Raw genomic sequence first — 114,464 nt, 5'->3', positions numbered from 1 at the left:
CGGGGCGGATTACTCGATCACCCATTTCTACTCGGGCCGCCTGCATCCCGGCGACGAGCTGAAGAAGGGCCTGTTCGCCATCGGCGGCGAGAACATGGGCCAGGAGCGGCTGCTGATCGTGATGACCCCCGCCGGCGCCCACAGCAAGGTCGAGGATCTGAGCTATCTGGAACAGGAGGCGGTGCGCAGCCTGGACACCGGCGGCATGAGCGGCATGAACGCCGCCCTGCTCGACGCCGGTTTCGGCGAGGGCACCCGCGGCGCGGTGGCGCTGTCGGACGACGGCGCGGCGGCGGGCCCTGCGCCTGCGATCCTCCAGGTGGAACTGCGCACAAAGGCCCAATAACAGGCGTCCGGCGGCAGGGACGCTGGCTCGCCTCTGCGGCCACAGACCGGATCAGCGGTCCGGGCAGGGACGCTCCAGCCAGGCGCGATCCTTCAGGCGGGGATCTTCGCGGTTCAGGCCGCTCCAGGACGGAAGGAACGGCCATTTGCCGCCATCGTGCAAAAGACCCGGCCCTGTCACCTCGGCATGATATCCGTTGCAGCTTTTGGGGCCATAGAGCAATCCGCCGGGCGCGTGGAGGGCGGGATGATCGCGGTGATCCACCTGCTCCCCCGTCTGGTTGTCGAACAAAGCCCCCCTTTCCTACCGAAAGTGGCATGACGAACAGGAAGCGGTCATCGAAGCAAATGAATTCCACATCGTCGTGCAGCACGGTGCGGCGGTCGGCCGACAGGACGGTGCTGTTCCCCCGGATGACGAAACCATTGGGAAGAACCATCTCCATCGGCCTTTTCAGGACAAATATCCCGATCGCGAATAATCCTGCGATGGCCATCACCACCAGAAATCTGCCTCTTATGGATCAACCACCCCTCTGAGGATCAACGAACTCGCTGATCTCGCGCTCTGCGAATACCCCGGCAGAAAAGGATGGGGTCCACCCTCCGGTGATCTCCTAAGGATCGCCCCCGGCTTCGATGCCGATATCGAGAAGATCCTCGAAAATGTCCCGGAACGTGAACCGGCTTTCCCCCGAAATACGCAGGATCTACCCCTGTGGCGTCACGCTGCCGGTGAACCTCCCGCAGACAGAGCCCCCTCCGTGAGCAAATTCGATGTCGCCAAAATCATATGCGAAATCGCCATGTCGGTGTGTCCGAACGGGCGGAAATTCCTGCATGATATGGTAAGCGAATTCCGTCTCGCCGGTGACATAAGGGACGGCCTCGCAGCTGCATCCCTGGTCCGAGCCCGGATGGCCCGTATCCGGGGGCGAGGGCCGGTCGAACAGCGCCCGTCATTGGCGCGATGCGAGGGGCCCGTGCCAGCTGCGCCAGACGGCATTGCCCCCCGGGCGAGGCCTGTTTCCCCCCAGGCCGGATCGGTGTTCCCTGCGCAGGTATGCGACAAAGGATCTGTGATATGCGTCCTTCCTGCTGATGATCACTCCGGCCCCCGATCTGAACCCGGGTTATCCTGCGAGGCCATCGAAATTTCGCTAACCGCGCATCCGCAACCGGCACCTGCCCTGATAAGCTGAATCCAGTGCGTGCCCCTACGGGATCACCTTCCCCGGGTTCATCCGCCCCCCGGGGTCCAGCGCCGCCTTGACCGCGCGCATCACGTCCAGCGCGACCGGATCCTTGCGCCGCCGCATCGACGGCAGTTTCGACAGGCCGATCCCGTGTTCGGCCGAGAAGCTGCCGCCAAGCTCCGCCACCAGATCCTCGACCGTTTCCATCACCGCCTGCTCCAGCCCCTCGCGGGTGGGATAGACCGAGAAATGCAGATTGCCGTCGCCCAGATGCCCCACGGTGATCGTGCGCGCACCCGGATCCAGCGCGTCCAGCCGGGCGGCGGCGGCGGTCAGGAACCTGTCCACCCGGTCGACCGGCAGGCAGATGTCGGTGTCGACATAGGGGGCAAGGCCCTGGCAGATCTCGGCCGCCGCCTCGCGCCGCGCCCAGATCGCCCTCCGGCTCGCCTCGGAGGTGGCGATCACCGCGTCCCCGATCAGCCCCTCCTCCAGCATGGCGCCCAGCACTTCCTCCAGCTTCGTGACCAGCGGCACCGCGCCGTCGGGGCCGGGGCGGGCCTCGTCCTCCGAAGTGGTCGCGGCCTCGATCAGGATCGTGACCCCGGGGATCTCCGCGAAGGGCTGGCCCAGATCGGGGCGCACCTCGGCAAGGCGGCGGGCGTAATCGGCGGGCATCAGCTCGAAGGCCTCGACGCGGCCGCCGGTCGCCTCCTGCATCCGGTTCAAAAGGGCAAGCGCCTGCGGCAGTGCGCGCGCGGCAACAACCGCGGTCGCATGGGCGCGCGGCGCCGGCACCAGCTTCATCACCGCCGCCGTGATGATCCCCAAAGTCCCCTCGGCGCCGATGAAAAGCTGTTTCAGATCGTAGCCGGAATTGTCCTTGTGCAATTCGCTCATCAGGTTCAGCACCCGGCCATCGGCCAGCACCACCTCCAGCCCGAGGCACAGCCCCCGCGTCGAGCCGTAGCGCAACACGTTCGAACCGCCCGCATTGGTCGAAAGCGCGCCGCCCAGCATCGCCGAGCCGCGCGCGCCGAACCAGAGCGGGAAGTAAAGGCCCAGGTCCTCGGCCGCCTCGTGGATCTTTTGCAGCACCACCCCGGCCTCGGCGATCACCAGCCGGGCGTCGAGACGGATCTCGCGGATGCGGTTCATGCGCTCCAGGCTGACCAGCAGCCCGCCCTCGGTCATGGTGCCGCCGACAAGGCCGGTGTTGCCGCCGATCGGCACCACGGCCACGCCCGCGCGGGCGGCAAGCGTCACGCAGGCCGCGACCCCGGCGGTCGAGGCGGGCCGCGCGACCGCCAGCGGATGGCCGATGTAATGCCCCATCCAGTCGCGACCGTAGCGCAAAGCATCATCGCCGGTCAGCACATGCTCGGCCCCGAGCGCCGCCCTCAGTTCCTCAAGAAATTCCGTCATCGCCCGCTCCGGTCTTTCATCCTGACCCAAATACCCCCGCCGGAGGCATCCCCGGCCAGCAACCCGCCGCCCGGTCTCCGCTACTGTCGCGCCCGTGCCGCCAGTTCCAGCACAGCAGGGCCAAGCGCCTCTGCGATCAGCTTCACCCCTTCGGCGTTCGGATGGATGCCGTCGCCCTGCATCCAGCGCGCCAGCGCCGCCGGATCGGACGGGTCCGCCCCCGCCGCAGTCAGGCCCTGAAAGAACCCGTCATACAAAAGCGCATCATATTCTTCCGCCAGTTCGACATAAAGCGCGTCGAAGTCGCGTTTATAATCCGGCCCCCAGTTCGCGGGCGCCTTCATCGCGACCAGCAGCACCGGCAAATCCCGCCCCCGCGCGGCGCGCAGAATACCGTCGAGATTGGCCCGCACCTCGGCCGCCGGGATGCCGCGCAGCATGTCGTTGCCGCCCAGCGTGACCATCAGCGCATCGGCGCCGTCCCCAAGCGCCCAGTCCACCCGCGACAGCCCTCCGGCGGTGGTGTCGCCCGAGACGCCCGCATTCCCGATCACCACGCCCGCGCCCTGCGCATCGAGCCAGGCCTGGAGCTGCGGCACCAGCCCCTCGCCCTCGTTCAGCCCGTAGCCCGCGGTCAGACTGTCGCCCAAAGCGACGATCTTCACCGCCTCCTCTGCGAAAACCGGAAAAACCGGCAGAATCAACGCAATCGTGAGGTTGCGGAGCGCGCGCAATGCGCCATATCCCCCCTGTGTCGCCCGTTTCAGGAAGTTCCGCATGTCCGATTCCGTCCTTTCGCTCGCCGGTGTTCATCTGACGCTTCAGGGAAACGCCGGCCCGGTCGGGATCCTGCGGGGCATCTCGCTTGAGGTCAACCGGGGCGAGACGCTGGCGCTGACCGGCCCCTCGGGGTCGGGCAAATCCTCGCTCCTGATGCTGATGGGCGGGCTGGAGCGCGCGACGCAAGGCAGCGTGCAAGCCCTCGGCCAGGACCTCGGCGCGATGAACGAGGATCAGCTCGCGCGGTTCCGCCGCGCGAATATGGGCGTGGTGTTCCAGTCCTTCCACCTGATCCCCAATATGACCGCGCTGGAAAACGTCGCGCTGCCGCTGGAACTCGGCGGCGAGAAGGACGCCTTCCCCCGCGCTCGGGCGGAACTTGAGGCCGTGGGCCTCGGCGCGCGCACCGATCACTATCCGGCGCAGCTTTCGGGGGGCGAGCAGCAGCGGGTCGCACTGGCCCGCGCCATCGCGCCGCGCCCGGCGCTGCTGCTGGCGGACGAGCCGACCGGCAACCTCGACGGCGCAAACGGTCAGGCGATCATGGATCTCTTGTTTTCGTTGCGCGACCGGCACGGGGCGACGCTGGTGATGGTGACGCATGCCCCCGAACTCGCCGCCCGCTGCGACCGCGTGGTGCGGCTGACCGACGGGCAACTCGCCACGGAACGCGCCGCATGAGCCTTGCCTTCCGCATCGCCCGCAGGGAACTGCGCGGGGGTCTGAAAGACCTGCGCGTCTTCCTGATCTGCCTCGCGCTCGGGGTCGCCGCCATCGCGGGCGTGGGCACGCTGCGCGCCTCGATCCAGGCCGGGCTGGCCGATCAGGGCAGCGTGCTTCTGGGCGGCGATGCCGAGATGCGCTTCACCTACCGCTTCGCTTCCGGGGACGAGCGCGCCTTCATGGCGGGCGCGGCGGAAAGGGTATCGGAGATCGTCGATTTCCGCTCGATGGCGCTGACCGAAACTGACCAGGCGCTGACCCAACTGAAGGCGGTGGACGGGCTCTGGCCGCTTTACGGCGCGGCGGTGCTGGACCCCGCGATGCCGCTCTCCGAGGCGCTGGCGGGCGAAGGCGGCCTGCCCGGCGCGGTGATGGACCCGATCCTGATCGAGCGGCTGGAGCTGGCCCCGGGCGACCGCTTCCGGCTGGGCACCCAGGAATTCGTGCTGATGGCCGCGCTGCTGGAAGAGCCCGACAACGGCGCCGACAGTTTCTCACTGGGACCGCGTACCCTGGTCGCCACCCCGGCGCTGGCCGGGTCCGGCCTGCTCTCCCCTGGCTCGCTGTTCGAGACCAAATACCGCCTCGCGCTGCCCCCCGGCAGCGATCTGGAGCGGCTGGAGGCCGAGGCCCGGCGGCAGTTCCGCGATGACGGCATGCGCTGGACCGACGCGCGCCGCCCCGCCCCGGGGATCGAGCGGTTCATCGACCGGATGGGCAGTTTCCTCGTCCTCGTCGGCCTTGCCGGGCTGGCGGTCGGCGGGGTGGGGATTTCGGCCGCGGTGCGGGCCTGGCTGCAAGGCAAGACCGCCACCATCGCCACGCTGAAAACGCTGGGCGCGCCGATGGGGCTGATCTTTGCCAGCTATCTGATCCAGGTCGGCTTTCTGACACTGATCGGCATCGCCATCGGCCTTGTCCTCGGCGCGGGCGTGCCGCTGATCGCCGCGCCCTGGATCGAGGCCTCGCTGCCCTTCCCGGCGAAGATCGGCGTCTCGCCCATGGCACTGACCGAGGCCGCCTTCTACGGCGCGCTGACGGCGCTGATCTTCACGCTGCTGCCGCTGGCGCGGGCCGAGCGCATCCGCGCCGCGGCGCTGTATCGCGGCGGCGCGGCGGGCTGGCCGCGCAGGCGGTGGATCCTCGCGCTCGTGGTGCTGGTGGTGGCTCTGGTCGCCACCGCCGTGATCACCTCGGGCATCCCGGAGCTGGCGCTCGGCACCGCCGGAGGCGTGCTGGCGGCGCTGGCCGTTCTGGCGCTGACGGCATGGGGACTGCGGCGGCTCGCCCGACGGCTCGCGCGCGGAGGGCTGGCACAGGGCCGCCCGGCCTTGCGCGCGGCGCTTGCGGCCATCGGCGGCCCGGGCAGCGAGGCGCTGCCGGTGGTGCTGTCCCTGGGCCTCGGCCTCTCGGTGCTGGCCGCCGTGGGCCAGATCGACGCCAATCTGCGCGCCGCCATCGACCGCGATCTGCCGACCCGGGCGCCCGCCTTCTTCTTCGTCGATATCCAGCCCGGCCAGATCGCGGCTTTCACGGAAAACGCCGAAGCCGACCCCGACGTCTCGCGCTACGAGACCGCGCCGATGCTGCGCGGCGTGGTCAGCCGGATCAACGACCGCCCCGCGCGCGAGGTTGCGGGCGATCACTGGGTGGTGCGCGGCGACCGCGGCGTCTCTTACGCCGGACCCCTGCCCGCGGGCACGAAACTCACCGCGGGCGAATGGTGGCCCGAGGGCTACCAGGGCGAGCCGCAGATCAGCCTCGCCGCCGCCGAAGCCGCGGAACTGGGCCTCGGCCCCGGCGACCGGCTGACGGTGAACATCCTGGGGCGCGAGATCACCGGCACGATCACCTCTTTGCGCGAGGTGGATTTCTCGAACGCCGGCATGGGATTCGTGATCGTGATGAACGAGGCGGCGCTGGCGGGCGCCCCGCATAGCCATATCGCCACGCTCTACGCCCCGCCCGAGGCCGAGGCCCGCATCCTGCGCGAGGTGACGCGGGAATGGCCGAACGTCACCGCGATCCGCATCCGCGAGGCGGTGGACCGGGTGAGCGAGGCCCTGTCCTCGATCGCCACCGCCACCGCCTGGGCGGCGGCGGGCACGCTCCTGACCGGCTTTGCGGTGCTGATCGGCACCGCCGCCGCGGGCGAGCGCGCCCGCAGCTACGAGGCGGCGCTGATGAAGGTGCTGGGCGCGACACGGCGGCGGATCCTGATGAGCTTCGCTTTGCGCGCAGCCTTCCTCGGCGCGGCGGCAGGCGCGGTCGCGGTCTTTGCCGGGACGGTCTCGGGCTGGGCGGTGATGCGTTTCGTGATGGAAAGCCCGTATCGGTTCGAGCCGGTCCCCGCGCTCGGCATCGTGCTGGGCGGCGTGGCGGCGACCCTGCTCGCCGGGCTGGTCTTCGCGGGCCGGTCGCTGCGGGTGAAACCGGCGCGGCTCCTCAGATCGCAGGACTGAGGGCGGTCAGGCAAACCGGCCGCACCGGAGCCGCCCGAGCGTCAGCGGCACGGCGCGCAATTCGCGGCTTTTCGGCCTGAAATGCGAAAGCGCGCGCGCAGGCGGGCCAAGCCAGCCAAGGCCGCAGGCAAGCCGCGAGACGCGCTTGCCCGCCCCGTCGGGGGCATTCGCGCTCCAGGCGGCAAGCGCGGCATCGAGCCAGCGGCTGTCCCTGGGCCAGCGCGAAAAGCAGCTTTGGGTGAAGATCACCACATCCAACGCCTGCCGAAAGCCACTGCGGCACGCCAGGGAAAACCGCTCCAGATCGATGAAACGGGCGGTGCATCCGTCCCAGCAGATGTCGCGCGGCGCGGGGCGGCCATGCGAAAGCCCCGCCCAGTGCAGCCGCGCCAGCGCCTTGCCCGCGGCGGCAAAGGCGGCCTCGCGGTCGGGGACCGGGCGGGCCTCATCACCGGCGATCTGTTCCAGCGTCGGCCCCGCATCGGGAAGCAGGAAGTAATCCGGCCCTTCCAGCAGGATCTTCGGCACCGGCAGCCCCTTGGCCGCAAGCGTTTTCAGCCCCTCGCGCTCGGCCTCGAACGCGCGTCGCGGATCGCCCTTCTGCAACCTGAGCCGCAGCGAAAGCTTCTCGACCCGTTTCAGCCAGAACGTCCCGCCCGCGGCAGAGCGCAGGCGCGAAATCCGTCCGGGACGATTGCGCAAAGCATCCTTCACCAGGTGCGAGAGGCCATTTCCGTTCATCTCCCCGCCCTTTCGGCAATAGTTTACCTGATCCTTCACGGATCCGGCGCGGGATACAAAACAGTTCGGTTCACTTTCCGGTGAAGAAATCCGCCGGAGCGCGGGAAAGCAGGCGGCGCGCCAGCGTCTCGCCAAGCGCAGCGCCTTCGGTCAGCGGACCGCGGATCTCGTCGCGGATCGCCTCGCTGCCGTCGGAGCGCAGGATCTCGCCCCGCAGCCAGAGCGTGTCGCCTTCCAGCAGCGCCAGCCCCGCGATCGGCGTCTGGCAGGAGCCGTCGAGCGTCAGCAGGAACGCCCGCTCTGCCGCCAGCCGCAGCCCGGTCTCGCGGTCGTGGATGCGCGAAAGCAGCGCAGCCACGCGGGCGTCAGTCTCGCGGCGCTCCACCCCGATGGCGCCCTGCGCCACCGCAGGCAGCATCTCTTCAGGCTCGATGGCCGAGCGCGCGACATCCTGCATGCCAAGCCGGGCCAGCCCCGCCATGGCGAGGAAGGTCGCATCCGCCACCCCCTCATCGAGCTTGCGCATCCGGGTCTGGACGTTGCCACGGAACTCGACCAGTTCCAGATCGGGCCGCACCAGCGCAAGCTGCGCGCGGCGGCGCAGGCTGGAGGAGCCGACCTTCGCCCCCTGTGGCAGATCGCGGATCGAGGCGTGGTTGCGGCTGACGAAGGCGTCGCGCACATCCGCGCGCGGCAGGTAGCAGTCCAGCACCAGCCCCTCGGGTTGCAGCGTCGGCATGTCCTTCATCGAATGGACCGCGATGTCGATCCCGCCGTCGGTCAGCGCCTCTTCGATCTCGCGGGTGAACAGACCCTTGCCGCCGATCTCGCGCAGGGCCTTGTCCTGAATCTGATCGCCGGTGACTTTGATGATCACCGTCTCGAACGCATCCTCGGGCAGATCCCAGGCCGCCATCAGCACCCGGCGCACCTCATGCGCCTGCCAGAGCGCCAGCGGCGAGCCACGGGTGCCGATCTTCAGGGGCGAGGCGGGGGTGGGCAGGGCATCGGTCATGCCCCGAGCGATAGCGAAGCGTGGCGGTTCTGGCAATGGCGCGCGGGCAGCGCCGCGGCGCGGCATCTGGCCGCCCTGGCGCCCGCGGCGCTTGACTTCGGCCCCCGCGCGCGGCACGGGGCCAGAGAGCGAGCGGAGGCCGAGCATGACCGGAAAGCCAGACAAGACCATCCTGCGCGCCCTGGCGGGCGAGACCCTGCCGGTGCCGCCGGTCTGGATGATGCGCCAGGCCGGCCGCTATCTGCCGGAATACCGCGCGACCCGGGCCGAGGCGGGGGATTTCCTGTCCTTGTGCTACAATCCCGAACTCGCCGCCGAAGTGACGCTGCAACCGATCCGCCGTTACGGTTTCGACGCGGCGATCCTGTTTGCCGACATTTTGCTGCTGCCGCAGGCTCTGGGGCGAGAGTTGTGGTTCGAGACCGGCGAGGGCCCGCGGATGGAGACCACGACCACCGCCACTGAGGTCGCCGCCCTGCGCCCGACCACGGCGATCCACGACACGCTCGCGCCGGTCTACGAGACGCTGCGCATCCTGAAACGCGAACTTCCCGAAGAGACCACGCTGATCGGCTTCGCCGGGATGCCCTGGACGGTGGCGACCTATATGATCGCCGGGCGCGGCAAAGAGGAACAGGCCGGCGCGCACCGGCTGAAAGCCGAAGACCGCGCGACGTTCGAGGCCCTGATCGACCGGCTGACCGAGGCCACGGTGGAATATCTCTCGGCCCAGGTCGAGGCCGGGGCCGAGGTGGTGAAGCTGTTTGATTCATGGGCCGGCAGCCTGAAAGGCCAGGATTTCCAGGATTTCGCGGTGAAACCCGCCGCAACGATCATCGCCGCGCTGAAGGCCCGCCACCCCGGCCTGCCGGTCATCGCCTTCCCGCGCGAGGCGGGCGAGGGCTATGTCGGCTTCGCCAAAGCCACCGGCGCCGATTGCGTCGCGGTGGACAATTCCGTCACCCCGGAATGGGCGGCGCAGCATGTGCAGAAGGACGGCTGCGTCCAGGGCAATCTGGCGCCGCATCATCTGGTCTCGGGCGGCGAGGATCTGATCCGCGAGACCCGCCGGGTGGTCGGAGCCTTCCGCAATGGCCCGCATATCTTCAACCTTGGCCATGGCATCACCCCCGACGCCGACCCCGAGAACGTGCGGATCATGATCGAGACGGTGCGCCAGGGATGATCCCGCTCTGGCCGCTGGTGACGGTGGCGGCGGCGGGTTTGCAGACCGCGCGCAACGCCACGCAATCGGGGCTGACCGCCCGGATCGGCACCATCGGCGCCACCCAGGTGCGCTTTCTGTTCGGCCTGCCGTTCGCGGTGCTGTTCCTGCTGGCGGCCGCCTGGCTCTCCGGCCAGCAGATCCCGGTGCCGGGCGCCGACGCGCTCGGCTTCGCCACGCTCGGCGGGTTGTCGCAGATCGCGGCCACAGCGCTGATGCTCTTGGTGATGAAGACCAACGGTTTCGGCATCTCGACCGCCTGGCTGAAGGGCGAGCCGGTGATCGTTGCGCTGATCGGCTGGGCGGTGCTGGGCGATCCGCTGACCGCGCCGATGCTGGCGGCGATCCTCGTCGCGGTTCTGGGTGTGCTGATCCTCTCGGTGCGGCCCGGCACCGGCGCGCAACTGGCGCAACTGCGCCCGGCGTTCCTCGGCCTGCTGGCGGGGGCCGGGTTCGGCCTTTCGGCCATCGGCTTTCGCGGCGGGGTCAATGCGCTGGACAGCGGCGATTTCCTGATCCGGGCGCTGACGCTGCTTGTGGTGTCGCTGGCGATCCAGAGCGCGGTGCTGATGGTCTGGATGCTGCTGTTCGACCGCAGGGCGCTGGTCGGCAGCCTTGGCGCCTGGCGGCCCTCGCTTGCCGCGGGGGTGCTTGGGGCAGCGGCCTCGGCCTGCTGGTTCATGGGCTTCGCGCTGACCTCGGCCGCGAATGTCCGCACGCTGGCGCTGATCGAGGTGGTCTTCGCGCTGATGGTGGCGCGCTGGCATTTCCGCCAGAAGATCACCCCCCGGCAACTGGCCGGGATCCTCGTGCTGCTGGCGGGCGTGGGGCTCTTGCTGACGCAGAGCTAGCCCCGGAACCGATCCCCCAGCATCTCGCGCAAGGCGGCCAGCGCCTCATCGGCGCTTTCGGTCTGCGGCCCGATCCTGACCGCGATGCTGCGCGCCCAGCCGACCTTCGCGGCTTTCGCGGCCGCGATCACGATCTCCAGCCCCTTGTCGGAGAGCGTGACGCTCTCCACCGCATCCTCGGCCCCGAGGCTTTCGTCCGAGACCTCGAACCAGACCGGCCCGCCGCCCAGGGGCTGGCGGAACAGCGCATAGGGATCTTCCTCGCCCTCGCCTTCGGCGAAACCGATGAAGATATGGCCCTCGTCCTCGACCACCGAGGCATAGAGGGCTTTCACGGTGATGTCGTTCATCTCAGATCCATTTCGCAAGCGGCGGCAGGCTCATCAGCACCGCATTGGCATCATGCCCGGTCTCCAGCCCGAATTTGGTGCCGCGGTCGTAGACGAGGTTGTATTCGGCATAGAGCCCGCGGTGGACAAGCTGCGCCTCGCGCTCGGCCTCGCCCCATGGCTGCGAGAGATGGCGTTCGGTAACCGGCAGGAAAGCGGGCAGGAAAGCCTCGCCCACGGCCCGGGTGAAAGCGAAATCGGCCTCCCAGTCGCCGGTGTTCAGATCGTCGTAGAAAATGCCGCCGACACCGCGCGCCCGGCCGCGGTGCGGGATGAAGAAATACGCGTCCGCCCAGGCCTTGAAGCGGTCGTAATAGGCGGGGTCATGGGCGTCGCAGGCCGCGCGAAGCTGCGCGTGGAAATGCGCGGTGTCCTCTGGGTATTCGATGCAGGGATTGAGATCGGCGCCGCCACCGAACCACGAGGCATGGGGCGTCCAGAACATCCGGGTGTTCATATGCACCGCCGGGCAATGCGGGTTCTGCATATGGGCGACGAGGCTGATGCCGGAGGCCCAGAACCGCGGATCCGTCTCCATCCCCGGCACGCCGCGCGCGGCCATCGCCTTTTGCGCCCGCTCGCCCAGAGTGCCGTGGACGGCAGACCAGTTCACGCCGACCTTCTCGAACACCCGCCCGCCGCGCATCACGCTCATGAGCCCGCCGCCGCCGTCTTCGCGGGTGGTGGGGGTCACCTCAAACCGGCCCGGGGGGGCGTCGCCGCCCGCGCGGTCTTCGAGATCCTCGAAGGCCAGGGTGATGCGGTCGCGCAGAAGGCGGAACCATTCGGCCGCCCGCGCCTTGTATTCTGTGAAATCCGTGCCCATTCTTCTTTCGTCCCAACGGCCAGACCTTGCCTATCACCGCCCGCGTCCGCCTCCAACCCGTTTGGCAGAGCCAGCACCATATGCCAGGCTGAAGCCCCCGATCCTGCGAGTCGCGTCATGAAGAAAATCGCCGCCTTCACCCTTCTGTCGGTCCTTGCCGCCTGCGGCACCCCGCAGGAGCAATGTATCAGCCGCAACACCCGCGACCTGCGCACGGTGGAAAAGCTGATCCAGGAGACCCAGGGCAATCTGGACCGCGGCTATGCGATCGAGCGCTATACCGTCACCGTGCCCGACTGGGAGCCCTGCATCCGCTACATCCCCGGCACCGCCGAGGATCCGACGCCGCGCCCGGTGACCACCACCTGCCGCAGCTTCGACACCGAGACGAGAACCCGCCCGCGCACCATCGACCTTGCCGCCGAGGCGAAGAAGCTGGAGCAGCTGAAGGTGAAACAGCGCGAGTTGTCGCGGCAGGCGACCTCGGTCGTGGCGCAGTGCCGCGAGCTTTACCCGGAGTGATTGTGGCGGCCGCGGATGGGGGCCCTGCCCCCGTCTTCGCTTACGCGAAGACTCCCCCGGGATATTTAGAGACAGAAAATGAGCCTGGAGCGGACTTGCATATTTTCTGTCTTTAAATATCCCCGCCGGAGGCTGCCGAGGCTGCCGCGGGGCGCATCAGAAGGCAGGAGCGGCCACCGCATCGAGAAGGCCGCGGCCGCCATCCACCACCAGCACCTGGCCGGTCACGAAACGCGCGGCCTCCGAGACGAGATATTGCACCGTCTCGACCAGTTCGTCGGGCGCGGCGATCCGCCCCAGTGGTGTGCCGGATTCGATCCGCTTACGCAGATCGGGGGCGTCCTTCAGCGCCGATTGCAGGCTCGCGCTCATCACCGAGCCGATGGAGACCGCGTTCACCCGGATCCCCTTCGGCGCCAGCGCCACCGCAAGCGTGCGCGTCATCTGCTCGACCGCCGCCGAGGCCATGGAATATCCCAGCAGTTCCGGCTGCACCCGGACCGCCGCCACCGAGGAGAAATTCACGATGGAGCCGATCGGCGTGCCGGGCTCGGTCTGCGCCTTTTCCGCCATGGCGATCATCCGCCGCGCCACCAGTTGGCTGAGGCGCAGCGTCGAGAGCACGTTCTGCTGCCAGAGCGTCTCGACCTGATCCTCATCGGGGTTCAGCGTCTCGGACAGGGCGCAGCGGCGGCTGGCGTTCACCAGGATGTCGATCCGGTCGAAGGCGTCCACCGTGGCCGAGACGAGATTGACGAGATTGAGCTTCTTCGTCAGATCGCCCGCGAACAGCCGGGCCGGGCCATCGGTGCGGGCGGCCTCGCCCAGTTCGGCCCCGAGCCGCGCCTCGTCGCTGTCCGCGAGCATGACATTGGCGCCCCGGTCCAGCAGATGCCGCGCCACCGCGAGGCCGAGGCCGCTGGCGGCGCCGGTGACGATGGCGGTCTTGCCGGTGATCGAAAAGCTCATCCCTGCCTCGTGGCATTGCGGCGCGGTTTGATGGCGCGGATCACCCGGAAGGCATTGGTCTGCGCCACGGTCTCATGCTCCAGGAAATGCGCCGACAGCGCCTCGTCGTAAGGCAGATGCCGGTTCGCGACCAGCCAGAGCGCGCCATCGGGCGCGAGCATCCGCCGCGCGGCCTGGATGAAGCCGACGCCCAGAGACGGATCGGCGGCACGTCCGGTGTGGAAGGGGGGGTTCGTCACCACGGTCTCGGCCAGGTTTTCGGGGCGGAAGGTCAGCGCATCGGCCCAGTGGAAACGGGCTCGCGTGTCCTGGATATTCTCGCGCGCGCAATCGAGCGCCGTGGCCTCGGCCTCGACCAGGTCGAGCCGTTTGACGCCTTCGCGCGCCAGGATCGCGCGCGACAGATAGCCCCAGCCCGCGCCGAGATCGACCACCTTGGGGCCAAGTTTCAAGGGCAAAGCCTGCGCCAGCAGCTCCGAGCCCGGGTCCGGCCCGTCGGCCGAGAACACGCCCGGGCGGGTGACGAAGCCCTCCGCGATCTGGCGGGGCGCGGCGGCCCAGGCGGCGAGTTCCGGCCCGGCGGGAAAGACGGCGATCCGGCCATGGGCCTTTGACAGCACCTCTGACAGAGCGACGCGGGATTTCAGTTCCTTCAGAACCGCCTCGATCCCGTCGGTCTTCTGGCCGTCGACCGCCACCGGCCCGCCGGGGACGACCGAGGCCGCCGCCTCGGCCAGAACCGCGCGGGCATGATCGCGGGCGCGCGGCAGGCAGACCAGCGCCGCGGCATAGGGCGGCTCTCCGGTGACGGCATAGCCGCGCGACGCGAAATGATCGTGATCGGGGCGGAAGCCGGTCAGCACCACCAGCCGGTCTTGCGGCAAGGCCGACAGATCATCGCCCGCCACCGGGCGGAAAACCGCGATCCTTCCGGTTTCGGGAAGCGTCAATACGCCCTGCGTGAGGGCCAGGTCGATCCGGGAATGGCGCATGCATTGCCTTGCTTATGGGTCGGGCGGCACCGCGCCGCCTATTCCTTTTCCATCGTGCATTGCAGCGGATGCTGATGCCGGCGCGCGAAATCCATCACCTGCGCCACCTTGGTCTCGGCCACCTCGAACGAGAACACGCCAACCACGGCAAGGCCCTTCTTGTGCACCGTCAGCATGATGTCGAAGGCCTGGGCGTGGTTCATGCCGAAGAACCGCTCAAGGATATGGACGACGAATTCCATCGGCGTGTAGTCGTCGTTCAGCAGCAGGACCTTGTAAAGCGGCGGGCGCTGCGTCTTCGGCTTCGGCTTGGCCAGAAGCGACGTCTCCTCGCCCGGACCGCCGGCACCCGGACCATCCTTCCGGTCAGCCAGGATATGGGGTTGATAAGACAAGGTTGGTGTCTCCGCTGGGCCGGGGGGAATCGTCATAAGAACAGCTTCCCTGAAATATAATGGGTTTTCCCTGAACGAAAAGGGGCAGGGATTGCCTTGACCGTCTTTGACCGGCAAGAGGGGCGCAAAGGGGAAACGCATGATCTCGGCCATCGGTTTCGACGCGGACGACACGCTCTGGCAAAACGAGGCCTGGTTCCGCCTGACGCAGGAGCGTTTCACCGACCTTCTGCGCGATTACGCCGATCCGCACCGCCTGCACGAAAGGCTGCTCGCGGCCGAGCGGCGCAACATCGGCGCCTATGGCTTCGGGGTGAAGGGCTTCACGCTCTCGATGATCGAGACCGCCATCGAAGTGACCGAGGGCCGGGTGCCGGCCTCGGTGATCTCGGAACTGCTGGGCTCGGGGCGGGCGATGCTGGATCATCCGGTGGAGCTTTTGCCCCATGCGCGCGAAACGGTTCAGGCGCTGGCGGGGCGGTTCCGGCTGATTCTGATCACCAAGGGCGACCTGCTGCATCAGGAGCGCAAGCTGGCGCAATCGGGACTGGGGGATTTCTTCGACGCGGTGGAAATCGTCTCGGACAAGACGCCCCAGGTCTACCAGCGGATCTTCGCGCGCCATGGGAGCGGGGCGGACCGGGCGCTGATGACCGGCAATTCGATGAAATCCGATGTGGTCGCGGCAATCGACGCCGGCGCCTGGGCGGTGCATGTGCCCCACGGCCCGGCATGGGAGCTGGAATCGGCCGATGAACCGGCGGAAAACCCCCGTTACCGCAGCCTGCCGGACCTCTCGGGCCTGCCCGGGCTGGTCGAGGAACTGGCCGCCAGCCCCTGGGAATAGCGCGCACGGGCAGCCCGCGCCCAGGATATGGCCGCTGCTGCGCCCGGGCCACAAGTCGGGCAAGCTGCTGAAAGTCTTTGAAACTTGTGGGTTTTCCGGCGCATCGCTCTGTGTTAGCCTCGGGTCCAGGCAGAAATGAGGCCCCGCCAAAAAACAGGGGCCCGGACAGGCAAAAAGGAACGGCGACGTGGCATCGCTTATCGGGCGGTTTCTCCGCACCCTGACGATTGTTCTGGCGTTCTTCGCACATCTGGCCGCTGCGCCGGTGCAGGCCGCCCCCTTCGCTGCCATCATCATGGATGCGCGCACCGGCGAGACTTTGTGGTCGCAGAACGCGGACACCCAGCTTCACCCGGCGTCGCTGACCAAGATGATGACGCTCTACATCACCTTCCAGGAGATCCAGGCGGGCCGTATGTCGCTCGATACCGTGGTTACGGTGTCGAAACATGCCGCCGCACAGCCGCCGTCGCGGCTCGGGCTGAAACCAGGGCAGAAGATCAAGGTGCGCTATCTGATTCGCGCCGCCGCGATCAAATCCGCCAATGACGCGGCCGCGGCGCTCGGGGATCACATCGCCGGATCGGAATCGGCCTTCGCGCAGCGCATGACCCGCACCGCCCGCGCGCTCGGGATGAAGAACTCGACGTTCAAGAACGCCCATGGGCTGACCGCGCCCGGCCATCTGTCGAGCGCACGCGACATGACGCTGCTCGGGCGGCATCTGTTCTACGATTTCCCGCAATATTACAACATCTTCTCGCGCCGCACCGCCGATGCGGGGATCGCCCAGGTCAACAACACCAACACCCGTTTCCTCGACGGATACGAGGGGGCCGACGGGATCAAGACCGGCTATACGGTGGCCGCGGGCTTCAACCTGACCGCCTCGGCCAAGCGCGGCGACAAGCGCATCATCGCGACCATCTTCGGCGGATCCTCCACCGCGCAGCGCAACGCGAAGATGGTCGAGCTGATGAACAAGGGCTTCGGCCTTGCCGGGAACAAGGTGAAAGAGAAACGTCCGGATGCCGCGCCGGTTCCCGATCAGAACGTGATCGCCGATCTGGTGGCCGAGGCCGCGAGCGGCATCGACACGCCCGATGCACCGGGCGGCGCCGCCAAGACCATCCGCGTCTCGGGCGAGGTCCTGCGCTCGCCGCGGCCCAAACCCCGGCCCGGTGCGGCTGCGGCCCCGGCGATGGTCGCCGAAGCCGCCGCGCCGCAGGTGCCCGATGCTCTGGCCGCCGCCATCGCCGAAGGGGTGGAAAGCGCGATTGCCGAGGCCGTGGCCGAGCCGCCCCCCGCAGGAACGCTGGAGGCCCAGGTCGTGGCGCTGGCCGAACCGGCCCCCGCAGTCGCAGCCCCGGGCGAGGCGCCCGCCGGATCGCTGGAGGCCCAGGCCGGAGCCCTGGCGGCAGGCGCCGCGCCCGGCGGTCTTGAGGCTCAGGCCATGGCGCTGGCCGCGGGTGAGGCTCCGGCGGAGACGCCCGCCCCTGCGACAGATCCGGCGCTTGCCGGTCTGCGGCCGCAGCCGCGCCCCGAACATCTGGCGCAGCCCGGGGCCGCCCCTGCTGCGGAAACCCTGGTGGCAGAAGCCGCGCCCGCCCCAGCGCCGGTGCTGGAAACCGTCGCCCCGGCGGAAGAGGTGATGCTGGCCGTGGCGCCGGCAGAGCCCGCGCCCGCCGATCTGCCCTTCGCGCTGGCGGAACCGGAGGCCTGGGAGGCCGCAGCCGAACAGCAGGTGACCGCGGTGGAAACCGTCGCCGCCGATGCGACGGCGGTGATCGAAGAGCCTGCCGCGCCCGCCCGCAAGGCGCCGATCTTCGACAGCGTGGCGCTCGCCTCGGCCGAACCCGCCGCCGCGCCGGAAGAAGAACTGGTGGTGATCTCGAAATCCACCTCGGGCTCGCGGGGCTGGGGGGTTGCGGTCGGCGCCTATGCCTCGCGCTATGAGGCCGAGCGCGCGCTGCTGAAGACCGGCCTCGCGGAAAGCGCCACCCTGGATCAGGGCCTGCGCAAAGTGACCGAACGCGGCGGCAAATACCGCGCCTCGTTCCTCGGCCTCAGCGAGGATCAGGCTGATCTGGCCTGCCGCCGCCTGCGCGCGCGCGGCATGGCCTGCGAGACGATGGGGCCGGCGTAAGCCCCCCTGCCCCGCCAAAAGAAAACGGCCGCACCCCCGGGGATGCGGCCGTTTTGCTTTCAGGCGGCTGTCAGTCGGGCCGGGGCCGGTCGTCCCAGTCGCCGGTGAGGATGCGGTTCGCATCGCCCTCGGGGTCGTCGAACTGGCGGGTGCGCATCGCCCAGATGAAAGCCACCAGCCCCACGCCGCCCATGAAAAGCGAAACCGGAATCAATATACCAAGGATTTCCATCGCTTTCCCCTATTTCAGCCGCAGCGCGTTCAGCGACACGGTGATCGACGACAGAGACATCGCCAGCGCCGCCGCTAAGGGCGTCGCCAGCCCCATCAGCGCCAGCGGCACCGCGATGATATTGTAACCGGCCGAAATCTGAAAGTTCCCGATGATCCGGCGCGAGGCCTGGCGGCTGATGCGGATCGCATCCGCAATCGGCGACATATCCTGGCCCAGAAGCACGATGTCCGAAGCCACCCGCGCCGCATCCAGCGCCGAGGCAGGCGAGATCGAGACATGCGCCTCGGCCAGCGCGCCGGTGTCGTTCAGCCCGTCGCCCACCATCAGCACATGGCGCCCCGCCGCTTTCAGATCGGCGACGCGGCGGGCCTTTTCGGCCGGCAGCACACCCGCCGACCAGTCGTCGATCCCGAGCTTCGCCGCCAGCGCGCCCACCGCCGCAGGCGTATCGCCCGACAGGAGCACGATCTTCTGTCCACCGGCTTTCAGCGCCGCCATCAGTTCCGTCACGCCCGGACGCAGCCGGTCGGTGAAGGTGAAGGCTCGCGGATCGCCCTCGCCCGCAGCAAGGTAAGTCGCGGTTTCGCCCACGCCCTCGGCACCGCACCATTCGGCGCGGCCCAGTCGGACGCGCAGCCCCTTCCAGCGGCCCTCGACGCCGTAGCCCGGCACTTCGCGGATCTCCTCGACCAGCGCGGGCCGCACGCCGCGCGCGCGCGCCGCCTCGGCCAGCGCCAGCGCCAAAGGATGCGACGAGGCCCCCGCCAGCGCCAGCGCGACCTCTTGCGCGGCAAGCGGATGGGCGTCGAAATCGGCGGCCTCGGGCGCGCCCATGGTCAGGGTGCCGGTCTTGTCGAACACCACCGTATCGACCTGGGCCATGCGTTCCAGCGCGGTGCCCTGTTTGATCAGCATCCCCTTGCGGAACAGCCGCCCCGAGGCCGAGGTCAGCACCGCCGGCACCGCAAGCCCAAGCGCACAGGGGCAGGTGATGATCAGCACGGCGGCCATGATATTGACCGACAGCCGCAGATCGCCCGCCGTGTAGATCAGCCAGCCGGTGAAGGCGACCGCCGCCAGCACATGGACAATCGAGGAATAGGCATGCGCCGCCTTTTCCGCGAGCGAGGTGTATTTCGTCTTGGCCGCCTCGGCCACCGCGACCAGATCGGCCATCCGGTGCAGCGAGCTGTCTCGGCCCGCCGCGGTGGTGCGCAGGGTCAGCGGGCCGGTCAGGTTGACCTCGCCCGCGCTGACCATCACGCCGGGGGCGACCGCGACCGGCAGGGTCTCGCCCGTCAGCAGGCTGCGGTCGATCTCGGACGCGCCCTTGATCACCTCGCCATCGACCGGCATCCGCCCGCCGGGGCGCACCAGCACCAGATCGCCGGGGATCACCTCGGCGATGGATTTCGTGACCTCGGCGCCGTCCTGGATCACGATGGCGCGCGGCACTTCCAGCGCGGCAAGCTCCTGCGCGGCCGAGCGCGCGATGGCGCGGGTGCGGTGGTCGAGATAGCGCCCGATCAACAGGAAGAAGGTCAGCATCACCGCCGCGTCGAAATAGGCATGCGGGCCGGAGTTGATGGTCTCGAAGATCGAAATGCCGCAGGCCAGCACGATGGCGAGGCTGATCGGGAAATCCATCCCGAGCCGCCCGGCCTTCAGCGACTTCCACGCCGATTTGAAGAACGGCTGGCTGGAGAACACCACCGTCGGCAGCGCAATCGCGCCCGAGATCCAGTGGAACATGTCGCGCGTCGCGCCCTCGGCCCCCGACCAGACCGCGACCGACAGGAGCATCACGTTCATCATCGAGAAGAACGCGACCCCCATCCGCATCAGAAGATCGCGGCTCTGCCGGTCGGTCTCGGTCACGGACAGAAGACCCGGGTCCAGCTCGTAAGCCTCGTATCCCGCGGCGTCGAGCACCGCGATCAGCTGGTCGGGCGTGATCCCGGGCGCGGCATCGACCGAAACCCGTTTCAGCGTCAGATTGAGCCGGGCCGAGCGCACGCCCTCCTGCCGTTCCAGCGCCTTTTCCACCGTCGAGATACATTCCGCGCAATGGGCGGCGGGCAGCGAGAGGATGATCCGCGCGTCTTTGGGGGCCTGGCGCGCCAGATCCGCTGCTGCGGGGGCGACGGCGCAGGCCGGACAGGCAGAAATGCCGCCCGGGGTCATGGCGCCGTCGATATCGCTGCCCGCGATGCTCATGAATCAGTTCCTCACGATGAAGTCGTCGCGGCGCTCGAACAGGGTGCCGTCTTTGGCCACGGCGGTGATCTTCATCATCCACTCGCCGGTGGGCAGTTCGACATCCGCCTCGTAAGAGCCGTTCAGCCAGGTGAACTCCGGCTGGGTATCGTCGCGCGCGATGGTGGTGCGGCCGATCAGAACCTTCAGCTCCGAGACCTCGACCGGGGCGCCCGCCGCATCGGTGAACGACAGCCGGAAGCGGCCATCGCCGTAGTCATGCGCGACCGTCCAGCCAAGCGCCTCCTGCGCGGCGCGGCGCGCGTCGAAATTCTGGCCGGCGACGTAAGAGCTTTGCACGTCGAGCCCCGGGAAGGTCGAAACCGCTTTCCAGGCCAGCACCAGATTGACCCCGATGATCACCCCGAAAGCACAAAGCACAATCGCCAGAACGTGCCGCCCCTTCAACTCGCGCGCGCGGGCCTCGGTCATGGGCTCAGCCTCCCTTTCCGTTGAAGACAGTGTTTCGCGCCACCCGGTCGCCCGCGGGCGAACCAGCGCCCGGGACGGCCTCGCCCTCGATCCAGATCTGCACCTCGCTACGCGGCGCCTCGGCGGCGGTGCTGCCGGGCGCGGCGGTCAGATAAAGACGCACATGCGCGGTTTCGTTCGCGGGCACTTCGATCCGCGCGCCCTCGACCCCTTCGATCGCCACATTCAGCGGCGCATCGGCGGCGACCGAGAAATCGAACCAGCGCGGCTCGCCCTGCATGTTGCGCAGGCGGATGTCGTAGGTGTTGCGGATGGTGCCGTCCGACAGAACCACATAGGTCGGATTCCTGACCGGCGTGACGTTCACGTCGATGGCCGAGCGCAGGAACAACGCCACCACCAGCGCGACCCCCACCCCCGTCCACAAGGCGGTGTAGAGGATGGTGCGCGGGCGCAGCACGTGTTTCCAGACCGGAATCGGCGCCCCGCCCTGGCGTTCGCGGGTTTCGTCGGTCAGCGCGATATAGTCGATCAGACCGCGCGGCTTGCCGATCCGGTCCATCGTATCGTCGCAGGCGTCGATGCAGAGCCCGCAGGTGATGCAGGCCAGTTGCTGGCCGTTCCTGATGTCGATGCCCATGGGGCACACGTTCACACAGGCCATGCAGTCGATGCAATCGCCGTTTCCGGCGACGCTCTGCTTGCCGCGCGGCTCTCCCCGCCAGTCGCGATAGGCGATGGTGATGGTGTCCTCGTCCATCATCGCGGCCTGAATCCGCGGCCAGGGGCAGGCGTAGATGCAGATCTGCTCGCGCGCGAAGCCGCCGAAGGCGAAGGTGGTCAGCGTCAGGATCAGCATGGTGATCCAGGCGACCGGATGGGCCTCGAAGGCCAGAAGATCGCGCAGGAGCGTGGGCGCATCGGTGAAATAGAAGATCCAGGCGCCGCCGGTCGCCAGGGCGATCAGGAACCAGACCGTCCATTTCAGCCCGTATTTGCGCAGCTTCTCGCCGTTCCATTTCTGGCGGTGCAGCCGGATGCGGGCGTTGCGGTCGCCCTCGACCCATCGCTCGACCAGGATGAAAAGGTCGGTCCAGACCGTCTGGGGGCAGGCATAGCCGCACCAGACCCGCCCGGCGGCCGAGGTGAACAGGAACAGCCCCAGCCCCGCCATGATCAGAAGGCCCGCGACGAAGTAGAACTCGTGCGGCCAGATCTCGATCATGAAGAAGAAGAAGCGCCGGTTGGCCAGATCGACCAGCACCGCCTGGTCTGGCAGGTTCGGGCCCCGGTCCCAGCGGATCCAGGGCGTCAGGTAGTAGATCCCCAGCGTGAACGCCATGATCCACCATTTGGCGGTGCGGAACTTGCCTTTGACGCGGCGGGGAAAGATCGGCTCACGCGCCGCATAGAGGCTGGGCGGGCTGGCTTCGGGACTGGACACAGAATTCTCCGGGGATTCGGCTGTGGGATAATCTATCGCAAAAGGATCGGAACCCGTCATTGACATGCGTCAATATTCCATCGCCGATACAACTTTGATCCGACACCACGCCGCAGGGCGATTTTGCCGCAGCCCCGCGGTGGGTGGCGGACGGCAAGGCCCCGGTCCCCCCATGGAAACGCGCGAACAGGAGGGAGGTCCGGGGCCGCACCCTGAACCGACCGAGGCCCGTCCGGGGTGTATCCCCTGATGGCAGAGCCGCGCGGCCGGCGCCTTGACATGGGTCAAACCGGGGGCCGTGCCGTCAGACATCATCTTCGCCCCCGCGACGAAAGAGGATTCGGCGCGGGCGCGATAAAGCGCCACACAGGCCTTAGCCCCTGGTCGGCCGGGGTCCGCGGAGATCGCTCCGGCCTGCGGCGCCCGCATCTGGCCAGGATGGATCCGCATGGCAGCGGAGGCCGCAGCCCTCTCCGGCGCGATGCCCGCGTTATGGTCCAGATGCCAGACCGCCCCCGGCGCCTGAGCCTGTGGTTCTGTCCGAAATCCACCATATGCGGCGGTTTTCTGCCCGCTCCAAAGAACAAGGGCCCCGCGAGGGGGCCCTTGCCGTTCGCCGTATCGGGCTTGGCTTATTCGCCGCCGCCCAGGCTGTGGACATACCAGGCGACCGCGCGGATCTCGTCCTCGGTCAGCCGGGCGTTCCAGTTCGGCATCACCCCGAAGCGCGCGAAATTCACGCTGTGGGTGATCGCCTCGCGCGAGCCGCCATAGAGCCAGACCGCATCGGTCAGGTTCGGCGCGCCCTGGGAACGGTCGCCCTTACCGTCTTCCATATGGCACGACGAGCAGTTGTCGGCGAAGACCGTGGCCCCGTCCGCAGCAAGCGCGGCGTCATGTTCCTGGCCCGAGAGTTGCAGGACATATTCCACCACCCCGGCGATCTGCTCTTTCTCAAGCAGTTCGTCGGCGCCGAATTTCGGCATTTCCGAATAGCGCGCATCGCCGTCGGTCGTGTTGCGGATGCCATGGGTCACCGTGTAGTGGATCGACTCCATGTCGCCGCCCCAGAGCCAGTCGTCGTCCAGCAGGTTCGGATAGCCGAGTTGCTGGACCCCCGCCGCCCCGGCGCCGTGGCACTGGGCGCAATGGGTGCGGAAGATGGCGGCGCCGGCATTCTCGGCGAAGCTGGCCAGCTGCGCATCGTCGCCGATCGCGTTCAGATCGGTCTCGACCAGCTGCGCCTTGACCCCGGCGTTCTTGTCTTCCCAGCCGGCGATCTCGGCCGAGACGGCGGCGCGGTTGTCCTGGCCGATCACGCCCTGGGTGACGCCCGATATCAGCGGCCAGGCCGGATATGCGATCGTATAGGCGATGCCCCAGATGATCGTCAGATAGAACACCCAGACCCACCAGCGCGGCATCGGGTTGTCGTATTCCTCGATCCCGTCCCAGGAGTGGCCGGTGGTGGCCACTTCGGCGGGCAGCCTGCCGCGGGCGGCGGCCTTGCGGGCCTTCGCCTTCGGCACCGGATCGTGCAGCGCCTTGCCCTGGGCCTCGCCGCCCGGATGGGCGAGGATATCGGCCTTGTGCTTCTCGTCAGCCGACAGCCGGTCAAGCTCGATCCGGTTGTCGGGGTTGTGCGGGCTGTCGTGTTTGTCGTCGCCGGCCATCAGAGGGCCTCCTCGTCGCGGGTCCCGGCCTGCGGGACTGGCTTCTGCTCGTTGCGGAAGATCGAACTGGCGATCTCCTCATGCGTCTTGCGGCTGCCGGGCCGGAAGGCCCAGGCGATGATCCCGAGGAAGCACAGGGTCATGACCAGAAGGCCCCAGCTGTCGGCCAGAGTGCGCAGGAAAGAATAGGTCTCCATCTCTGCCCCTCCTCAGCGCGTCGGATCTGGAGTGAAGGTCGAGAAATCGACCATCGTGCCGAGGACCTGCATGAAGGCGATCAGCGCGTCCATCTCGGTCAGGGCTGCCTGGCCGTCGAAGTTGCGCACATTGACCGCGCGCCCGAAGGCCGCTTCGCCATAGCGTTCCTGAAGGCCGTCGCTGTCGGCATCGGGATTGGCCTGGGCCAGGAAGTCGGCCTTCGCATTGGCGATCATGTCCTCGCTGTAGGGCACGCCCACCAGCGCATGGGTTCTGACCACATCCTCGATATAGCGGCCGTCGATCACCCGTTTGGCCAGGAAGCCATAGGGCGGCATCAGCGATTCCGGCACCACCTGCTTGGCATCCATGAAGTGGTCGACATGCCATTCGTCGGAATAGCGGCCGCCCACCCGGGCCAGATCCGGCCCGGTGCGCTTGGAGCCCCACTGGAACGGATGGTCATACATCGACTCGGCCGCCAGCGAGTAATGGCCGTAGCGGGTGATCTCGTCGCGCATCGGGCGGATCATCTGGCTGTGACAGTTGTAGCAACCCTCACGGATGTAGATGTCGCGCCCGGCCAGTTCCAAAGGCGTGTAGGGGCGCATCCCCTCCACCTTTTCGATGGTGTTCTCCAGGTAGAACAGGGGAACGATCTGCACGAGGCCGCCGATGGTCACGACCAGAAAGGCCAGAACCATCATCAGCGTGGCATGGGTTTCGATCTTCTTGTGTTTCTCTAGAATGGACATCTGTTTCCCGCTCACTCTGCCGGGATGGCATTGTTGGCATTGACCGGCGCGCGGGCGTCCTGGGCGCGCACGGTCATCCAGAGGTTGTAGGCCATGATGAGGCCGCCCAGCAGGTACATCGCCCCGCCCAGGGCACGCACGACGTTCATCGGGAATTTCGAACCCACGGTGTCAGCGAAGGCGTTGACAAGGAAGCCGTTCGCGTCGACCTCACGCCACATCAGCCCTTCCATGATGCCCGAGACCCACATCGACGAGGCGTAGAGCACGATGCCGATGGTGGCGAGCCAGAAGTGCCAGCTCACGAGCCGCAGGCTGTAGAGGCCCTCACGGTTCCAGAGCCGCGGCGTCAGATAGTAGAGCGCGCCGAAGGTGATCATGCCGTTCCAGCCAAGGGCGCCGGAATGCACGTGGCCGATGGTCCAGTCGGTATAGTGGCTCAGCGAGTTCACCGCCTTGATCGACATCATCGGACCCTCGAAGGTCGCCATGCCGTAAAAGCCGATCGCCACCACCATCATGCGGATCACCGGGTCGGTGCGCAGCTTGTCCCAGGCACCCGAAAGCGTCATCAGACCGTTGATCATGCCGCCCCACGAAGGCATCCACAGGATCACCGAGAACACCATCCCCAGGGTCGCGGCCCATTCCGGCAGCGCGGTGTAATGCAGGTGGTGCGGGCCGGCCCAGATATACAGGAAGATCAGCGCCCAGAAGTGGATGATCGACAGCTTGTAGCTGTAGACCGGACGCTCGGCCTGTTTCGGCACGAAATAATACATCATGCCAAGGAAGCCCGCGGTCAGGAAGAAGCCCACGGCGTTATGGCCATACCACCACTGGATCATGGCGTCCTGCACGCCCGAGGTAAGCTGCACCGACTGCGAGCCGAAGACAGAAACCGGCACCGCCATGTTGTTCACGAGGTGCAGCATGGCGATGGTCAGGATGAACGAGAGGTAGAACCAGTTCGCCACATAGATATGCGGCTCTTTGCGGTTCATCAGCGTGCCGGCATAGACCGCAAGGAAGGCGACCCAGACCACGGTGATCAGGATGTCGACATACCAGACCGGCTCGGCATATTCCTTCGACTGGGTGCCGCCGAGGATATAGCCGGTCGCCGCCAGAACGATCACCAGCTGCCAGCCCCAGAACACGAACCAGGCCAGGTTGCCGCCCCAGAGCCGCGCCGCCGAGGTGCGCTGCACCACGTAGAAGGCGGTGCAGATCAGCGCGTTGCCGCCAAAGGCGAAGATCACCGCGCTGGTGTGCAGCGGCCGCAGCCGTCCGAAATTGCCGATGCCCTGCAATACCTCAAAGTTCAGCCAGGGGAACGAAAGTTGCAGCGCGATGACCACGCCGACAAGAAAGCCCACGACACCCCAGAAGGCGGTGGCGATCACGCCCAGACGGATCACGCCGTCAAGATATTCGTTCCGGTTGACCACCTTCGGCTCGCCCACGCCGCGAAGGACCACCACGAAGGCGATACCCGCAGCCAGAGCGACGGTGATTGCGTTGACCAGATAGGCCAGATCGCGGGCGTGATTGGCCGCGATCGCGGCCAGCACCGCGATGGCGCCAAGCGCGATCAGTTTCGCATAATCCCACATGAATGCGTTCCCTCGTCTCTCGTTATCCGGGCCGGAGGCGCATACGACTCGCCCCCGGACAGGGTTTTCGACTAGTGTCCTTGTGATCTGCCCGCAACCGGCGCGCATTGATCTGCGTCAACACGTCCCGGCCCGGCATTTGACATTCATCAAAGCGCAGCATCCGCTCTGCGCCTAGTCTTTTCGCAAGCTGAACCCCGGACGGAGGTATCCCGATGGCCTATAAATCCCTGCTGACCGTTGCCAGCTCTGCCGCCGGGCTTCCCGTCGCGGTGGATGCCGCCGCAAAAATCGCGCTCGAAATGGACGCGCATCTCGAAACCCTTGCGCTCGGCGTCGACCGCTCGCAGCTCGGCTATGCCTATATCGGCTCGGGCGCGATGCTGATGCAGGTCGCGATGGAGCGCGCCGCCGAAGAGGTCGCCGCCAACGAGGCCGGGCTGCGCGCCGCGCTCTCGGCCCAGGGCCAGGATCTGCGCTGGTCGATCGATTCGGCGGTCAGCCAGCTCGGCGCGCTCAGCGAGCTGGTGGGCGCGCGGGCGCGCTATGCCGATCTGGTGGTGCTGCCCAAACCCTATCTCGACGGCGCCGGCCCCGAAGCCGAGGCTGTGGCCGAGGCGGCGATGTTCGAGGGCATGGCGCCGGTGCTGATCGTTCCCGAAACCGGCCTTGCCTCGCCGGTCCCGAAACGCATCGTGCTGGCCTGGAACCAGAGCCGCGAGGCCATGGTCACCGCGCGGCGCGCGCTGCCCTTCCTGAAACGCGCCGAACAGGTGGTGATCACCGTGGTCGACCCGCCCGCCCACGGGCCGGAGCGCTCAGACCCCGGCGGCATGCTGTGCCAGCTTCTGGTGCGCCACGGAGTCCGGGCCGAGGTCGCGGTGCTGGCGCGCACCCTGCCGCGGATTTCCGAAGTTCTGGCAAGGCAATGCCAGGATCTCGACGCCGATATGCTGGTGATGGGCGCCTATGGCCATTCGCGCTTCCGCGAGGCGATCCTCGGCGGCGCCACCCGTAACATGCTGGAACAGACCAAAGTGCCGGTGCTCATGGCGCATTGAGAACAGCCCCCGGCGGCGGTGCCCCGCATCTGCCGGGGAAGCCTCCGGCGGGGGTATTTAACTCAGGATGAAAGCCCCTTTCACCCTGAAGAAATACCCCGGGGGAGCTCCGCAGGAGCCGGGGGCAGCGCCCCCGCAGCCGGCCCTGGCCGGCTCAGGCGGCGTCAGGCCAGCATCCCGCCGTCGGAATCGTCGCCCGCCTCTTCCAGCAGGCGGCGCAGGTCGGGGATCACGATCTGGCGCTTGCCCTCCAGCCGGATCACCCCGTCGCGTTTCAGCGCCGAGATCTGGCGGCTGACCGTCTCCAGCGTCAGCCCGAGGTAATCGGCCATCTCCTCGCGGGTCAGCGGCAGGTCCACCGTCAGCTGGCTGCTTGGCTGGCGCAGATGCAGCGAGGCGTCGCGCCGCGCTATGATCGCCAAAAGCGAGGCGATCTTCTCGCGCGCGGTCTTGCGGCCCAGAAGCAGCATCCATTCGCGCGCCGCATCCAGTTCGTCCAGCGTCATCTCCAGAAGACGCTGCGCGACATGCGGCGTCTTAACCATCATGTCTTCAAAGGGTTTGCGCCGGAAGCAGCACATCACCAGATCCGTCGTCGCGGTCACGTCGTAGCTGGCGATCATCCGCCCGGGCCGGCCCACGAAATCCGAGGGCAGCAAAAGCCCCACCATCTGGCGGCGGCCGTCCTCCATGGTCTGGGTCAGCGTGGCGATGCCAGACACCACCGAAGCCACGAAATCCATCCGGTCGCCCGACCAGATCACGGTCTGCCCGGCCTGAAAGCTGCGGTAGTATTTCAGCTGTTCCAGCGCGACCAGCTCGTCGGTGTCGCAACGCGCGCAGACCGCACGATGCCTGATCGGACAGTCACCGCATTCCTGGTGCTGCACCTGCTTTTCCTGCAGCGCCGCCATGCCAAAGCCTTCCGCCATTGATCTGCGTCAAGGAAGCCTCGCCCCGACATGCCTAAAGGTAGTTCTATGATGAACGATACGCAACTCACCAGGCTGGGGCTATTTGACGCGAAGGTGCCGCGTTACACCTCCTATCCCACCGCGCCGCATTTCGCGGGCGATGTCGGGCCGGGGCTGTTCGCCGACTGGATCGGCGCAATTCCCGAAGGTGCGCAGATTTCGCTCTATGTCCATGTGCCATTCTGCCGCCGCCTGTGCTGGTTCTGCGCCTGCCGCACCCAGGGCACGCAATCCGAGGATCCGGTCATCGCTTATGCGCAGACGCTGCGCGACGAGATCGCGCTGCTTGCGCGCCATCTGCCGAAAAACATTACCCTTTCCCGGCTGCATTGGGGTGGGGGCACCCCTACCCTGCTGCCACCCGACGAAATCCACCGCCTGGCCGACACGATCTTTTCGGTGGCCCCGATGGCCGCGGGCGGCGAGTTCTCGGTCGAGATCGACCCGAACGAGGCCGATGACGCCAGGCTCGACGCGCTGGCCGGGGCGGGGATGAACCGCGCCTCGATCGGGGTGCAGGATTTCGATCCGATGATCCAGAAGGCGATCGGCCGCGACCAGAGCTACGCCCTGACCCGGCGCGTCTCGGAGGCGATCCGCGAACGCGGCGTGACCAGCCTGAACGCCGATATCCTCTACGGTCTGCCGCATCAGGACAAAACACGTATCTCCGATTCGGTGCAGAAACTGCTGTCGCTGGCCCCGGACCGGGTGGCGCTTTACGGCTATGCCCATGTGCCCTGGATGAGCCGCCGCCAGCAGCTGATCCCCTCGGACAGCCTGCCGACGCCGCAGGAGCGGCTGATGCTGTTCGAGACCGCCCGGGCGCTGTTCCGCGCCGATGGCTACGACGAGATCGGCATCGACCATTTCGCGCTGCCCTCGGACGGGCTGTCGCGCGCCTGGAAGGCCGGGCAGCTGAAGCGCAACTTCCAGGGCTATACCGACGACCGCGCCGGGGCGCTGATCGGGCTGGGCGCCTCGTCGATCTCGCGCTTTCCGCAGGGCTATGCGCAGAACGCGCCCGCCACCGCCGCCTATACAAAGGCGATCCGCGAGGGCCGGTTCCCGGCTTACAAGGGCCACCAGTTCCGCGGCGAGGACAAATTGCGCGCCCGGATCATCGAGGCGCTGATGTGCGATTTCCGCGTCGAAGCGGCCGAGCTGATCGAGGGTTTCGGCGCCGATCCCGCCCGGATCGATGTGCTGTTCCGCGCGGCGGCGGCGAAATTCGAGGATATGGTCGAGATCCGCAACGGCGCTTTCATCATCGCCGAGCGCGGCCGGCCGCTGACCCGGATGGTCGCCCGCGCCTTCGACGAATACGACAGCGCCAAAGCGCAGCATTCGGCGGCGGTCTGACGCTTACGGCGCCAGGCTTTCGACCAGCGCCACCTGGCGCGGCAGGCAGATGCGCGTCAGATCGTAGTTCTCTGCCACATGCCGCCGGGCGGCCTGGCGGATCCTGTCGAACCGCGCGGGATCGGCAAGGCATTCGGTGATCTGCCGCGCCCAGGCGTCGAGATCGAAGAAATCGACCAGCAGGCCGGTCTCATCGTGGCGGATCATCTCTTCCACCGGCGCGGTGCGCGAGCCCACCACCAGCGCGCCCGCCGCCATCGCCTCGACCATCGACCAGGACAGCACGAAAGGATAGGTCAGATAGGCGTGGACGCGGGAGATCTGCATCAGCCGCAGATAGTCGGGATAGGGCAGCTTGCCGGTGAAATGCAGCCGCGACAGGTCGAGCCGGTCCTTCACCTCGTTCAGGAACACGTCCTTCCAGCCCTTCGCGCCCGGGGGCGTGGCGCCATAGCTGACCTCATCGCCGCCGACCACCACCACCTGCGCCGCGGGCCGGGCTTTCATCACCTCGGGCAGCATCCGCATGAAGATATGGTAGCCGCGATAGGGCTCCAGGTTGCGGTTGACGAAGGTCAGCACCTCATCGCCCGCGCGGATCACCTGCCCGCCCGGCAGGGTAAGGGCCGCGGCGGGATCGGGGCGCACCAGATCGGTGTCCACCCCGTCGAAGATCACCTCGGTCATCGGTTGCAGGAGCGGGGGCAGGGTCGAGGCCTGCCAGCGGGTCGGCGCCAGCGCCCGGTCGGCATGGATCAGCGCCTGGCCCAGATGCGCCGCCCGGCCCTGACTGATCATCACCTGATCAAACCCGCCGGGGCTGAATTCCGGGTCGAATCCCACATCGAGGCCGATGCCGCGATAGTAGAATTCGGAATAGACCAGCAGTTTCGCCTGCGGCCAGACCTCTTTCAGGAACAGCGTCTCACCCCAGCCGGAATGGCCGATGATCACATCGGGGCTGAAGCCCTCGCGGTCGCGGATCGCCTGCGCCGCCCGCGCCGCCGCCACGCCGCGATCGGACATGGTGGTATAGTTGCGCCCCAGCCGGGTCGCGCGGGGATCCACCGGCTCGGGGGCGAAACGGTAGCGCCAGGTGGGGATCGGCGAGGCGCGGTCGTTCTTCGCATCGGTCAGCGCATGGCAGCGATGGCCGCGCCGCACCAGTTCCGGCGCCAGATGCGGGAACTGGCCGGGAAAATTCTGATGCACGAAGAGGATGTTCAAGCCAGGACTTCCTCTGCCGCCGCCAGTTCGCCGAAAGCCGCCTTCATCAGGGCGCGGGTATAATCGGTCTGCGGCGCGTCGAAGATCTGTTCGGTGCTGCCCGATTCCACGATATCGCCTGCCCGCATCACCAGCACCTTATGCGACATGGCGCGGATCACCCGCAGGTCGTGGCTGATGAAGATATAGGCGAGGCCCCATTTGCGTTGCAGCCCGCGCAGAAGTTCGACGATCTGGACCTGCACGGTCATGTCCAGCGCCGAGGTCGGCTCGTCCAGCACCACCAGCTTCGGGCGCAGGATCATCGCGCGGGCGATGGCGATGCGCTGGCGCTGGCCGCCGGAAAACTCATGCGGGTAGCGGGTCATGGTGGCGGGGTCGAGGCCGGTCTCGGCCATGATCCCGGCCACCATCTCGCGGCGGTTGCGTCCCGGCTCCAGCCCGTGGACGCCAAGGCCCTCGGCGATGATCTGCTCGGCCGTCATCCGGGGCGAGAGGCTGCCGTAGGGGTCCTGGAACACGATCTGCATGTCGCGGCGCAGATCGCGCAAGCCCCGCCCGCCAAGCCGGGTGATGTCGCGGCCCATGAAGGTGACGGGGCCTTCCGAGCCGATCAGCCGCATCAGCGCCAAGGCCAGCGTGGTCTTGCCGGATCCGCTTTCGCCGACGATGCCCAGCGTTTCCCCGGCGCGGACCTGGACGCTGGCGTCATTCACGGCCTTCACATGGCCGGTGACGCGCTTGAAGAAGCCTTTGGTGATCGGGAACCAGACCTTCAGATGCTCTGAGCGCACCACCTCGGCCGCATCCGCGGGCACCGGATCGGGCCGCCCGGTCGCCTCGGCCGCCAGCAGCTTCCTGGTGTAGGGGTGCTGCGGGCGGGCGAAAACCTCGGCCGCAGGGCCCTGTTCGACGATCTCGCCGCCCTGCATCACGCAAACCCGGTCGGCAATGCGGCGCACGATGTTCAGATCATGGGTGATGAACAGAAGGCTCAGCCCTTCCGAGCGTTTCAGCCCCGCCAGAAGCTCCAGGATCTGCGCCTGGATCGTCACGTCGAGCGCGGTCGTCGGCTCGTCGGCGACCAGCAGATCCGGCCCGTTCGCCAGCGCCATCGCGATCATCACCCGCTGGCGCTGCCCGCCCGAAAGCTGATGCGGCCAGGCGGTCAGCCGGCTTTCGGCGTCACGGATGCCGACCTTGTTCAGAAGATCCAGCACCCGCGCCCTCGCCTTGTCGCCGCGCAGGCCCTGGTGCAGCTCCAGGCTCTCCATGATCTGGCGCTCGATCGAATGCAGCGGGTTGAGGCTGGTCATCGGCTCCTGGAAGATGAAGCTGATGTCGTCGCCGCGCATCTTGCGCAACTCATCCTCGGGCAGGCCGGCGATGTCCCGGCCCTTCCAGCGCACCGAACCCTCCACCGTGGCGTTATCGGCCAGGAGCCCCACGGTGGACAAAGCGGTGACGGATTTCCCCGAGCCGCTCTCGCCGACAAGGGCCACGGTCTCGCCCTTCTCCACGGTGAAGGACACGCCTTTGACCGCCGCGATCTTCCGGCCGTCCTGGGCGAAGGTGACTTTCAGGTCACGGACCTCAAGCAGGCTCATCGGAAGGTCTTTCTGGGGTCGAACGCGTCACGGATGCCTTCAAAGATGAAGATCAAGAGCGTCAGCATGATGGCGAAGGTGAAGAACGAGACAAACGCCAGATGCGGCGCCTGGAGGTTCTGCTGCGCCTGGCGCGACAACTGGCCGAGCGACGGCGCCGAGGCGGGCAGGCCGAAGCCGAGGTAATCCAGCATCGCCAGCGAGCCGATGGTGCCGGTGACGATGAAGGGCAGCATGGTCAGCGTGGCCACCATCGCGTTCGGCAGCATATGGCGGAACATGATTTGCAGATCGGGCACCCCGAGCGCGCGGGCAGCCCGGACATATTCGAAGTTGCGCGCCCGCAGAAACTCGGCCCGGACCACGCCGACCAGCGAGGTCCAGCCGAACAGCACCATCAGGAACACCATCAGCCAGAAGCTCTTCGCCCAGATCGCGGTCAGGATGATGATGACATAGATCGACGGAACCGAGGACCACAGCTCGATCACCCGCTGGAAGATCAGATCGGTCTTGCCGCCGAAATAGCCCTGGACCGCGCCCGCCGCCACGCCGAAAACCGCGTTCAGCACCGTCACGATCAGCGCGAAGGTCACGGAAAGCCGGAAGCCATAGATCACCCGCGCCAGCACGTCGCGGCTGGCCTCGTCGGTGCCCAGCCAGTTCTGCGCCGAAGGCTTGCCCGGCGCCACGCCGCCGGTGTTCACGATGGTGTTGTATTTATAGGGGATCGGCGGCCAGAGCATCCAGCCGGTCTGAACCGGCTCGCCCAGAACGGTGCCCTTCGCGCGCGCCTCGGCCAGCACCTCGTCGGTCTCGTAGAAGCACTCCTCATGCCCGCCGGTGACGATCAGACATTCCACCTCGGTCTGGGGGTAGTTCGCCTCGGTCCTGAGATCGCCGCCGAAGGTCTGTTCCGAATAGAATTTCAGAAACGGCATGTAATAGCTGCCCTGATAGCGCACCAGCAGCGGGCGGTCGTTGGCGATCAGCTCGGCGCCGAGCGTCAGCAGATACAGCACCGCGAACAGGATCAGCGACCAGAACGCCCGGCGATTGGCCCTGAAATTGCGCCAGCGGCGCTGGTTGAGCGGGGAAAGCGCCATCAGCCCGCCCTCTTTTCAAAGTCGATCCGGGGATCGACCAGAACATACATGATATCCGAGAGGATCCCGACCACCAGCCCGATCAGCCCGAAGGCGAAAAGCGTGCCGAACATCACCGCATAATCGCGCTCGATCGCGGCGCGGTAGCCCAGCAGGCCCAGCCCGTCGAGGGTGAAGATCATCTCGATGATCAGCGAGGAACCGAAGAACACCCCGAGGAACAGCGCAGGGAAGCCCGCGATGATGATCAGCATCGCATTGCGGAAGACATGGCCGTAAAGCACCCGCCGCTCCGACAGGCCCTTGGCGCGGGCGGTCATCACATATTGCTTGCGGATCTCATCGAGGAAACTGTTCTTCGTCAGCAGCGTCAGGGTGGCGAAAGAGGCGATCAGCTGCGCCGTCACCGGCAAAGTGATGTGCCAGAGGTAATCCTTGACCTTGCCGAACCAGGAAAGCTGGTCCCAGTTGTCGGAGGTCAGCCCCCTGAGCGGGAAGATCTGCCAGTAGGATCCGCCCGCGAACAGCACCATCAGCATGATCGCGAACAGGAAACCCGGGATCGCATAGGCGGCGATGATCACCCCCGAGGACCAGGTGTCGAAGGAACTTCCGTCCTTCACCGCCTTGCGGATGCCAAGCGGGATCGAGATCAGATAGGCGATCAGCGTCGACCACAGCCCGAGGGTGATCGAGACCGGCATCTTCTCGATCACGAGGTCAACCACCGAGATCTTGCGGAAATAGCTCTCGCCCAGGTCGAAACGGGCATAGTTCCACATCATGATGCCGAAACGCTCCCAGAACGGGATCATCTCCTTCTCGCATTCCTCGCGGCGGATGTCGGGGGTGCCGGTGAAACCCTCGGCGCAGGTGATGCGGGCAAAGCCGAACTGCACCTCCAGCTTCGCGCGGAACTCGGGCGACAGGCCGCGCGCGCCGGTATAGCCGCTTTCGCGCTCGGCCCCGCTGCCGGCGTCGCCCCCGGCCCCGCCAAGCGCGGCGATGGAATCGCCCGAGCCTTCCAGCCGGGCCTCGATCTGTTCCAGCGGCCCGCCGGGGACCACATTGGTCAGCGCGAAATTTATCAGCATGATCCCGAACAGGGTCGGGATCACCAGAAGAAGCCGTCTGAGGATATAGGCGCCCAAAATCTTAGCCTGTTCAAAAGGTTACTGGCGCAGAGCGCCGCTGGCCTTCAGCGCGGCCGCCTTGTCGGGGTTCACCCACCACCAGGACAGATAGCCGGTGGAATAGGGCGGCAGTTCCGCCGGATGTTCATACATATCGTAATAGGCATACCAGCTTTCGGCCTTGTGCCACATCGGGATGCGGAACTGTTCGTAGCGCAGCACCCGATCCAGAGTATGGGTGGCGGTGGTCAGGCTCTCCATCGAATCCGCCGCCATCACCACGCCGATCAGCCGGTCCACCGCCGGGCTTTTCAGCCCCGCCGCGTTGAACACCGAAATATCGGCGGTTTCCGACCCGTAATACTGCCGCAGTTCGGCGCCCGAGAAATAGCCGGTCTGGGTGAAAGAGCCGATGATGTCGAAATCATAGGCCGGGTTGCGGGTGCGCACCTCGTATTGCGCGGAATCGATCAGGTTCAGGCTGGCGTCGATGCCGATGGCGCGCAGGTTCTCGACGAAAGGCGCGATCACGCGCTCGAAATTCGGATTGTCCTCCAGGAACTCGATCCTCAGCACCTGGCCGCCGGCGTTGCGGCGGATGCCGTCGGCGCCCGGCTCCCATCCGGCCTCGTCCAGCAGCGCCGAGGCCTTGCGCAGATTGCCGCGGTCAAGCTGGCGCTCGGCGCGCGAGACCGCGGGCGACACCGGCGGATCGGTCAGGATCGCGGCTGGCAGCAGCCCCTCATCGACCAGCGGCTTCAGGATCGCCGCTTCTTCGGGCGCGGGCGGGCCTTCGGCTTCCAGCCAGGAATTTTCCCAGAAGGAATCGATCCGCTCATAGGCGCCGTAGAACAGGACCTGGTTCGACCATTCGAAATTGAACATCAGCGCGATCGCCTCGCGCACCCGGCGATCGGCCCAGGCTTCGCGGCGCAGGTTGAACACCCAAGACTGGCCGTTGGCCTTGGTGCCCAGAGGCAGCGCGGCTTTCTTCACCGTGCCGTTCAGCACCGCCGGGAAGTTGTATTGCTCGGCCCATTGCTTGGCGACGGATTCCTCGCGGAAGGTATAGGCCCCGCCCTTGAACGCCTCAAGCGCGCTGCTCGGCTCGGCGAAATATTCGTAGCGGATCACGTCGTAATTGTTCTGGCCGATGCCGAGGGGCAGATCCTGCGCCCAGTAATCCGGGTTGCGCCGGTAGCTGACCGAGGTGCCGCTTTTCACCGGCTGCGGCACATAGGGACCCGAGCCGAGGAAGGGCACCATCGAGCTTTCCTCAAGGTCGAGCCCGTTCGCCTCGTAATGCGCCTTCGAGAGGATCGGCAGGCTGCCCACCGTGGCGGGCAGATCGCGGGTCGGCACGCCTTCGAGGAAGGTGAATTTCACCTTGTGGGGCCCAAGCGCCTCGGCGCCCTCGACCTGCTGCGCCAGAACGGTGCGGAAATCCGACAGGCCCTTGGTCAGCAAGGTCTGGTAAGAGAATATCACATCTTCCGAGGTCAGCGCGCTGCCGTCCGAGAATTTCACATCCTCGCGCAGGTTGAACACCACCCAGCTCCGGTCGGGCGGGTATTCCATCGTGATGCACATGAAGCAGTAAGAGGCTCCGATCTCGTCGGCGGTGCCGGTCAGGATGCTTTCCAGCATCATCGGCGAGCCTTGCGCCGCGCGGCCCTTCACCGAAAACGGATTCATCGAATCGAACCCGGCCTGCACCGCGGCAAGGCTGATCTCGCCGCCCTTCGGGGCCTCGGGGTTGACATAGGGCAGATGCGGGAAATCGGCGGGCAGCTTCAGTTCGTCGCCGTTGAAGGTGGTGATGCCATGCGAGACGATCACCTCTTCGGCCCTGAGCATCCCCGCCGGGGCGATCAGCGCCGCCAGCGCCAGCGCCGCCCCCGCAAGCCAGCCCGCGGGCCCTGCGTCACCACCGCTGCGAACCGCCCGGGCCCCTGCCCTGCCGCCTTTCGCCCCCTGCGCCGCACCCATCCGATCCTCCGGCATTCTGTCCCTCAGGATCATTGATGCTAAAGGCCCGGCAGTTCAAGGAAAAGGCGCGATTGCGTGACTTTGGGCCGCGCTGCGAAAAAGGCCGCACCCGGGGGGCGCGGCCTGTGGTTCCGGTCGGGCGGTTGCCCTGCCTCAGTTCTGGGTCGCGAGGAAGGCGATCAGATTCGCGCGCTCCTCGGGTTTGGGCAGGCCGGCGAAGGACATTTTCGTATTGGCCGCAAAAGCCTTGGGCGAGGTCAGGAAAGTGTCCAGCGTCTCGGGCGTCCAGTGGGCGCCCTTGTGATCGGCCATCGAGGACGAATAGGCGAAGCCGGCGATGCTGGCGATCTCGCGGTCGACCACGCCGTTCAGATGCGGGCCGGTGATGTCGGCGCCATCAAGCTTGTGGCAGGCCTTGCATTTGTTGAAGATCTTTTCGCCCGCCGCTGCATCGGCATTGGCGTAGATGGTGGCGAAATCCACCACTTCGGCCGCGCCGCCCTCATCGCCGCCGGTCGCGCCGGTGTCGATCGTATAGGCCTGGGCGACTTCTTCGCCATGGTGGCCGCCGGCCGGGCTGGTGCTGTAAAGCGCAGATGCGGCCCAGTTGCCAAGCAGCAGCACGAGAAGTGCCCCGCAGACTGCGCCGGTCGCCTTGGTCATCGTCATCGTGTCGAACATGTCGCGCGCATCCCTTGGTCGTCTGACGGGGTATTAGCCGCTTCCCCCGGTCTCTTGCAAGGTGTAGGAGCGCGACCAATCGCCTCTGCGGCACCGGAAACGTGAATTTTCAGGAGAGAATCATGGCTGGCCCGATCGCCTTCCAGGGGGAACCCGGCGCCTATTCGCACCAGGCCTGCCGCCAGGCGCGCCCGGGGATGGAGGTGCTGCCCTGCCCCACCTTCGAGGAGGTGGTCGATTCCGTGCGCCGGGGCGACGCCGAACTGGGGATGCTGGCGGTCGAGAACTCGACCTACGGCCGGGTGGCCGATGTTCACAGCCTCTTGCCGGATTCGGGCCTGCACATCATCGACGAGGACTTCGTGCGGGTCCATGTCAACCTGCTGGGGGTGAAGGGCGGCCGGGTCGAAGACGTGCGCGAGGCGCATGGCCATGTGGTGATCCTGCCGCAATGCGCGGGGTTCCTGAAGAAACACGGCATCCGCGGCGTGGTCAGTTCCGACAATGCGAAAGCCGCGCGCGAGGCGGCCGAGGCGGGTGATCCGGCCCGCGCCGCGCTGGCCAGCGAACTGGCGGCCGAGATCTACGGGCTGGACGTGCTGGCCCGCCATATCGAGGATCACGCCAACAACACCACCCGCTTTCTGGTGATGAGCCGCACCCCCGACCATACGCGCCGGGCAGAGAAGATGGTCACCACCTTCACCTTCCAGGTCAGGAACATTCCTGCGGCGCTTTACAAGGCGCTTGGCGGTTTCGCCACCAACGGGGTGAACATGACCAAGCTGGAAAGCTACATGATCGGCGGCCATTTCACCGCAACCGCCTTCTATGCCGATGTGGAAGGCCATCCCGAGGACCCGCCGCTGGCGCGCGCGCTGGAAGAGCTGGGCTTCTTCACCACCGAGCTGAACATCCTCGGCGTCTATCCCGCATCGACCGAGCGGCGCTGACCCTCAGCTTCCCGCGCGCCAGCGTTCCTCGACCAGCGCGACCAGCCGGCCAAGCGCCGTATCGAGTTTGCGCTGCGTGCGGCCTTTGGCAAGGCGCAGCGACTGGATCACCAGCCGCGCCGCCAGGGTTTTGGGCCGCAGATCCGCCACCAGCGAGATCCGGGTCCGGCGCGGCGCCAGCGCCATCAGCTCGATCCGCGCGGCCCCCTCGACCGAGGCACTGTCCAGCCCGCAGTCGATCACGCTGTTTTCGGTCAGTTCCGCGATCCGCACCAGCATCCGGCGCGGCTTGCCGCGATATGCGAAACGCAGACGCCAGCCCATGCCCGGACCGGGGCGCTTCAGCTGGTCGACCCGCTCGACCTCGGCGCCGCGCCGCAGGGCCATACGCTCGAACTGCTCAAAATCGGTCAGTTGCTGCCAGACGAAATCCAGCGGGGCCTCGATGTCCTGCCGCGTCCCGAGTTTCATGCGCCTGACCTGCCTGTACCGTTTATATAGCGTTTTCCGCGCCGGAGTGTCGCCTCAATCCAGCCGGTCGGCAAGCCAGTTCGTGATCAGGAACCGCGCGATCGAGCCCTGACGCGGCGGCCGGACCGCAGGGTGATCGTCTGACAGCACCGCCACCATCTCTTCGCGCGTCAGCCAGAGCGCATCCTCCAGTTCGGCCGGATCCAGCGTGATCGACTCGCTCATCGCCTCGGCATGGCAGCCCAGCATCAGCGAGGCCGGGAAGGGCCAGGGCTGACTGGCCAGATAGCGCACCGCGCCGCAGCTTATGCCGGTTTCCTCATGCACCTCGCGGCGCACGGCGGCCTCGACCGTCTCGCCCGGCTCGACGAAACCGGCCAGGGTGGAATACATCCCCTCGGGCCAGCCGGGGCTGCGGCCCAGAAGCAGGCGGTTGGCCCTGGTGACCAGCATGATCACCACCGGATCGGTGCGCGGGAAATGCATCGCATGGCAGGCGGGGCATTTGCGGTGCCAGCCGCCGCCGCCCGCCTGCGACGCTGCGCCGCAGGCGGCGCAGAAGCCATGCGTCCGGTGCCATTCCAGAAGCGCGCGGGCGGTGGCGGCCATCTCGGCCTCGTCCGGCGACAGCGCGGCCATGATCCGGCGCAGCTCGGTCAGCGCGTGGCCTTCGGGCGCCAGCGGATGGGGCTGCATCCCTGCGTCGAAGCCGCCCTGATCGGGCACGCCCTGCTCCGGGCTCCAGTGCGAGATATCGGCGGCGAACACGCCTTTGCCCTGCCAGAGGCCCAGAAACACCGGCTGCGGCGCGTCTTCCAGCATCGGATCGCCCACTTGCAGCCAGCCGAGCGCATCCTCGCCCGCCAGCACCATGCAGCGCCATAAGGGCAGCACCCGCCCCTCCGCCAGCAGCGCGGCCAGCGCGTCGGGGTCGCGGCGCAACTCATGGCCGCGGTCGCGTCCGGTTCCGCCGAAAGTCACCTGTTCCGCGATGCGCATGTCCGCTCTCCTGCTCTGGCTGCGGTTTCATCGCATGCGGAGTGTGTCAGGAAAAGCCCGCCCGCGCGGCCTGCGGCAGCGGATATGCAACCGACGCTTGCCGCCAACCCCGGCGCATGACAACCTTAAGGAGAACATGACAGATCAATCGGATTGGCCGGTGCCTTTTTCCGCAAAGTTCTTCGACAATGAGGCGAAACCGGCATGACCGGCCCCGGAGAGGTCGGAGAGGTCGGCTGGCCGGACGAGGTTGCCTCGCCCCCGGCCATCGCCGCCACCGCGACACCCGCCGGCTGCGGCCATCTGCGGCTGATCGCCACCAGCGACCTGCATGCACAGATCCTGTCCTACGATTATTATTCCAACCGGCCGCTGTTCGGCAGCGGCCTTGCCCGGATCGCCTGCCTGATCGACGAGGCGCGGCGCGACGCCCCGGCCTCGCTCCTGCTCGACAACGGCGATTTCCTGCAAGGCAGCGCGCTGGCCGATCCCGATATCGCCGGGCGGCGCGGAAGGGTGCATCCCGCCATCGCCGCCTTCAACACGCTCGGCTACGATGCGGCGGCGCTCGGCAATCACGAGTTCAACTATGGCCTCGGCTTTCTGCGCCAGGCCGTGGCGGGGGCGGGATTTCCGGTGCTGTCCGCCAATGTGCTGACCGCAGCCGGGTCGGATCCGTTGCAGGACCGCTTTCTCTGCACGCCTTTCGCGCTGGTCAGCCGCCGCCTGCCCGGGATGCCGGACGGCCCGCGCGCGATCACCATCGGTCTCCTCGGTCTGACCCCGCCCGAGATCCTGCAATGGGACCGCCGCCATCTTGAGGGCCATATCCTCGTGCGCCCGATGGCCGAAGCCGCCCGGGCCTGGGTGCCGGAACTGCGGCGGCGCGGCGCGGATCTGGTGGTCTGTCTGGCGCATACCGGGGTTTCGGCCAGTCGCCGGACCAATGGCTCGGACGCGCAGGCCGCCGCGATCGCCGCCATCCCCGGCGTGGATGCGGTGATCGCGGGCCACAGCCATCTGACCTTTCCCGACGGCGGCGGCCATCCCGATCCGCGGATCGATTCCCTGCGCGGCCGGATCGTGGGCAAACCCGTGGTGCAGCCGGGGCATGAGGGCTCGCATCTGGGGATCATCGACCTGTGGCTGCGGCCCGCGCGCCAGGGCTGGCAGGTGGCGCAAAGCGAGACGCGGCTGATCCACGGCTCGGAATCCATCGCCGGTCTGTCTGCCCGGACGATCCGCGCCGCCGCCGCGCCCCTGCGGGATTCGCTTGCGCCCGATCACCGCGCCGCGCTGTCGAAGATGCGCCGCAGGCTGGGCACCACCACGATCCCGCTGTCGACCTGGTTCGCCCAGGTGGCGGATTGCCAGGCGCTGCGGCTGATCGGCGCCGCCAAGATGCACCACACGCGGCGCGCGCTGGCCGCCACCCCCTGGGCCGGCCTGCCGATGGTGGCGCTGGTCACCGCCTATCGCTGCGGCGGGCACGGCGGGCCGCAGCATTACAGCGACATCCCGCCCGGGCCGCTGTCCCTGCGCCATGTGTTCGACCTCTATCCTTTCCCCAATACCGTGACCGCCGAGATCATGACCGGCGCCGGGCTTGCCGCGCGGCTCGACCGCACCAGCGCGATCTTCAACCGCATCACCCCGGGCCGGCCCGACCAGATGCTGATCGACCCGCGGGTCCCCGGCTTCAGCTATGAGGTGGCGGTGGGGGCGGATTACCGCATCGACCTGAGCCAGCCCTGCCTGCGCGACCGCGCGGCCACGCCGGGAGAGGGCCGGATCCGCGATCTCGGTATCGGCGGCCGCCCCCTCGCCCCCGACGAGCGTGTCGTGGTGGTGACGAACAGCTATCTCGCCTCGGCCCATGCGCTGGCCTCGGACCGGCTGGTGCTGGACGATAACCGGCTTTGCACCGATGCGATCGCCGGCTACATCCGCGAAGCGGGGCGGATCGGGCCGCACCGGGGCGGCGGCTGGTCCTTCGTGCCGATGCCCGGCACCAGCCTCTTGTTCGACACCGGCAGCGGCTGCGCCGGTCATCTGGGCGAGCTGGCCGCGTTGCGCCCCGAGCCGGTGGGCCTGACCGAAGAGGGATTTTCCCGCTTTCGCCTGCACCCGGAATGACTCCGGCGTGCTGAGCGCGCGACATCATGGCTCCGGCACGCCGCCCATGCGAGCGCCACTTGCGCCGCAGTCCGGGCCGGCATATATCCCGGCTTGAGAGGCTGGCGCGGGCAGGCGCCTCGCCAACCCGGTCAGGTCCGGAAGGAAGCAGCCGTAACGAGCCCCGCCTGGGTCGCTGTCCAGTCTCTCACCCTTCCCTCTCTTGCGCCGCCGCCCTCATCCGCAAGGGTATTGCGGTGCCGCGTTCATATCCGCCCCGCCGCTTCCCCTTCCGGCCCCCCGCCTTCCGGCGGCGCCATATCGGCGCGGAAGCGATGCAGATGCGCCAGGCATTCCGCCATCAGCCGGCGAAGACCCGGCGCCAGCGCCTCGACCCGGGCGCCGTCACCCCGGCGCGCGGCCTCTTCCACATGGCCCGACAGCGCGAACATCGCATCCGCTTCGAGATAGCCGACCACGCCGCGCACCCGATGCGCGAAATCTGCGATCTTCGCCAGATCGCCCCCGGCCATCAGCGCGGCAAAACGCGCCTCCATATCGCCGAAATCGCGCAGGAAACCGTCCACGAAGCGCAAAAGCCGCTCACGCGAGCCGCCGAAGCGGCGCAGAAGCTGCGGCAGGTCGGGGGTATAGGCCGGGGGGGCCGCGCCCTGCCCCACCAGCTCCGCGAGCAGCCGGTAAAGCGCCTGTTCGTCAAGCGGCTTGGTCAGATGCGCCGTCATGCCCGCCGCCAGGCTTTCGCGCTGATCCTCGACCCGGGCCCGGGCGGTCAGCGCGATCACCGGCAGGCTGGCCCATTCCGGGCGGCGGCGGATCTCGCGGATCGCCTCCAGCCCGTTCATGCCTGGCATGTGCACATCCATCAGCACCACCCCGAAGGCCGCCTCCTCCATCCGCAGGATCGCCTCGCGGCCGTCGGAGGCGGTGACGACCAGCATCCCCGCCAGTTCGAGAAACTCGCGCGCCACCTCGCGGTTGAGCGCATTGTCGTCGACCACCAGCACCCGGCGCCCGGCCAGCGCCCGGATCAGATCGCCATCCCCGCCGATCCGCCGCAAAGGCATGCGGGCACCGGCGCCCGGCGCGACAGCCAGCACGCCCGACAGGGTGCTGAACACCATCGAGCGGGTGACCGGCTTGAGCACAACCCCCTGAAGCCGGATATCCCCGGCCTCGGACAGCACCAGTTGTTGGCCGTAAGCGGTGACCATCAGCACGGCGGGCAGGTTCAGCAGCCGCGCGTCCTCGCGGATGCGGCGGGCCAGTTCCAGCCCGTCCATCCCCGGCATCCGCCAGTCGGACAGCACGATATCGAAGGGCTGGCCGCCCGCTTCGGCTCCGTGCAGCAGATACAGCGCCTCTTCGCCGCCGGAGGCGGTCAGCGCCCGCATGCCGAAGCCCGTCACCATGTCTGCCAGCATCTTCCGCGCGGCTTCGTTGTCGTCGACGATCAGCACGCGGCGATCCTTCAGCCCCTCAGAGATCCGGCTGGCAGGCTCGGGCCCGGCCCGGTCCAGCTCTGCGGTGAAGAAGAAGGTGCTGCCGAGGCCCGGCGTGCTTTCCACCCAGATCCGGCCGCCCATCAGTTCGACGATGCGGCGGCTGATCGCAAGGCCAAGGCCGGTGCCGCCATATTTGCGCGCGGTATCGGCCCCGGCCTGCGAGAAGGGGCGGAACAGCCCGGCGATCTGGGCGCCGGTCATGCCGATGCCGGTATCGCGCACCGCGAACAACAGCCGCTCCCCCTCGCCCGCGCCACCCGGCTGCACCGAGACCGAGACGACCACATCGCCTTTTTCGGTGAACTTGACCGCATTGCCCACCAGATTGGTCAGCACCTGCGCCAGCCTGAGCGAATCGCCGCGCCAGAGCCCGCACACGCCGGAGGCGATGTCGAACGTCAGCTCCAGCCCCTTTTCCTCGGCCCGCAGCGCAGTGACCGAAGAGACCGTCTCCAGCACGCTCTCCAGCCGGAACACGGCGCTCTCAAGCGTCATCCCGCCCGCCTCGATCCGGGAATAATCCAGGATATCGGTGATGATCCCCAACAGGACATTGGCGGAATCGTTGATCTTCTCCAGATAGTTGCGCTGCCGGGGATCCGGTTCGGTCTGTAGCGCGAGGCGCGTCATCCCGATCACCGAATTCATCGGCGTGCGGATCTCATGGCTCATCGTCGCCAGGAAATCGGCCTTGGCGCGCTCGGCGGCCTCGGCGTTTTCCTTGGCAATGCGCAGGGCCTCGGCGGTCTCATAGGCTTGGGTGACATCGAGGATGATCCCGTCCCAGACCCGGCCGCAGCCAAGGGCGCGCGGCGCCGAGCGGATCTGAAGCCAGCGCAGGCTGCCGTCGGGCCGGACCACCCGGAAATCGCATTCGAAATTGGTCTGGTCCAGCGTGGCCTGGCGCGAGGCGGCCAGATAGCGTTCCCGGTCGTCCGGGTGGACGGCGCGCATCAGCAGGCCAGGGTTCTCCATGATCGCCTCGGCCGGATACCCCACCAGCCGCTCGACCCCCGCGCTGACGTAGGAGACCCGCATCTCCTCGGTGGTGATCTCGTTCCCGTCCAGCCCGATCCCCGGGGCGAGATAGTCGATGCGGTAGATCGCGCCATTGGGCAGGCTGTCGACGATGGCGCCAAGCTGCGCGCGGGCCTCCTCGCGCTCGCTGACATCCTGGACGGTGCCGGAAATGGCGGCGATCCGGCCATCCGCGCCGCGGATCGCCTGGCCGCGCACCTCGGCCGAGAAACTGCCGCCCGACGGGCGGTAATGCGCAATATCGACCGTATAGGGCTCGCCGGTTTCAAGGCAGCGACGGTTCGCCTCGCCCACCCGGGCGAAATCTTCGGGCGGCATCATGCGGCGCAGATCCTCAAGCGTGATCTCGCGCCCCGGATCGGCGCCGTTCATCTCGCTCATCATCGCCGAAGCCGACAAGCTGCTCCGGGCCGGGTCGTAGGTCCAGGATCCGATCCGGGCCAGCCGTTCGGCCCATTCCAGCGCGCGCAGACTTTCGCGGGCCGTTTCCTCGGCGGCGCGGCTTTCGGTCAGGCGGGCACGCAGTTCCCGCTCTGCCTGGTCGAGGCTGCGGCGCAGCGTCTCGAACTCGGCGATCATCGCCGGGGGAACCGCCACCGCGTCATGGACCCCGCCCCGCCCCTGAAGCGCGGCGATCTGGCGCGAACGCTCGACCAGCCCGCGGATCGGCGCCAGCACCCGCCGCGCCAGCAGCAGCGCGAACAAAAGCGCCACCGCGATGGTGGCCGACGAGGCGATGATCATGCTGCGGATCGGGTTTTGCCAGCGCAGATCGAAACTGACCACCGGCTCGCCCACCAGCGCGACCCAGCCCGGCGTGCCCGCGATCCTCTGGAAGGAAAAGACGATGGCGCGGCCCTCGATGGTGCGCGCGCGGAAACTGCCGCTTCCGGTGCCAAGCGCGGCCAGCACCGGCCAGTCGGGGACCGGCTGGCCGGTCAGCCGTTCGCCCCCGACCGAACGCGCGATGATCCGGCCCTCGCCATCGGTGATGGCAAGAACCGCCGCGCCGCTGCTTTTGGTCTGCCGCGCAAGCGAGCGGATCAGGTTGCCGGGATGGCCCACCACCACCGCGACCGTCACCGCCCCCCCGCCCTCGGCGGCAGGATGGGCGATGGCGATGCGCGGCGTGTCGCCCGGATAGCGCTCGGGCAGGAAGTTCGACACCTGCATCCGGCCGGTCCCGGCGGCCTGCACCACCAGCCCGGCCAGCGCGGGCTCGACCCCCGGCGGCGGGGCGAAGGCGCCGGCCTCGTTGCGCACCAGGCTGAACAGGTCATGGCGGCTGGCGTCGGTGGCATGCGGGCCGGTGAGCGGCGCCCCGGGCTGGCCAAGGCCGGCCTGAAGCCCGTGCAGAAGCCTGCCGGTGACCTCGATCTCGCTGGCGGTGGATTGCGCGAGGATGCTGGCGGTCTCCAGCAACCGCTGCTCGGAAAGTTCGCGGAAGGATTTGCCCGCATTGATCAGCGCCATGGCCACCACGCCGAGCGTGGGCAGAAGCGCCACGATAAGGATTGCGATCAGCGCCGTCCGCAACGTCGGCCGCCTGATCCGTTCGGGTAACAAATTCACCATGGCTACCACTCGCTGCCGGGGTCGGCACATCCCCCGGTAGATTTATGATACGATCCGGGCAGATAAGGGAAGAGGCGGGAACAATCGGACGACATTCAGAGGATTGTCTCCGGAATGTGCAAAGCATCGCCCGGATCGCTGCCGGACCCGGGGAGCGGGTTGTTCGCCCGCCGGTCGGCCTTTCCCCCTGGCGGTTCGATGCGGATCACGCGCCGGATCGGCTCGCCAGGGGGAAAGGCGGTGCAGGCTGATGCCAGGGGTGGTTCAGCGCCGGCCGGGACGCGTCGCGGTGCAGGCTTTGCTGCGCAGCATTCACGGCGGATTTCCTGTGATCCACCGGGAAAATCCGAAATCGACCGCTCCGGCACAGGGGCCGACGGATCACATTTATATTATTGATATATAATATATAATCATGACAAACCGGCGGAAATGCTGCGCAGCATTTCCGCCGCCCGATCAGCCCCGCGCGGCGATCCCGGCGGCGATCACGCACAAGAGCTCGAACAGCACCGTCGCCCCGGTCAGCGCGGTGATCCCGCCCGCATCGAAGGGGGGTGAGACCTCGACCACATCGGCCCCGACGATGTTCAGCCCGGCAAGGCCGCGCAGCATGGCCTGGGCCTCGCGGGTGGTGAAGCCGCCGATCTCGGGCGTGCCGGTGCCGGGGGCCATCGACGGGTCGATCCCGTCGATGTCGAAGGTGACGTAGCACGGCGTGTCGCCCATGATGCGGTGCACCTCGGCCATCACGCCCGCCGGGCCGAGCCGGTCGAATTCCTCGATATAGATGATGCGGATGCCCTGATCATGGGCCCAGCCGTGCTCGTCGGCGGCATAGACCGAGCCGCGGATGCCGATCTGCACGATGCGCTTCGGGTCGAGAATGCCTTCCTCGATGGCGCGGCGGAACGGCGTGCCGTGGGTATAGGGGTTGTTGCCGAAATAAGTGTCGTTGGTGTCGGAATGGGCGTCGAACTGCACCAGACCCAAGGGCCCGCGCGACGGATCCGCCTTGTGGATCGCGCGCAGGACCGGCAGCGTCGTCAGATGATCGCCCCCGACCGAGAGCGGCAGCGCGCCTTCGGCGCAGATCGCGGCGATCCCGGCCTCGATCTGTGCAAGGGCAGCCAGCAGGTCGATGGGCTGCACCTCGATATCGCCCAGATCGGCGACCGAAATCAGCTCGTAGGGGATGGTGCCGGTGACGTGATGGCCGCGCCGCATCAGGCTGGACTGGTTCCTGACCTCGCGCGGGCCATGGCGGGCGCCGGCGCGGTTGGTGGTGCCGCCGTCCCAGGGAATCCCCGCCAGCGCCACGTCCAGCCCGGCCGCGCTGTCGACCGCCGGCAGCCGCATGAAGGTGGACCGCCCCGCGAAACGCGGCACGCGCGAGGCATCGACGGGTTCATGCAGGATGCGGTTCATCGGTTTCGTCCTTACAGCGCGCGGGTCATGAAATATGAGTTAGGATCGTCGGGATAGCCCTCGATAGGGCCGCAGCGTTCAAACCCGGCCTTTTCGTAAAGGCGGCGGGCGGGGATGAAGATCTCTTCATGCCCGGTCTCCAGCGACAGCCGCTGGAAGCCGTCGGCGCGGGCAGCGGCGATCAGATGGTTGACCATCCGGTCCGACAGACCGCGCCCGCGCTCCTCGGCCAGGACATGCATGCTCTTGATCTCGGCATGGCCCGCGCCGATCTTTTTCAGCGCGCCCATCGCCACCGGCCGCCCGCCGTCGCGCAGCACGAAGAACCGCACCCCCGGCGCCGCCAGATCGGAAGCGCCGAGCATATAGATGCTCTCGGGCGGGGTCTGGGCGTGCATATCCGCCGTGTGCCGCTGGAACAGCAGCGCAAGATCGGGGCCGAGCGGGCTTTCCTCGGTCAGGGTCAGGCCGGTGGTCATGGCGCCTCCATCGGGGATCGGGGTCGGCTTATGACTGACCGCAGCGCGCGGGCGGGTCAAGGGCCGCCGCTCAGCCCAGAGCCTCCGCCGCCAGTTTCTCGTAAAACGGCAGGTGATGGGCGAGGTGATCGTTCATCACCGGATGCTGTTTCGCCAGCGCCGCGAAACCCTCGCGCTGCGCGCGGATCTCGTCTTCGCTCAGCGGCCGGATCATGCGCGAAGAGCTGACATCGCCGTGCCAGCCGCCGACCTGATCCCAGTCCTTCGGGCGTTCCCCCTGCCAGTCGAACGCCCGTTCGGTATACGGCAGGCCGACCGCTTCCCAGAACCGCGCCATCATGCCGCGTGTGTCCTGGCGCACGTCTTCGGCGCGGATCACCACCGGCTTCCCGCCCGCCGCTTTCAGCGCCGAGTAATGGTTCCACTGCGCCTCCAGCCCGATCTCGTCCGGCGTCACTTCGGGATCGAGTTTGAAGTAAGAGGCGATCGAGGCCACCGGGTCGCGGATCAGGAAGGCATTGACCAGACGAGGCGCGAAGGCCGCGTCCTCCAGCAGATGCGGCATGACATAATAGCTCATGTCCTTGAAGAACACCGGGCCCTTTTCGGCCCGCGCCAGCAGATGGTCGCGGATCGCCGGATAACTGACCGGATGATCGGGGCGCATGTCGAAATGCGGCATCTCCCGCACCGCGCGATGCACGTAATAATCATACATGAAAGGCTCATGCGCGCAGTCGAGATCGCCGCGCTCGCGCATCACCCGCTCCATCGCGGTCGACATCGAGCGCGGATGCGACCAGAGCGCATAGATCGGATACATGGAAACCTCCCTAATTATTCGGATTGAACCCCGGCGGGGGCGCGCAGCATGCGGTCGGCCACCAGCGCGATACAGGCGATGATCCAGCCCGCGACCAGCCCCGCCCCGGCATCGGCCTTCGACAGCGCGACATAGACCTGCTGGCCCAGTTCACGCGTGCCCACCAGCGCCGCGATCACCAGCATCGACAGCGCCGCCATGATGGTCTGATTCAGCCCCAGCCGGACCGAGCTGCGCGCCAGCGGCAGCTTCACCTGCCACAAAAGCTGCCAGGGGGTGGTGCCCATCTGGCGCCCGGCCTCGACCAGATCGGCGCGGACATTGCGAAGCCCGTGTTCCACATAACGGATCGGCGGCACGATGGCGTAAAGCACAATGGCAATCAGGGCGGTGAACTCGCCCACCCTGAACAGCATCAGCGCCGGGATCAGAAAGACGAATTGCGGCATGGTCTGAAGCGTGTCGCTGACCGGGCGCAGAACGGCCGAGAACCGGTCGCTCTGCGCCGCCGCCACACCGAGCGCACCGCCCGCGGCAAAGCAGATCAGCACCGCCACCGCACAAAGACAGATCGACTGCATCATCGCGCCCCACAGACCCGAGACCCCGGCGATCCCCAGACCCGACAGCGCCAGCAGGCAAAGCCCCGCCCCGCCCGCGCGCCAGGTGGCGGTGGCGATCACGGCGAACACCCCGATCCAGGGGAAATTCGGCAGCCCGGTCCAGAACAGAAGCGAGGCGAAGCCGAGCGCGATCCCGGCGCCGGGACGGCGCCAGCCGAGGCCAAGCGCCAGCGCGGCCGAGGCCCCCGCATAGGCCAGCGTCACGCCGGGGGTCAGCGCAAAGCCCCAGACCATCGGGCTGGCCGAGCCCGAGAAGCCAAGCCGCAGCGGCAGCATCACCCCCCAGGTGATGACATTGCGCAAAACCGCGAAGAAGGGCGCGCTCCAGGTCACGAACTCCAGCAGCCAGCCGTCCAGACGGCGCAAAGCCCGCTGGCCCGCGTCGCCCGGCAGCAGATCCTGGCCGGAAAGCGCCAGCGCCAGCAGCAGCGCCGCGCCAAACCCGAACGCAAGCCCCCGGCCCGACAGGCTGCGCGGCAGACGGGGATCGCGGCGTTCCGCCAGGCCACGGGTGATCCGGTCCAGGAGGATCGCCAGCAGCACGATCACCAGCCCGGCCCCGAGCGAGCGGCCCATCTCGGCCGCGCGCATGGCAGAGAGCACCTCCCAGCCGATATCGTTGAACCCGCCGATGATGGCGATGATGATCACCATGGAAAGCGAGGCCATGGTGGTCTGGTTCACACCCACCAGAAGCTGCGGCAAAGCGGTGGGAACCCGCGCCTGCCAGAACAGCTGTCCCGGCCGCGCCCCCGCCATCAGCGCGCTTTCGACGACCGCCGGCGGCACGTCGCCGAGGCCCACCAGCGTGTTGCGCACCATCGGCGGGATGGAAAACACCACGCTCGCCGCCAGCCCCGCCGTAGGGCCGAAGCCGAACAGCAGCAGCAGCGGGATCAGATAGCCGAAGGCGGGCCAGGTCTGCATCACATCCAGCGCCGCGATCACCGCGGGGCGCAGCCGCGGCCGATAAAAGGCCAGCACCCCGAGCGCAAAGCCCAGCACCACCGCCAGCGGCACCGAGATCAGGATCAGCGCCAGCGTGTTCATCGCTTTGGGCCAGTAGCCCATCCCCACCACCGCCAGCAGCCCCGCGCCGGTGAAGAGCGCAAAACCCCGGCCCACGGCGCGCAAAGCGATCAGCATCGCCGCCAGCACCATGGCGGGCCAGGGCGCCCATGCCAGCCCCGCGCGGATCAGGCCGAGCGGCGTCTCGACCAGCACGGCAACGATCCTGCCCAGGGGCCGCGCCGCCTCGAACAGCGGCGTGACGGCCAGGTTCAGCCCCTCGGCCAGCGGCAGGGTAAGACCGGCCGGGAAATTGCGCAGCCAGGGACAGAAATGCGCCAGCACCGTCAGGATCAGGCAAAGCGCCAGCAACCCGGCCCAGATCCGGTTCTGCGCGCTCACAGGATGCGGCCCCGTCATCGCGGCCCGCTTTCGCAGCCAGCGTCCGGCCCGGCATCGCGGCGCAGAACGGCGAGCACCGCTTCGGCCTCCAGCACCAGCGCGGGCTGTCCGGGCGCGGCCTCAACCGCGAACCGCTTCTGCCCGGCGGCGATCTCAGGCAGCAGGGTCTCGATCGGCGCGCGGGGGTTCAGCGCCGGACCGGCGGGGGCCTCGCCCGGCACGGCGGTCACCGCGAGGTCGCCCAGCCGGATCGCCCGGCTGAGCGCCACATCGGCGGTGAATTCGGCGACATAGCTGTCGGCGGGCGAGAGCAGGATCTCGGCCGGGGTGCCGATCTGGATGATCCTTCCGCCGCGCATCAGCGCGATACGGTCGGCCAGGCGGCAGGCCTCCATGATGTCATGGGTGATGAAGACGATGGTCTTTTTCAACTGGCGTTGCAGGCGCAGAAATTCGTCCTGCATCTGCCGCCGGATCAGCGGATCGAGCGCCGAGAACGGCTCGTCCAGGAACCACAGATCCGGGTCTGGGGCGAGGCTGCGGGCGATGCCGATCCGCTGCTGCTGCCCGCCCGACAGCTCCGATGGCAGCGCCCCGGCGCGCCCGCCCAGTTCGACCAGTTCCAGCATCTCCTGCGCCCGCGCCTCACGCGCGGCCCGCGCCATGCCCCGGAGCTTCAGCGGAAAGGCCACGTTCTCAAGCGCGGTCAGATGCGGCAAGAGGCCGAAGCTCTGGAACACCATGCCCATCTTGCGGCGGCGGATTTCCGTCAGTTCGCGCCCGCTGACGGCGCGCAGATCGACCCCCTCGAAACTCATACTGCCGTGCTCGACATCCAGCAGCCGCGACAGACAGCGCACCAGGGTGGACTTCCCCGAGCCGGAAAGCCCCATGATGACGAAGATCTCGCCCGCCTGCACGTCGAAGCTGGCATCGGCCACCGCCGGGATATGCCCCTCGCGGCGCAGCCTTTCGGCCAGCGCCTCCGGGTCGATCCGGTAGCCTGCGGTATCGAAATACCAGCCCGGGCGCGGCCCGAACACCTTCCACAGATTGCGGCAACTGAGCAGCGCGCCGGCGGGCGTTTCCGTCATCACGGGGCCTCCGGGCTCAGTTCAGCGCACCATCCACCCAGGGCCGCCAGAGGGCCTCGTTCGCGGCGATCCAGCCATCGGCCACCGATTCCAGCGATTCCCCGTTCTGGTCGATCGCCAGCATCATCTGCTGCTGGTCTTCGGTCGAGACGCTGAACGCTTTCAGCACCTCGTATCCGGCGGGCCATTTGTCTTTGAAGCCCGACCAGACCGCCTTGTTCACATCCGGGGCCCTGATGCAGTGCTCGTTGGTGTCCTGCACGCAGGGCGGCATGTCGATCCAGCCGACCTCCACCTCGGCCAGGATGAAATGCGGCGCCCAGAACATCATGACGAGCGGCGTCTTCGCCGCCCCGGCGGCGCGCAGTTCCGCCAGCATCGCGCCCTCGGAACCCGAAGGCACCGCCGTCAGCGCCAGGCTGTTGTCGGCGATGATCGTCGCCGCGCGCGAGCCCCAGTCGGCCGGATAGTCGAGGAAACGGCCGTTCGGCATGGTGTCGGGCGTGGCCAGCAGCGCGACGCAGGCGGGATCGTTCAGCGCCTCCCAGGACGGCAGCGCGGGGCAGAGCTCTTCCATGAATTTCGGATAGATCCAGCCCTCGTTGGTCTCAAGGCCAAGGCTGCCCAGATCCTCGACCTTCCCCTCGGCCAGCACCTTTGGATAGATATCGCCGACATTGTTCAGCCAGATCTCGGGCGAGACCGCGATCTCGCCATCGGCCAGCCCCTGGAAATGCGGGTAATTTCCGGCGGTGACATATTCCACCTTGTAGCCGGCCTTCTCCAGCACCCGCCCCGCGATCTGCGAGGTGATCTGCGCCCCGGTCCATTCCAGCATGGCGATGCGGATCGGCTGATCGGTGGCGCCGGGTTCGGCGGCGATACCCGGCCCGGCCAGCGCGCCAAGAACAACGGCGCAAACCGTCGTGGTGAGATGTTTCATCGGCGTCTTCTCCCTGTCGGTTCGTTTTATGGTTTTTATTGTTTTATGGTTCTTCCTGTTGCCGGGCCGCCCTTACCAGAGGGCGCCGCCGGTGATCCTGATTTCCTCCATCGTGATCCCCGCCGCCTGTTCGCCGACAAGGAAACCCACCAGCGCCGCCACCTCCTGGGGCGCGATGATGCGGCCCTGCGGGTTTTCCGCCGCTATGGCGGCGCGGGCCTCGGCCGTGCTGCGGCCCTTGCCCTCGCGCTCGACGATCTGGCGCAGATCGGCTTCCATCAGCGGGGTGTCGACCCAGGTCGGGCTGACCATGACGCAGGTCACGCCCCGCGCGGCCCCTTCCAGCGCGACGCAGCGCGTCAGCCCCAGCAGGCCCGCCTTCGACGCGCAATAGGCCGGGTTATCCTTCCAGCCCGTGCCGGCCGCTGTCGAGCCGATATTGACGATCCGCCCCCAGCCCCGCGACATCATGCCGGGCAGAGAGGCGCGGATCATGCGGAAGGCGCCGGTCAGATTGGTGTCGATGATATCGGCCCAAAGCCGGTCGGAATGGCCCGTGACCGGCTGCTCCGCAGTGATCCCCGCGGCATTGACCAGAATATCCGCCGGGCCGAACCTTTGCGCCGCGCGGTCGCAGAAGGCCGCGACCAAGGCCGGATCGCGCAGATCCAGCACATCGGCGCGCACCTCGCCGCCGCCCTCAAGCGCGGCCTCGGTCAAAGCACCGAAAGCCGCGAGGCGGTCGCGGCTTTCCAGATCGCGCGCGCCCACCGCCACCCGGTAGCCCGCCCCGGCCAGCGACAGCGCCACCGCATGGCCGATGCCGGAAAGCCCTCCGGTCACGATCGCCACCCTGTGCGCTGCGCTCCGGGTCATGGCCCGCTATCCCGCCGGAAGCGGCTGGCGGGCGGGGCTGGCCAGCAGCCTCGTGTTCTGCGGATCGAAGGGCGGCTCGGTCAGGATCCTCGCGCCCCGGCGCCTGCCCAGAACCTCGACCTCCAGCCCGTCGCGCGCATGGCGGTCGCGCAGGTAAGCCAGCGCCAGCACCTTGCCGGTGCGATGACCGTAAGCCGCAGAGGTCACCATGCCCACGCAACGGTCGCCCTGCCAGACACCGTGAGAGTAGTAGGGATCGGCCTCGCCGGGGTCGAGTTCCAGGAGCACCATCTCCCAGCGGTTCTCCTCTGCCATCCGCCTGAGCAGCGCCTCACGGCCGATGAAATCATGGTCGGGCTTCACAAGAAAGCCCATGCCGGTCTCGGCGGGGGTGCGCTCGGTGGTGAAGTCGGCGCCCCAGGCCGGATAGCCCTTCTCCAGCCGCATCGCATTCATCGCATAGGCGCCGAAACAGCCGATCCCCTCGGGTTTGCCCGCCGCTTCCAGCGCGAGGAACAGTTCCGCCGCGCGGGGGGCGGCGACATGCAACTCCCAGCCGGATTCGCCCACGTAAGACAGCCGCATCGCCCGGACGGGAATGCCTGCGATGATCATCGTCCTGACCGACATCCAGGGGCCGAACGGATCTTCCGTCAGCCGCTCCAGGATCGTCTGCGAGGCCGGACCCATCAGCCCGATCACCGCCAGATCGTCGCTCACCCGAGAGACGGTCACATCGAACCCCTGCGCCCGCGCGCGCAACAGATCGTCGTCGCGCATCTCGGCCGCCGCCGCCGAGGTCAGATAGAAGTGATCCCCGGCGAGGCAGGCGACGGTGAATTCCGCTTCCGTCCCTCCGGCGGGCGACAGCGCATAGGTCAGCCCGACCCGCCCCGGCTTCGGCGCCAGATTGCAGCCCAGAGCATCCACGAAGGCCCGCGCCTCTGGCCCCCTCACCTCGAACTTGGAAAAGACCGACATGTCGGCAAGGCCTGCCGCGGTGGTCACCAGCCGGCACTCGCGCGCCACCGCGTCGGACCAGCCGGGGCGGCGGAAGGTCAGGGCCGCGGGGGCGCCGAACCAGTTCGGCCGCTCCCAGCCGTAAGCCGCGCCCATCTGCGCGCCGCGCGCCTGCATCAGATCGTAAAGCGGCGTCAGCCGCTTCCCGCGCGCGGCGGGGCGTTCCTCATACGGATAATGCACGCCGAATTGCAGGCCGAAGCATTCCACCGCCTTCTGCACCCGGTAGTTGCGGTCGGCCCATGGCCCGAAGCGGCGGCTGTCCACCGCAAGGGCATCCATCGGCGGCGCGCCATGGGTCATCCAATGCGCGAGGAACCAGCCCGAGCCGCCGCCCTCCATCACCCCCATCGAGGATCCCGTCAGCAGCCAGGCGTTTTCCAGCCCCCAGGCCGGGCCGATCAGCGGGTTTGCGTCGGGGGTGAAGGTGATCGGGCCATTGACCACCGATTTCACCCCGCCGGTTTCCAGCGCCGGAATCCGCGCCATGGCGGCCAGCAGGATATGCTCCACCCGGTCGAGATCGGGCGCCATCAGCTCGGCGCCGAACTCGGGCGGCACACCGTCGACCGACCAGACCTGCGCGTCCTTCTCATAGGGGCCAAGGATCAGCGCGTCGCGTTCCTGGCGGACATACCAGCTTTCCTCGGGGTCGCGGATCATCGGCAGTTCCGGCAGGCCCTGCGCGATGCGTTCGGCCACCGCGGGCACGGTATCGGTCACCAGATACTGGTGCAGCACCGGGACCGAGGGCACGTTGGCCCCCATCATCCGGCCGATCTCCCACCCCCAGGTTCCGGCGGCGTTGACGATGTGCTTCGCGCGGATCGGGCCCTGTTTCGTCTCGACCAGCCAGGCGCCGTTCTCGCGCCGGATCGCATGGACCGGGTTGCGGCGCAGGATCACCGCCCCCCCTTCGCGGGCCACCCTGGCCATGGCATTGGTCGCCAAAGTCGGATCGACATGGCCGTCGTCGGGCTCATAGATGCCGCCGAGGATCCCCTCGGTGCGGGCCAGCGGATGCAGCGCCGCCACTTCTTCGGGCGAGTGCAACAGCCGCAACTCATAGCCGGTGAATTTCGACAGGCCCGCGACATGGGCGAATTCGTCCATCCGCTCCGGGTTCGAGGTGATCCGCATCGCGCCCGAGGCGTGGAAGCCGCAGCTCTCGCCGGTCTCGGCCGGCAGGATATCGCGGTAAAGCCGCACCGAAGTGGCGCGCAATTCCTGGATCGTCGGGTTATGGGCGAAATGGGTGCAAAGCCCGGCGGCGTGCCAGGTCGAGCCATGGGTGAGGTCGTTCTTCTCGGTCAGAACGACATCGGTCCATCCCGCCTTGACCAGATGATACATCAGCGAGACGCCCATGGCGCCGCCCCCGATGATCAGAACCTGCGCTTCCGTCATGCCTTCATCCTTTCGCCCGCAGGGTCGAAGGGCGGGCGGGCCAGCGCCTGCGCCTCATGGTGTTTTCCGGCGATCTCCACGGTGAAGATCCGCCCGCAGGTCTGCGCCATGGTCTCGCCCCTGGCGATCCCGACCAGCCCGAGCGCGAGTGTCCGGCCCGTCCGCGCGCCGCGCGCGCCCGAGGTGGTCAGGCCGACCACCCGGCCCGCCTCCCATATCGGTTCGTCATGCAGCACCAGCGGGTGGCCCGGCAGATCGAACAGCACCAGCCTGCGGGTGATGCCGTCGGCGCGCTGCGCCGCCAGGGCGGGCTTGCCGAGGAAATCCTTCGACCAGTCCACCGCGAAGCCGAGGCCCGCCTCCAGCGGCGAGACCTCGGGGCCGATGTCGTGGCCCATATGGCGGAACGCCTTCTCGATCCGGCAGGCGTCCAGCGCGTAATGGCCCATCGGCCGGGCGCCCGCTCCGGTGAGGGCGCGGAAAACGGCGGTGGCATGAGCCACGGGGACGTAGAGCTCCCACCCCAGTTCGCCGACGAAGCTGACGCGCTGCGCGGTGCAGGGCTGGCCGGCGACGGTCACCTGCCGCGCGGTCGAGAACGGAAAATCCTGCCAGTCGTCGGACGACAGCCCCGCGAGGGTCTCGCGCGATCCCGCCCCCATGACGCCGATGACCGCTTCGGCCTCGGTCACATCGGCGATGGTCACATCGAAACCCGCGGACCGCCGCCGCAGCCAGGCCGCATCGCGCCAGCGGGTGGCGGCGCCCGAGACCAGCCGGAAACGGTCTGCGGCGCGGCGCAGGATGGTCACATCGCCCTCGATCCCGCCGCTCTCGTTCAGAAGCAGCGTGTAGACCGCGCGGCCCGGCGCAACATCCATGTTCGCGGTGGCGATATGCTGCATCAGCCGCAGCGCATCGGGGCCGGAGATGTCGAACTTGCCGAAGGGGGAAAGGTCCAGCAGCGCGGTGCCCTGCGCCATCACCGCCGCCTCGCGCTGCGCGATGGGAAACCACGGCTGCGCGCCGACCGAATACGGCAGATCGCGCTCGGACGCATCGCGGGCATACCACAGCCCGCGCTCCCACCCCGCGGTCAGGCCGAAGACCGCGCCCTGATCGCCCCAGAGATCATGCAGCGCCGATTTGCGCAGGCCCCGCCCGGCCCCGGGCTGTCTGAACGGCCAGTGCAGCGCGAAAGCATCGGCGACCGCCTCTTCCATCCGCGCCTCGACATGGGCCGCGGCCGCGGCCAGCGGATCGGCGCGGGCCACGTCCACCTCCCACAGATCCATCGGCGCATGGCCCGCCAGCATCCAGTCGGCCAGCACCCGGCCGACGCCCGCCGAGGACATCACCCCCACCGAATTCATCCCGGCGGCGACGAACAGCCCGTCCACCTCCGGCGTCTCGCCGATCAGCGGGCGGGTATCCACGGTGAAACTTTCCGGCCCGTTCATGAAATGCTGGATGCCCGCCTGCGCAAGACCGGGGATCAGCGCCAGCGCGGCCTCCATGAACGGGGTGAACTGGTCCCAGTCCTCGGGCATTTCCAGGAAGGGCCGGTCGCCCTCGGGGCCGTAAGCGTCCCAGCATTTGGCGCGCGGCTCGAAGCCGCCGATCACCAGCTTGCCCGCGTCGCCCTTGACATAGATGCCGCGGTCCAGATCGCGCAGTACCGGGAAAGGATGCGGCATCCCGGGCATCGGCTCGGTCACCACATACATATGTTCGACCGCCTGCAAGGGCAGCGTGACGCCCGCCTGATCGGCCAGCCGCTTCGACCAGGCCCCGGCACAGAGCGCGACCTGATCGGCGCGGATCACCGCGCCATCCGCCATCACCACGCCGGTGACGCGGTGCCCCTCGGTCAGCAGCCTTTCGACCCGGGCATTCTCGCGGATCACCGCGCCCTGCGCCTTCGCCGCGCGGGCATAGGCCATGCAGAGATCGACCGGATTGACGTTCGCGTCTTCCTCGACCGCCATCGCACCGACCACGCCGGACAGGTCGAGCCCCGGCACAGTCACGCCCTCAGGCCCGGTGATCGTCGGATGCAGCCCGAAGTGGCGGCCAAGTGCCGCGATGCGGTGCAGCTCGTCCATCCGCGCCGGATCGCGCGCCAGCCAGTATCCCCCCGTCCGCCGGTAGCCGGTGGACATGCCGGTTTCCGCCTCAAGCCGGGGAAACATCTCGCCGGCATACATCGCCAGCCGCGTCATGTTCGGTGTGGCGCGCAGCGGCCCGACGATCCCCGCCGCATGCCAGCTGGTGCCTGAGGTCAGCGTATTGCGCTCCAGAAGCTCGACCGATGCCGCGCCGGTTTTCGTCAGGTGACAGGCGAGGCTCAGCCCGATTGCGCCGCCACCGATGATCACGATCTTACGCATCTGGCCTTACGTCCGTTCTATCTTCCCGGAAATCAGACAGAATGCCCGCCGCTCGCGCAAGAATGGACAAACATCATTAGGGATACTAATTCTTAGCAGAACGGCAGCCCGGATCTTCAGGATGAACACGCGCGACAAACACGAACCGGATATCAACCTGTTCCGCGCCATCGAGGTTTTCATGGCCGTGGCCGAGATGCGGCAGGTCACCGCCGCCGCCAGCGCGTTGCGCATCACGCAATCCGCCGCCTCGCAGCATCTGAAGAACCTGGAGGTGATCTTCGGAATGCCTTTGTTCGACCGCGCGACCCGTCCGATCACGCTGACCTATGCCGGGGAAATGCTGCAACGCCACGGTTTCCGGCTGCTCAATCTGATCGACGATCTGAAACGCGACATGCAGCATCTGGGGGCCTCGTCGCTGCCCGCGCTGCGGGTGGGGCTGCTTGCGTCCATCGCCACCACGCTGACGCCGGGGCTTTATGAGCTGGTCGGCAAGCAGATGAAAGTGCCGGAGCTGATCCTGTCGGCGGGGCTTGCGACCGATCATTTCGCCGCGCTGAACGACCGGCGGATCGAGATGGCGGTAACCTCCGAGAAATTGCAGGAAGGGCTGGGATACAATTTCACCTCGATTCTGGAAGAGCCGTTTTTCCTTGTTCTGCCATCGGGTTACGATGGCCCTGTCGATGACATCCACAAGATCGCCCGGCACCTGTCGCTGGCGCGGTTCGGCACTTCCACCCCGGTCGGGCGGCGCACCGATCAGCATCTGCAACGCTGCCGCCTGGACCTGCCGCGCGCCATCGAGGCCGACCGCACCTCCATGGTCATGGCCGGGGTGATCACCGGCAAATGTTTCGCGATCCTGTCGCCGACGCTGCTGATCGACGGCGTGGCTGAGGGCATGCGGCTGCGGATCGAGCCCCTGCCCTTCGCGCCGCTGAAACGCACCATCCGGCTGGTGTGCCGGCGCGAGGATCTGGGCGACATCCCCCACCGCATCGCGCGCGAATGCCAGATCATCCTGCGCCGCGCCTTCGAGACCCTGTTTCCCGCCATCGCCGGGCAGGTGGTCTACCACGAGATCGCTAATTCGTCTCATTAGGATTTCCGATAGTATAAGTTTGGCCTGTGCAGGCCGCCAAAGCCGCCTCTATCGTCCGCATCCGGGGGCACTCCCCGATAGCAGTCTGACGGGAAGGCCGAAGCCATGGGCGAGAGACGGGGCCGCAGCGCCCGGATGCAGGAGCGCAGCGACAGGAACAAGGTCTCGGCCCCCTATGTGCTGCGCCGTATCGGCAATGTCAGCCTGATCAGCGACGAAGCCGTCGCTGTCATCGAAAGGAACGCCGACCGCATCCTCGACGAGATCGGCATGGATTTCCGCGGCGATCCCGAGACGCTGGAGATCTTCCGCGCCGCCGGCGCCCGCGTCGACGGCGAGCGGGTGCGCTTCGATCCAGGCTGGTGCCGCGAGAAGATAAAGACCGCGCCGCGGGTCTTCACCCAGCATGCGCGCAACTCTGCCCGTTCGGTCCAGATCGGCGGCAATGCGCAACTTTTCGCGCCCAGTTTCGGCCCGCCCTTCGTCCATGACATGGAGAACGGGCGCCGCTACGCCACGATCCACGACTTCCGCGAGATCACGAAGCTGCACTACAGCCTTAACGCCGTGAACCATTCCGGCGGCGTGGTGGTCGAGCCCGTCGATCTGCCGGTGCCGGTGCGCCATCTGCATATGGCGCATACCCATCTGACGCTGTCCGACAAGCCCTTCATGGGCGCCGTCACCGCCCCCGAACGCGCCCGCGACACGATTGCCATGGCGAAACTCGCCATGGGCGAGGATTTCGTGAACGAGAACTGCGTCCTCTATTCGGTGGTCAACACCAACGCGCCTTTGGTGATGGACGAGACCATGCTCTGGGCGCTGAAGGAATATGCCAAAGCCGGGCAATGCACGGTGGTCTCGCCCTTCGTCCTCGGCGGCGCGATGTCGCCGGTCACGGTTGCGGCGACGCTGGCGCAGGTGCTGGCCGAGGTCATGGCCTGCGTCTCGCTGATCCAGCTGATCCGGCCCGGCGCGCCTTCGGTGTTCGGGACGTTCTTCTCGCCCCTGTCCTTGCGCACCGGGGCGCCCACTTTCGGCACCCCCGAGGGCACCCAGTTCCAGATGTGCGCGAAGACGCTGGCCGACCGGCTTGGCCTGCCGTTCCATTCGGTCGGCGCGCTGACCGCCTCGAAAGTGCCCGACGCCCAGGCCGGCTATGAAAGCCAGTCGCAGCTTATGGGCGCGGTGATGGCGGGGGTGAATTTCATCATCCACGCCACCGGCTGTCTGGAGGGGCTGCTGACCACCGGCTACGAGAAGATCGTGATGGACGCCGACCGCTGCGCGGCGCTGGCGCGGTTCGCGGAAGGGATCGACTTTTCCGAAGCCGCCCAGGCGATGGAGGCATTCAAGGAGATCGGCCCCGGCGGCCATTTCCTCGGCGCCGCCCATACCCGCGAGAACTTTGAATCCGCCTTCTGGCTGGGCGAAATGTCGGACAACGGCACTTACGAGCAATGGACGGCCGAGGGCGGGCTCTGGCAGCACGACCGCGCCACCGCCCGCGTCAAACAGATCCTGCGCGACTACGAGGCGCCGGAGATGGACATATCCATCCGCGATGCGCTGGACGATTTCGTCGCGCGACGCACATTCGAGATCACCGGAGAGAAAGCATGACCCTGCACACCAGCTGGAACCTTGAGGAAACCGCCGCGCGGCGCGACCGCTATTACTCGGCCAGCCAGCGCAAATTCGTGCCCTTCCGCGACCCGATGGTGTTCCGCCGGGGCGAGATGCAATATCTCTGGGACGAAAAGGGCCGCAGATACACCGACCTCCTGGGGATGAACGTCTGCATCTCGGTCGGCCATTCGCATCCCGATGTGGTGAAGGCCGCGATGGATCAGGCGCAGGAGCTGACCCATTGCACGACGATGTTCTACCATCCCGTCCCCGCCCATTTCGCCGAGGAACTGACGGCGACCATGCCGAAGGGGCCCAATGGCGATATCGAATGGGTGGTGCATTTCACCAATTCGGGCTCGGAAGCCATCGACCTCGCCATGGCGATGGCGCGCGGCTACACCGGCAATCTGGACCTGCTGGCGCTCCGCACCGCCTATCACGGCCCGACCTCGGCGGCGCAATCGGTGACCGGAATCGCCGGCTGGCGCCATCCCGGCATGCCCGGCAATGTCGCCTTCGTGGCCGAACCGAACCAGTATCGCGGCATCTTCGGGCGTAACGCGGGCGCCGCGCCTTACCTCGACGAGATCGAGCGGGTGATCCAGACCTCGACCACCGGCCGCGTCGCCGGGATTCTGGTCGAAAGCGTCCAGGGCTACGGCGGCATCATCGAGATGCCCCCCGGCTATATGTCGGGCGCCGCCGAGCGGATCCGCGCCGCGGGCGGGCTTTACATCGCCGACGAGGTGCAGTCGGGCTTCGGCCGCACCGGCGAGCATATGTGGGGCTTTGAATCCGACGGGGTGATCCCCGATATCGTGGTCATGGCCAAGGGCATCTCGAACGGCTTTCCGCTCGGCGCGGTGGTGGCGCGGCGCGAGATCGCGGAACCCATGGCCGAGAAGTTCATGTTCCACACCTATGGCTCGAACCCGACCTCCTGCGCGGCGGGGCGGGCGGTGTTGCAGGTGCTGAAACGCGACCGGCTGCAAGAGAACGCAAAACAGGTGGGCGGCGCGCTTTTGAAGCGGTTGCAGGAACTGGCGCAGAAATATCCTGCCATCGGCGACGTGCGCGGGCGCGGGCTGATGCTGGCGATCGAGATGGTCTCGGACCGTGGCAGGATGACGCCCGACGCCGACACCACCGGTGTCGTGTTCGAGGCCTGCCGCGAAGCCGGGCTGATCCTGTCGAAATCCGGGCCGCACCGCTCCTGCCTGCGGATGGTTCCGCCGCTGTGCCTGTCGCTGGCGGATGTGGATCAGGTGGCCGAGGGGCTGGACCGGGCCTTCGACAAGGCGCGGAAAGGCCAGGGGTGATGCTGATCGGGCGCAGCCTCGGGCCACCGGCCGAAGATACGGCTGCCAGAGCAGGCGGCCGGGGCGGCGCGCGCCACAGCTATTGCTTCGCGCTCTTGCCCGAGTTCTGCCTGTTGTCGCTGACGGCCGCGCTTGAGACGCTGCGGGTGCTGAACGAGGCGCTGTCCGGCCAGGCGGTGCGCTGGACGCTTTGCGCGGCGGGGGGCGGGCCGATGCGCTCTTCGGCCGGGATCGTGCTGCCGGTGGAGGGCGAGCTGCCCGAGGCCGGGCGCGGCAGCACCATCGTCATCGTCGGCGGCGAGAGCCCGCCGCCGCGGACGACCCCGGTGCAGAGCACGCCTCTCGAACACTGGATCCGCCGCTGCGCGCGTCGCGGCGCCAGGGTGGCGGCGCTGCATTCCGGCAGCCTGACGCTGGCGCGGGCGGGGCTGCTCTCGAACCGCAGCGCGACCGTGCACTGGCGCTATATGGAAACGCTGGCCGAAAGCCATCCCGATGTGGAACTGCACCACACCGCCTGCGTGGTGCATGACGATGTGATGACCTCTTCGGGCGGCACCTCGGCGATCGACCTGTTCCTGCGGCTGGCGGAAACCGATTTCGGGGCGGGCATCTCGCAGCGGGTGGCCGAGCATTTCAGCTGGCAGCCGATCCGCACCTTTCACGAGACGCGCCCCGCCGGCCTCGTGCAGCGGCGCGGCATCCGTCACCGCATGGTCGCCGATGCCGTCGCCATGATGGAGGCCCATGCCGAAGAACCGCTTGAGGTCAACCGCATCGCCGGCGGCCTCGGCCTTTCGACGCGCCAGATCGAGCGGCTGTTCCGCCGCCATCTGGGCGACACCCCCAAGCGCTATTACACCCGCATCCGGCTGGAGCGCGCGCACCGCCTGCTGTGCTTTTCCGATCTGGCGGTGACCGAAACCGCCATGGCCTGCGGCTTCGCCTCGGTCAGCCATTTCTCGCGCCTGTTCCGGGCCGCTTTCGGGGTCTCGCCGCACCGGCTTCGGACCGGGGCGCCCGCCGCGGAGCCCGGGGATGAAAACCTTCGCGAAAGGGGGAGCGGATGGAATTAACCCCCTGTCACCCGCCAGGGTTTGGAATGTCGGAAAGCGCCCTCCGGTGCCATAAACCGCCGAAGGGATTGAATGGAAACGCCGTTGATCTCTGAAACAGACAGGAAAACAAAATGTCGCCCCTGCCCAGATTGCTTGCCGCCCTGCTGATCGCAGCCCCCGGTCTTGCCGCCCCCGGCATCGCCGCCGCCGAAAAGCTGGTGATTCCGGATCCGAATTACGCCTCGGGCCGCGCCACCGCCTTCGCGGTCAGCGGGATCATCGAAGAGGCGCTCGGCCTCGAAGTGGAAACCGTGCCGCTGCCCTCGGTGCCGGTCGTGTGGGAGGCGATGTCGCGCGGCAAAGGCGAGATCGACATCTGGACCGAGACCTGGCTGCCGAACCAGAACGCCCCCAAGACCAAATATGTTGACGAGGAAAAGACCGTCACCCTGTCGGAGAAATCCTTCCCCGCGGTCCAGGGCTACTGCATCCCGAAATCCGTGCAGGAGAAGCACAACATCCGTTCGGTCTTCGATCTCGCCAACCCCGAAGTGGCGGCGCTGTTCGATTCCAACGGCGACGGCAAGGGCGAGGTCTGGATCGGCCCGCAGGGCTGGCTCTCGACCAATATCGAGACGATCCGCGCCCGGGATTACGGTTTCGCCGAATTCTTCGAACTGCAATCGACCGACGAGGCCATCGCGACGGCGGGCCTTGACGCCGCGGTCAAGGCCGACCGGCCCTGGCTGGGCTATTGCTACGGCCCGCACCAGAATTTCGTGCTCTACGATCTGGTGCTGCTGGAAGAGCCCGCCCATAACCCCGATGCCTTCGTGATGGTCCAGCCCGACGAGGATCCGGACTGGCAGGCCAGGTCGAAGGTCGCCTCGGCCTATCCCGACACCAGGGTCTATATCAGCTGGTCGGCCAGCCTCTCCGAGCGCAACCCCGCGCTGGTGACGCTTTTGCAGAACATCCAGCTCAGCGCGGATGACGTGAATGCCTGGTCGCTCGAGATCATCAATGGCAAGGATCCCGCCGAAGTGGTGAGGCCCTGGATCGAGGCCAATTCCGCGCAGATCGCCGCCTGGGCCGCGCAATAACCGCGGACAGACCCGACCCGGCCGGAGATGCCCCCCGCATCTCCGGCCATCAGATTACATGCGACCCTTGCGCATTTGCCCTGGTCCGCCGCCCGTGGCAGGCTGACAGGGGCCATTCCAGCTGGATGGGACATTGCCCGTGAACGAGCCAGAAATAGAATTCCGTTCGGTCTGGAAGATCTTCGGCCGCATGGAGGCCGAGGCGCTGACCGCCGCGAAATCCGGCACCGGCAAGGCCGAGCTGATGGCCAGGTGGGGCGCGGTGCTCGGGGTTTCGGACGCGTCTTTCAGCGTGGCGAAGGGCGAGATCTTCTGCGTCATGGGCCTGTCGGGATCCGGAAAATCCACCCTGATCCGGCTGATCAACCGGCTGATCGAACCAAGCGCCGGCGAGGTGCTGATCGGCGGCGAGGATATCGTGAAGGCCGGACCCGCCCGGCTGCGCGATCTGCGCTCGCGCCGGATCGGCATGGTGTTCCAGAGCTTCGGCCTGTTGCCCCACCGCAGCGTGCGCGAAAACGTCGCCCTGCCGCTGGAGATCCAGGGCGCGACACCGCGTCAGCGCTTCGACCAGGCCGAGGTGGCGCTGGCCAGGGTGGGGCTGGCGGGCTGGGGCGACCGGCTGCCCGCGAACCTGTCGGGCGGCATGCAGCAGCGGGTGGGGCTGGCGCGCGCGCTGGCCGCCGACCCGCCGGTTTTGCTGATGGACGAGCCGTTCTCGGCGCTCGACCCGCTGATCCGGCGGCAGTTGCAAAGCCAGTTCAGCCAGCTCTCGCGCGAGATGGGCAAGACGGTGGTGTTCATCACCCATGACCTGGACGAGGCCATCGCCATCGGCTCGCGCATCGCGATCATGAAGGACGGCGCCATCCTGCAAACCGGAGCGCCGGAAGATATCGTCACCCGCCCGGCGAACGATTTCATCGCCGAATTCGTGCGTCACGTCTCGCCGCTGGAGGTGATCCGCACCGCGACGATCATGACGCCCCTGCCCGACGGGGGCGGCCTGCCGGAAAATCTGCCGCCCGATCTGCCCCGCGTCGATGCGCAGGCGCCACTGGCCCGGCTGGCGACGATCTTTGCGAAGGACGCGCGCGGCGCGCTGGTGACGCGCGACGGCAACCCCTGCGGCTATGCCCGGCCGCAGGATCTGATGCAGGCGCTCGCAGAACGGCCCGGACGATGAACCACACAGACACAGACCCGCTTGTCGCCGAATTCACGCAGCGCGGCGCGCGTTATTACAGCGCGGAATTTGATCGGCTTTCCGCGAAAAGCGGCCCGTCCTTCAGCTTCAACCCGATGGCCGCGCTGACCGGGCCGGTCTGGCTGGGCGCCCGCGCGCTGTGGGGGGCGTTCTGGCCTGCGTTCCTCGTGGCGCTGGCCTCGGTGGTCCTGCTGGCGATCGCCGTGTTCGGCGATCCGGGCCGCGACGATCGCGCCCGCGCCGACCGGCTGGAGATGCAATCCGCCGAGCGCCTGACCGCCGCTGAAGCCGCCATCGCCGCCGGAGACCCGTTGGGCGAGGGGATGAAACGCTCGGCCGAGGGGCTGGCCCAGGCCGCCGACAATGCCCGCGCTGCGGCCGAGGCGGCGCAGTCCCGCACGCTCGGCCTCGGGCTCGCGGGCGCCACGGGGCTGGCGCTGGTGCATCTGGCAGTAGGGTTCAGCGCCACGCCGCTTCTGAACCGCCGCTTCCGGCGCTGGCGCGGCGACCACCGCATCGCCCATGGCCTGCCGCCCGCGCGGATCATCTTCGCCACCGTCCTTGTCCTTGGTGGCTATGTCGTGTCGGGGTTGCGCTTCGCAACACCCGCACCGCCGGCCTGGCTGACGAGTTTCCCTGCCTCGGCCACGATCTACAACGAAAGCGCGCGCTGGCTGGACGGCGCGTTCCGGGCCACGGCCCAGGGCCTCGGCGGGCTGTTCAACGGCATCTCCGCCGGGATCAACACGATCCTCGGCCTGCTGGAGATCGCGCTGGTGGCGACGCCCTGGCCCATCGTCATGGCTGCGGTCCTCACCATCGCCTGGCAATGCGCCGGGCGGCGGGTGGCGGTGTTCTCGGCGGCGGCGCTGGCCTATCTGGCCTTCTTCGGCTTCTGGGAGAAAAGCATGGCCACCGTCGCGCTTCTGGGCACGGCGGCCTTCCTTTGCGTGGTGGCGGGCCTGCCTCTCGGCATCTGGGCCGGGCGCGACAGCCGGGTGCTGAACGCGATGCGCCCGGTGCTGGATCTGATGCAGACCATGCCGGCCTTCGTCTATCTGATTCCGGTGATCGCCTTTTTCGGCATCGGCAAGCCCCCCGGCATCATCGCCACCATCATCTTCGGCATGCCGCCGGTGATCCGTCTGACCGCGCTCGGCATCGCTTCGGTGCCGGAGAACATCCGCGAGGCCGCCACCGCCTTCGGCGCCACGCGCAGGTTCCTGTTGTTCCGGGTCGATCTGCCGATGGCCAAACCCTCGATCATGGCCGGGATCAACCAGACGCTCCTGATGTGCCTGTCGATGGTGGTGATCGCCTCGCTGATCGGCGCGCGGGGCCTGGGCGAGGATGTGCTCTCGGCGCTGCAATATGCCGCCGTGGGCAAGGGCATTCTCGCGGGGCTGGCGATCCTGGCCTGCGCCATGGTGATCGACCGTATCGTCCAGGGCCAGGGCTCAAAGAACGAGCACCGCTGACGAGGGGGGCGCCCGGCGAGGGGCACAAAGGGCTGCCGGTCCGCGCCGAAAGCGGAGACCGGCAGCCTTTCACAGTATACTCGTAACAGGATACTCGCCAATCGCGGAACGGCTTAGTTCGTGAACGACGATCGCCACACCGCAAGCCGCCGCAGCTTTCCGAACTCATACTCACATCGGCCCGATCTTCATCGCATAACCCTGGGAATCGGTAAATCCGCGTGGTTGCCTAGGCAGATCTGCCTATGGCGGGGCGGGGCCGCTCTGGTGGAATCCATTAAAAAGCCGTAGAATAGCGGGCGGATTTCGGGCGGATTCGCAATGCGTTGCGGGCCTTGATGCGCCCGTTTCCAGCCTGCCGCCCGAACAGCCACCACCGGATCAGCGCATGCCACCTGCCTTCCCGAACCGCCCGACCGCCGGACCCCCACGCCCGGCCCGCTCTCCGGTGCACGGGGGCACGGGCGGCTGATGCGTTTTTCGCTGCGTATCCTTCTGGCCTGCTGCCTTGCCGGGCTTCAGTTCCTTGCGGTGCTGACGGTGGTGTTTTCGTCTTATTTCACCTCGGAGCGGGCGCTGATCGCCCATGCGCGCGATCTGCTGCGTGATGTGGGCACCAATGCGATCGAACATTCCAAGGGCTTCCTGAACCCGGCCCAGGGCGCGGCGGAACTGGCGGCGCGGCTGGCGCAGAACCGGGTGGTCGCCAGCGAGGATCACGTCCAGCTTGAGCAGCTTCTGTTCCAGCAGCTTCAGATCACGCCGCAATTCGCCGGGGTCTATTACGGCAGCGAGGAAGGCAATTTCGTGATGGTGATGCGGACCGAGGACGCCCAGGCGCCGTTCCGCAGCAAGATCATCCGCAACGAAGGCGGCGCGCGCAGCATCGAGCTGATCTGGCGCAACGACGATTTCTCGGTCGTCGCGCGCGAGCAAACCCCCGAGGATCCCTATGATCCGCGCAACCGGCCCTGGTATTTGCGGGCGAAATCCGATCTGACCACGATCTGGACCGATCCCTATATCTTCTTCACCTCGCAGCAGCCCGGGATCACCCTCGCCGCGCCGGTGGTCGATGCCGAAAGCGGCGTCAAAGGCGTGGTGGGCGTCGATATCGAGATCAGCAAAATCTCGGATTTCCTGTCGCGGCTGAAGATCGGGGTCCAGGGCAAGGCGCTGATCATCCACCGGAACGGCGATGTCATCGCACATCCCGATCTGGATCTGATCAAGATCACCAGGGAAGACGGCACCCTGCGTTTCGCCAATATCGCCGAATTCGAGGATCCGATCGCGCGCGCCGCCTTTGCCGGCCATGCGGGCCGGGGGCCGGTGCTGGTCGATCAGGTCACCGCCTCGCAATTCACCTGGGACGGCGAGGTCTATGTCTCGACCGTGATGCCGCCGATCAGCGACAAGCTGCCCTGGACCATCGGCGTCTATGCGCCCGAGGACGATTTCACCGCCGTCATCAAGCAAAACCGCACCGCAAATATCTGGATCGCCGCGCTGGTGGCGGCGATTTCCGGCGTGATCGGTCTGGCGCTGGCGGATTACATCCACCGTCCGGTGCGCGCCTTCGCGGTGCGCTCGACGCTGATCTCGCAGGGCGAGCTGGACCCCACCGGACCCGCGCCGCGCACCTACAAGGAACTGGAGCGCGCCAATGCGACGCTGATGCAGCAGATCCTCGCCCGCCGCGATGCCGAACGCGAATACGGCCAGACCTTCGATCTGTCGTCGCGCGCGATGGCGCAGATCTCGCCCAAAGACGGCGCGGTGATCCGCGCCAATGCCAAATTCGCCGAACTCATCGGCGCGGCCTCGCCCGCCGATGTGGTGGGCTGCCGGATCGCCGATATCGCCCATCCCGGCGATCTGGCGCAATCCGCCTGCGCCGACAGCGGCCCCGGCGGCGCCGAGACCAGTTGCGAGATGCGCTGGTATCGCCGCGACGGCGCGATGATCCATGTCAGCCTGAATTCCATCGTGATCCGAGACGACCAGGGCAGACCGCTGCATGGCGTGCTGATGGTGGACGACATCACCCGCGACAAGGCGCGCGAGGGGCAGATTGCCCAGCTCAACCGCGACCTGTCGCATCTGGCGCGCGGCAATACCATGGGCCAGATGGCCGCCGGGCTGGCGCATGAACTGAACCAGCCGCTGGCCGCCATCGCGCAGAACGCCGACACCGCGCTCCTGACGCTGGGCGAGGGCGCCGATCCCGAGTTGCGCGAACTGCTGGACGAGATCGAGAGGCAATCCCTGCGCGCGGGCGACATCATCCGCGCCTTGCGCAGCTTCATCCGCAAGGACGAGGGCACCCGCCACCCGTTCGATTTCGCCGACCTGCTCGACCAGGCCCAGAGGCTGGTCCATCCCGAGGCGACCGAGGCCGGTGTACGCATCGTCACCCTTACTGTCGGCCTGCCGCAGGTGACGGGCAACCACATCCATGTCGCCCAGGTGATCGTCAATCTCCTGCGCAACGCGATCGAGGCCATCGCGCCCGAACCGGAGAACGAGCGCCTCATCACCATCCACGCCACCCGCGAGGGCGATCTGGTCAGGGTCTGCGTTCAGGACAGCGGCCCCGGCATTCGCGACGGAATCAACCTCTTCACACAGTTTGAGACCTCGAAGCCGGACGGGATGGGGCTGGGCCTGTCGATCTGCCGCGCGCTGGTCGAGGCCAATGGCGGCCAACTGTGGCACGAGAAGCCCGCAGGGCGCGGGGCGCGGTTCTGTTTCACCCTGCCGGTCGCGGCGGCGGCAGCGGCGGCGTGAAAGCAGGGGGGCTGAGGTGAATCTGACGGTCTTTGTGGTCGACGACGACGACGCCATCCGCAGTTCGCTGTCGCGCGCGCTGCGCAAAAGGGGCTATGAGGTCGAGGCCTTCGCCTCGGCCGAGGCCTTCCTTGGCGCCTGGAACGGGCAGTCGGGCGGATGTCTGATCCTCGATCACGGCATGCCCGGCATGTCAGGGCTGGAGCTGCAAAAGCGGCTTGCCGGGCAGGATTACCTGCTGCCGATCATCTTCATCACCGGCCATGGCGGGGTGCCGGAATCGGTGCAGGCGATCAAGGCGGGGGCGGTGGATTTCCTGGAAAAGCCCTTCCGCCAGGCGGTGCTGGTCGAACGGATCGAGACCGCGCTCGGCATCGCATCCGAGCGGCTGGCCGCGCGCGAGGGCTGTCAGAAGACCCGCGCCCGCTTCGACCGGCTGACCGCGCGCGAGGCAGAGATCGTGGACCATATGGTCGAGAATCCCTCGGGCACCTCCAGCAAAGAGGTCGGCGCCAGGCTTGGCATCAGCCCGCGCACCGTGGATCATCACCGCGCCCGCATCATGGAAAAGCTCGGGATCCGCTCGGTGGCCGAACTGATCGCGCTGGCGGGGCGGCCGGGCGGCCAGGGCTGAGAGGGGGGAAGCCATGGCGACGATAGATCTGAATGCCGATCTGGGCGAGGGCTTCGGCCCCTGGCGGATGGGCGACGATGCGGCGATGCTGGAGATCGTCACTTCGGCCAGCCTCGCCTGCGGCGGCCATGCCGGCGATCCCGGGACCATGTTCCAGGCCCTGCGCCTCGCCGCAGAGCGCGGGGTCAGCATCGGTGCCCATCCGGGCTATGCCGACCGCGAGGGCTTTGGCCGCCGGGTGATCCCGATGGAACCCTCTGAGATCGCCCGGATGGTGGCGGCCCAGACCGGCGCGCTGTTGGGCGTGGCGGCGCTGGCGGGGGCGCGGGTCGGCTTCGTCAAGCCCCATGGGGCGCTGTCCAATCTGGCGGCGGCGGATGAGGATGTCGCCCGCGCGGTGGCCGGGGCGGTGGCGGCGCTGCCGGGCGGACTTGCCGTGCTGGCGATTTCCGGCACCGCGCTGGAACGCGCGGCGCGGGCCGCGGGGCTGCGGGTGTTCTCCGAGATCTTCGCGGACCGCGCCTATCTGCCGAATGGCCAGCTTGTGCCGCGCACCCAGCCCGGAGCGGTGCTGCATGATGCCGATGAGGTGGCCGAACGGCTGATCGGTTTCCTCGACAGCGGGCGGATGCCGGTTCAGGGCGGCGATCCGATCCCGCTTGCGGCGGAGTCGATCTGCATCCACGGCGATACGCCGGGCGCGGTCGCCATGGCGCGGGCATTGCGCGCGCGGCTGGCGGCGGCGGGGGTGACCCTCTCCCCCTTCCTTCCGGCCTGAGCCGGGGGGGCGGCTTTCCGCCCCTGCGCGCCATCGCCGAACATTCGCGGCCGGTGGAGCCCGGCGACCGGATCGCGCCGGGGCGTCTGCATGAGATCCCGGTCTGCTCCGACGGCGATCTGGCGCCCCTGAGAGGCAGATCCGCAGATGGCCAGACTTTTTCGGACGATCCGCAGGAGAATGCAGCGCAAAACCGGCGCTGACAGGAAAAAGAGCCCCTCCCGCAGCCAACGGCACCGGGGAGCGGCGGAAGGCTCAGACCGCCAGCGGGCGACCGGATTGCGCCATCAGGTTCTCAGATACGAAACCGGCGCTTCTTGCGGCACTGATGAAGGCCCGGCGGGCCGAACCTACCGTGGTCATGCATTCCATCGCGGATTCCAGCCGGTCGAGGGCGCGCTGCCGCGGCGCATCGGTGACCGGCCATTTCCGGCGCAGCCAGTAGCGGGCCTGTTCGATGGTGGTGAATTTCTGCACCTCGCCCTCGGGCGAGACGACAAAGGAAAGGGGTTCCCCCCATTGGATTTCAATCATGTCCTGTTTCTTTACGGATAGGCCGGGCAGCCCGGGGAGGGGCCGCCCAAAAGCAAGGCGGGGCCAGCGCGACGCCGGCCCCGCCTTTCTGATCTGTCGGAGATATGTCTCAGGCGAGCGTCAGGTTGGTCGCCGATTCGCGGCCATTGCGGTCGCGCTCGACGTCGAAGCTGACGGCCTGGCCGTCATTCAGCCCGCGGATGCCAGCGCGTTCCAGCGCCGAGATATGGACGAAAACGTCCTTCGAGCCGCCTTCCGGGGCGATGAAGCCGAAGCCTTTGGTGGAGTTGAACCATTTCACGGTGCCATTGGCCATCGTGATATTCCTTATATGAATGCCGCTCACACGATTGCAGCGGCCCGGCAAAGCTGAAGATCGAAAGCTGAGCCGTAAGGAACAGGTCCGAAAACAAGAGATGCCCGTCTCATATAGCACATCGCGGCATGTTTTACGAGGAAATCGCCGAGGATTCGCACAAATACCGCGTTATCCATTGATTCAAAAGGAAACTATTTCCGGCCACACCTCGCAGGGCAAAACCAAAGCCCCGCATTTGCCCCTCAGATGGGCCCGCACGCAATCAAAGAGGCGGCCGCCGGTTCCCCCGGACAAGGGAAATGGCACAGCAGGACCAGTCCCGCCGCCAGCAGGGCGGGCAGAGGGGCCAAAACGGCGGCCAGGAGCAAAGCCGCGACCAGCCCGGGGGCACCGCGCGCAGCTTCCCCGGGCGGAACGGGCCTGCGCAGGCTCTGGAAGCTTTCGCCCCTTAAACCTGCTGGCCCGCACGCGGAAGGGAACATTTTCCGCCTTCGCATGGTTCGGGAAACAGACGCATCCCCCGATGCCGGTCGCAGAAGGCCGGTCCGGGGATGCCGGTCCCAGCCACTCGTAAGCGAGGAAACCCTATGTCAGCCCCGCCGCCACATCAGGCCCTGCGCCCGGCCCGCCGCCGCTTCCTTCAGGTCTCTGCCGCCAGCCTTGCCTTCGCGGGTCTTTGGCCCGGCTCGCCCGAGGGACAGACCCTGCCGCCGCTGACGGAACATCCCCGCGAATTCTTCACCGAGGGCGAATGGGCCTTCGTGCTGGCCGCGGTGGCGCGGCTGATCCCGACCGGAGGCGACGGCCCCGGCGCGATCGAGGCCCGCGTGCCGGTGTTCATCGACCGCGAACTGGCGGGCGATTTCGGCACGGCGGCCAACTGGTATATGGAAGGCCCGCATGACGCCGGGGCGCCGCCGGAACTCGGCTGGCAGTCGCCGCTTTCCCCGGCCCGGCTCTGGCGCCAGGGCATCGCGGCGTTCGACGACTGGTGCCGCGCGGAACATGGCTCCGCCTTCGCCGATCTCGTCCCGGCGATCCAGGATCAGGCGCTGACCGCGCTGGAAGACGCAGAGGTGCCGCTGCCGCCCGAGTTGCGAGATTTCTTCGAGGTGATGCTCGCGAATACCAAAGAGGGCTACCTGTCGGACCCGATCCATGGCGGCAATCACGGCATGCGGGCCTGGGTCCATATCGGCTTTCCGGGCGCGCGCGCGCAATATCGCGACTGGATCGGGCGGCACAACGTGCCCTACCCGCTCGGCCCGGTCTCGATCAGCGGCGAGAGGGCTTGACGCATGGCCCGGCAGGATCCGAAGAAAGACGTGGTGATCGTGGGCCTCGGCTGGACCGGGGCGATCCTCGGGATGGAACTGGCCGAAGAGGGGCTGGAGATCCTGGCGCTGGAACGCGGCCCGGGGCGCGAGACGGTGCCCGAACTGCGCTACCCCGAGATGATCGACGAACTGAGCTACGGCGAGCGCCACAAGCTGATGCTCAGCCCGCGCCAGTCGACGGTGACGATCCGGCGCAACCTTCAGGAAACCGCGCGGCCGATGCGCAAATGGGGCTCGTTCCTGCTGGGGAACGGCGTGGGCGGCTCGGGCGTGCACTGGAACGGCCAGACCTGGCGGCCGCAGCCCGTCGAGATGCAGCTGCGCAGCCATATCCGCGAGAACTGGGGCGAAGAGATCATCCCCGAAGACATGACCATCGGTGACTACCCCGTCACCTATGACGAGCTGGAGCCCTGTTTCGACCGTTTCGAGCGGGTGGCCGGGATTTCCGGCATCGCCGGCAATATCAACGGCGAGATCCGCGAAGGCGGCAATCCGTTCGAGGGCCGGCGCTCGCGCGATTACCCGATGCCGCCGCTGCCCCTGACCTGGAACGGGGTGAAATTCTCGGAAGCGGCGCGGGCCATGGGCTACCACCCGTTCCCCCGCCCCGGGGGCAATGCCTCGACATCCTACGTCAACGAATACGGGATGCAGATGGGCGCCTGCAATTTCTGCGGCTTTTGCGAGCGTTACGGCTGCTACCAGTATTCCAAATCCTCGCCGCAGACCACGATCCTCGCGGCGCTCTTTCGCAAGCCGAATTTCAGCCACCGCAGCGGGGCCGAGGTCCTGCGCGTCGAGATGGCCCCCGACAGGCGCAGCGCGACCGGCGTGACCTGGTTCGACGAGGAAGCCGGCGAAGAGGTGTTCCAGCCCGCCGACATCGTGATCCTCGCCGCCTATCAGATCGAGAACACGCGGCTGATGCTGCTTTCGGGGATCGGAGAACCCTACGATCCGGTCAGCGGCACCGGCACCACGGGGAAGAACTACGCCTATCAGATCACCGGCTCGACCTCGCTGTTCTTCAGGGACGAGCATTTCAACCCCTTCGTCGGCTCGGGGGTGAATGGCGCCTGTATCGACGATTTCGGCATGAACGCCATCGACTTCGGGGCCGAGGGTTTCATCGGCGGCGCCTATATCTCTTCGGCGCAAACGAACGGCCAGCCGATCCGCTCGATGCCCCTGCCCGACGACACACCGCAATGGGGCGCCGGCTGGAAAAGCGCCATCGCCGAATGGTATGGCCATGAGATGAGCATCTCGCATCACGGCTCGGTCATGTCCTACCGCGGGCATTACTGCGATCTGGATCCGACCTACCGCGACCGCCACGGCCGTCCGCTGATGCGGATCACCTTCAACTGGCACCCCAATGAGCTGCGGCTGAACGATTTCCTGCGCGGAAAGATCGAGACCCTCGCCGCCGCCATGCAGCCCGATCTGGTCAGCCACAGCTACAAGGAAGAGGGCGCGCAATACGACGTGCGGCCCTATCAGACCACGCATAACACCGGCGGCACGATCATGGCGGCGACGCCCGAGGGCGGGCCGCTGAACCGCTACCTCCAGGCCTGGGACAAGCACAATGTCTTCGCCATGGGCGCCGGGGCCTTCGTGCAGAACACGCAATACAACCCGACCGGGCTGGTGGGCGGGCTGGCCTATTGGGCGGCCGATGCGATCCGGCGGCAGTATCTGCCGAACCCCGGCCCTCTGGTCTGAGGGGGGCGGATGATGAAAACTCTGTTCCGCATCCTCGCCGCTCTCGTCCTTCTTGCCGCGCTGGCGGTCGCGGGGATCATCCTGATCCCGGTGCAGCGCACGCCGCCCTCCGAGGCTTTGGCCGCCGGCTGGACGCCCGCGCCCGGCGCCGGGGAATACGCCATGCGCGCGGGCGATTGCCTCGCCTGCCACACCGCAGACGGCGGCGCGGATTTCGCCGGCGGGCGGGCCATCGAGAGCCCGATGGGCCGGATCTGGACCGCCAACATCACCCCCGACCCGGAAACCGGCATCGGCAACTGGAGCCTCGATCAGTTCCGCGCCGCGCTGATCGACGGGCTCCGCGCCGACGGGGCGCATCTCTACCCCGCCATGCCCTACGAGAATTTCCGCATGCTGACCGAGCGCGACATCCGCGCGCTCTACGGCTATTTCATGGAGGAGGTGGCGCCGGTCCGGAACCCGGTTCCCGAGCCCGAGCTGCCTTTCCCCTTCAACCAGAGATGGGGCATCCGGGTGCTGAACTGGCTGACCCTGAACCACGACAGCGGCTTCACCGGCACCATGGGCGATCCGGCGCTGGACCGCGGCCAGTATCTGGCCGAGGGGCCGGGCCATTGCGCCGCCTGCCACAGCCCGCGCACGGTTTACATGGGCCAGGACGGGATCACCGCCGACGACCCCGCCTTTCTGACCGGCGGCCATATCGAGAGCTGGGAGGCACCCCCCCTGCGCGGGCCGCAGAGCGTGCTTCGCGAATGGCCGGTGTCGGAGCTTGCCGCCCTCCTCGCCACCGGGCGCAACTTCCGCACCACGGCGAATGGCGAGATGCGCCTCGTGGTGGAACATTCGCTGCAATATCTGAGCCAGGACGACATCATCGCGCTGTCGCGGTTCCTCAAGGCGCTGGACGGCCAGCCGCACGACCCGCCCGAGGCCGTGGCACCCATGGGCCCCGCCGCGCTGATGCCGCCCGAGGCCGATGCGGCGGGCGCCGCGACCGAGGCGCTTCTCAGCGCGGTCAGCCCCGACATGCCGCTCGGCGCGCGGCTTTATGTCGACAACTGCGCCGCCTGCCATTTCTCGACCGGGCGCGGCTCGCCGGAGATCTTCCCGGCGTTGCAGGGCAATTCGCTGGTGGTCTCGGACGAGATCACGCCGCTCATCTCGATCATCCTCGACGGGGCCGAAGTGCCGGGCACCGCAGCGCGGCCGATGCCCCTGGTGATGCAGGGCTACGCCGGGCGGCTGGATGATGCCGAGATCGCCGAACTCGCCAGCTTCCTGCGCCGGGCCTGGGGCAATGACGCCGCCCCGGTCAGCGCGGATGAGGTGGCGCGCATCCGCCGCGAGGACCGGCCCCAGACCCGCTGAGCCCGGGAACAACCCCCGCCCGCGCCGGTTCCCTCATCGCATCAGACGGAGGAAAGACGATGAAACACCTGATCTGCACCCTTGGCCTCTGCGCGCTGGCGCTGCCCGCCCTCGCTCAGGACGGCACCGCCAGCTTTATCAATACCGAAGGCACCGCCACCGGCACCGCGACGCTGACCGCGGCGCCCGGGGGCGTGCTGATCCGTATCGAGGTGGAGGCGCTGCCCGCCAGCCAGTGGCTGGGCTTTCACATCCATGAGACCGGCACCTGCGATCATGAGACCGGACACGAATCCGCCGGTGGCCATTTCAACCCGGCCGGCGCCGATCACGGTGTTCTGGCCGAAAACGGCCCCCATGCGGGCGACATGCCGAATATCCGCACCGATGCCGATGGTTTCGCCCGTGCCGAAGTGTTCAACCCCTGGGTCACCCTGGCCGAAGGCGAGAGTTCGATCCGCGGCCGGGCACTGATGATCCATGCGGGCGCCGACGATTACCACAGCCAGCCGACCGGCGGCGCCGGAGACCGGCTGGCCTGCGCCGTGATCGAATAGGCGGCGGCAACAAACCGGCGGCGCCCCGGTTCAGGACAGACCTTCCCGGGCGGGTGCCCGCCCGGGACCGTGAAACAGCCGATGGACATGGTGGCCCCTCACTTTCCGGGGCCGCCATATGGCGACGGCACCCCCCATTCCGCGTGTTTGAGCATTCATGATCGGCCCGGACGGATTATCCGCCAGGAAAAAACCGTCAGGGGCCGGCAGGCTTCAGCCCGCCGGGAATGCGGCATGTTCAGGAACGAAAACTGCGCATCACCCGCCCGCGAGGGGATCGGGGAGGGGATCGGGGCATCGGAAAATCCCCCGGCCGATGCCGCGGGACCTGAAGGGGCCGATGCGTTGCGGGAAGAGACGCGCTGCCTGATCGCAGCCATCGCGGCCGAACCCGTTCCAGACAGGCTCCGCGCGCTGGCCATCGCCCTCGGCGGGGCGCTGGAACGTCAGCGCGCGGAAGACCTTCTGAGGAGCCGGCAGGCCCGGATCCCGGCGCTGAAAATCTGCCCGGCGGACACCAGGCTCGGGCTGTTGAACAGGCGCTCAATGGGCCGCGCATGACCTGACGCCTGCCACGGCCTCAGAGCGTCAGTCCGGCGTCAGTTCCTGCGGCGTGTTCGGCATCGGGGCGCTTTCCTGCGGCTCCGGCGCGGGGGCGGGCGGTGCGGTCGTGGTGCCGGGAATGCCGGTCTGCGTCTCGGGGCCGAGCGCATCGGCCGGGATCCCGGATTGCGCGGGCTCGTTCACGGTGCCTGCCCCGGTTCCGGCCGGGGCGGAGGGATCGGACCCGGCCACCTCTTCAAACAGCCAGTAGACGATCACCGCCAGCGCGAACAGCGTCACCAGCGCGATGCCGATCAGCGGCCCGCGATGCCTTTTGCGCTGCCGGTCGAGATTGGTCTGGGGGGCGGACATCGGTTACTCCTTTACGGCGGGGACTGTGACCCAACGCCCCCGCCGCCCGGTTTGTTCCCCGCAGGAACCCGTGCCGTCAGATCAGCGGCTTGCCGCCGGTCACCGCCAGCGTCGCGCCCGAGACATAGCTCGACATCGGCTCGGCCAGCATCACATAGGCCGAGGCCAGCTCCACCGGCTGCGCCGGGCGCTTCATCGGATAGTTCGCGCCGAATTTCGCAACCTTCCCGCCCGGCATGCTGGCAGGGATCAGCGGCGTCCAGACCGGGCCGGGCGCGACGCAGTTCACCCGGATACCCTGTTCGGCCAGCATCTGCGCCAGCCCGCCGGTGAAGTTCTGGATCGCGCCCTTGGTGGTGGCATAGGCCAGCAGCGTCGGGTTCGGCTTGTCGGCGTTGATCGAGGCGGTGTTGATGATCGCGCTGCCCGGCGCCATATGCGGCACCGCCGCTTTGGCAAGGTAGAACATCGCATGGATATTGGTGGCGAAGGTGCGCTGCCATTCCTCGTCGGGGATGCTTTCCAGATCCTCGAAGGTCTCCTGATGCGCGGCATTGTTCACGAGGATGTCGATCCGTCCGAACCCGCGCACCACTTGCGCGACGATATCTCGGCAATGGTCGGGATCGGCGATATCGCCGGGCAGCAACAGCACGCGGCGGCCCGCCTCCTCCACCAGCCGGGCGGTGTCGCGGGCGTCTTCGGTCTCTTCGAGGAACGAGATCGCCACATCGGCCCCCTCGCGGGCATAGGCGATGGCGACGGCGCGGCCGATGCCGCTGTCGCCGCCGGTGATCAGCGCCACCATACCATCGAGCCGCCCGGCGCCGCGCCAGCTTTCCTCGCCATGATCGGGGCGCGGCTCCATCCGGCGGAAGCTGCCGGGCAGTTCCTGGGTCTGCTCGGGGAACGGCGGCTTCGGATAATGCGGATGCACCGGGCCGTGGCCGTGGGCCGCGACCAGAGCCGCGCCTCCGCCGGGCTGTCTGGTATTACTGTCGGGCCGCGCGTCGGGGTCTTCGCGGTGACGTCCGGCCGGATCGACCTGGCCCTGACGCTGGTCGATCACGCCCGGCGCGGGTTCGCGCAGGCTGGCATTAGGGGTGACGGGGGGAAGCTGCTGCTCGGGCATCGGGTCTCTCCTCGATCTCGGATCTGATCCGGGAACCCGCGGCGCCGGCGCTTTGTTCCAGCGACCTCAGCAGGGCGCCCCTCAGTCGGGCGTCACATCGCCCAGCCTGTCGCGCAGGGCGACGCGGGCGCGGTTCACCCGGCTTTTGATCGTGCCGATGTCGCAGCCGAGGATTTCCGCCGCCTGGAGATAGCTTTCGCCCAGCACCGCCACGAGGATGATCGTCTCGCGGTAATGCACCGGCAGGGCGGCCAGCGCGCGCTCCATCTCCTGCAACCGGATATGCCAGAACTGCCGGTCCCCGGACGCCACCGGGATCGACGACACGCAATCACCGTCGCCGGTCCGCTCGCGCGCGCGTTTGGCCCAGTTGGAATAGAAGCGGTTGCGCATGATGGTGAAGAGCCAGGCGCGCAGATTGGTGCCGGTGCGGAACAGGCGGATGTTCCCGATCGCGCGCACCAGGGTCTCCTGGACCAGATCATCCGCCTCGACCGGATTGCGGCACAGCGACCGCGCGAAGATGCGCAGGGCCGGGATATGACCGACGATTTCCTCATTGCAGCCGGTGTCTTCGCGGCGGGCGAAACCCCGGTCCCGGGGCCTGCCGTTCGCCGCCACCGGCCGCGGGGATTTCCCCTGCCAGGCCCTTCCCGGCAGGCCGTTCGGCGGGGACGGTCCTCTCGTCCCGGCGCCGGTCATGCGGTCGCTCATGCGTAATCTCCCTGACGCCCTGAAGGCGCCGTTGATGCGGGCATTGCTCTGCGGCGCGAAAGACGGACGAAGGCGGGCCTCCGCCGCCGACATTTGGCCGCGGACAGCTGCGCGGCTTGCCTCCCGGCCTTTCCCCCGGCCATTCCCGGCGGTGCTCGCCTGACCGGGCCACGCTTTAAAAAGCCGCGCCGGGCGACATTGTTCCCTGGCGATCCGGGGGCGGGGCGGTTCCGGCCCGGGGAATGCGCCGCACCGGCGGGGAATCGCTCATCCCGCGGCCACGCCGGATAAGCGGAACAATCCCCGACGGCAGGGGTTCTTGCCGCACGATCCTATCCCCTCAGACACAGGAGTGATGTCATGAAGACCCGCACCCTCGACGATCTTTTCCTCGATCTGCTGAAGGACGTGTATTACGCCGAGCGCAAGATCCTGAAGGCCCTGCCGAAGATGGCGCGCGGCGCCCGGGCGCCGGAGTTGCGCGCGGCTTTCGAGAAGCATCACGACGAGACCCAGACCCATGTCGAGCGCCTGCAACAGGTGTTCGACATCCTCGGCAAGCCCGCGCGCGGCAAGACCTGCCCGGCGATCGAGGGCATCATCGAAGAGGGCGAAGAGGTGCTGGAATCCTTCGCAGGCGCCCCGGCGCTGGACGCGGGCCTCGTCGCCTCTGCCCAGGCGGTCGAGCATTACGAAATCTCGCGCTACGGCACGCTGCGCAACTGGGCCGAGCTGCTCGGCCAGAAGCAGATCGCGAAAATCCTTCAGGAAACCCTGTCCGAAGAAGAGGCGACGGATACGGCGCTGACCGATCTGGCCAATGCCTCGGTCAATCAGGCGGCGCTCGAAGCCGCCTGATCGGACGGCGGCGCGCGCCCGCCCCCTCCCTGCGGGCCACGCGCCGCCGCCCCGGACGGCTCTGCCCGGACAGAGCCGTCCGTTCGGGTGGCAGCCGCGGGAAGCGGCGCAGCGCGGGGACGGAGAGTTCCGGCCAGCCCCTGAACCGGCCGTCGCGTCACGCCTCTCCGAAGCGGAAGATGGCGAGGCTGCGTTCGCGCTCGTTGACCGCAAGGGGGCGGTTGATCGGGGCATGGGCGCGGGCGCTACAGTCGCGGCGCTCGCACAGATAGCAGTTCAGCCCGATCTCGACCGGGCGGATGCGCGTCAGGTCGATCCCGTCGGCGTAGATCAGCCGCGGCGCATAGGCCACGTCGCAGCCCAGGCCGATCGCCAGGCGCTGCGCCGGCTGGCCCTGCATCCCTCCGGCCCGCGTCACCGTGCGCGCCACCGAGAAATAGCTGGCGCCCTCGGGCATGCGGATCACCTGGGTCTGCACCTGATCGGGCATCTCGAAAGCGGCGTGGATGTTCCACAGCGGACAGGTGCCGCCGAAACGCGAGAACGGAAACCGCCCCGCCGAGAAGCGTTTCGAGATGTTCCCCGCCCGGTCCACCCGCACGAAGAAGAAGGGAATGCCGCGCGCGCCGTCGCGTTGCAGCGTGGACATGCGATGCGCGACCTGCTCGAAACTGGTGCCGAAACGGTGGGAAAGCAGTTCCACGTCATAGCGCGTCGCCTCGCAGGCGGCGAGGAAGCGGCCGTAGGGCATCACCAGCGCCGCGGCGAAATAATTCGCCAGGCTGACCCGCAGCAGACTGACCGCCGCAGGATCGGCCAGGCCCGAATCCTCCACCAGCCGCGCGATCAGCCCCTCCTGCTCCAGCCGCGCCAGCAGCACACCGATCTGGAACCGCCGGCTCGACTGGCGCAAAAGCTCCGACAGCATCAGCTCTTTGCGGTGCAGATCGAAGCGGCGCAGCTGGTCGCCCATCACGTCGGCGGGCAGGATGCGGGTGCGGATGCCATGGGCCGACAGCCGCGCCGACAGCGCCACATGCGGCTCGTTGCGGTGCAGCGCCAGTTCCGCCGCCAGCGCCTCGGCGGCGCGGTCCAGCGCGTCCACATGGTTGCGGTGGCGGTAGAACCAGGCCCGCACCGCCCCGACCGGGCGCGAACCCTCGCTGAGGGCCTCGACCTTGTCGCGGTCGGTCATCGGATTGTCCTCGGCCAGCGGGCGCAGCACCGCCTCGCGGTAACGGTCGTGCAGCCGCAGAAACGCCGCCGCGATCCGGGGCGAGGCTTGCAGCACCGCTTCGGTCTCGGCCCTGGACAACGCGCCCGCCTCCAGCACCGGATCCTTCAGCGCCGCCGCGAAATCCGCCGCAAGCTGCGCATCGGCCGAGGGCGCCAGTTCCGCGATGTTCAGATCATAGACCTCGGCCAGTTTCAGCAGAAGCCGCGCCGAGGCCGGGCGCTGATCGGCCTCGATCAGGGTGATATAGCTGGCCGAGACGCCAAGCTCGGCCGCCATCTGGCCCTGGGTCAGCCCGAGTGACTGGCGCAGCACCCGCAGCCTTTGCCCGATGATCAGCTTTTCGCCGCGCGCCATCTTCCATCCTTGTCTGCCGCTGGTGACAAAAGTTACAAAAACTGCCGTAAGCGCATGACAGATTTTACAGTATTACCCATTGATTACAAATATATAATGCACATGCAGCATGACATTACCATAGTGACCTTACACCCGAGTCACCCCGGAGGATGCCATGCCGCTCGACCGCCCGCCCACCCCGCTTTCCGCCGTGATCCTGCGCGAGGTTCCGGGCGTGGCCCAGGTTCTGACCCCTGCCGCGCTGGACTTCGTCGCCGCGCTGCAATCGCGTTTCGGGCTGCGGCTGCATGCGCTGATGATCGCCCGCGCCCGCCGCCAGGAGCGCATCGACCGTGGCGAGCTGCCCGACTACCTACCCGAAACCAAAGACATCCGTCAGGGCATCTGGGAGGCGCCCCCGGTGCCGGAGGCCCTGCGCGACCGCCGGGTCGAGATCACCGGCCCGGTCGGGCGCAAGACGATCATCAACGCGCTGAACTCGGGCGCGAAGGTGTTCATGGCCGATTTCGAGGACGCCACCGCCCCCGGCTTCACCAATATCATCGCCGGCCACGCCAATATGCTGGATTATCGCGACGGCACGCTGGAATACGACGATCCGAAAACCGGCAAATGCTATCTCGTCGGTCGTAACCCGGCGCTGCTGATCCCCCGCCCGCGCGGGCTGCATATGACCGAGGCCAATGTGCTGACCGGCGGCCAGCCGGTCTCGGCGGCGCTGTTCGACTTCGGGCTGCTGATCTTCCATTGCGGCCGGGCGCTGGCCGCCACCGGGCGCGGGCCGTTCTTCTACCTGCCCAAGATCGAGAGCCACGACGAGGCGCGGTTCTGGAACGATGTCTTCCTGTTCGCGCAAGGAGAGACCGGGCTGGAGCCGGGCACGATCAAGGCCACCGTGCTGATCGAAACCCTGCCCGCCGCCTTCCAGATGGACGAGATCATCTGGGAGCTGCGCGACCATATCGCCGGGCTGAACTGCGGCCGGTGGGATTATATCTTCAGCTATATCAAGACCCTGCGCAATCACGCCGCCTATGTCCTGCCTGACCGGGCGCAGCTGACGATGGACCGCGCCTTCCTCGCCACCTATGCGGCGCGGCTGGTCAAGGTCTGCCACCGCCGCGGCATCCACGCCATGGGCGGCATGTCGGCGGCGATCCCGGTCCGGGGCGATGCGAAGGCGACGGAGGAGGCTTTCGCGAAGGTCCGCGCCGACAAGAACCGCGAGGCGGAGCTTGGTCACGACGGCACCTGGGTCGCCCATCCCGATCTGGTGCCGGTGGCGATGGAGGTGTTCGACGCCGCCATGCCGGGGCCGAACCAGATCCGCCGCCCGCGCCAGGACTGGCGGATCGAACCCGCCATGCTGCTGAAGCCGCACGAAGGCAAGGTGACCGGGGCCGGGCTGCGCGGCAACATCGCCGTGGCCATCGAATATGTTGCGCAATGGCTCTCGGGTCGCGGCGCGGTACCGATCCGGGGGCTGATGGAGGACATGGCCACCGCCGAGATCGCCCGCGCGCAGCTCTGGCAATGGCTGCGCCACGGCACGACGGTCGAACTGGCCGACGGCGACAGCGCGCGGCTCTCGGCCGAATGGCTGGCGGCGCTGGTCCAGGAAGAGATCGTCGCGATCCTGAACCGCGTCGGGCCGGGCGGCTTCCACAAAGGCCACTACGCCAGCGCCGCGCGCCTGGTCCTGGAGGCCGCCACCGCCGAGGTGCTGCCCGATTTCATCACCGACCAGGCCTATGACCTTCTGAACGCGCTGGACTGATGGATCCTGTCCGCACGCTTTCCCCCTTTGGCGGGCCACTGCCCGCCATCCCCCATCCCATTGTCAGAAAAGGAAAACCCATGGCCCGCAAAAGTTTTGCCGATCTCCACCGCGAGGTGTCGCGCCGCTATCCCACCGGCCAGACCCCGGGCGGCGTCTCGGTCGACGACATCGTGCAGCTCAGGCTGCAAAACTCCTGGGACAGCCATCTCGACATCGCCCGCGACATGGCGAAGGTCATGCGCGCCGATATGGCCGGTTATGACGCCGACGCCTCGAAATTCACCCAGAGCCTTGGCTGCTGGTCGGGCTTTCATGCCCAGCAGATGATCAAGGCGGTCAGGCGGATGCGCGGCACCGCGAAGGGCACCTATGTCTATCTTTCCGGCTGGATGGTCGCCGGGCTGCGCAACCGCTGGGGCCATCTGCCCGATCAGTCGATGCACGAGAAAACCGCCGTCGCCGATCTGATCGCCGAGATCTACACCTCGTTGCGCCAGGCCGACGAAGTGGCGATCAACGACCTGTTCCGGGCGCTGAAAGCCGCGAAGACCGGGGAAGAGCGCCAGGCCGCCATCGCCGCCATCGACGGGTTCGAGACCCATGTCGTGCCGATCATCGCCGATATCGACGCGGGCTTCGGCAACGAGCACGCCACCTATCTGCTGGCGAAGGAACTGATCAAGGCCGGCGCCTGCTGCCTTCAGATCGAGAACCAGGTCTCTGACGCCAAGCAATGCGGCCACCAGGACGGCAAGGTCACCGTTCCGCGCGAGGATTTCATCGAGAAGCTGCGCGCCTGCCGCCTCGCCTTCGAGGAGCTTGGCGTGGATGAGGGCGTGATCGTCGCGCGCACCGACAGCCTCGGCGCGGGTCTGACGCAGAAGGTGCCGGTCAGCCAGCGCCCGGGCGATCTGGCGGCCGAATATATCAAATGGCTGAAAACCGAGGCCATCACCGCGGAAAACCCGATCCGCGACGGCGAGCTGGCGATCTTCCGGGACGGCGAGTTCGTGAAACCCGCCCGCCTGCCGAACGGGTTGTTCCCGTTCAAAGAGGGCACCGGCCGCGCGCGGGTGATCGAGGATTGCATCGCCAACCTGACCGAAGGCGGCGCCGATCTTCTGTGGATCGAGACCGACACCCCGAACGTGGACGAGATCGCCGGCATGGTGGCCGAGATCCGCGAGGCGGTGCCGAATGCGAAACTGACCTACAACAACTCGCCCAGCTTCAACTGGACGCTGAATCTGCGCCGTCAGGTCCGCGAGCAATGGCTGGCCGAGGGCCGGATCAAAGCCACCGACTACCCCGAAGGCAACGAGCTGATGAAGGCCGATTACGACGCGACCGATCTGGGCCGCGAGGCCGACGCCCGGTTGCAGCGGTTCCAGACCGACATCTCGGCCCGCGCCGGCGTTTTCCACAACCTGATCACGCTGCCAACCTTCCACCTGACCGCGAAATCGGTCGATGAGCTGAGCCGCGGCTATTTCGGCGAAGAGAAGATGCTGGCCTATGTGAAAACCGTGCAGCGCGAGGAAATCCGCCGTGGCGTCTCGGCGGTGAAGCACCAGCACGAGGTCGGCTCGGATCTGGGCGACACGTTCAAAGAGATGGTCTCGGGCGAGCGGGCGCTGAAAGCGGGGGGCCATGCCAACACCATGAACCAGTTCGCTGCCGAGTAGCGGACGGGGCCGGGCTGGTGTGTCGGGGGCGGGCCGCCTTTCGGGCCGGGATCGCCACCCTCCCCCGTCCACCGGGAAACGCCGCGCCTTCGGGCGCGGCGTTTCTTCTGGTGTAAAAGAAAGCGGCGGGACCGGAAGGCCCCGCCGCATCTTCCTGTCAGAGGCCGGGCCTCAGCCCTGCCAGTCCGGCACCACCGAACGCGCGATCGAACGGTCCAGCGCCTCGAAGGCATTCAGGCCGATCATGTCGTAAAGCTCGGCCCGGGTCTGCATCTCGGGGATCATCGCCGTGGTCGCCCCGTCGCGCGCCAGCGTCGCATAAAGTTTCGCCTGCGCTTTGTTGGCGACCCGCAGCGACGAGACCGGCCAGATCACCATGTCATAGCCGAGTTCCTGGAACTCCTGCGCGGTCAGGGCGGGGGTGCGGCCGAACTCGGTCATATTGGCCAGCAGCTTCACCCCCGGCAGCCGGGCGCGGACCTCTTTGAACATCCCGACGCTGGTCAGCGCCTCGGGGAAGATCGCATCGGCCCCGGCCTCGACATAAAGCTTCGCCCGCGCAACCGCGCCCTCGATCCCCTCGCTCGCCGCCGCATCGGTGCGCGCGATCACCACCAGATGCCGCGCCGCCCGCGCCGCCGCCGCCACCTTGGCCGCCATGTCGGAGGCAGAGGCCAGCTTCTTGTCGTTCAGATGGCCGCATTTTTTGGGAAGAAGCTGGTCCTCCAGATGCACGGCGCCCGCGCCCGCCTCTTCGAAGACGCGGACCATGTGCATGACGTTCAGCGCCTCGCCATAGCCGGTATCGCCATCCACCAAGAGCGGCAGACCCGAGGCGCGCGCGATCTGGCGGATGAAGAAGGCCACTTCGTCCACGGTGATGATGCCCAGATCGGGCAGGCCCATGCTGGCCGTCATCGCCGCGCCGGAAAGATACAGCGCCCCGAACCCGGCGGCTTTGGCCTGAAGCGCGGCCTGGCCGTTGTGCGCTCCGGGCAGTTTCAGGATGTCCGGCCGGGCCAGCGCGGCGCGGAACCGCGCGCCGGCGGGGGCCTCGGGTTGCTCGTCAGCGATCAGATAGGGCATGTCACGCCTCCGGCCCGGTCAGCAACCCGCCGCGGCTGGCCAGCGGCAGGAAGGCGCGGTTCTCCGGCCCGGTGTAATTGGCCGAAGGGCGGATGATCTTGTTGTCGAGCCGCTGCTCGATCACATGGGCGCCCCAGCCCGCGGTGCGGGCGATGACGAAAATCGGGGTGAACATCGCCGTCGGCACACCCAGCAGATGATAGGACACCGCCGAAAACCAGTCGAGATTGGGGAACATCTGCTTCGTTTCCGCCATCACCGCCTCGATCCGCCCGGCGATGTCGAACATCTTCACCGACCCTTTGGCCTCGGCCAGCCGCCGCGCCACGCGCCTGATGACCACATTGCGCGGATCGGCGATGGTATAGACCGGATGGCCGAAGCCGATGATCACCTCTTTCGCCGCGACCCGGCGGCGGATGTCTTCTTCGGCCTCATCGGGCGAGGCGTAACGCTTCTGGATCTCGAAGGCGACCTCGTTCGCGCCGCCGTGTTTCGGGCCGCGCAGCGCGCCGATGGCCCCGGCGATGCAGGAGTAAACGTCCGAGCCGGTCCCGGCGATGGTGCGCGCGGTGAAGGTCGAGGCGTTGAACTCATGCTCGGCGTAAAGGTTCAGCGTGGTGTGCATCGCGCGCACCCCGGCCTCGTCGGCCGGGTGTCCGTGCAGAAGATGCAGGAAATGCCCCGCCACGCTGTCGTCGCCGGTCTCGACCTCGATCCGCCGCCCGTTCTGTGCGTAATGATGCCAGTAGAGCAGCATCGACGCCTGCACCGCCACCAGCCGGTCGGCGGTGTCGCGCGCGCCTGGGATGTTGTGGTCATGCGCCTCGGGCAGCACGCAGCCAAGCGCCGACACGCCCGACCGCAGCACATCCATCGGATGCGCCGCGGCCGGAATGGCCTCCAGCGTCTGCCGCACGGCGAGGGGAAGCCCGCGCAACGCCTTCAGCTTCGCCTTGTAGGCGGCCAGTTCCGATGCGGTCGGCAAAGTGCCGTGGATCAGAAGATGCGCCACCTCTTCAAATTCGCAGGCCTCGGCAATGTCGAGAATGTCGAAGCCGCGATAATGCAGGTCGTTCCCGCTTTGCCCGACCGAGCAAAGCGCGGTGTTCCCGGCCACCACCCCCGACAGGGCGACGGATTTCTTCGGTCTCAAAGCGGAACCGCTCATCTCTTTTCCCCTTATTTCCAGTCGAAGATGCCGGCGGGCCGGGCCGGGCCAAGCCGGTCGGCACCCACGGTGAAGTTCAGTGCCGCGAGGTCCCCCGCCTTCAGCGCGGCGAGATTCTCGACCGCATCGAGGAAGCGCTGCTGTTCCGCACTTGCGATCACGCCGTCCGACAGGGTGAGGAACTTCTTCACGTAATTCTCGCGTCCGAAGGGGCGGGCGCCGTCCGGGTGCGCATCGGCCAGCGCGAGGCTGTCTTCGATCACGCGGCCGTCCTTCAGCTTCACCACAACGCGGCCGCCGAAGGCTTTCTCTTTCGGGTCGCGCGCATGGTAGCGCCGCGTCCATTCCGGGTCTTCGGTGGTCGAGATCTTATGCCAGAGCGCGACGGTCTCGGGCCGGTTTGCGCGTTCGGGGGCATAGCTCTTCTCGTGGTGCCAGCCGCCGTCTTCCAGCGCCACCGCGAAGATATACATGATCGAATGGTCGAGCGTCTCGCGCGAGGCCTTCGGGTCCATCTTCTGCGGATCGTTCGCGCCGGTGCCGATCACGTAATGGGTGTGATGGCTGGTGTGGATCACGATGCTTTCCACCTGCGACAGATCACCGATCTGCGGCCCCATCCGGCGCGCGAGGTCGATCAGCGCCTGGCTCTGGTATTCCGCCGAATGCTCCTTGGTATAGGTGTCGAGGATCGCGCGTTTCGCCTCGCCGGGGCCGGGCAGCGGCACCTGATAGCGGGCATTCGGGCCGGACAGAAGCCAGGCGATGAAGCCGTCCTCGCCCTCCCAGGCCGGGCTGGGGGCGCCTTCGCCGCGGAGCACGCGGTCGACCGCTTCAATGGCCATCTTGCCGGCGAAGGCGGGGGCAAAGGCTTTCCAGGACGAGATTTCGCCCTTGCGGCTTTGGCGGGTGGTGGTGGTGACATGCAAAGCCTGCTGCACCGCCTGGCAGATCACTTCCACCGGCAGGTTCAGCAGCGTGCCGATCCCGGCGGCGGCCGACGGCCCGAGATGGGCGATATGGTCGATCTTGTGCTCGTGCAGGCAGATGGCGCGCACGAGGTTGACCTGGATCTCGTAGCCCGTCGCCAGACCGCGGATCAGATCGGCGCCCGAGCGCCCGGTGTGCTGCGCCACCGCGAGGATCGGCGGGATATTGTCACCGGGGTGCGAGTAGTCGGCGGCCAGAAACGTGTCGTGGAAATCGAGCTCGCGCACCGCGGTGCCGTTCGCCCAGGCCGCCCATTCCGGGCTGACGCGGGTTTCGGGCGTCAGGCCGAACACCGTCGCGCCGGGGCGCATCGGATGGCAAAGCGCCTGCGCCCGGGCCGAGGCGACCGGACGGCGCGCGACCGAGGCCGCGGCCACGGCGGCGTTGTCGATGATCCGGTTGATGATCATCGCGGTGACCCCCGGCTCCACCGCAACCGGATCGGCGGCCACTTCGGCGATCTTCCAGGCCAGTTGCGCCTCGCGCGGCAGATGCTCGGCCGATTTATACGTGCGCAGCTCGTGGGTAATCATGGTCTTTTCCTTCTCAAGAAACTTCTGTGCCGACAGCGCGCGGGCGGCCCTGGCCATCCACCGCCACCATCTCGAACCGCCCCGAAAGCGCGGTTCGGGCGCCCGCGCCGCCGATGGAGCGGGCGGTGGCCTCGACCTCGACCGTCATCGACGAGCGCCCGGTGCGGGCCACGCGGGCCACGAGTTCCAGCATCTCGCCCACCCGGATCGGCGTGGCGAAATCCACCCGGTCCGAGCGCGCCATCACCACCGCGCAATCCGCATGACGCACCGCCGCGACGAAGGCGCTTTTGGCCATCAGCGCCAGCGCATGGCCGCCGAACAGCGTTCCGTAATGGTTGGCCTGTTCGGGCAGGATCAGTTCGATCGTGCGGATCTCGGACTCGGCGGGCATCTGTCGGACCTTTGCAAGATTGGCAAAGGCACCTTTTCACAGATCAACATTGCATTTAAACTACTGAAAATGCGTATCATTGTGAAGAAACGCCCTGCGAATTGCGAAGGTTGCGAAGATGAGCAAGACTTTCATGGGCGTCCGTCTGCGCCGGTTGCGCGAGGAACGCGGCCTCACGCAGGCGGCGCTTGCGCGGGCGCTGGACATCAGCCCCAGCTATCTCAACCAGCTTGAGCAGAACATCCGCCCGCTGACGGTGCCGGTTCTGGTGCGGCTGAACGCGGCCTTCGGCCTCGATGTGCAGCTGTTCTCGGATGCCGAAGAGGCGCGGCTGATCACCGATCTGCGCGCGGCGCTTGCCGATCAGGGCGCCTCGGTCAGCCTGGCCGAGGTGCGCGAGATCGCCTCGAACATGCCCGAAGTGGCGCGCTGCATCACCGCCATGCAGCGCCGCCTGCGCGAGACTTCGGAGCGCGCCGACCTGCTGGCCGGGCGACTGACCGAAAGCGGCAGCCTGACCAGCCCCGCCGCGTTCGAGGCGGTGCGCGACTGGTTCTGCGAGCGGCGCAACTATGTGTCGGACCTTGACGAGGCCGCCGAGGCGATCGGCGACAGCCTCGCCATCGGCCGGATGATCCCCGGGCTGATCGACCGGCTGGCCGGGCGCCACGGCATCCGCATCTCGGATCAGCCCGGCACGGTGCTGCGCCGCTTCGATCCCGACAGCCGCGTCCTTTCCCTTGCCGCCCATCTCGGCCCCGGCCAGCGCGCCTTCCAGATCGCCACCCAGCTCGCCTTTCTGGAACAGGGCGAGGCCATCGCCCGGCTGGCCGCCGAAACCGGCCTTGTGCCCGAAGCCCAGAGCCTGCTGAAGATCGGGCTCGCGAATTACTTCGCCGGCGCGCTGATCATGCCCTACCGGCGCTTTCTTTCGGCGGCCGAGGAACTGGCCTACGACATCGACCTGATCGCCGGACGTTTCGGCGTGGGGTTTGAAACCACCAGCCACCGGCTGTCGACCCTGCAACGCCCCGGCGCCCGCGGCGTGCCGTTCTTCTTCATCCGGGTGGACCGCGCCGGGAACATCTCGAAACGCCAGTCGGCGACCGATTTCCACTTCTCGCGGATCGGCGGCTCGTGCCCGCTCTGGAACGTCTACGAGGCTTTCGCGCGCCCGACCGAGATCCTGCGCCAGATCGCCCAGATGCCCGACGGCCGCAGCTATCTGTGGATCGCGCGCCAGGTCCGCCACGGCTCGGGCGGGTTCGGCGCGCCGGAAAAGACCTTCGCCGTCGCTCTGGGCTGCGACCTGAGCCATGCCGACCGGCTGGTCTATGCCCGCGACCTCGACCTGAAGGGCGCGGACCGCGCGGTGAAGATCGGCCCCGGCTGCAAGCTCTGCGAGCGCCAGGGCTGCCCGCAGCGCGCCTTCCCCACGCTCGGCCGCCCGCTGACCATCACCCCCGCCGAGGCCCGCTTCGCCCCATATTCAGGATCGGGATGAAATCTGCCGGCAGGCCGTTGCCCGGCAGGGAAACGCGGGCAACAGCTCCGGCCCCGGCAACAGGAGGAGCGGCCGCTCACCGGACTGGCAGGAGGCGGGCGTCCGGGGCCCCGGGTTCCGCGCAGGCCAGGTCGCCCGGATTTCGCGGCGCGGCGGGGAACATTTTACGGCGCCCCGGGTTTTACCGGCGGTTCCCTCAGATGAACCCTGTCCCTGGTTTCCGGCCCTGTCGCCGGATTGCACTTTCCGCCGTTTCCCTGCCGATGGAGGCTGCCATGATCGCCCCCACCTCTGCGCGCCGGGAGCTGGCGCTGCTGATTGCGCCCTGGCACCCCGACGCGCTGCATGAACTGACCGAGACCGAATGCAGCGCGGCGCTGCCCTTCGCGCATGGGGTGAAGGTGGTGGATTTCCAGCTGGCGAACCTCGCCCGCGCCGGACTGCGCGAGGTGATCGTCCTGCAACCCGGCCTGCCCCGCTCCAGCCTGCGCGACCATATCCGCCGGGTCTGGCGCCCCTCGTTCCGGCGCATTGCCTGCCTCGGCGGCCATGCCTGCGCCGGGCAGCAGGATTACGGCGCGCTGCACCGCTTTCTGGCGCTGATTGAGGGGGTGGACCCCGACGATCTGCTGCTGCTCGCCGCCGATCACATCTGCGAATCCGACATCGCGGGGCTCATCGCCTTCCATCAGGCCGGGCGCAACCTGGTGACGCTGGGCGCGCATCAGGCGGGCGGGGCCGGGCCGTTCACCGACTGGATCGCGGCGCTGAACGGCGGGGCGCGGGCGGGGATCGGCATGGTGGTGCTCAACTGGAAATGGTTCCGCGCCTGTCTCGCGCGCCTGCCGGGAGCGGGGGCCGATCTGCCGCAGCAGGTGATCATGGCGGCCTCGCGCGAGGCGGGATTGCAGATGCGCGACGCGGGCGAGGCCGGGCTTTACTGGCGGCGGCTGGATTGTCTGGACACATTCCGGCTGGCCTGGCTCGATTTCATCAGCGGCCCCGGGCTGCCGTGCAGTCTGCCGCTGCCGCCCGCCATGGCGCAGAGATTCAACACCGGCGCCGGGGCCGGGGTGCTGCGCGGGATGGGTGACAGCGTGGTCATGCCCGGGGCCAGTGTCAGCCCCCGCGCCCATGTCTCGCGCGCGATCATCGCGCCGGGGGCGCATGTGCCCGACGGGATGGTGATCGGCGAGGATCCCGAACAGGATGCCCGGCTGTTTCGCGTGACGCCCGGCGGGACCACGCTGGTCACCGCCGAAATGCTTGCCACCGCCGCCGCGGCGGGATTTTGAACGGGGACCCCATGCAAACGGAAAATCTGATCGCCAGTCTGGAAGGGCGGCTGATCGCCCACCGCAAACTGCTTGCGCGGCTGCTTTCCGCCAGCCCCGAGGCGGTGCGGGCGGAAATCGGCACCTGGCTTACCGGGCGCGAGATGCTCTCGGACGGGCAGGAGGATCCCGGCGCGGTGCCTGCGGACGGGCTGGCGCTGGAACTGGCGCTGTCGGACGAACTGCACGAGATCGCGGCGATCGCCGATCTGTCGCAGGACCGCCCGGACCCGGTCTGATCCCGTCTGCTCCGGTCTGATCCTGGAACAAACCGCCGCGCCACAGGTTGCCCGATGGAAACCACCAGCTATGGGAGGCGGATATGGCCCGATGCAGCCAGTGCGGCAACGACTATGACAAATCCTTCAGGATCCTGATCGGCGGCGAGACTCATATCTTCGACAGTTTTGAATGCGCCATCGAGAAACTGGCGCCGCGCTGCGCGCATTGCGGCTGCCGCATCATCGGCCACGGGATGGAGAAGAACGGCACGATGTTCTGCTGCGCCCATTGCGCCGAAGGCGAAGGCGTCCCCGGGATGACGGACCGGGTGGACTGAGGGCCCCGCGCCGGGGCCGCAGGAGGCTCCGGTCCCCGCCCGTTCTCCACGCATCTCTGCCCGGCCGGATCGGAGGCCGCTCTCCAGGCCTTCCCGCAGGCGGGGCCGGACCGGCGAGAAATTTGCCGCGGCGGCAAGAGATCATCGCCCGTTTCCAGCAGCCCGCGCCCCGGGCGTCGCCGCCTCTCTGGTCCACGGCACCGGTGGCGCATTGGGCGCAGGGCTCTCGCCGCGGCCCGACAAATGCGGCCTCATGCCCGGCCGTTTCCGCCCACAGACGCTGCGGACAAGCGCGGCAACGCCCGCCTGTCCTGCGGGCGCCTTGCCGGTGTCCACCCGCCGGAGCGCAGCGGCGCGGAACCTTGTCACGGTTTCCGGGTTCTGATCCCGGGCGCCCCTTCACCGCGGCCGCTGCCCGGCCGTTCCGACAATGCCATAACCGGCCCCTTCTGAGGGAAGTCAAATGAACAGCATCATCTATCTTGTCGGCCTCGTGGTCGTGGTTCTCGCCATCCTGTCGTTTCTCGGTCTGCGCTGAGGAGGGCCGGTGATGGAACGCACTGAAACCATGACCGCCGCCAGCGCGCCGCGCCGGGAGCTTCCGGGCTCTTACATCGACTGGCCGGCGGTGCTGGGGGGCGCAGTCGTTGCCGCCGCCATCGCCGGGCTGTTCACCGCCTTCGGCGCGGCGCTCGGCCTGACCACGATCTCTGCCGAACCGGGCGAGGGGTCGTTCAGCCTCTGGCTCATCGTCACCGCGATCTGGATCGTGATCTCGCTGGTCGCGAGCTACCTCGCCGGCGGCTATGTGGCCGGACGGATGCGGCGGCGGCTGGACGACGCCTCGGCCGAGGAGGTGTCGGCGCGCGACGGGATCAACGGCCTCGTGGTCTGGGGAGTGGGGATGCTCGTCACCGCCTGGATGGCCGCGGGCGCCATCGGCGGCGCGGCCTCTGCGGTGGGCACCGCGGCGACGGCGGTGGGTTCCGCCGTGGGCGGCGTGGCCCAGGCCACCGGATCGGCGCTCGGCGGCGCGGCCTCGGCCGTGGGCGGGGCGGTGTCGGGCGGGACGGATGAAGGGCTGCTCGACTATATCGGCGGCACGCTGATGCGCCCGGCGCTGTCCGGGGTGCAGGAAGGCGCGGCCGCGCCCGCAGCCCCGGCCCCGGCCCCGGCCACCCCGGAATCCGGCACGGCCGTCACCCCGGCTCCCGCGCCTGCGGCCCCAGTCCCTGCGGCCCCGGTCCCTGCCGCTCCGGCCGCCGATCCGGCGGAACTGTCGCGCCAGACCGGCATCATCCTCGGCAATGTGCTGCGCACCGGCGAGATTTCCGAAGAGGACCGCGCCTTCCTGATCCGGGCGGTCGCCGAGCGCAGCGGCCAGTCCGAGGCCGAGGTCGAGGCCCGGGTGGAACAGGCCGTCGAGGCGGTGCAGGAGGCCCGCGCCGAAGCCGCGCGTCTGGCCGCCGAGGCCGAACAGGCCGCGATCGACGCCGCCGAGACCGCGCGCGTCAGCGCGATCCTCTCGGCCTTCCTGCTGACCGCCGCCGCCCTGGTCGCCGCAGTGGCCGCGGTCAGCGGCGCGGTGCGCGGCGGGCGCCACCGCGACGAGGGGCGGCTGTTCGGCGGTTTCACCTACAGGTTCTGACCAACCGCAAAGCCAGACGGAACGGCCCCCCCCCCCGGGGGCCGTTTTTCCGTTCACATCTTCCCCGCGCCCCCGCGAAGGAATTGACGAACATTAGGGGAACATTTACCCTGCCGCCCATGGCACTGACACTTCGGGACAAGCTCGCCATCCTGTCGGATGCGGCGAAATACGACGCCTCCTGCGCTTCGAGCGGGGGCGAGAAACGCGACGCGACCAGGGGCGGGATCGGCTCGTCGGGCGGCAGCGGCATCTGCCATGCCTATACGCCCGACGGGCGCTGCATCAGCCTTCTGAAGATCCTGATGACCAATTTCTGCATCTTCGACTGCGCCTATTGCATCAACCGGGTGTCCTCGAATGTCGAGCGCGCGCGGTTCTCGGTCGATGAGGTCGTCACGCTGACGCTGGAATTCTACCGCCGCAACTACATCGAGGGGCTGTTCCTGTCGTCGGGCATCATCCGCTCACCCGACCAGACCATGGCCGATATGGTCCGCATCGCCCGGACCCTGCGGCAAGACCACGGCTTTCGCGGCTATATCCATCTGAAAACCATCCCCGACGCCGCGCCCGAGCTGATCGCCGAGGCCGGGCTTTACGCCGACCGGCTGTCGATCAATGTGGAACTGCCGCAGGACGCCAGCGTCCGGCAACTCGCGCCCGAGAAGCGGCCCGAGACCATCCGCGCCGCCATGGCCCAGGTCCGCCTTGCCGGCGAGGCCGCGAAAGAGAAAAGCCATACCGGCAGGAAACCGCGCCGCTTCGCCCCCGCCGGGCAATCGACGCAGATGATCGTCGGCGCCGACGGCACCGATGACGTGACGATCCTGACCAGCGCCACCCGGCTTTACACCGGCTACCGGCTGCGGTGGGTGTATTATTCGGCGTTTTCGCCGATCCCCGACGCCTCGGCCGCGCTGCCGCTGATCAAACCGCCGCTGCTGCGCGAGCACCGGCTGTATCAGGCCGACTGGCTGCTGCGGTTCTACGGCTTCACCACCGACGAGATCGCCTCCGGCGCGGTGGCCGGGCATCTGGATCTGGAACTGGACCCGAAACTCGCCTGGGCCTTGCAGCACCGCGGGCTGTTCCCGCTGGACGTGAACCGGGCGCCGCGCGAGATGCTCTTGCGCGTCCCCGGCTTCGGCACCCGCACGGTGGACCGCATCCTTGCCGCGCGGCGCGGGCGCGCCTTGCGCTATGAGGATCTGGCGCGGATGGGGGCGCTGATGAAGAAGGCCCGGCCCTTCGTCAGCCTGCCCGGCTGGTCGCCCCGGGGCCTGACCGACAGCGCCGGTCTGCGCGCGCGGTTTGCGCCGCCGCCGGAACAGCTTTCCCTGCTGTGAGCTACGCCGTCGCCCTGCCCGACCACGGCGCACATGAAGCCTGGCGCGAGGCCGCGCGGCGCGCGATCAGCCATCGCATCACCCCCGATCTGATCGACTGGAACGGTTCGGGCGGGCTGTTCGCCGCCCCTCCCCTGCCCGGGGCGCCCGGCCCGCATCAGGCGCTGGTGCCGCCCGCGTTCCTGAAACTCGCCGGTTCGGTGATCTGGCATTCCGATCCCGCGCGGTTCGGCCTGCTCTACCGCGCGCTGTGGCGGCTCGATGCCGGCGAGTCTCCGCTGTCACAGGCCGATCCTCTGGGCCGCCGGCTGAACCTGATGGCGAAATCGGTCGGCCGCGATATCCACAAGATGCACGCCTTCGTGCGGTTCCGCGAAGTGCCGGGCGATGGTCCGCGCCGGTGCTTCGCCGCCTGGTTCGAGCCCGAACACAACACGCTGGAACCCGGCAGCCGGTTCTTCGCCAAACGCTTCACCGATATGGACTGGACCATCGCCACCCCGCGCCTGACCGCGCACTTCACCGGCGGCGCGGTCGGGTTCAGCCCGGGGGCAGCAAAGCCCGACCTGCCCGAGGATGCGTCGGAAACCCTCTGGGCCACCTATTTCGCCAATATCTTCAACCCGGCCCGGATCAAGCTGACCGCGATGCGATCCGAGATGCCGAAGAAATACTGGAAGAACCTGCCCGAGACCCGGCTGATCCCCGACATGCTGAAGGATGCCGAGGCGCGCGTCCTGCGGATGCGCGAGGCGGGGGCGTCAGACCCGCGCCCCGGCGCGGCCACGGTCTCGACCCGCTGGCGCAGCAGCCTGCCACAGACGCCGGAACTGCCCGACACGCTGGAGGAGGCCCGCGCGGCAGCCATGGCCTGCCGCCGCTGCGCGCTTTGCGAGGCGGCAACCCAGACGGTCTGGGGCGAGGGCAACCCCGGGGCCGCGCTGATGATCGTCGGCGAACAGCCCGGCGATCACGAGGATCTGGCGGGCCGCCCCTTCACCGGCCCCGCCGGGCAACTGTTGCGCGGAATGATGGAAAGCGCGGGGATCGATCCGGCGCAGATCTGGCTGACCAATGCGGTGAAACATTTCAAATTCGCGCCACGCGGCAAGAGGCGGCTGCATCAGAACCCCGACGCGGGCGAGATCCGCCATTGCCGCTGGTGGCTGGGGCTGGAACTCGGCCTCATTCGGCCCCGCGTGACGCTGGCGCTCGGGGCCTCGGCCGCCTTCGCACTGACCGACAGCGACGCGCCGCTCGGGCCGCGCCGCGGCCGGGTGGAGACCGGGCTGCACGGCGGGCCGGTGCTGGTCTCCTGGCATCCCGCGCGCCTGCTGCGGCTGACAGACCGGGGGCTGCGCGATCAGGCGCAGCGCGAACTTGCCGCCGATCTGGCCACGGCACTCGCGATGGGCAACCCGCCGCCGGGCTGAAGTGACGCTGCGTCAACGGCCGGAACCATGCGCGCGCCTTGCCCGTTGTTCCCGCGAAACCGGAAAGGAGTCTGCCATGGCCGATGTTACCGAGGATCTGCGCGCGACACTGGAAAAACAGATCGGGGATCTGAAAGGCGAGGTGACGAAACTGAGCAAATCGCTGGCCTCGCGCGCCTCGAACGCGCTGGACGAGGCAGAGGCCGCCTATGAGGAGGGCCGCGGCCGTGCCCGTCAGGTGGCCCGCCAGGTGCGTGATCAGGCCCATGCCGCCGCCGATGTGGCGCGCGAGAATCCGGTCACCACCGCGACGGTGCTCTCGACCGTGGGCCTTCTGGGTCTGGCGGCGGGCCTCGTGCTGGGCGGCATGTTCGCCTCGGGCGGTCGCCGCTGAGCCTTTTTCCGGCGGGACGGGTCCTCCCTCCCCTCCCGCCACCGGCGGCCCGCGGCGCTCCCCCGCGGGCCGCTATTTCAGGAAAGCGCGAAAACGGCACCGCCTGCGACAGCGCGAGGTGATGGGTGTCCGGCGCGGCCGGCATGAGTTCCGGCATCGGCTCGCGCGGGATCTGAGCAACCGAAGCACCAGGTCATCAGGATCCCGAACAGCGGCACCGTCCCCGCCATGCACAGCGCAAACGAGGCAGCAAGGCGGTCCGTGCAGTCAGCCGCCGACGGTTTCCAGCGCGAAGAGCCAGCCGAGATGGATCACGGGGCCGACCGCCACGATCTTCCTGGTCGCGATCTCCAAAGTCGTCACCGGCATCACCAGCAGATGCCCGATGGTGCCTTATTCTCGCTCGCGGATCAGCGCGGACCCGGCGAGGATCAGCGCCAGCAGGCCCGATTTCCCCATCCGTCCGGCCCGATCACCCCGGCCGGAATCTCCAGCCTCACACCGTCGAGCGCGTGCAGCACAGGCAAAGGTTCCGCTGAAGGAAGCCGGGCCAAAGCACAGCGGGGTCGGGCCGCAGCCTGGCCATGCCGCACAGGCCGGTCTTCACCTGGCGGATATGTTTTCGTAAAAGCTCCGGCGGCATCCGGGCGCGGATTCGGAAGGCCAGCTTCAGCTGCTCCTCGTCGGCCTCGACGGTGCAGGAGAGAACTGCGCCACATCGGCGAGGAGGGACCCCGACTAGGATAGCCCTCGGGCGCGGCATCCGTCACCAGCCGCACCCCGGAGCCTTGCGCGATCAGGCTGGCGGCATCAATCCCGGTCGTAATCCGGGCGAGGCCCGAGCGGCCTCAAGCCGGGCCTGCTGCAATGCGACATTGGCCCCGGCGGCGGCTTTCCCGGCCTCGCGCTACGCGGCGATGCGTTCGGCGGTGCCGATGACGATCCCGGCGCGGCGGATCAGCGCCTCTGTCTCGGCCCGGCTGGCCTCCAGCCCCGGTGGTGTCCATCCGCGCCAGCACCTGTTTCTCGGCGACGAAGACCTCTCTCAGCCAGACCCCGCTGCGGGCGGCGGTGTCGATGTCCACCGCCCCGATCCTTCCGTTGGCGCCCTTCCGTTGGCGCCGGGGATCCGGCGCAGGCAGGCCGTCGCCATCCGGCCGGTCGCGCAGCAGCCAGAGCGTCAGGGCGAGGGTGGCGACCTCCGCGGCGGCAAGCCATTTCGTGCCGGTCTTCATGCGCATCCCGCCGGGGCGCGGCACGGCAGGCCCTCGTCGTCGCGGCATATCGCACCGCCGCACAGGCGAAAGCCGTCCTGATACGGCTTTGGATACCGTCCGTTCACAATGCCCCCGAAGCGCAGGCCGGGGCCGCTGCTTCGGGTAAACTTCGGGCCACAGCAGAAGTGCGACGCAGGCGGGGCCGGGACAGCGCCGCGATCCGCGGCCATCGCCGGGGGTTCCGCCGCCCGCCAGCCACGCACGGCAAAAAAACGCGCCCGGATTACGGGCGCGCAGTCGGGGGAGCATCGCCGGCCGCCCCTGGAGGCGGCCGGAAGGTCAGCCCGCGGCGGCCATCCGCTGCGGAGTCCACTGGGGATATTGTTCGCCCGCACATTGCGCCGAGATCTTCCCGGCTTCGAGATCGCTGCCGATCGCGTCCAGCGGGCGTTCCTCGGGCTTGCCGTAGCCACCGGCGCCGGGGGTCTCGATCACCGCGCGGGTATCCTCGCGCAGCGGCACGCCGGTCGCTTTCGAGGAAAGCGGCAGTTGCCGTCCGTCGGGCGTTTCCAGGTAGAACCGGCCGCTCGCGCCCGCCTCGCCGCCGAAGATGCCCCAGGGCTGGTGGCGGAACCGCTCGCCCACGCCGTTGAACTCGCAGGTATGGCCGACCGGGCGGATCACCCGGCGGATGCCCATGCCGCCGCGCTGGCGACCCGCGCCGCCGGTGTCGGGGATCAGCGAATATTCCTCGACGCGCAGCGGATATTCCAGCTCGATCGCCTCGACCGGCAGGTTTGAGGTGTTGGTGATATGGACCTGCACCCCGTCCTTGCCGTCGCGCGAGAACCGCGCGCCCATGCCGCCGCCCAGCGTCTCCAGATAGACATACATCCGCCCGGTCGCCGGATCGGTGCCGGTGAACACCGCCGAGGTATTTGCGCCGTTCGCCGCCGCCACCACCTGGCCCGGCACCACCGGCGCCAGCGCGCCAAGGACGCAATCCACCACCCGCTGACACGAGTTCGCCCGCATCGCCACCGCGGCGGGCGCCACGCAGTTCACGAAACTGCCGGGCGGCGCGACGATTTTGATCGCGTCGAAGATGCCCTGGTTGGTCGGGATGCCCGCATCGAGCAGCGCCTTGAGCGAATAGCAGATCGCCGATTGCGTCGCGTTCCAGGTCAGGTTGAAATTGCCCTTCACCTGAGGATCGGTGCCGGTGAAGTCGAAGGTGATCTCTTCTCCGGATTTGACGATGGCAAGGACGATGCGGATATCGCTGGTGCCCGCGCCGTCGTCGTCCATCATGTCCTCGAACCGATAGGTTCCGTCAGGGAGCGAGGCGATGGCCTTGCGCATCCGCATCTCGGTGCGCTCGATCACGGCGTCGAAGATGGTCTCCATCCGGTCGGCGCCATGGGTCTTCAGCAGGTCGCGCAACCGGGCATCGCCCAGGCGGCAGGCCGCGATCTGCGCGTTCAGATCGCCGCGCCGCTCGTCGGGCAGACGCATGTTCAGCAGCAGCAGCTTCAGCAGATCCTCGTCGCAGGCGCCCCGGCGGTAGAGCCGCATCACCGGGATGCGCAGCCCTTCCTTGTAGATCTCGTCGAGACCGCCGGACATCGAGCCCACCGCCGCACCCCCCACATCGGCGTGGTGGATGATATTGGCGACGAAGCCGACCAGCCGCTCGCCGTCGAACACCGGCGCGGCCATGTTGATGTCGGGCAGATGGGTGCCGCCCGCGACATGGGGATCGTTGGCGATGAAGATGTCGCCCGGACCGATATCGTCGCCATAACGGTCGATCAGCACGCGCATCATGCCGCCCATCGAGGCGAGGTGGACCGGCAGCGACATTTCCGCCTGCACCACCAGCCGCCCTTTGGCGTCGGCGATGGCGGTGGAATGGTCGTGGCGCTCTTTCACGTTCGAGGAGAACGCGCTGCGCATGATGGTGATGAAGCATTCGTCGGCGATGGATTTCAGCCCGTTCCAGGCGATCTCCAGGCTGATCGGGTCAATCTCGGCCTTAGTCATTGGCGGCAAGCTCCATGATCATGTTGAAGGCGTCATCGACGCGGACCGTGGCGCCCGGCGGCACCACGGTGGTGCTGTCGAGCTGGGTGATGATCGCCGGGCCGGTCAGAGCGGTGCCTGCGGGCAGCGTGCCGCGGGCATACATCGGAGTATCCAGCGCGCCGGAAAGGTCGAACCAGACCGGCACGCGCTCGAAGGCCTCGGGCTGGCCGCCGGCGGTGGGGCCGCCGGTCTCGCCCTGGGTCAGCTGCGCGGTGGCGCGCAGGCGGATGTTGACGGTCTCGACCGTGCCGTCCGGGTCGCAATGGCCGTAGCTGCGGCGGTATTCTTCCAGGAACGCCTCTTTCAGCGCCGCCGCATCCGGGCAGACCAGATCGCGCTCGCCGCTGGCCAGCGCCACCGACAGTTCGTAGTTCTGGCCGAAATAGCGCATGTCGAAGCTGAGGCTCAGGTTCTGCGCGCCGGACCCTTCGGCCTCGTCGGCGAGCCAGTCCTTCGCCCGGGCGACCAGCGCATCCACCTCGCTGCGCAGGCGCGGCATGTCGTCCTCCTGCACGATGGCGCGGCAGTTGGCGACGAAATCCTCCTGGAGATCGGCGAGGATCAGCCCCTCGGCGCAGAGGATACCGGGCGCGCGCGGCACGATGATCCGGGTCATGCCCAAAGATTTCGCGACATCGGCGGCATGCAGCCCGCCCGCGCCGCCGAAGGGCATCAGCGTGAAAAGACGCGGATCGTAGCCCTTTTCGATGGAAACCACGCGGATCGCCCGGGTCATATTGGCATTGGCGATGCCGATGATGCCGAGCGCCGCCTCTTCCAGCGAAACGCCGAGCTGTTCTGCGACCGGCGTGACCGCCTTCACCGCCAGATCGCGGTCGATGGTCAGCCCGCCGCCGGCAAGCTGGGTCGGCAGGCGGCCGAGAATTACGTTCGCGTCCGAGACGGTGGGCAGCGTGCCGCCCTTGGCGTAGCAGGCCGGGCCGGGAACCGCGCCCGCGCTTTGCGGGCCGACCTTCATCAGCCCGTCGGCGCCGATCCGGGCGATCGAGCCGCCGCCCGCGCCCACGGTGTGGATATCGACCATCGGCAGCCGGATGCGGAAGCCCGAGATGTCGCGGGTGCTGGCCATGGCGGTCTTGCCGTCGCGGATCAGGCAGACATCGGTGCTGGTGCCGCCGATGTCGAGCGTGATCACATCGCCGATCCCCGAACTGGTGCCCGACCCTGCGGCGCCGACCGCGCCCGCGGCGGGGCCGGACAGCGCGGTGCGCACCGGGAATTCGCCCGCGCGCTGCACCGACATCAGCCCGCCCGAAGACTGGAAGATGCCGAATTCGGCCTCGGGGGCGACGGTCTTCACCTCGGCCTCAAGCCGGGCCATGTAGCTGCTGACCTCGGGTTGCAGGAAGGCGTTGATCAGCGTGGTCGAGAAGCGCTCGAACTCGCGGAACTCGGGCTGCACGTCGGACGAGACCGAGACGAAGACACCGGGCAGCGCCGCGCGGATCGCGGCGGCGATGCGCTGCTCGTGATCCGGGTTGATGAACGAGAAGATCAGGCAGATCGCCACCGCCTCGATCCCCGGACGGGCGCGGATCTCTTCGATCACGGCAGCGACGGCCTCGTCGGTCAGCGGGCGGATGACCTCGCCGGCCGGGCCGATTCGCTCGTCGATCTCGAAGCGGAACTGGCGCGCGGCCAGCGGCGCCGGGGCGTCGGCTTGCAGATCGTAGATCAGCGGACGGGCCTGACGGCCGATCTCCAGCAGATCGCGGAAGCCTTTGGTGGTGATGACCGCCACATTCGCGCCCTTGCGCTGCAACAGCGCATTGGTGGCAACCGTGGTGCCATGCGCGAAACGGCCGATGCTGGCCGGGTCGATACTGTGCAGCTCGGCCAGTTCGCGCAGCCCGTTCAACACCGCCCGCGACGGATCGTCCGGGGTGGAGGGCCGCTTGTGAATGACGGTCCGGCCGCTGGCCGTCTCGCGCGCGCAGAAATCGGTGAAGGTGCCGCCGACATCGCAGCCGACAATCCAGTGCTCCATGCTCTGTCCCCGAGTGAGTCCTGATCCGTTGCGTTGACTGATAAAATACACGGTGTATAAAAACAAGGAGAAATTTCGGGCCCGGCCCGAAGCAGGCCGGAACAGGTGCGACGAAATCGCTTGACGATTCGGATTTCCTGTTTCTAAAGAAATACAGACCGACTGGTCGGTCGGCTTAGATAAGCCAGTAAATGCGGCCAGGTGTCGCACAGCTTGCAAGGAAAGCAGGGTGAGATGACGGAAATTTCCCTACTCAGCGAGGCGGCGCGCGCCTGCCCCTATCACACCTACCGCCAGTTGCGGACCGAGGATCCGGTGCGCTTCATGCCGGACCAGAACATCTGGGTGCTCAGCCGTTACGAGGATTGCGACTATGTGCTGAGCAACCCCACGCGCTTCACCTCGCGCGAGTCGCTGTCCAGCGCGAACGCCTATCGCAACTGCCCGGCGGCGCTGGAAACGCTGGCGAAGTCGCGCGCCCTGCCGCGCCAGCGCACGCTGATTCTCGCTGATGGCGAGGCGCATCAACGCCACCGCAAGGCGATCCAGAATGCGCTGTCTCCCGCGCGGATGCTGCGCGAATTCGGCCCCAGCATCGAGGGCCGGGTGAATCAGTTCATCGACGCCTTCATCGGCAAGGGCCACTGCGAAGCGATCAGCCAGTATGCGATCCCGCTGCCGATGGCGCTGGTCGCGACCATCTTCGACGCGCCGGAAGAGATGATCCCCACGCTCAAGGGCTGGTCGGACAATTTCTTCGCCGCACTCAGCGGCCATGTCCCCGAATCGGTGGTGATCCAGGCCGCCGAGGACACGCTCGCTTTCGAGAGCTTCATCCTGGACCGGGTGGCGGCGCGGCGCGGGGGCGACGGCACCGATTTTCTGTCGCGGCTGACCAACGGCGTGGACGGGGCCGAGGCGCTGAACGATGCCGAGATCGTCAATATCTGCTCGCAGATCCTCGTGGGCGGCAATGAAAGCACCATCAGCCTCCTGGGCAATCTGATTTACCAGCTTGCCACCCAGGACGGGCTGGAGGCCGCGCTGCGTGCCGATCCCGACAAGATCCCCGCCGCAGTCGAGGAATGCCTGCGGTTCGAGCCCCCGCTTCAGGCGATGTATCGCATCACCCTGCAAGACGAGGTGATCGGCGGCAAGGAAATCCCCGCCGGGTCCAAGCTGATGCTGAATTTCGGCTCGGCCAACCGCGACGAGAAATTCTACCGGGACGGCGAGCATTTCGATCTGGAGCGCGACAATACCGAGACGCTGCACCTGACCTTCGGTCGCGGGCGCCATGCCTGCGTCGGCCAGACCATCGCCCGGCGCGAGGCGGTGATCGCGGTCACCGCGCTGCTCGACCGGCTGGAAAACATCCGCCTCGTGCCCGGCGATCCGCCCGGGCGCGCCGGCATCTTCGGGGTGCGCGGCTTCGCCCGGCTTCCCATCGCATTCGACCAACGCCAGTAAGGGAGACGCGCCATGGTCAAGATTCACGTCGATATGAGCCTGTGCGAATTCCACGGCCAATGCGTGTTCATCGCGCCGAAGGAGTTCCGCTTCGAGGGCGACGACCTCGTCTACAGCGAAGAGGTGGACGAGGAACACCGCGCCCGGGTCGAACGCGCTGCCAAGGCCTGCCCGCAGCTTGCGATCAAGGTCGAATGATGCCGGAAGACCAGCATTTCGTGGTGGTGGGCGCCTCGCTTGCCGGTCTGCGCGGGGCCGAGGCCCTGCGCGCGGCGGGCTACAAGGGCCGGATCTCGGTGGTCGGCGACGAGGACCGGCTGCCCTACAACCGCCCGCCCCTGTCGAAGAAGATTCTGACCGGCGAACAGGCGATCGAAGAGGTCTCGTTCCCGCTGGCCGATGATCTGGGCGTGGACTGGCATCTGGGCGCGGCGGCGACCGGGCTGGACATCGCCGCGCAACGGGTCACGCTCGCCAACGGAACGGCGCTGGTTTACGACCGGCTGCTGATCGCCACCGGCGTCTCGCCGATCATGCCGCAGATCCCCGGCCGCGATCTGGACGGCGTGCATGTGCTGCGCGACTTCGCCCATGCGGTGAAGCTGCGCGGCGCGCTGACGCCCGGCAGATCGCTGGTGATCCTCGGCGCCGGTTTCATCGGCTGCGAGGTGGCGGCCAGCGCCCGGCAGATGGGGCTGAATGTCACCATCGTCGACCGGCTGGCCTGGCCGATGAACCGGGTGATGGGGCCGGAAATGGCCGGGCTGTTCCGCACCATCCACGAAGAGCAGGGCGTTTCCTTCCGCATGGAGGCCGCGGTGGCGGCCTTCCGGGGCGAGGGCAAGGTGACGGGCGTCGAACTGGCGGGCGGCGAGGTGATTCCGGCCGATCTGGTGCTGGTCGGCGTCGGCTCGGCCCCCGCCACGGCCTGGCTGCGCGATTCGGGGCTGGTGCTGCAAAACGGCGTGGTCTGCGATGCCGCCTGTCTGGCCGCGAACGGGGGCGGAAAGATCGCGGCGGCGGGCGATGTGGCGGCCTGGCCGCATCTGGGCTACGGCGCCGAGGTGATGCGGATGGAGCACTGGACCAACGCCTTCGAGCAGGGCGCGGCCGCCGCGCTCGCGCTGATCTCGGACGCACCGGAGCCCTATCTGCCGCTCCCTTCGTTCTGGTCGGATCAGTACAGCTACAAGATCCAGGCCCTTGGCCGCCCGAAGGTCGATGACCGGATCGAAGTGGTGGCCGGAGACCTCGAATCACGCAAGTTCGTGGCCGAATACCGCGACGATGCGGGGGTGACCGGCGTGCTTTCGGTGAACATGCCGGCGAGAATCGCGGGCTACCGCCGTGATCTCGGCGCGGCGATCCGCCAGCGCGCGACCGGCCTCTGACCCCTTTCGCACCCGGCGCCGATGCGGGAAAATCCCGCATAAATCATGCAGATGATGCACAAGAAATGCGCGGGCCGCCCATGGCCCGCGCATTTTTCGTAAAATTTCTTTCGGGCAGCGGGAAAGATCACAACACGGTTGCGATAAAGGATACACTGTGTATAAAATGAATCCATACCCACCGGAAACCTCTCTATCGGAAGGCGTAAAGACGTGAACCGCATTGCCCGGCAGCCCGAAGTGACCCAGCGCCTGACGGTGAAACTGTCGGACGGCGCCGAGGTTTCGGTGCGTCGCTGGGGCCCCGCACGGGGACGGCGCGTGGTGCTGTCGCACGGCAACGGCCTTGCCGCCGACGGATTCCAGGACTTCGGACGCGCGCTGATGCAGGACTTCGAGGTCGTGGCCTTCGATCTGCGCAGCCACGGCGAAAACGCCAGCGTGCCGCAGGCCGACATGCCCTGGCCGCGCTATATCGCCGATATCCCCGAGATCTTCGACGCCATCGCCGAGGGCTTCGGCCCGCGCGAGACCCATGGCGCCTTCCATTCGATGAGCTCGGCCTGCACGCTGGTCGCGCAGACGAAAACGCCGCGGCCCTGGGCCTCGCTGACCCTGTTCGAGCCGCCGATCGCGCCCGCGACCGAACCCGGGCTGGTCGCCGAGTTCAACATCATCCAGCACGGGCTGGCGGAACGCGCCGCCGGACGCCGCCGCAGCTTTGAAACGCCCGAGGAACTGGCGCGCTCTTTCGCCCGCGCCAGCACCTTCGCGGGGATCCCGCCGGAAGCGATCCTTCAGCTTGCCCGCGCCACCTTGCGCGACACCGGCGCGGGATGGGAGCTTGCCTGCCGCCCCGAACACGAGGCCTCGAATTTCGACACCGCCGGAATGCTCTCGGGGCACTGGCACGATTTCGCCCGCATCACCGTGCCGGTGCAGGTGATCCTCGGCGATGTGGCGGTGCACGACATGCCGCTTCTGACACGCTTCGGTCAGGAAATGGCCGGGCAATTCGGGTTCCGGGCGGTCACCTGCCCAGGCACCAATCACTTCATGCAGCTTCAGAAACCGGAGTTCTGCGCGCGGCAGGTCGCCGCTTTTGCGCAGGAGGCCGAAACGGCCCGGAGCAGAGAGGCTGCGGATACCAACAGGGAAACCAGGGATGAATCAACTCGCGGAAGTGCCATCGGGATCTGATCTTCGGGAATTCGACACCATTCTGGACGCCCTGCGTTACTGGGCCGACACCACGCCCGGGGCGATGGCCGTCGAAACCAGCGATCATGGGGCCCTGACCTACGCCGGGCTGCTGGCCGGGGCCGAGGCTCTGGCGCGCGGCTTCGTCTCGCTCGGGCTGAAGACCGGCGACCGGGTGGCGATCCAGTTGCCCTCGACCCCGGAATTCGTCACCACCTATATCGCCTGCAAGCTGACCGGCTGCGTGCTGACCACGCTGCACATGCCTTACCGCCAGGAAGAACTGCGTCCGCTGATGTCCTTCGCCGCGCCGCGCGCGGTGGTCACGGCGCAGGTGGGCAAATACGACGCCCCCGCCACCATGAGCGCGCTGGCCGCCGATATTCCGGCGCTGGAACATGTGATCGTGGTAGGCGAGGCCGGGCCGGGCCAGGTTTCCTTTGCCGCGCTGATCGAAAACCACCGCCAGGGCGCTCTGCCGCCGCGGCCCGATTCCGATTGCGACGCCGCGATGTGCTTCACCTCGGGCACCTCGGCGGCGCCCAAGGCGGTGCTGCGCAGCCAGCGCTGCTTTGCCCGCAACGCCGCGATCTTCGCCGATATGCTGCATATGACCCGTGACGACCGGGTGATGATCGCGCCGCCGCTGACCCATGTCTTCGGCCTGTCCTGCGCCGGGAATGCGATCCATTCCGGCGCGACCATCGTGCCGATCCCGCTGTTCTCGCCCGAGGTCTATGCCGAATACCTGTTCGACATGCGCCCCACGGTGATCTACTCGGCCCCGGCCCATCTGGCCGCGACGCTCAAAAGCGGCGCGATGGACCGCCGTCCGGCCGATACGGTGCGCGACGTGATCGTCGGCGGCGCGATCTGCCCGCCCGAGGTCGCGGCGCAGTTCGAGGCGAAGCTCCCGAACGGCCGCGTCGGCTGCCTGTTCGGCATGACCGAGACCACGCTGAGCACCCAGACCGACCCCGCCTCACCCCCCGCCATCCGCCACGGCACCGTGGGGAAACTGGCGCGCGGCCTGTCGGTCAGGATCGTCAGCCGAGACACCGGCGAGGTGCTGCCCGCGGGCGAAGAGGGCGAGATGCAGCTCTCCGGCTATTCGGTGCTGGAGCGTTACGTCGGCGAGCATGAGGCGAACCAGACCGCCTTTACCCCGGACGGCTGGTTCCGCACCGGCGATATCGCCTCGCTCGACGCTGACGGAAACATCATGATCACCGGCCGGGTGAAGGATGTGATCAACCGCGGCGGCATCAAGATCAACCCGTCCGACATCGAAAGCATCCTCGACGCGCATGAGGCCATCGTGCAGTCGGCGGTGGTGCCGATGCCCGACGAGGTTCTCGGCGAAAGGCTCTGCGCCTATGTCGTGCTGCGGCCCGGCACGGAACTGAGCCTTGCCGGGCTCTGCACCTATCTTGCCGGGCGCAAGGTGGCCAAGATGCGCTGGCCCGAGCGGCTGGAGATCATCGACGCCATGCCGATGACGCCGACGCGCAAAATCATCAAGCCGGTCCTGATCGCCGATATCCGCAAGAAGCTCGGCCTCGACTGAGGCCCGGCGGGCCACGACGAAACCCCTTTTCAGCAAGAGACGACCCATGCACGGATACCTGCTTGAAACCTATGGCCCGCCGCTGAGCCATGCCGCGAAGGATCTGCCCGATCCGCAGCCCGGCCCGGGCGAGATCCTGATCCTGAACGAGGCCATCGGGCTGAACTATCCCGATGCGCTGATGGTGCAGGGCAAGTATCAGAAGCGCCCCGAGCCGCCCTTCGTGCCGGGCCGCGACTGCGCAGGCACGGTGCTGGCGGTGGGCGACGGGGTGAAGGGTTTCGCCCCCGGCGACAAGGTGGTGGCCCAGGTCTTCTCGGGCGCCTTCGCCGACCGCGTTCTGGCGCCGGAAAACCGCGTCTTCGCCCGTCCGGCGGCGGTGTCCCCGGTCGATGCCGCGGGCGCGATGACGGTGTTCAACACCGCTTATGTCGCGGTGGCGATCCGCGCCGGGGTCAAGGCGGGCGACCGGGTGGTGGTGACGGGTGCCGCAGGCGGCGTGGGCGCCGCCGCGGTGCAGCTTGCCGCCAATCTGGGTGCGCATGTCGTCGGCATCGTCTCGTCGGAGGAAAAGGCCGAACTGGTGCGCCGCTCGGGCGCGCAGCAGGCGCTGATCATCACCGACCGCGCCGAAGAGCCGCTGAAGAACGCTTTCAAAGCCCAGGTCCGCACCGCCTGGGGCGACGACCGCGGCGCCGATGTGGTCATCGACACCGTGGGCGGCACCATGTTCCAGGCCGGTCTGCGCGCGCTCGGCTTTGCCGGGCGGCTGGTGGTGGTCGGCTTCGCCTCGGGCGAGATCCCGGCGGCGAAGGCCAACTATCTGCTCTACAACAACCTGACCGTGATGGGCGCGCCGCTCGACATCCATTTCGACGAGGCGCTGGACCGGCTGCGCGAGGGCACCGCCTGGTGGCTGAGCCTTCTGGCCGAGGGCAAGGCCCGGGCCAATGTCACCGCCGTTCTGCCCTTCGACCGGCTGATGCAGGGGTTGCAGGACATTCTCGACCGCAAAGTGACCGGCAAGCTGGTCGTCGAAACCGGCGCCCGCGCATGAGCGCAGCGCCGGATTTCTCCCGGTTGGAGTTCCGGCCGTTCCGCGGCGACGACCGGCTGCTGGCCTCGCTGGGGCCGGTCTCGGTCGCGGGGGAAGGCACGCAGATCGTGCTGCGGCTGGAACCCGGGCCGGATGCGCTGAACCCCGGCGGTTTCCTGCATGGCGGCGCGCTTTCGGCCCTGTTCGACGTGGCGCTTTACGAGGCCGCGAAGGCGGGGCTGTCGGGCGAAGCCGTCACCGTCTCGCTCGATCTGAAATTCCTTCTGCCCGGCGCGTCGGATCTGCCGCTGACGATCGTGCCGCAGATCCTGCGGGCGGGGCGCAGCCTTGCCACAATCAGCGGCCAGGCCTTCCAGGGCGGCCGGCTGATCGCCTTCGCCACCGGGCAGTTCGCGAGAACCGCCCCCCACTCCGCCCGAAAGGAACCGGCATGACCGCCCTGATCCTTGAACAGTTGCTGAACGGCCTTCAGCTTGGCGTTCTGCTGTTTCTGATCGCCGCCGGACTGACGCTGATCTTCGGCGTCATGGATTTCATCAACCTCAGCCATGGCTCCTTGTTCATGCTGGGCGCCTATTTCGCGGTGCTGTTCCAGGGGCTGACCGGCAGCTTCCTGTTCGCCGTGGGGCTGGCGGGGCTGGCGGTCTGCCTGATCGGCCTGTTGTTCGAGGTGCTGCTGGTGCGGCGCCTTTACGACCGCAGCCATCTCGATCATGTGCTGGTGACTTACGGGCTGATCCTGGTCGCGAACGAATCCGTCAGCATCGTCTGGGGCGCCTCGCCGGTCTTCTCGGGCCTGCCCGGCGAACTGTCGGGCCTCGTCGCCCTGCCCTTCGGGATCTCTTACCCGCTCTACCGGCTGCTGGTGATCGCGGTGGGCATCGCGGTGGCGGCGCTCTTGTTCTGGCTGGTCAAGGAGACCCGGGTCGGCATGCGGGTGCGCGCGGGCGCGACCAACCGCACCATCGTCTCGGTGATGGGCGTGAACATCAGCCTGTTGTTCACCATGGTCTTCGCCTTCGGCGCCTTCCTTGCCGGGCTGGCGGGGGCGCTGGCGGGGCCGCTTCTTTCGGTGCAGCCGGGAATGGGCGAGACGGTGCTGATCCTCTCCTTCGTGGTGGTGGTGATCGGCGGGCTCGGCTCGATCAAGGGCGCGCTGCTCGCGGCGGTGATGGTCGGGCTGATCGACACCATGGGCCGCGCCTTCCTGCGCGATTTCCTCTCGGCCTTCTTCTCGCCCCGGGTTGCCAGCGAGGCGGGTCCGGCGCTGGCGTCGATGCTGGTCTATATCCTGATGGCGCTGATCCTTTTCTTCCGCCCCGAGGGCCTTCTGCCCATGCAAAAGCGGAGCTGATCCCATGATGACGCGCGATTCCGCCCTTCCGGTTTTGCTGATCCTGGCCCTTGCCGCGGGGCTCGGCCCGCTCGGCGCCCTGATCAGCGACGACCCCTATATCCTCTCGATCTTCGAGCGGTTCCTGATCTTCGCCGTGGCCGCGAGCAGCCTGAACCTGATCCTCGGCTATGGCGGCATGGTCAGCTTCGGCCATGCGGTCTATCTGGGGATCGGCGCCTATGCGACGGGGCTGCTGGCCAATGCGGGCTATCCCTCGCTATGGCTTCAGCTGCCGGTGGTGGTGCTGACCTCGGGCTTCGCGGCCTTCCTGATCGGGATGATCGCTTTGCGCACCTCGGGCGTGCATTTCATCATGATCACGCTGGCGCTGGCGCAGATCCTTTACTACCTGGCGCAGTCGTCCTCGGCCTTCGGCGGCGACGACGGCATGGTGATCTACGAGCGCAGCGCGCTCTGGCCCGGCTATGACGCCTTCGATCCCTGGCAGTTCTACGGTTTCATCGCGGTCTCGGCACTGGTGCTGATCTGGCTGGTCGATGTGGTGGTGCGCTCGGACTTCGGCCGCCGCCTCGTCGCCGTGCGCGAGAACGGCCAGCGCGCCAATGCCCTCGGCTTCGATGTGATGGGCACGCGGCTGACCGCCTTCGTCATCGCGGGCGCCGTCTGCGGGCTGGCGGGGCTCTTGCTGGCGAACCAGAGCGAATTCGCGACGCCGGGCTATTCCAACTGGCAGCGCTCGGGCGAGCTGCTGGCGGTGGTGATCCTCGGCGGCGTCGGCACCAGGACCGGCCCGGTCTGGGGCGCGCTGGTCTTCGTGGTGGTCGAGCATTACCTCGCCTCGGTCACCAGCCACTGGCCGATCCTGTTCGGGCCGCTCCTGATCCTGATCGTGCTGTTCTTCCACCAGGGCCTCGCCGGACTGTTCGACAGTCTGGGCCGCAGGCTGCGGCCGCAGACCGGCGGAGGTGCAAAATGACCCATCCGGCGCTCGACATGCGGGGGATCACCGTCCGTTTCGGCGGGATCCTCGCGCTTAACGAGGTGAACCTTTCGCTGGCCCCGGGCAGCGTGCATGCCCTGATCGGGCCGAACGGCGCGGGCAAGACCACGCTGGTCAGCGTGCTCTCGGGCGAGCGGCGCCCGAACCAGGGCACCGTCAGCCTGAACGGGCGCGACATCAGCGGGCTGAGCGCGCTTCGCCGCGCCCGCCTTGGCCTGACCCGCACCTATCAGCTGACAGCCCTCTTCCAGGGCCTCAGCCTGCGCGAGAACCTGCTTCTCAGCCTCGTCGCCCGCGATCAGCCCTCGCTTTCCGCGCTGGACATATTCCGCCGCCGCGACAAGGCCCGCCATGCCGCCGAGGTCGAGGATTTCCTGAACCGCTTCGCCCTGCGCGACAAGGCCGGGGAAAAGCCCGCCTCGCTGTCGCATGGCGACCGCCGCAGGCTTGAGATCGCCATGGCGCTGGCCTCGGGGCCGGAGGTGCTGCTCTTGGACGAGCCGCTCGCGGGCCTGTCCACTTCCGACGCCGAAGCGCTGGTGCGCACGATCAACGAGGGGATCAGGGGCCGCATCCCGATCCTTCTGATCGAGCACGACATGGATGCGGTGTTCCAGCTTTCGGACGAAATCACGGTGATGGTGAACGGCACCGTCCTTGCCAACGGCAAGCCCGACGAGATCCGCGCCTCGCCCGAGGTCCAGGCCGCCTATCTTTCGGAAGAGGACGACTTCTGATGCTGATCTTCGACAAGGTTTCGGCCGGATACGGCCAGAGCCCGGTGCTGTTCGGCCTCGACCTCGACCTGCCCTCGGGTTCGGTCTCGACGCTTCTGGGCAAGAACGGCATGGGCAAGACCACCACCGTGCGCACGATCTTCGGCCTGACCAGCCGGATCACCGGCGACATCGTGCTGAACGGGCGGCGGATCAACGGGCTTCCGGCGCATCAGATCGCCCGGATGGGGGTGGCGCTGGTGCCCGAGGGGCGGCAGGTCTTTCCCACGCTGACCGTGGTGGAGAACCTCGTCGCCACCTCGCGCGACGTGACCGCGAAGGCCCGCGCCGCCGCGGTGCAGCAGATTTTCGAGCTGTTCCCCCGGCTGGAAGAGCGCAAACGCTCTTACGCCAACCTTTTGTCGGGGGGCGAGCAGCAGATGCTGGCCATCGGCCGCGCGCTGATGACCCGGCCGCGCTTCCTGATCCTCGACGAGGCGACCGAGGGCCTTGCCCCGGTGATCCGGCGCGAGATCTGGGCCGCGCTGAAGCGGCTGAAGGAAGAGCACTACACCATCCTCGTGATCGACAAGAGC

General features: G+C 67.7%; 99 protein-coding genes and 1 other RNA gene (2 of these 100 cut by a window edge). 50 read left to right on the top strand and 50 right to left on the bottom strand.

Annotated features, from left to right (window positions below; translation table 11 throughout):
• Positions 1–346: the 3' portion of a caspase family protein gene (locus XINFAN_RS07550; protein ID WP_124085874.1), read on the top strand. The gene continues 1,775 nt to the left of window position 1, outside the view; only the last 346 of its 2,121 coding nucleotides appear in the window; its start codon lies off the left edge, out of view; its stop codon occupies positions 344–346.
• A 51-nt stretch (positions 347–397) separates the two neighbouring features.
• On the opposite strand, the gene XINFAN_RS07545 is transcribed toward XINFAN_RS07550, so the two are convergent.
• From XINFAN_RS07545 to XINFAN_RS07535, 3 genes are all read right to left on the bottom strand, one after another.
• Positions 398–610, bottom strand: a complete 213-nt coding sequence (locus XINFAN_RS07545) for a hypothetical protein (RefSeq protein WP_160144562.1) — start codon at positions 608–610, stop codon at positions 398–400.
• 952 nt (positions 611–1,562) lie between these two features.
• Entirely contained in the window at positions 1,563–2,966 is a 1,404-nt protein-coding gene (locus XINFAN_RS07540) for an FAD-binding oxidoreductase (RefSeq protein ID WP_124085872.1), read from the bottom strand.
• An 80-nt stretch (positions 2,967–3,046) separates the two neighbouring features.
• Positions 3,047–3,745: an arylesterase gene (locus XINFAN_RS07535; protein ID WP_124085871.1), complete on the bottom strand. Its 699-nt coding sequence runs from the start codon at positions 3,743–3,745 to the stop codon at positions 3,047–3,049.
• Here XINFAN_RS07535 and XINFAN_RS07530 point away from each other — a divergent pair.
• Both XINFAN_RS07530 and XINFAN_RS07525 read left to right on the top strand, forming a co-directional pair.
• Positions 3,744–4,427, top strand: a complete 684-nt coding sequence (locus XINFAN_RS07530) for an ABC transporter ATP-binding protein (protein ID WP_124085870.1) — start codon at positions 3,744–3,746, stop codon at positions 4,425–4,427. The genes XINFAN_RS07535 and XINFAN_RS07530 overlap by 2 nt on opposite strands.
• Positions 4,424–6,931 carry an ABC transporter permease gene (locus tag XINFAN_RS07525; RefSeq protein ID WP_124085869.1) on the top strand — a complete coding sequence of 836 codons (2,508 nt, stop codon included), beginning with the start codon at positions 4,424–4,426 and terminating at the stop codon, positions 6,929–6,931. The genes XINFAN_RS07530 and XINFAN_RS07525 overlap by 4 nt, the downstream gene beginning before the upstream one ends.
• Positions 6,932–6,937: 6 nt before the next feature.
• On the opposite strand, the gene XINFAN_RS07520 is transcribed toward XINFAN_RS07525, so the two are convergent.
• Together XINFAN_RS07520 and hemC are read right to left on the bottom strand one after the other, a co-directional pair.
• On the bottom strand, positions 6,938–7,672 hold the full coding sequence (locus XINFAN_RS07520) for a BUD32 family EKC/KEOPS complex subunit (RefSeq protein ID WP_124085868.1): 735 nt from the start codon (positions 7,670–7,672) through the stop codon (positions 6,938–6,940).
• Positions 7,673–7,742: 70 nt separating this feature from the next.
• Positions 7,743–8,687 carry a hydroxymethylbilane synthase gene (gene hemC, locus XINFAN_RS07515; RefSeq protein ID WP_124085867.1) on the bottom strand — a complete coding sequence of 315 codons (945 nt, stop codon included), beginning with the start codon at positions 8,685–8,687 and terminating at the stop codon, positions 7,743–7,745.
• A 145-nt stretch (positions 8,688–8,832) separates the two neighbouring features.
• On the opposite strand from hemC, the gene hemE reads away from it, so the two are divergent.
• Together hemE and XINFAN_RS07505 are read left to right on the top strand one after the other, a co-directional pair.
• Positions 8,833–9,873: a uroporphyrinogen decarboxylase gene (gene hemE / locus XINFAN_RS07510; RefSeq protein ID WP_124085866.1), complete on the top strand. Its 1,041-nt coding sequence runs from the start codon at positions 8,833–8,835 to the stop codon at positions 9,871–9,873.
• Positions 9,870–10,763, top strand: a complete 894-nt coding sequence (locus XINFAN_RS07505; RefSeq protein WP_124085865.1) for an EamA family transporter — start codon at positions 9,870–9,872, stop codon at positions 10,761–10,763. Before hemE ends, XINFAN_RS07505 begins: the two co-directional genes overlap by 4 nt.
• On the opposite strand, the gene XINFAN_RS07500 is transcribed toward XINFAN_RS07505, so the two are convergent.
• Both XINFAN_RS07500 and hemF read right to left on the bottom strand, forming a co-directional pair.
• Positions 10,760–11,113 (bottom strand): hypothetical protein, encoded by a 354-nt coding sequence (locus XINFAN_RS07500; RefSeq protein WP_124085864.1) that lies wholly within the window; start codon positions 11,111–11,113, stop codon positions 10,760–10,762. The two genes, XINFAN_RS07505 and XINFAN_RS07500, sit on opposite strands and share 4 nt — an antisense overlap.
• Position 11,114: 1 nt before the next feature.
• On the bottom strand, positions 11,115–11,978 hold the full coding sequence (hemF, locus tag XINFAN_RS07495; protein WP_124085863.1) for an oxygen-dependent coproporphyrinogen oxidase: 864 nt from the start codon (positions 11,976–11,978) through the stop codon (positions 11,115–11,117).
• Between the two features lie 117 nt (positions 11,979–12,095).
• Here hemF and XINFAN_RS07490 point away from each other — a divergent pair, with 117 nt between their 5' ends.
• Complete coding sequence (locus tag XINFAN_RS07490; protein WP_124085862.1) at positions 12,096–12,500, top strand: hypothetical protein; 405 nt, start codon at positions 12,096–12,098, stop codon at positions 12,498–12,500.
• Between the two features lie 156 nt (positions 12,501–12,656).
• Here XINFAN_RS07490 and XINFAN_RS07485 read toward each other — a convergent pair whose 3' ends face one another.
• The 3 genes from XINFAN_RS07485 to clpS are packed head-to-tail and all read right to left on the bottom strand — an operon-like array spanning position 12,657 to position 14,778.
• Entirely contained in the window at positions 12,657–13,469 is an 813-nt protein-coding gene (locus XINFAN_RS07485; RefSeq protein ID WP_124085861.1) for an SDR family NAD(P)-dependent oxidoreductase, read from the bottom strand.
• Positions 13,466–14,461 carry a class I SAM-dependent methyltransferase gene (locus XINFAN_RS07480; protein ID WP_124085860.1) on the bottom strand — a complete coding sequence of 332 codons (996 nt, stop codon included), beginning with the start codon at positions 14,459–14,461 and terminating at the stop codon, positions 13,466–13,468. Before XINFAN_RS07480 ends, XINFAN_RS07485 begins: the two co-directional genes overlap by 4 nt.
• Before the next feature lie 38 nt (positions 14,462–14,499).
• On the bottom strand, positions 14,500–14,778 hold the full coding sequence (clpS, locus tag XINFAN_RS07475; RefSeq protein WP_233352167.1) for an ATP-dependent Clp protease adapter ClpS: 279 nt from the start codon (positions 14,776–14,778) through the stop codon (positions 14,500–14,502).
• 217 nt (positions 14,779–14,995) lie between these two features.
• Here clpS and XINFAN_RS07470 point away from each other — a divergent pair, with 217 nt between their 5' ends.
• On the top strand, positions 14,996–15,703 hold the full coding sequence (locus XINFAN_RS07470; protein ID WP_124085859.1) for an HAD family hydrolase: 708 nt from the start codon (positions 14,996–14,998) through the stop codon (positions 15,701–15,703).
• 187 nt (positions 15,704–15,890) lie between these two features.
• On the top strand, positions 15,891–17,849 hold the full coding sequence (locus XINFAN_RS07465; protein WP_124085858.1) for a serine hydrolase: 1,959 nt from the start codon (positions 15,891–15,893) through the stop codon (positions 17,847–17,849).
• Positions 17,850–17,919: 70 nt separating this feature from the next.
• Here the strand turns inward: XINFAN_RS07465 and ccoS are convergent, their stop codons facing one another.
• The 8 genes from ccoS to ccoN form a co-directional block, all read right to left on the bottom strand.
• Positions 17,920–18,081, bottom strand: a complete 162-nt coding sequence (ccoS, locus tag XINFAN_RS07460) for a cbb3-type cytochrome oxidase assembly protein CcoS (protein ID WP_124085857.1) — start codon at positions 18,079–18,081, stop codon at positions 17,920–17,922.
• 9 nt (positions 18,082–18,090) lie between these two features.
• Positions 18,091–20,301 (bottom strand): heavy metal translocating P-type ATPase, encoded by a 2,211-nt coding sequence (locus XINFAN_RS07455; protein WP_124085856.1) that lies wholly within the window; start codon positions 20,299–20,301, stop codon positions 18,091–18,093.
• 3 nt (positions 20,302–20,304) lie between these two features.
• Positions 20,305–20,772: a FixH family protein gene (locus XINFAN_RS07450; RefSeq protein WP_124085855.1), complete on the bottom strand. Its 468-nt coding sequence runs from the start codon at positions 20,770–20,772 to the stop codon at positions 20,305–20,307.
• 4 nt (positions 20,773–20,776) lie between these two features.
• Positions 20,777–22,216, bottom strand: a complete 1,440-nt coding sequence (gene ccoG / locus XINFAN_RS07445) for a cytochrome c oxidase accessory protein CcoG (RefSeq protein ID WP_124085854.1) — start codon at positions 22,214–22,216, stop codon at positions 20,777–20,779.
• A 632-nt stretch (positions 22,217–22,848) separates the two neighbouring features.
• Positions 22,849–23,892, bottom strand: coding sequence for a cytochrome-c oxidase, cbb3-type subunit III (ccoP, locus tag XINFAN_RS07440; protein ID WP_233352165.1), 1,044 nt, complete (start codon positions 23,890–23,892; stop codon positions 22,849–22,851).
• Positions 23,889–24,086: a cbb3-type cytochrome c oxidase subunit 3 gene (locus XINFAN_RS07435; RefSeq protein ID WP_124085852.1), complete on the bottom strand. Its 198-nt coding sequence runs from the start codon at positions 24,084–24,086 to the stop codon at positions 23,889–23,891. The genes ccoP and XINFAN_RS07435 overlap by 4 nt, the downstream gene beginning before the upstream one ends.
• Before the next feature lie 12 nt (positions 24,087–24,098).
• Positions 24,099–24,842, bottom strand: a complete 744-nt coding sequence (gene ccoO / locus XINFAN_RS07430) for a cytochrome-c oxidase, cbb3-type subunit II (protein WP_124085851.1) — start codon at positions 24,840–24,842, stop codon at positions 24,099–24,101.
• An 11-nt stretch (positions 24,843–24,853) separates the two neighbouring features.
• Positions 24,854–26,458: a cytochrome-c oxidase, cbb3-type subunit I gene (gene ccoN, locus XINFAN_RS07425; RefSeq protein ID WP_124085850.1), complete on the bottom strand. Its 1,605-nt coding sequence runs from the start codon at positions 26,456–26,458 to the stop codon at positions 24,854–24,856.
• A gap of 215 nt (positions 26,459–26,673) precedes the next feature.
• On the opposite strand from ccoN, the gene XINFAN_RS07420 reads away from it, so the two are divergent.
• Positions 26,674–27,519 (top strand): universal stress protein, encoded by an 846-nt coding sequence (locus tag XINFAN_RS07420; RefSeq protein ID WP_124085849.1) that lies wholly within the window; start codon positions 26,674–26,676, stop codon positions 27,517–27,519.
• A gap of 164 nt (positions 27,520–27,683) precedes the next feature.
• On the opposite strand, the gene fnrL is transcribed toward XINFAN_RS07420, so the two are convergent.
• Positions 27,684–28,433 (bottom strand): transcriptional regulator FnrL, encoded by a 750-nt coding sequence (gene fnrL / locus XINFAN_RS07415; protein WP_124085848.1) that lies wholly within the window; start codon positions 28,431–28,433, stop codon positions 27,684–27,686.
• Positions 28,434–28,499: 66 nt separating this feature from the next.
• Between fnrL and hemN the strand changes: the two genes are divergently transcribed.
• Positions 28,500–29,855 carry an oxygen-independent coproporphyrinogen III oxidase gene (hemN, locus tag XINFAN_RS07410; protein ID WP_124085847.1) on the top strand — a complete coding sequence of 452 codons (1,356 nt, stop codon included), beginning with the start codon at positions 28,500–28,502 and terminating at the stop codon, positions 29,853–29,855.
• A gap of 3 nt (positions 29,856–29,858) precedes the next feature.
• On the opposite strand, the gene XINFAN_RS07405 is transcribed toward hemN, so the two are convergent.
• From XINFAN_RS07405 to XINFAN_RS07380, 6 genes are all read right to left on the bottom strand, one after another.
• Complete coding sequence (locus tag XINFAN_RS07405) at positions 29,859–31,082, bottom strand: glycosyltransferase (protein ID WP_124085846.1); 1,224 nt, start codon at positions 31,080–31,082, stop codon at positions 29,859–29,861.
• Entirely contained in the window at positions 31,079–32,689 is a 1,611-nt protein-coding gene (locus tag XINFAN_RS07400) for an ABC transporter ATP-binding protein (RefSeq protein ID WP_124085845.1), read from the bottom strand. Before XINFAN_RS07400 ends, XINFAN_RS07405 begins: the two co-directional genes overlap by 4 nt.
• Positions 32,686–33,795, bottom strand: a complete 1,110-nt coding sequence (locus XINFAN_RS07395; protein WP_124085844.1) for an ABC transporter permease — start codon at positions 33,793–33,795, stop codon at positions 32,686–32,688. The genes XINFAN_RS07400 and XINFAN_RS07395 overlap by 4 nt, the downstream gene beginning before the upstream one ends.
• Positions 33,795–34,946: a microcin C ABC transporter permease YejB gene (locus XINFAN_RS07390; RefSeq protein WP_124085843.1), complete on the bottom strand. Its 1,152-nt coding sequence runs from the start codon at positions 34,944–34,946 to the stop codon at positions 33,795–33,797. Before XINFAN_RS07390 ends, XINFAN_RS07395 begins: the two co-directional genes overlap by 1 nt.
• A 21-nt stretch (positions 34,947–34,967) precedes the next feature.
• Positions 34,968–36,932 (bottom strand): extracellular solute-binding protein, encoded by a 1,965-nt coding sequence (locus XINFAN_RS07385; protein ID WP_233352158.1) that lies wholly within the window; start codon positions 36,930–36,932, stop codon positions 34,968–34,970.
• Between the two features lie 138 nt (positions 36,933–37,070).
• Entirely contained in the window at positions 37,071–37,598 is a 528-nt protein-coding gene (locus tag XINFAN_RS07380) for a c-type cytochrome (RefSeq protein WP_124085842.1), read from the bottom strand.
• Between the two features lie 122 nt (positions 37,599–37,720).
• Here XINFAN_RS07380 and XINFAN_RS07375 point away from each other — a divergent pair, with 122 nt between their 5' ends.
• The gene (locus tag XINFAN_RS07375) at positions 37,721–38,551 is read left to right on the top strand and encodes a prephenate dehydratase (protein WP_124085841.1); all 831 of its coding nucleotides are present in this window, start codon (positions 37,721–37,723) and stop codon (positions 38,549–38,551) included.
• A 3-nt stretch (positions 38,552–38,554) separates the two neighbouring features.
• Here the strand turns inward: XINFAN_RS07375 and XINFAN_RS07370 are convergent, their stop codons facing one another.
• Both XINFAN_RS07370 and nudC read right to left on the bottom strand, forming a co-directional pair.
• Positions 38,555–39,022, bottom strand: coding sequence for an SRPBCC family protein (locus tag XINFAN_RS07370; RefSeq protein WP_124085840.1), 468 nt, complete (start codon positions 39,020–39,022; stop codon positions 38,555–38,557).
• Positions 39,023–39,076: 54 nt separating this feature from the next.
• Complete coding sequence (nudC, locus tag XINFAN_RS07365) at positions 39,077–40,021, bottom strand: NAD(+) diphosphatase (protein WP_124085839.1); 945 nt, start codon at positions 40,019–40,021, stop codon at positions 39,077–39,079.
• 204 nt (positions 40,022–40,225) lie between these two features.
• Between nudC and XINFAN_RS07360 the strand changes: the two genes are divergently transcribed.
• A complete protein-coding gene (locus XINFAN_RS07360) occupies positions 40,226–42,157 on the top strand; it encodes a metallophosphoesterase (RefSeq protein WP_124085838.1) in 1,932 nt (643 codons plus the stop codon).
• Between the two features lie 95 nt (positions 42,158–42,252).
• Positions 42,253–42,349: signal recognition particle sRNA small type (gene ffs, locus XINFAN_RS07355), an RNA gene on the top strand.
• Between the two features lie 53 nt (positions 42,350–42,402).
• On the opposite strand, the gene XINFAN_RS07350 is transcribed toward ffs, so the two are convergent.
• From XINFAN_RS07350 to XINFAN_RS07305, 10 genes are all read right to left on the bottom strand, one after another.
• On the bottom strand, positions 42,403–46,233 hold the full coding sequence (locus tag XINFAN_RS07350) for a response regulator (protein ID WP_160144561.1): 3,831 nt from the start codon (positions 46,231–46,233) through the stop codon (positions 42,403–42,405).
• A 498-nt stretch (positions 46,234–46,731) separates the two neighbouring features.
• The gene (gene speB, locus XINFAN_RS07345) at positions 46,732–47,700 is read right to left on the bottom strand and encodes an agmatinase (protein ID WP_124085836.1); all 969 of its coding nucleotides are present in this window, start codon (positions 47,698–47,700) and stop codon (positions 46,732–46,734) included.
• 11 nt (positions 47,701–47,711) lie between these two features.
• On the bottom strand, positions 47,712–48,179 hold the full coding sequence (locus XINFAN_RS07340; RefSeq protein WP_124085835.1) for a GNAT family N-acetyltransferase: 468 nt from the start codon (positions 48,177–48,179) through the stop codon (positions 47,712–47,714).
• A gap of 70 nt (positions 48,180–48,249) precedes the next feature.
• A complete protein-coding gene (locus XINFAN_RS07335; protein WP_124085834.1) occupies positions 48,250–49,002 on the bottom strand; it encodes a sulfotransferase-like domain-containing protein in 753 nt (250 codons plus the stop codon).
• A 14-nt stretch (positions 49,003–49,016) separates the two neighbouring features.
• Complete coding sequence (locus XINFAN_RS07330; RefSeq protein WP_160144560.1) at positions 49,017–51,035, bottom strand: ABC transporter permease; 2,019 nt, start codon at positions 51,033–51,035, stop codon at positions 49,017–49,019.
• A gap of 14 nt (positions 51,036–51,049) precedes the next feature.
• Positions 51,050–52,129, bottom strand: coding sequence for an ATP-binding cassette domain-containing protein (locus XINFAN_RS07325; RefSeq protein ID WP_124085832.1), 1,080 nt, complete (start codon positions 52,127–52,129; stop codon positions 51,050–51,052).
• A 16-nt stretch (positions 52,130–52,145) separates the two neighbouring features.
• Positions 52,146–53,072: an ABC transporter substrate-binding protein gene (locus XINFAN_RS07320; protein WP_124085831.1), complete on the bottom strand. Its 927-nt coding sequence runs from the start codon at positions 53,070–53,072 to the stop codon at positions 52,146–52,148.
• 72 nt (positions 53,073–53,144) lie between these two features.
• Positions 53,145–53,948 carry an SDR family NAD(P)-dependent oxidoreductase gene (locus tag XINFAN_RS07315; RefSeq protein WP_124085830.1) on the bottom strand — a complete coding sequence of 268 codons (804 nt, stop codon included), beginning with the start codon at positions 53,946–53,948 and terminating at the stop codon, positions 53,145–53,147.
• 6 nt (positions 53,949–53,954) lie between these two features.
• A complete protein-coding gene (locus tag XINFAN_RS07310) occupies positions 53,955–56,375 on the bottom strand; it encodes a GcvT family protein (RefSeq protein ID WP_124085829.1) in 2,421 nt (806 codons plus the stop codon).
• On the bottom strand, positions 56,372–58,765 hold the full coding sequence (locus tag XINFAN_RS07305; protein ID WP_124085828.1) for an FAD-dependent oxidoreductase: 2,394 nt from the start codon (positions 58,763–58,765) through the stop codon (positions 56,372–56,374). Before XINFAN_RS07305 ends, XINFAN_RS07310 begins: the two co-directional genes overlap by 4 nt.
• A gap of 121 nt (positions 58,766–58,886) precedes the next feature.
• Between XINFAN_RS07305 and XINFAN_RS07300 the strand changes: the two genes are divergently transcribed.
• The 10 genes from XINFAN_RS07300 to XINFAN_RS07255 all read left to right on the top strand — a co-directional run bounded on the left by XINFAN_RS07300 (position 58,887) and on the right by XINFAN_RS07255 (position 71,875).
• Entirely contained in the window at positions 58,887–59,873 is a 987-nt protein-coding gene (locus XINFAN_RS07300; RefSeq protein ID WP_160144559.1) for a LysR family transcriptional regulator, read from the top strand.
• A gap of 105 nt (positions 59,874–59,978) precedes the next feature.
• Entirely contained in the window at positions 59,979–61,499 is a 1,521-nt protein-coding gene (locus tag XINFAN_RS07295; RefSeq protein WP_124085826.1) for a trimethylamine methyltransferase family protein, read from the top strand.
• The gene (locus tag XINFAN_RS07290; protein WP_124085825.1) at positions 61,496–62,827 is read left to right on the top strand and encodes an aspartate aminotransferase family protein; all 1,332 of its coding nucleotides are present in this window, start codon (positions 61,496–61,498) and stop codon (positions 62,825–62,827) included. Before XINFAN_RS07295 ends, XINFAN_RS07290 begins: the two co-directional genes overlap by 4 nt.
• Positions 62,827–63,903, top strand: a complete 1,077-nt coding sequence (locus XINFAN_RS07285) for a GlxA family transcriptional regulator (RefSeq protein ID WP_124085824.1) — start codon at positions 62,827–62,829, stop codon at positions 63,901–63,903. The genes XINFAN_RS07290 and XINFAN_RS07285 overlap by 1 nt, the downstream gene beginning before the upstream one ends.
• A gap of 113 nt (positions 63,904–64,016) precedes the next feature.
• Positions 64,017–64,988, top strand: a complete 972-nt coding sequence (locus XINFAN_RS07280; RefSeq protein WP_124085823.1) for an ABC transporter substrate-binding protein — start codon at positions 64,017–64,019, stop codon at positions 64,986–64,988.
• Between the two features lie 139 nt (positions 64,989–65,127).
• Complete coding sequence (locus tag XINFAN_RS07275; RefSeq protein ID WP_199286379.1) at positions 65,128–66,174, top strand: quaternary amine ABC transporter ATP-binding protein; 1,047 nt, start codon at positions 65,128–65,130, stop codon at positions 66,172–66,174.
• Complete coding sequence (locus XINFAN_RS07270; protein ID WP_124085822.1) at positions 66,171–67,673, top strand: ABC transporter permease; 1,503 nt, start codon at positions 66,171–66,173, stop codon at positions 67,671–67,673. Before XINFAN_RS07275 ends, XINFAN_RS07270 begins: the two co-directional genes overlap by 4 nt.
• Before the next feature lie 471 nt (positions 67,674–68,144).
• Entirely contained in the window at positions 68,145–70,463 is a 2,319-nt protein-coding gene (locus tag XINFAN_RS07265) for a sensor histidine kinase (protein ID WP_124085821.1), read from the top strand.
• 16 nt (positions 70,464–70,479) lie between these two features.
• A complete protein-coding gene (locus XINFAN_RS07260; RefSeq protein WP_233352157.1) occupies positions 70,480–71,097 on the top strand; it encodes a response regulator transcription factor in 618 nt (205 codons plus the stop codon).
• A 13-nt stretch (positions 71,098–71,110) separates the two neighbouring features.
• Positions 71,111–71,875, top strand: coding sequence for a LamB/YcsF family protein (locus XINFAN_RS07255; protein ID WP_124085819.1), 765 nt, complete (start codon positions 71,111–71,113; stop codon positions 71,873–71,875).
• Between the two features lie 255 nt (positions 71,876–72,130).
• Here the strand turns inward: XINFAN_RS07255 and XINFAN_RS07250 are convergent, their stop codons facing one another.
• Together XINFAN_RS07250 and XINFAN_RS07245 are read right to left on the bottom strand one after the other, a co-directional pair.
• The gene (locus XINFAN_RS07250) at positions 72,131–72,409 is read right to left on the bottom strand and encodes a DUF982 domain-containing protein (protein ID WP_124085818.1); all 279 of its coding nucleotides are present in this window, start codon (positions 72,407–72,409) and stop codon (positions 72,131–72,133) included.
• 109 nt (positions 72,410–72,518) lie between these two features.
• Entirely contained in the window at positions 72,519–72,725 is a 207-nt protein-coding gene (locus XINFAN_RS07245) for a cold-shock protein (protein WP_124085817.1), read from the bottom strand.
• Between the two features lie 590 nt (positions 72,726–73,315).
• Between XINFAN_RS07245 and XINFAN_RS07240 the strand changes: the two genes are divergently transcribed.
• The 5 genes from XINFAN_RS07240 (at position 73,316) to XINFAN_RS07220 (ending at position 78,288) form a co-directional block, all read left to right on the top strand.
• Positions 73,316–74,023: a gluconate 2-dehydrogenase subunit 3 family protein gene (locus XINFAN_RS07240; protein ID WP_124085816.1), complete on the top strand. Its 708-nt coding sequence runs from the start codon at positions 73,316–73,318 to the stop codon at positions 74,021–74,023.
• A 3-nt stretch (positions 74,024–74,026) separates the two neighbouring features.
• Positions 74,027–75,796 carry a GMC family oxidoreductase gene (locus XINFAN_RS07235; RefSeq protein WP_124085815.1) on the top strand — a complete coding sequence of 590 codons (1,770 nt, stop codon included), beginning with the start codon at positions 74,027–74,029 and terminating at the stop codon, positions 75,794–75,796.
• 12 nt (positions 75,797–75,808) lie between these two features.
• Positions 75,809–77,170, top strand: coding sequence for a cytochrome c (locus tag XINFAN_RS07230; RefSeq protein WP_124085814.1), 1,362 nt, complete (start codon positions 75,809–75,811; stop codon positions 77,168–77,170).
• A 59-nt stretch (positions 77,171–77,229) separates the two neighbouring features.
• Positions 77,230–77,727 (top strand): superoxide dismutase family protein, encoded by a 498-nt coding sequence (locus XINFAN_RS07225; protein ID WP_124085813.1) that lies wholly within the window; start codon positions 77,230–77,232, stop codon positions 77,725–77,727.
• Positions 77,728–77,808: 81 nt separating this feature from the next.
• Positions 77,809–78,288, top strand: a complete 480-nt coding sequence (locus XINFAN_RS07220; protein WP_124085812.1) for a hypothetical protein — start codon at positions 77,809–77,811, stop codon at positions 78,286–78,288.
• A 27-nt stretch (positions 78,289–78,315) separates the two neighbouring features.
• Here XINFAN_RS07220 and XINFAN_RS07215 read toward each other — a convergent pair whose 3' ends face one another.
• The 3 genes from XINFAN_RS07215 to XINFAN_RS07205 form a co-directional block, all read right to left on the bottom strand.
• A complete protein-coding gene (locus XINFAN_RS07215) occupies positions 78,316–78,642 on the bottom strand; it encodes a hypothetical protein (protein ID WP_124085811.1) in 327 nt (108 codons plus the stop codon).
• Between the two features lie 76 nt (positions 78,643–78,718).
• On the bottom strand, positions 78,719–79,774 hold the full coding sequence (locus tag XINFAN_RS07210; protein ID WP_233352156.1) for an SDR family oxidoreductase: 1,056 nt from the start codon (positions 79,772–79,774) through the stop codon (positions 78,719–78,721).
• 81 nt (positions 79,775–79,855) lie between these two features.
• Positions 79,856–80,488, bottom strand: coding sequence for a sigma-70 family RNA polymerase sigma factor (locus XINFAN_RS07205; protein WP_233352155.1), 633 nt, complete (start codon positions 80,486–80,488; stop codon positions 79,856–79,858).
• A gap of 360 nt (positions 80,489–80,848) precedes the next feature.
• On the opposite strand from XINFAN_RS07205, the gene XINFAN_RS07200 reads away from it, so the two are divergent.
• On the top strand, positions 80,849–81,346 hold the full coding sequence (locus XINFAN_RS07200) for a YciE/YciF ferroxidase family protein (protein ID WP_124085810.1): 498 nt from the start codon (positions 80,849–80,851) through the stop codon (positions 81,344–81,346).
• A 157-nt stretch (positions 81,347–81,503) separates the two neighbouring features.
• Here XINFAN_RS07200 and XINFAN_RS07195 read toward each other — a convergent pair whose 3' ends face one another.
• Positions 81,504–82,937, bottom strand: a complete 1,434-nt coding sequence (locus XINFAN_RS07195) for a helix-turn-helix domain-containing protein (RefSeq protein ID WP_124085809.1) — start codon at positions 82,935–82,937, stop codon at positions 81,504–81,506.
• A gap of 157 nt (positions 82,938–83,094) precedes the next feature.
• On the opposite strand from XINFAN_RS07195, the gene aceB reads away from it, so the two are divergent.
• Together aceB and XINFAN_RS07185 are read left to right on the top strand one after the other, a co-directional pair.
• On the top strand, positions 83,095–84,717 hold the full coding sequence (gene aceB / locus XINFAN_RS07190) for a malate synthase A (protein ID WP_124085808.1): 1,623 nt from the start codon (positions 83,095–83,097) through the stop codon (positions 84,715–84,717).
• 80 nt (positions 84,718–84,797) lie between these two features.
• The gene (locus XINFAN_RS07185) at positions 84,798–86,405 is read left to right on the top strand and encodes an isocitrate lyase (protein WP_124085807.1); all 1,608 of its coding nucleotides are present in this window, start codon (positions 84,798–84,800) and stop codon (positions 86,403–86,405) included.
• Positions 86,406–86,576: 171 nt separating this feature from the next.
• Here XINFAN_RS07185 and prpB read toward each other — a convergent pair whose 3' ends face one another.
• From prpB to XINFAN_RS07165, 4 genes are read right to left on the bottom strand one after another with little or no spacing between them, the layout of a single operon-like run.
• Positions 86,577–87,491, bottom strand: coding sequence for a methylisocitrate lyase (prpB, locus tag XINFAN_RS07180; protein WP_124085806.1), 915 nt, complete (start codon positions 87,489–87,491; stop codon positions 86,577–86,579).
• Position 87,492: 1 nt separating this feature from the next.
• Positions 87,493–88,662, bottom strand: a complete 1,170-nt coding sequence (prpC, locus tag XINFAN_RS07175) for a bifunctional 2-methylcitrate synthase/citrate synthase (RefSeq protein WP_124085805.1) — start codon at positions 88,660–88,662, stop codon at positions 87,493–87,495.
• Positions 88,663–88,673: 11 nt separating this feature from the next.
• Positions 88,674–90,185 carry an MmgE/PrpD family protein gene (locus XINFAN_RS07170; protein WP_124085804.1) on the bottom strand — a complete coding sequence of 504 codons (1,512 nt, stop codon included), beginning with the start codon at positions 90,183–90,185 and terminating at the stop codon, positions 88,674–88,676.
• Between the two features lie 13 nt (positions 90,186–90,198).
• On the bottom strand, positions 90,199–90,579 hold the full coding sequence (locus XINFAN_RS07165) for an acyl-CoA thioesterase (RefSeq protein WP_124085803.1): 381 nt from the start codon (positions 90,577–90,579) through the stop codon (positions 90,199–90,201).
• A gap of 118 nt (positions 90,580–90,697) precedes the next feature.
• On the opposite strand from XINFAN_RS07165, the gene XINFAN_RS07160 reads away from it, so the two are divergent.
• From XINFAN_RS07160 to XINFAN_RS07125, 8 genes are all read left to right on the top strand, one after another.
• On the top strand, positions 90,698–92,083 hold the full coding sequence (locus XINFAN_RS07160; protein ID WP_124085802.1) for a short-chain fatty acyl-CoA regulator family protein: 1,386 nt from the start codon (positions 90,698–90,700) through the stop codon (positions 92,081–92,083).
• Positions 92,084–92,358: 275 nt separating this feature from the next.
• Complete coding sequence (locus XINFAN_RS07155) at positions 92,359–93,378, top strand: GlgC family sugar phosphate nucleotidyltransferase (protein ID WP_160144558.1); 1,020 nt, start codon at positions 92,359–92,361, stop codon at positions 93,376–93,378.
• Positions 93,379–93,389: 11 nt separating this feature from the next.
• A complete protein-coding gene (locus XINFAN_RS07150) occupies positions 93,390–93,656 on the top strand; it encodes a hypothetical protein (RefSeq protein WP_124085800.1) in 267 nt (88 codons plus the stop codon).
• 83 nt (positions 93,657–93,739) lie between these two features.
• On the top strand, positions 93,740–93,976 hold the full coding sequence (locus tag XINFAN_RS07145) for a metallothionein (protein ID WP_124085799.1): 237 nt from the start codon (positions 93,740–93,742) through the stop codon (positions 93,974–93,976).
• Between the two features lie 550 nt (positions 93,977–94,526).
• On the top strand, positions 94,527–95,624 hold the full coding sequence (locus XINFAN_RS07140) for a hypothetical protein (RefSeq protein ID WP_233352154.1): 1,098 nt from the start codon (positions 94,527–94,529) through the stop codon (positions 95,622–95,624).
• A gap of 119 nt (positions 95,625–95,743) precedes the next feature.
• A complete protein-coding gene (locus XINFAN_RS07135; protein WP_124085798.1) occupies positions 95,744–96,973 on the top strand; it encodes a putative DNA modification/repair radical SAM protein in 1,230 nt (409 codons plus the stop codon).
• The gene (locus tag XINFAN_RS07130) at positions 96,970–98,406 is read left to right on the top strand and encodes a UdgX family uracil-DNA binding protein (protein WP_124085797.1); all 1,437 of its coding nucleotides are present in this window, start codon (positions 96,970–96,972) and stop codon (positions 98,404–98,406) included. Before XINFAN_RS07135 ends, XINFAN_RS07130 begins: the two co-directional genes overlap by 4 nt.
• Before the next feature lie 76 nt (positions 98,407–98,482).
• Complete coding sequence (locus XINFAN_RS07125; RefSeq protein ID WP_124085796.1) at positions 98,483–98,800, top strand: hypothetical protein; 318 nt, start codon at positions 98,483–98,485, stop codon at positions 98,798–98,800.
• 848 nt (positions 98,801–99,648) lie between these two features.
• Here the strand turns inward: XINFAN_RS07125 and XINFAN_RS07120 are convergent.
• The 3 genes from XINFAN_RS07120 to XINFAN_RS07110 all read right to left on the bottom strand — a co-directional run bounded on the left by XINFAN_RS07120 (position 99,649) and on the right by XINFAN_RS07110 (position 104,110).
• Positions 99,649–100,035, bottom strand: a complete 387-nt coding sequence (locus XINFAN_RS07120; RefSeq protein ID WP_124085795.1) for a hypothetical protein — start codon at positions 100,033–100,035, stop codon at positions 99,649–99,651.
• Between the two features lie 321 nt (positions 100,036–100,356).
• On the bottom strand, positions 100,357–102,060 hold the full coding sequence (locus XINFAN_RS07115; RefSeq protein WP_124085794.1) for a hydantoinase B/oxoprolinase family protein: 1,704 nt from the start codon (positions 102,058–102,060) through the stop codon (positions 100,357–100,359).
• A complete protein-coding gene (locus XINFAN_RS07110) occupies positions 102,053–104,110 on the bottom strand; it encodes a hydantoinase/oxoprolinase family protein (protein ID WP_124085793.1) in 2,058 nt (685 codons plus the stop codon). The genes XINFAN_RS07115 and XINFAN_RS07110 overlap by 8 nt, the downstream gene beginning before the upstream one ends.
• A 234-nt stretch (positions 104,111–104,344) precedes the next feature.
• Between XINFAN_RS07110 and XINFAN_RS07105 the strand changes: the two genes are divergently transcribed.
• The 11 genes from XINFAN_RS07105 to XINFAN_RS07055 all read left to right on the top strand — a co-directional run.
• The gene (locus XINFAN_RS07105) at positions 104,345–105,580 is read left to right on the top strand and encodes a cytochrome P450 (protein ID WP_124085792.1); all 1,236 of its coding nucleotides are present in this window, start codon (positions 104,345–104,347) and stop codon (positions 105,578–105,580) included.
• Positions 105,581–105,592: 12 nt separating this feature from the next.
• The gene (locus XINFAN_RS07100; RefSeq protein ID WP_124085791.1) at positions 105,593–105,778 is read left to right on the top strand and encodes a ferredoxin; all 186 of its coding nucleotides are present in this window, start codon (positions 105,593–105,595) and stop codon (positions 105,776–105,778) included.
• On the top strand, positions 105,778–106,971 hold the full coding sequence (locus tag XINFAN_RS07095) for an NAD(P)/FAD-dependent oxidoreductase (protein WP_160144557.1): 1,194 nt from the start codon (positions 105,778–105,780) through the stop codon (positions 106,969–106,971). The genes XINFAN_RS07100 and XINFAN_RS07095 overlap by 1 nt, the downstream gene beginning before the upstream one ends.
• A gap of 213 nt (positions 106,972–107,184) precedes the next feature.
• Entirely contained in the window at positions 107,185–108,171 is a 987-nt protein-coding gene (locus XINFAN_RS07090) for an alpha/beta fold hydrolase (RefSeq protein WP_160144556.1), read from the top strand.
• Entirely contained in the window at positions 108,137–109,738 is a 1,602-nt protein-coding gene (locus XINFAN_RS07085) for a class I adenylate-forming enzyme family protein (protein WP_124085788.1), read from the top strand. Before XINFAN_RS07090 ends, XINFAN_RS07085 begins: the two co-directional genes overlap by 35 nt.
• Before the next feature lie 46 nt (positions 109,739–109,784).
• Positions 109,785–110,795, top strand: coding sequence for an NADPH:quinone oxidoreductase family protein (locus XINFAN_RS07080; protein ID WP_124085787.1), 1,011 nt, complete (start codon positions 109,785–109,787; stop codon positions 110,793–110,795).
• Entirely contained in the window at positions 110,792–111,229 is a 438-nt protein-coding gene (locus XINFAN_RS07075) for a PaaI family thioesterase (RefSeq protein WP_124085786.1), read from the top strand. The genes XINFAN_RS07080 and XINFAN_RS07075 overlap by 4 nt, the downstream gene beginning before the upstream one ends.
• Positions 111,226–112,149, top strand: a complete 924-nt coding sequence (locus XINFAN_RS07070; protein WP_124085785.1) for a branched-chain amino acid ABC transporter permease — start codon at positions 111,226–111,228, stop codon at positions 112,147–112,149. Before XINFAN_RS07075 ends, XINFAN_RS07070 begins: the two co-directional genes overlap by 4 nt.
• A 4-nt stretch (positions 112,150–112,153) precedes the next feature.
• A complete protein-coding gene (locus tag XINFAN_RS07065; protein WP_124085784.1) occupies positions 112,154–113,128 on the top strand; it encodes a branched-chain amino acid ABC transporter permease in 975 nt (324 codons plus the stop codon).
• A complete protein-coding gene (locus tag XINFAN_RS07060; protein WP_124085783.1) occupies positions 113,125–113,889 on the top strand; it encodes an ABC transporter ATP-binding protein in 765 nt (254 codons plus the stop codon). Before XINFAN_RS07065 ends, XINFAN_RS07060 begins: the two co-directional genes overlap by 4 nt.
• Positions 113,889–114,464, top strand: the 5' portion of a protein-coding gene (locus tag XINFAN_RS07055) for an ABC transporter ATP-binding protein (protein WP_124085782.1). Its footprint extends 126 nt past the window's final position; 576 of the gene's 702 nt are visible here — the first part of the coding sequence; the start codon lies at positions 113,889–113,891; its stop codon lies beyond the right edge, outside the window. Before XINFAN_RS07060 ends, XINFAN_RS07055 begins: the two co-directional genes overlap by 1 nt.

Source organism: Pseudogemmobacter humi, from assembly GCF_900609055.1.
GTDB classification, from domain to species: domain Bacteria; phylum Pseudomonadota; class Alphaproteobacteria; order Rhodobacterales; family Rhodobacteraceae; genus Pseudogemmobacter; species Pseudogemmobacter humi.
Note: the sequence above shows the minus strand (reverse complement) of the source record. Positions and strands in the feature narration are given on the sequence as shown.

Excerpts from the sequence above, each read along its gene's own strand:
- XINFAN_RS07310 (WP_124085829.1), bottom strand. The coding sequence starts at position 56,375 with ATGACGGAAGCGCAGGTTCTGATCATCGGGGGCGGCGCCATGGGCGTC.
- XINFAN_RS07520 (WP_124085868.1), bottom strand. The coding sequence starts at position 7,672 with ATGAACGGAAATGGCCTCTCGCACCTGGTGAAGGATGCTTTGCGCAAT.
- XINFAN_RS07290 (WP_124085825.1), top strand. The coding sequence starts at position 61,496 with ATGACCCTGCACACCAGCTGGAACCTTGAGGAAACCGCCGCGCGGCGC.
- XINFAN_RS07535 (WP_124085871.1), bottom strand. The coding sequence starts at position 3,745 with ATGCGGAACTTCCTGAAACGGGCGACACAGGGGGGATATGGCGCATTG.
- XINFAN_RS07140 (WP_233352154.1), top strand. The coding sequence starts at position 94,527 with ATGGAACGCACTGAAACCATGACCGCCGCCAGCGCGCCGCGCCGGGAG.
- XINFAN_RS07250 (WP_124085818.1), bottom strand. The coding sequence starts at position 72,409 with ATGATTGAAATCCAATGGGGGGAACCCCTTTCCTTTGTCGTCTCGCCC.
- XINFAN_RS07075 (WP_124085786.1), top strand. The coding sequence starts at position 110,792 with ATGAGCGCAGCGCCGGATTTCTCCCGGTTGGAGTTCCGGCCGTTCCGC.
- XINFAN_RS07320 (WP_124085831.1), bottom strand. The coding sequence starts at position 53,072 with ATGAAACATCTCACCACGACGGTTTGCGCCGTTGTTCTTGGCGCGCTG.
- XINFAN_RS07300 (WP_160144559.1), top strand. The coding sequence starts at position 58,887 with ATGAACACGCGCGACAAACACGAACCGGATATCAACCTGTTCCGCGCC.
- XINFAN_RS07205 (WP_233352155.1), bottom strand. The coding sequence starts at position 80,488 with ATGAGCGACCGCATGACCGGCGCCGGGACGAGAGGACCGTCCCCGCCG.
- prpB (WP_124085806.1), bottom strand. The coding sequence starts at position 87,491 with ATGCCCTATCTGATCGCTGACGAGCAACCCGAGGCCCCCGCCGGCGCG.
- XINFAN_RS07280 (WP_124085823.1), top strand. The coding sequence starts at position 64,017 with ATGTCGCCCCTGCCCAGATTGCTTGCCGCCCTGCTGATCGCAGCCCCC.
- XINFAN_RS07395 (WP_124085844.1), bottom strand. The coding sequence starts at position 33,795 with ATGGCGCTTTCCCCGCTCAACCAGCGCCGCTGGCGCAATTTCAGGGCC.
- XINFAN_RS07360 (WP_124085838.1), top strand. The coding sequence starts at position 40,226 with ATGACCGGCCCCGGAGAGGTCGGAGAGGTCGGCTGGCCGGACGAGGTT.
- XINFAN_RS07435 (WP_124085852.1), bottom strand. The coding sequence starts at position 24,086 with ATGGAGACCTATTCTTTCCTGCGCACTCTGGCCGACAGCTGGGGCCTT.
- XINFAN_RS07525 (WP_124085869.1), top strand. The coding sequence starts at position 4,424 with ATGAGCCTTGCCTTCCGCATCGCCCGCAGGGAACTGCGCGGGGGTCTG.
- XINFAN_RS07420 (WP_124085849.1), top strand. The coding sequence starts at position 26,674 with ATGGCCTATAAATCCCTGCTGACCGTTGCCAGCTCTGCCGCCGGGCTT.
- XINFAN_RS07230 (WP_124085814.1), top strand. The coding sequence starts at position 75,809 with ATGAAAACTCTGTTCCGCATCCTCGCCGCTCTCGTCCTTCTTGCCGCG.
- XINFAN_RS07505 (WP_124085865.1), top strand. The coding sequence starts at position 9,870 with ATGATCCCGCTCTGGCCGCTGGTGACGGTGGCGGCGGCGGGTTTGCAG.
- XINFAN_RS07145 (WP_124085799.1), top strand. The coding sequence starts at position 93,740 with ATGGCCCGATGCAGCCAGTGCGGCAACGACTATGACAAATCCTTCAGG.
- aceB (WP_124085808.1), top strand. The coding sequence starts at position 83,095 with ATGCCGCTCGACCGCCCGCCCACCCCGCTTTCCGCCGTGATCCTGCGC.
- XINFAN_RS07115 (WP_124085794.1), bottom strand. The coding sequence starts at position 102,060 with ATGACTAAGGCCGAGATTGACCCGATCAGCCTGGAGATCGCCTGGAAC.
- XINFAN_RS07220 (WP_124085812.1), top strand. The coding sequence starts at position 77,809 with ATGGACATGGTGGCCCCTCACTTTCCGGGGCCGCCATATGGCGACGGC.
- XINFAN_RS07120 (WP_124085795.1), bottom strand. The coding sequence starts at position 100,035 with ATGAAGACCGGCACGAAATGGCTTGCCGCCGCGGAGGTCGCCACCCTC.
- XINFAN_RS07225 (WP_124085813.1), top strand. The coding sequence starts at position 77,230 with ATGAAACACCTGATCTGCACCCTTGGCCTCTGCGCGCTGGCGCTGCCC.
- hemC (WP_124085867.1), bottom strand. The coding sequence starts at position 8,687 with ATGACCGATGCCCTGCCCACCCCCGCCTCGCCCCTGAAGATCGGCACC.
- XINFAN_RS07125 (WP_124085796.1), top strand. The coding sequence starts at position 98,483 with ATGGCCGATGTTACCGAGGATCTGCGCGCGACACTGGAAAAACAGATC.
- XINFAN_RS07490 (WP_124085862.1), top strand. The coding sequence starts at position 12,096 with ATGAAGAAAATCGCCGCCTTCACCCTTCTGTCGGTCCTTGCCGCCTGC.
- XINFAN_RS07245 (WP_124085817.1), bottom strand. The coding sequence starts at position 72,725 with ATGGCCAATGGCACCGTGAAATGGTTCAACTCCACCAAAGGCTTCGGC.
- XINFAN_RS07480 (WP_124085860.1), bottom strand. The coding sequence starts at position 14,461 with ATGCGCCATTCCCGGATCGACCTGGCCCTCACGCAGGGCGTATTGACG.
- XINFAN_RS07170 (WP_124085804.1), bottom strand. The coding sequence starts at position 90,185 with ATGATTACCCACGAGCTGCGCACGTATAAATCGGCCGAGCATCTGCCG.
- XINFAN_RS07110 (WP_124085793.1), bottom strand. The coding sequence starts at position 104,110 with ATGGAGCACTGGATTGTCGGCTGCGATGTCGGCGGCACCTTCACCGAT.
- XINFAN_RS07485 (WP_124085861.1), bottom strand. The coding sequence starts at position 13,469 with ATGAGCTTTTCGATCACCGGCAAGACCGCCATCGTCACCGGCGCCGCC.
- XINFAN_RS07065 (WP_124085784.1), top strand. The coding sequence starts at position 112,154 with ATGATGACGCGCGATTCCGCCCTTCCGGTTTTGCTGATCCTGGCCCTT.
- XINFAN_RS07255 (WP_124085819.1), top strand. The coding sequence starts at position 71,111 with ATGGCGACGATAGATCTGAATGCCGATCTGGGCGAGGGCTTCGGCCCC.
- XINFAN_RS07085 (WP_124085788.1), top strand. The coding sequence starts at position 108,137 with ATGAATCAACTCGCGGAAGTGCCATCGGGATCTGATCTTCGGGAATTC.
- XINFAN_RS07315 (WP_124085830.1), bottom strand. The coding sequence starts at position 53,948 with ATGACCCGGAGCGCAGCGCACAGGGTGGCGATCGTGACCGGAGGGCTT.
- XINFAN_RS07155 (WP_160144558.1), top strand. The coding sequence starts at position 92,359 with ATGATCGCCCCCACCTCTGCGCGCCGGGAGCTGGCGCTGCTGATTGCG.
- XINFAN_RS07295 (WP_124085826.1), top strand. The coding sequence starts at position 59,979 with ATGGGCGAGAGACGGGGCCGCAGCGCCCGGATGCAGGAGCGCAGCGAC.
- hemF (WP_124085863.1), bottom strand. The coding sequence starts at position 11,978 with ATGGGCACGGATTTCACAGAATACAAGGCGCGGGCGGCCGAATGGTTC.
- XINFAN_RS07285 (WP_124085824.1), top strand. The coding sequence starts at position 62,827 with ATGCTGATCGGGCGCAGCCTCGGGCCACCGGCCGAAGATACGGCTGCC.
- XINFAN_RS07210 (WP_233352156.1), bottom strand. The coding sequence starts at position 79,774 with ATGCCCGAGCAGCAGCTTCCCCCCGTCACCCCTAATGCCAGCCTGCGC.
- XINFAN_RS07375 (WP_124085841.1), top strand. The coding sequence starts at position 37,721 with ATGGCTGGCCCGATCGCCTTCCAGGGGGAACCCGGCGCCTATTCGCAC.
- ccoS (WP_124085857.1), bottom strand. The coding sequence starts at position 18,081 with ATGGAAATCCTTGGTATATTGATTCCGGTTTCGCTTTTCATGGGCGGC.
- XINFAN_RS07080 (WP_124085787.1), top strand. The coding sequence starts at position 109,785 with ATGCACGGATACCTGCTTGAAACCTATGGCCCGCCGCTGAGCCATGCC.
- XINFAN_RS07325 (WP_124085832.1), bottom strand. The coding sequence starts at position 52,129 with ATGACGGAAACGCCCGCCGGCGCGCTGCTCAGTTGCCGCAATCTGTGG.
- XINFAN_RS07340 (WP_124085835.1), bottom strand. The coding sequence starts at position 48,179 with ATGACCACCGGCCTGACCCTGACCGAGGAAAGCCCGCTCGGCCCCGAT.
- XINFAN_RS07240 (WP_124085816.1), top strand. The coding sequence starts at position 73,316 with ATGTCAGCCCCGCCGCCACATCAGGCCCTGCGCCCGGCCCGCCGCCGC.
- XINFAN_RS07100 (WP_124085791.1), top strand. The coding sequence starts at position 105,593 with ATGGTCAAGATTCACGTCGATATGAGCCTGTGCGAATTCCACGGCCAA.
- XINFAN_RS07215 (WP_124085811.1), bottom strand. The coding sequence starts at position 78,642 with ATGTCCGCCCCCCAGACCAATCTCGACCGGCAGCGCAAAAGGCATCGC.
- hemN (WP_124085847.1), top strand. The coding sequence starts at position 28,500 with ATGATGAACGATACGCAACTCACCAGGCTGGGGCTATTTGACGCGAAG.
- XINFAN_RS07095 (WP_160144557.1), top strand. The coding sequence starts at position 105,778 with ATGCCGGAAGACCAGCATTTCGTGGTGGTGGGCGCCTCGCTTGCCGGT.
- XINFAN_RS07265 (WP_124085821.1), top strand. The coding sequence starts at position 68,145 with ATGCGTTTTTCGCTGCGTATCCTTCTGGCCTGCTGCCTTGCCGGGCTT.
- prpC (WP_124085805.1), bottom strand. The coding sequence starts at position 88,662 with ATGAGCGGTTCCGCTTTGAGACCGAAGAAATCCGTCGCCCTGTCGGGG.
- XINFAN_RS07335 (WP_124085834.1), bottom strand. The coding sequence starts at position 49,002 with ATGTATCCGATCTATGCGCTCTGGTCGCATCCGCGCTCGATGTCGACC.
- XINFAN_RS07235 (WP_124085815.1), top strand. The coding sequence starts at position 74,027 with ATGGCCCGGCAGGATCCGAAGAAAGACGTGGTGATCGTGGGCCTCGGC.
- hemE (WP_124085866.1), top strand. The coding sequence starts at position 8,833 with ATGACCGGAAAGCCAGACAAGACCATCCTGCGCGCCCTGGCGGGCGAG.
- XINFAN_RS07385 (WP_233352158.1), bottom strand. The coding sequence starts at position 36,932 with ATGCCGGAGGATCGGATGGGTGCGGCGCAGGGGGCGAAAGGCGGCAGG.
- XINFAN_RS07200 (WP_124085810.1), top strand. The coding sequence starts at position 80,849 with ATGAAGACCCGCACCCTCGACGATCTTTTCCTCGATCTGCTGAAGGAC.
- XINFAN_RS07500 (WP_124085864.1), bottom strand. The coding sequence starts at position 11,113 with ATGAACGACATCACCGTGAAAGCCCTCTATGCCTCGGTGGTCGAGGAC.
- ccoN (WP_124085850.1), bottom strand. The coding sequence starts at position 26,458 with ATGTGGGATTATGCGAAACTGATCGCGCTTGGCGCCATCGCGGTGCTG.
- XINFAN_RS07530 (WP_124085870.1), top strand. The coding sequence starts at position 3,744 with ATGTCCGATTCCGTCCTTTCGCTCGCCGGTGTTCATCTGACGCTTCAG.
- XINFAN_RS07195 (WP_124085809.1), bottom strand. The coding sequence starts at position 82,937 with ATGGCGCGCGGCGAAAAGCTGATCATCGGGCAAAGGCTGCGGGTGCTG.
- XINFAN_RS07165 (WP_124085803.1), bottom strand. The coding sequence starts at position 90,579 with ATGCCCGCCGAGTCCGAGATCCGCACGATCGAACTGATCCTGCCCGAA.
- XINFAN_RS07160 (WP_124085802.1), top strand. The coding sequence starts at position 90,698 with ATGAGCAAGACTTTCATGGGCGTCCGTCTGCGCCGGTTGCGCGAGGAA.
- XINFAN_RS07070 (WP_124085785.1), top strand. The coding sequence starts at position 111,226 with ATGACCGCCCTGATCCTTGAACAGTTGCTGAACGGCCTTCAGCTTGGC.
- XINFAN_RS07470 (WP_124085859.1), top strand. The coding sequence starts at position 14,996 with ATGATCTCGGCCATCGGTTTCGACGCGGACGACACGCTCTGGCAAAAC.
- nudC (WP_124085839.1), bottom strand. The coding sequence starts at position 40,021 with ATGCGCATCGCGGAACAGGTGACTTTCGGCGGAACCGGACGCGACCGC.
- XINFAN_RS07135 (WP_124085798.1), top strand. The coding sequence starts at position 95,744 with ATGGCACTGACACTTCGGGACAAGCTCGCCATCCTGTCGGATGCGGCG.
- XINFAN_RS07370 (WP_124085840.1), bottom strand. The coding sequence starts at position 39,022 with ATGAAACTCGGGACGCGGCAGGACATCGAGGCCCCGCTGGATTTCGTC.
- XINFAN_RS07540 (WP_124085872.1), bottom strand. The coding sequence starts at position 2,966 with ATGACGGAATTTCTTGAGGAACTGAGGGCGGCGCTCGGGGCCGAGCAT.
- XINFAN_RS07060 (WP_124085783.1), top strand. The coding sequence starts at position 113,125 with ATGACCCATCCGGCGCTCGACATGCGGGGGATCACCGTCCGTTTCGGC.
- XINFAN_RS07305 (WP_124085828.1), bottom strand. The coding sequence starts at position 58,765 with ATGCGTAAGATCGTGATCATCGGTGGCGGCGCAATCGGGCTGAGCCTC.
- ccoO (WP_124085851.1), bottom strand. The coding sequence starts at position 24,842 with ATGTCCATTCTAGAGAAACACAAGAAGATCGAAACCCATGCCACGCTG.
- XINFAN_RS07185 (WP_124085807.1), top strand. The coding sequence starts at position 84,798 with ATGGCCCGCAAAAGTTTTGCCGATCTCCACCGCGAGGTGTCGCGCCGC.
- speB (WP_124085836.1), bottom strand. The coding sequence starts at position 47,700 with ATGAACCGCATCCTGCATGAACCCGTCGATGCCTCGCGCGTGCCGCGT.
- XINFAN_RS07270 (WP_124085822.1), top strand. The coding sequence starts at position 66,171 with ATGAACCACACAGACACAGACCCGCTTGTCGCCGAATTCACGCAGCGC.
- XINFAN_RS07450 (WP_124085855.1), bottom strand. The coding sequence starts at position 20,772 with ATGACCGAGGCCCGCGCGCGCGAGTTGAAGGGGCGGCACGTTCTGGCG.
- XINFAN_RS07380 (WP_124085842.1), bottom strand. The coding sequence starts at position 37,598 with ATGTTCGACACGATGACGATGACCAAGGCGACCGGCGCAGTCTGCGGG.
- XINFAN_RS07150 (WP_124085800.1), top strand. The coding sequence starts at position 93,390 with ATGCAAACGGAAAATCTGATCGCCAGTCTGGAAGGGCGGCTGATCGCC.
- fnrL (WP_124085848.1), bottom strand. The coding sequence starts at position 28,433 with ATGGCGGCGCTGCAGGAAAAGCAGGTGCAGCACCAGGAATGCGGTGAC.
- XINFAN_RS07455 (WP_124085856.1), bottom strand. The coding sequence starts at position 20,301 with ATGAGCATCGCGGGCAGCGATATCGACGGCGCCATGACCCCGGGCGGC.
- XINFAN_RS07105 (WP_124085792.1), top strand. The coding sequence starts at position 104,345 with ATGACGGAAATTTCCCTACTCAGCGAGGCGGCGCGCGCCTGCCCCTAT.
- XINFAN_RS07400 (WP_124085845.1), bottom strand. The coding sequence starts at position 32,689 with ATGAGCCTGCTTGAGGTCCGTGACCTGAAAGTCACCTTCGCCCAGGAC.